General features: G+C 70.2%; 92 protein-coding genes, 1 tRNA gene and 2 pseudogenes (1 of these 95 cut by a window edge). 52 read left to right on the top strand and 43 right to left on the bottom strand.

Going from position 1 to position 105,626, the window contains the following annotated elements; all coding sequences use genetic code 11:
* The 8 genes and pseudogenes from IH68_RS0115520 to IH68_RS0115485 form a co-directional block, all read right to left on the bottom strand.
* A pseudogene (locus IH68_RS0115520) lies at window positions 1-496 on the bottom strand (hypothetical protein); the annotation flags it as partial.
* Between the two features lie 13 nt (window positions 497-509).
* Entirely contained in the window at window positions 510-1,898 is a 1,389-nt protein-coding gene (gene eccD / locus IH68_RS0115515; RefSeq protein ID WP_051833442.1) for a type VII secretion integral membrane protein EccD, read from the bottom strand.
* A gap of 268 nt (window positions 1,899-2,166) precedes the next feature.
* The gene (locus tag IH68_RS0115510) at window positions 2,167-3,555 is read right to left on the bottom strand and encodes an alpha/beta fold hydrolase (protein ID WP_030934872.1); all 1,389 of its coding nucleotides are present in this window, start codon (window positions 3,553-3,555) and stop codon (window positions 2,167-2,169) included.
* Between the two features lie 423 nt (window positions 3,556-3,978).
* A complete protein-coding gene (rbsD, locus tag IH68_RS0115505; RefSeq protein ID WP_030934870.1) occupies window positions 3,979-4,368 on the bottom strand; it encodes a D-ribose pyranase in 390 nt (129 codons plus the stop codon).
* Entirely contained in the window at window positions 4,365-5,267 is a 903-nt protein-coding gene (locus tag IH68_RS0115500; protein WP_030934867.1) for a ribokinase, read from the bottom strand. The genes rbsD and IH68_RS0115500 overlap by 4 nt, the downstream gene beginning before the upstream one ends.
* Before the next feature lie 132 nt (window positions 5,268-5,399).
* Entirely contained in the window at window positions 5,400-7,361 is a 1,962-nt protein-coding gene (locus IH68_RS0115495; RefSeq protein ID WP_030934862.1) for a substrate-binding domain-containing protein, read from the bottom strand.
* Window positions 7,351-8,871 carry a sugar ABC transporter ATP-binding protein gene (locus IH68_RS0115490; protein WP_030934859.1) on the bottom strand — a complete coding sequence of 507 codons (1,521 nt, stop codon included), beginning with the start codon at window positions 8,869-8,871 and terminating at the stop codon, window positions 7,351-7,353. The genes IH68_RS0115495 and IH68_RS0115490 overlap by 11 nt, the downstream gene beginning before the upstream one ends.
* Window positions 8,868-9,884: a LacI family DNA-binding transcriptional regulator gene (locus IH68_RS0115485; protein ID WP_030934856.1), complete on the bottom strand. Its 1,017-nt coding sequence runs from the start codon at window positions 9,882-9,884 to the stop codon at window positions 8,868-8,870. Before IH68_RS0115485 ends, IH68_RS0115490 begins: the two co-directional genes overlap by 4 nt.
* Window positions 9,885-10,000: 116 nt before the next feature.
* On the opposite strand from IH68_RS0115485, the gene IH68_RS0115480 reads away from it, so the two are divergent.
* Together IH68_RS0115480 and IH68_RS0115475 are read left to right on the top strand one after the other, a co-directional pair.
* The gene (locus tag IH68_RS0115480; RefSeq protein WP_030934852.1) at window positions 10,001-12,265 is read left to right on the top strand and encodes an ATP-dependent RecD-like DNA helicase; all 2,265 of its coding nucleotides are present in this window, start codon (window positions 10,001-10,003) and stop codon (window positions 12,263-12,265) included.
* Between the two features lie 262 nt (window positions 12,266-12,527).
* Window positions 12,528-13,817, top strand: a complete 1,290-nt coding sequence (locus tag IH68_RS0115475; RefSeq protein WP_030934849.1) for a citrate synthase — start codon at window positions 12,528-12,530, stop codon at window positions 13,815-13,817.
* A gap of 727 nt (window positions 13,818-14,544) precedes the next feature.
* Here the strand turns inward: IH68_RS0115475 and IH68_RS0115470 are convergent.
* The 3 genes from IH68_RS0115470 to IH68_RS0115460 form a co-directional block, all read right to left on the bottom strand.
* Window positions 14,545-16,794, bottom strand: a complete 2,250-nt coding sequence (locus IH68_RS0115470) for a heavy metal translocating P-type ATPase (RefSeq protein WP_030934846.1) — start codon at window positions 16,792-16,794, stop codon at window positions 14,545-14,547.
* 20 nt (window positions 16,795-16,814) lie between these two features.
* Window positions 16,815-17,054: a heavy-metal-associated domain-containing protein gene (locus IH68_RS0115465; protein WP_030934843.1), complete on the bottom strand. Its 240-nt coding sequence runs from the start codon at window positions 17,052-17,054 to the stop codon at window positions 16,815-16,817.
* 106 nt (window positions 17,055-17,160) lie between these two features.
* Window positions 17,161-17,832 carry a TetR/AcrR family transcriptional regulator gene (locus IH68_RS0115460; RefSeq protein ID WP_030934840.1) on the bottom strand — a complete coding sequence of 224 codons (672 nt, stop codon included), beginning with the start codon at window positions 17,830-17,832 and terminating at the stop codon, window positions 17,161-17,163.
* Between the two features lie 131 nt (window positions 17,833-17,963).
* Between IH68_RS0115460 and IH68_RS0115455 the strand changes: the two genes are divergently transcribed.
* Window positions 17,964-20,261, top strand: a complete 2,298-nt coding sequence (locus IH68_RS0115455; RefSeq protein WP_030934838.1) for an MMPL family transporter — start codon at window positions 17,964-17,966, stop codon at window positions 20,259-20,261.
* The gene (locus IH68_RS0115450; RefSeq protein WP_030934835.1) at window positions 20,221-21,264 is read left to right on the top strand and encodes a zinc-dependent alcohol dehydrogenase family protein; all 1,044 of its coding nucleotides are present in this window, start codon (window positions 20,221-20,223) and stop codon (window positions 21,262-21,264) included. Before IH68_RS0115455 ends, IH68_RS0115450 begins: the two co-directional genes overlap by 41 nt.
* On the opposite strand, the gene IH68_RS0115445 is transcribed toward IH68_RS0115450, so the two are convergent.
* From IH68_RS0115445 to IH68_RS0115435, 3 genes are all read right to left on the bottom strand, one after another.
* Window positions 21,245-21,811: a GNAT family N-acetyltransferase gene (locus tag IH68_RS0115445; protein WP_030934832.1), complete on the bottom strand. Its 567-nt coding sequence runs from the start codon at window positions 21,809-21,811 to the stop codon at window positions 21,245-21,247. The genes IH68_RS0115450 and IH68_RS0115445 overlap by 20 nt on opposite strands.
* Before the next feature lie 76 nt (window positions 21,812-21,887).
* A complete protein-coding gene (locus IH68_RS0115440) occupies window positions 21,888-22,112 on the bottom strand; it encodes a helix-turn-helix transcriptional regulator (protein ID WP_030934829.1) in 225 nt (74 codons plus the stop codon).
* A 530-nt stretch (window positions 22,113-22,642) separates the two neighbouring features.
* On the bottom strand, window positions 22,643-23,563 hold the full coding sequence (locus IH68_RS0115435; protein ID WP_030934826.1) for a sugar phosphate isomerase/epimerase family protein: 921 nt from the start codon (window positions 23,561-23,563) through the stop codon (window positions 22,643-22,645).
* A gap of 125 nt (window positions 23,564-23,688) precedes the next feature.
* On the opposite strand from IH68_RS0115435, the gene iolC reads away from it, so the two are divergent.
* The 11 genes from iolC (at window position 23,689) to IH68_RS0115380 (ending at window position 40,476) form a co-directional block, all read left to right on the top strand.
* Window positions 23,689-24,657: a 5-dehydro-2-deoxygluconokinase gene (gene iolC / locus IH68_RS0115430; protein WP_030934823.1), complete on the top strand. Its 969-nt coding sequence runs from the start codon at window positions 23,689-23,691 to the stop codon at window positions 24,655-24,657.
* Between the two features lie 56 nt (window positions 24,658-24,713).
* Complete coding sequence (locus tag IH68_RS0115425) at window positions 24,714-25,634, top strand: Cgl0159 family (beta/alpha)8-fold protein (protein WP_051833455.1); 921 nt, start codon at window positions 24,714-24,716, stop codon at window positions 25,632-25,634.
* A 7-nt stretch (window positions 25,635-25,641) separates the two neighbouring features.
* Window positions 25,642-26,469: a 5-deoxy-glucuronate isomerase gene (iolB, locus tag IH68_RS0115420; RefSeq protein WP_030934819.1), complete on the top strand. Its 828-nt coding sequence runs from the start codon at window positions 25,642-25,644 to the stop codon at window positions 26,467-26,469.
* On the top strand, window positions 26,466-28,352 hold the full coding sequence (gene iolD / locus IH68_RS0115415; RefSeq protein WP_030934816.1) for a 3D-(3,5/4)-trihydroxycyclohexane-1,2-dione acylhydrolase (decyclizing): 1,887 nt from the start codon (window positions 26,466-26,468) through the stop codon (window positions 28,350-28,352). The genes iolB and iolD overlap by 4 nt, the downstream gene beginning before the upstream one ends.
* Before the next feature lie 14 nt (window positions 28,353-28,366).
* Window positions 28,367-29,869, top strand: coding sequence for a CoA-acylating methylmalonate-semialdehyde dehydrogenase (gene mmsA / locus IH68_RS0115410; RefSeq protein ID WP_030934813.1), 1,503 nt, complete (start codon window positions 28,367-28,369; stop codon window positions 29,867-29,869).
* A 254-nt stretch (window positions 29,870-30,123) separates the two neighbouring features.
* The gene (locus tag IH68_RS0115405) at window positions 30,124-31,524 is read left to right on the top strand and encodes an APC family permease (protein WP_030934810.1); all 1,401 of its coding nucleotides are present in this window, start codon (window positions 30,124-30,126) and stop codon (window positions 31,522-31,524) included.
* 185 nt (window positions 31,525-31,709) lie between these two features.
* The gene (locus tag IH68_RS0115400) at window positions 31,710-34,514 is read left to right on the top strand and encodes a CocE/NonD family hydrolase (protein WP_030934794.1); all 2,805 of its coding nucleotides are present in this window, start codon (window positions 31,710-31,712) and stop codon (window positions 34,512-34,514) included.
* Window positions 34,511-35,383, top strand: coding sequence for an ABC transporter permease (locus IH68_RS0115395; RefSeq protein ID WP_030934793.1), 873 nt, complete (start codon window positions 34,511-34,513; stop codon window positions 35,381-35,383). Before IH68_RS0115400 ends, IH68_RS0115395 begins: the two co-directional genes overlap by 4 nt.
* A 147-nt stretch (window positions 35,384-35,530) precedes the next feature.
* On the top strand, window positions 35,531-37,105 hold the full coding sequence (locus tag IH68_RS0115390; protein WP_030934792.1) for a YfbK domain-containing protein: 1,575 nt from the start codon (window positions 35,531-35,533) through the stop codon (window positions 37,103-37,105).
* Between the two features lie 87 nt (window positions 37,106-37,192).
* Window positions 37,193-39,115, top strand: a complete 1,923-nt coding sequence (locus IH68_RS0115385) for an AMP-dependent synthetase/ligase (RefSeq protein ID WP_030934789.1) — start codon at window positions 37,193-37,195, stop codon at window positions 39,113-39,115.
* A 119-nt stretch (window positions 39,116-39,234) separates the two neighbouring features.
* Window positions 39,235-40,476, top strand: a complete 1,242-nt coding sequence (locus tag IH68_RS0115380; RefSeq protein WP_107057463.1) for a glycoside hydrolase family 26 protein — start codon at window positions 39,235-39,237, stop codon at window positions 40,474-40,476.
* An 8-nt stretch (window positions 40,477-40,484) separates the two neighbouring features.
* On the opposite strand, the gene IH68_RS0115375 is transcribed toward IH68_RS0115380, so the two are convergent.
* From IH68_RS0115375 to IH68_RS0115340, 8 genes are read right to left on the bottom strand one after another with little or no spacing between them, the layout of a single operon-like run.
* The gene (locus IH68_RS0115375) at window positions 40,485-41,597 is read right to left on the bottom strand and encodes a GNAT family N-acetyltransferase (RefSeq protein WP_030934783.1); all 1,113 of its coding nucleotides are present in this window, start codon (window positions 41,595-41,597) and stop codon (window positions 40,485-40,487) included.
* Window positions 41,594-42,265 carry an LPS biosynthesis protein gene (locus tag IH68_RS0115370; RefSeq protein ID WP_030934778.1) on the bottom strand — a complete coding sequence of 224 codons (672 nt, stop codon included), beginning with the start codon at window positions 42,263-42,265 and terminating at the stop codon, window positions 41,594-41,596. Before IH68_RS0115370 ends, IH68_RS0115375 begins: the two co-directional genes overlap by 4 nt.
* Complete coding sequence (locus IH68_RS0115365; protein ID WP_030934776.1) at window positions 42,262-43,404, bottom strand: glycosyltransferase; 1,143 nt, start codon at window positions 43,402-43,404, stop codon at window positions 42,262-42,264. The genes IH68_RS0115370 and IH68_RS0115365 overlap by 4 nt, the downstream gene beginning before the upstream one ends.
* Complete coding sequence (locus tag IH68_RS0115360) at window positions 43,401-44,192, bottom strand: polysaccharide deacetylase family protein (protein WP_030934773.1); 792 nt, start codon at window positions 44,190-44,192, stop codon at window positions 43,401-43,403. The genes IH68_RS0115365 and IH68_RS0115360 overlap by 4 nt, the downstream gene beginning before the upstream one ends.
* Window positions 44,182-45,867, bottom strand: coding sequence for a murein biosynthesis integral membrane protein MurJ (gene murJ, locus IH68_RS0115355; protein WP_030934770.1), 1,686 nt, complete (start codon window positions 45,865-45,867; stop codon window positions 44,182-44,184). The genes IH68_RS0115360 and murJ overlap by 11 nt, the downstream gene beginning before the upstream one ends.
* Window positions 45,864-47,333, bottom strand: coding sequence for an O-antigen ligase family protein (locus IH68_RS0115350; RefSeq protein WP_078912462.1), 1,470 nt, complete (start codon window positions 47,331-47,333; stop codon window positions 45,864-45,866). The genes murJ and IH68_RS0115350 overlap by 4 nt, the downstream gene beginning before the upstream one ends.
* A gap of 6 nt (window positions 47,334-47,339) precedes the next feature.
* The gene (locus IH68_RS0115345; RefSeq protein ID WP_030934765.1) at window positions 47,340-48,803 is read right to left on the bottom strand and encodes an exopolysaccharide biosynthesis polyprenyl glycosylphosphotransferase; all 1,464 of its coding nucleotides are present in this window, start codon (window positions 48,801-48,803) and stop codon (window positions 47,340-47,342) included.
* A 20-nt stretch (window positions 48,804-48,823) separates the two neighbouring features.
* A complete protein-coding gene (locus tag IH68_RS0115340; protein WP_030934762.1) occupies window positions 48,824-49,960 on the bottom strand; it encodes a glycosyltransferase in 1,137 nt (378 codons plus the stop codon).
* A 324-nt stretch (window positions 49,961-50,284) separates the two neighbouring features.
* Between IH68_RS0115340 and IH68_RS0115335 the strand changes: the two genes are divergently transcribed.
* On the top strand, window positions 50,285-50,617 hold the full coding sequence (locus IH68_RS0115335; RefSeq protein WP_030934759.1) for a hypothetical protein: 333 nt from the start codon (window positions 50,285-50,287) through the stop codon (window positions 50,615-50,617).
* Window positions 50,618-50,955: 338 nt separating this feature from the next.
* Here the strand turns inward: IH68_RS0115335 and IH68_RS0115330 are convergent, their stop codons facing one another.
* From IH68_RS0115330 to IH68_RS0115315, 4 genes are all read right to left on the bottom strand, one after another.
* Window positions 50,956-51,276 carry a hypothetical protein gene (locus tag IH68_RS0115330; RefSeq protein WP_030934756.1) on the bottom strand — a complete coding sequence of 107 codons (321 nt, stop codon included), beginning with the start codon at window positions 51,274-51,276 and terminating at the stop codon, window positions 50,956-50,958.
* Between the two features lie 59 nt (window positions 51,277-51,335).
* A complete protein-coding gene (locus tag IH68_RS0115325; protein WP_030934753.1) occupies window positions 51,336-51,653 on the bottom strand; it encodes a hypothetical protein in 318 nt (105 codons plus the stop codon).
* A gap of 61 nt (window positions 51,654-51,714) precedes the next feature.
* Window positions 51,715-52,035: a hypothetical protein gene (locus IH68_RS0115320; protein ID WP_030934749.1), complete on the bottom strand. Its 321-nt coding sequence runs from the start codon at window positions 52,033-52,035 to the stop codon at window positions 51,715-51,717.
* Window positions 52,036-52,341: 306 nt separating this feature from the next.
* Entirely contained in the window at window positions 52,342-52,737 is a 396-nt protein-coding gene (locus IH68_RS0115315; protein WP_234341346.1) for a hypothetical protein, read from the bottom strand.
* 278 nt (window positions 52,738-53,015) lie between these two features.
* On the opposite strand from IH68_RS0115315, the gene IH68_RS0115310 reads away from it, so the two are divergent.
* The 5 genes from IH68_RS0115310 (at window position 53,016) to IH68_RS0115290 (ending at window position 56,288) form a co-directional block, all read left to right on the top strand.
* The gene (locus IH68_RS0115310; RefSeq protein WP_030934742.1) at window positions 53,016-53,750 is read left to right on the top strand and encodes a glycoside hydrolase family 16 protein; all 735 of its coding nucleotides are present in this window, start codon (window positions 53,016-53,018) and stop codon (window positions 53,748-53,750) included.
* 22 nt (window positions 53,751-53,772) lie between these two features.
* Window positions 53,773-54,252, top strand: a complete 480-nt coding sequence (locus IH68_RS0115305; RefSeq protein WP_051833437.1) for a hypothetical protein — start codon at window positions 53,773-53,775, stop codon at window positions 54,250-54,252.
* 74 nt (window positions 54,253-54,326) lie between these two features.
* Window positions 54,327-54,824, top strand: a complete 498-nt coding sequence (locus IH68_RS0115300; protein WP_030934736.1) for a DUF5949 family protein — start codon at window positions 54,327-54,329, stop codon at window positions 54,822-54,824.
* A 134-nt stretch (window positions 54,825-54,958) separates the two neighbouring features.
* The gene (locus IH68_RS0115295; protein ID WP_030934733.1) at window positions 54,959-55,432 is read left to right on the top strand and encodes a tyrosinase family oxidase copper chaperone; all 474 of its coding nucleotides are present in this window, start codon (window positions 54,959-54,961) and stop codon (window positions 55,430-55,432) included.
* Window positions 55,416-56,288 carry a tyrosinase family protein gene (locus tag IH68_RS0115290; RefSeq protein WP_030934730.1) on the top strand — a complete coding sequence of 291 codons (873 nt, stop codon included), beginning with the start codon at window positions 55,416-55,418 and terminating at the stop codon, window positions 56,286-56,288. The genes IH68_RS0115295 and IH68_RS0115290 overlap by 17 nt, the downstream gene beginning before the upstream one ends.
* A gap of 24 nt (window positions 56,289-56,312) precedes the next feature.
* Here IH68_RS0115290 and IH68_RS0115285 read toward each other — a convergent pair whose 3' ends face one another.
* Window positions 56,313-57,272: a D-2-hydroxyacid dehydrogenase family protein gene (locus IH68_RS0115285; RefSeq protein WP_030934727.1), complete on the bottom strand. Its 960-nt coding sequence runs from the start codon at window positions 57,270-57,272 to the stop codon at window positions 56,313-56,315.
* Between the two features lie 182 nt (window positions 57,273-57,454).
* Here IH68_RS0115285 and IH68_RS0115280 point away from each other — a divergent pair, with 182 nt between their 5' ends.
* From IH68_RS0115280 to IH68_RS0115260, 5 genes are all read left to right on the top strand, one after another.
* Window positions 57,455-57,733, top strand: a complete 279-nt coding sequence (locus IH68_RS0115280) for a hypothetical protein (RefSeq protein ID WP_051833434.1) — start codon at window positions 57,455-57,457, stop codon at window positions 57,731-57,733.
* A 98-nt stretch (window positions 57,734-57,831) separates the two neighbouring features.
* Complete coding sequence (locus IH68_RS0115275; protein ID WP_030934721.1) at window positions 57,832-58,194, top strand: ArsR/SmtB family transcription factor; 363 nt, start codon at window positions 57,832-57,834, stop codon at window positions 58,192-58,194.
* A complete protein-coding gene (gene mgtA, locus IH68_RS0115270) occupies window positions 58,187-60,862 on the top strand; it encodes a magnesium-translocating P-type ATPase (RefSeq protein WP_037884831.1) in 2,676 nt (891 codons plus the stop codon). Before IH68_RS0115275 ends, mgtA begins: the two co-directional genes overlap by 8 nt.
* Window positions 60,863-60,895: 33 nt before the next feature.
* Window positions 60,896-61,102 (top strand): Sec-independent protein translocase subunit TatA, encoded by a 207-nt coding sequence (gene tatA, locus IH68_RS0115265; protein WP_030934714.1) that lies wholly within the window; start codon window positions 60,896-60,898, stop codon window positions 61,100-61,102.
* A gap of 111 nt (window positions 61,103-61,213) precedes the next feature.
* Window positions 61,214-62,920 carry an LCP family protein gene (locus IH68_RS0115260; RefSeq protein ID WP_234341345.1) on the top strand — a complete coding sequence of 569 codons (1,707 nt, stop codon included), beginning with the start codon at window positions 61,214-61,216 and terminating at the stop codon, window positions 62,918-62,920.
* 148 nt (window positions 62,921-63,068) lie between these two features.
* On the opposite strand, the gene IH68_RS0115255 is transcribed toward IH68_RS0115260, so the two are convergent.
* Window positions 63,069-63,467: a winged helix-turn-helix transcriptional regulator gene (locus IH68_RS0115255; protein WP_030934709.1), complete on the bottom strand. Its 399-nt coding sequence runs from the start codon at window positions 63,465-63,467 to the stop codon at window positions 63,069-63,071.
* Between the two features lie 77 nt (window positions 63,468-63,544).
* Here IH68_RS0115255 and IH68_RS0115250 point away from each other — a divergent pair, with 77 nt between their 5' ends.
* Window positions 63,545-64,468 carry a zinc-binding dehydrogenase gene (locus IH68_RS0115250; protein ID WP_030934705.1) on the top strand — a complete coding sequence of 308 codons (924 nt, stop codon included), beginning with the start codon at window positions 63,545-63,547 and terminating at the stop codon, window positions 64,466-64,468.
* A gap of 22 nt (window positions 64,469-64,490) precedes the next feature.
* On the opposite strand, the gene IH68_RS0115245 is transcribed toward IH68_RS0115250, so the two are convergent.
* Together IH68_RS0115245 and IH68_RS49800 are read right to left on the bottom strand one after the other, a co-directional pair.
* A complete protein-coding gene (locus IH68_RS0115245; RefSeq protein WP_030934702.1) occupies window positions 64,491-64,919 on the bottom strand; it encodes a VOC family protein in 429 nt (142 codons plus the stop codon).
* 271 nt (window positions 64,920-65,190) lie between these two features.
* On the bottom strand, window positions 65,191-65,853 hold the full coding sequence (locus tag IH68_RS49800; RefSeq protein WP_159403679.1) for a hypothetical protein: 663 nt from the start codon (window positions 65,851-65,853) through the stop codon (window positions 65,191-65,193).
* Window positions 65,854-66,499: 646 nt separating this feature from the next.
* Here IH68_RS49800 and IH68_RS53080 point away from each other — a divergent pair.
* Both IH68_RS53080 and IH68_RS56370 read left to right on the top strand, forming a co-directional pair.
* The gene (locus tag IH68_RS53080; protein WP_078912461.1) at window positions 66,500-69,178 is read left to right on the top strand and encodes an ATP-binding protein; all 2,679 of its coding nucleotides are present in this window, start codon (window positions 66,500-66,502) and stop codon (window positions 69,176-69,178) included.
* A gap of 37 nt (window positions 69,179-69,215) precedes the next feature.
* Window positions 69,216-70,340, top strand: a complete 1,125-nt coding sequence (locus IH68_RS56370) for a hypothetical protein (protein ID WP_159403678.1) — start codon at window positions 69,216-69,218, stop codon at window positions 70,338-70,340.
* Window positions 70,341-70,659: 319 nt separating this feature from the next.
* On the opposite strand, the gene IH68_RS59770 is transcribed toward IH68_RS56370, so the two are convergent.
* A complete protein-coding gene (locus IH68_RS59770) occupies window positions 70,660-71,022 on the bottom strand; it encodes a type II toxin-antitoxin system PemK/MazF family toxin (protein WP_078912460.1) in 363 nt (120 codons plus the stop codon).
* Window positions 71,023-71,288: 266 nt separating this feature from the next.
* Window positions 71,289-71,636: a hypothetical protein gene (locus IH68_RS0115220; protein WP_030934694.1), complete on the bottom strand. Its 348-nt coding sequence runs from the start codon at window positions 71,634-71,636 to the stop codon at window positions 71,289-71,291.
* A gap of 958 nt (window positions 71,637-72,594) precedes the next feature.
* Between IH68_RS0115220 and IH68_RS0115215 the strand changes: the two genes are divergently transcribed.
* Entirely contained in the window at window positions 72,595-73,155 is a 561-nt protein-coding gene (locus tag IH68_RS0115215; RefSeq protein WP_030934691.1) for an HD domain-containing protein, read from the top strand.
* On the opposite strand, the gene IH68_RS0115210 is transcribed toward IH68_RS0115215, so the two are convergent.
* Together IH68_RS0115210 and IH68_RS0115205 are read right to left on the bottom strand one after the other, a co-directional pair.
* On the bottom strand, window positions 73,143-73,613 hold the full coding sequence (locus IH68_RS0115210; protein WP_030934688.1) for an NUDIX hydrolase: 471 nt from the start codon (window positions 73,611-73,613) through the stop codon (window positions 73,143-73,145). The two genes, IH68_RS0115215 and IH68_RS0115210, sit on opposite strands and share 13 nt — an antisense overlap.
* Window positions 73,614-73,652: 39 nt before the next feature.
* Window positions 73,653-74,384 carry an XRE family transcriptional regulator gene (locus tag IH68_RS0115205; protein WP_030934685.1) on the bottom strand — a complete coding sequence of 244 codons (732 nt, stop codon included), beginning with the start codon at window positions 74,382-74,384 and terminating at the stop codon, window positions 73,653-73,655.
* A 159-nt stretch (window positions 74,385-74,543) separates the two neighbouring features.
* Between IH68_RS0115205 and IH68_RS0115200 the strand changes: the two genes are divergently transcribed.
* The 12 genes from IH68_RS0115200 (at window position 74,544) to IH68_RS0115145 (ending at window position 81,486) form a co-directional block, all read left to right on the top strand.
* Complete coding sequence (locus IH68_RS0115200) at window positions 74,544-74,903, top strand: hypothetical protein (RefSeq protein WP_030934682.1); 360 nt, start codon at window positions 74,544-74,546, stop codon at window positions 74,901-74,903.
* Between the two features lie 2 nt (window positions 74,904-74,905).
* Window positions 74,906-76,264, top strand: coding sequence for an FtsK/SpoIIIE domain-containing protein (locus IH68_RS0115195; RefSeq protein WP_030934680.1), 1,359 nt, complete (start codon window positions 74,906-74,908; stop codon window positions 76,262-76,264).
* 79 nt (window positions 76,265-76,343) lie between these two features.
* A complete protein-coding gene (locus IH68_RS0115190) occupies window positions 76,344-76,556 on the top strand; it encodes a hypothetical protein (protein ID WP_030934678.1) in 213 nt (70 codons plus the stop codon).
* Window positions 76,553-76,753: a hypothetical protein gene (locus IH68_RS0115185; RefSeq protein ID WP_030934676.1), complete on the top strand. Its 201-nt coding sequence runs from the start codon at window positions 76,553-76,555 to the stop codon at window positions 76,751-76,753. The genes IH68_RS0115190 and IH68_RS0115185 overlap by 4 nt, the downstream gene beginning before the upstream one ends.
* A 75-nt stretch (window positions 76,754-76,828) precedes the next feature.
* Complete coding sequence (locus IH68_RS0115180; RefSeq protein WP_030934674.1) at window positions 76,829-77,485, top strand: DUF2637 domain-containing protein; 657 nt, start codon at window positions 76,829-76,831, stop codon at window positions 77,483-77,485.
* 19 nt (window positions 77,486-77,504) lie between these two features.
* On the top strand, window positions 77,505-77,714 hold the full coding sequence (locus tag IH68_RS0115175; protein ID WP_030934672.1) for a mobile element transfer protein: 210 nt from the start codon (window positions 77,505-77,507) through the stop codon (window positions 77,712-77,714).
* Window positions 77,715-77,719: 5 nt separating this feature from the next.
* Window positions 77,720-77,860, top strand: coding sequence for a hypothetical protein (locus IH68_RS57090; RefSeq protein ID WP_199931880.1), 141 nt, complete (start codon window positions 77,720-77,722; stop codon window positions 77,858-77,860).
* A 25-nt stretch (window positions 77,861-77,885) separates the two neighbouring features.
* On the top strand, window positions 77,886-78,227 hold the full coding sequence (locus IH68_RS0115165) for a hypothetical protein (RefSeq protein WP_030934670.1): 342 nt from the start codon (window positions 77,886-77,888) through the stop codon (window positions 78,225-78,227).
* Window positions 78,228-78,318: 91 nt separating this feature from the next.
* Window positions 78,319-78,510 carry a hypothetical protein gene (locus IH68_RS0115160; RefSeq protein WP_030934668.1) on the top strand — a complete coding sequence of 64 codons (192 nt, stop codon included), beginning with the start codon at window positions 78,319-78,321 and terminating at the stop codon, window positions 78,508-78,510.
* On the top strand, window positions 78,507-79,898 hold the full coding sequence (gene repSA / locus IH68_RS0115155) for a replication initiator protein RepSA (RefSeq protein ID WP_030934665.1): 1,392 nt from the start codon (window positions 78,507-78,509) through the stop codon (window positions 79,896-79,898). The genes IH68_RS0115160 and repSA overlap by 4 nt, the downstream gene beginning before the upstream one ends.
* Complete coding sequence (locus IH68_RS0115150) at window positions 79,895-80,092, top strand: helix-turn-helix transcriptional regulator (protein WP_030934662.1); 198 nt, start codon at window positions 79,895-79,897, stop codon at window positions 80,090-80,092. Before repSA ends, IH68_RS0115150 begins: the two co-directional genes overlap by 4 nt.
* Window positions 80,092-81,486, top strand: coding sequence for a tyrosine-type recombinase/integrase (locus IH68_RS0115145; protein ID WP_030934659.1), 1,395 nt, complete (start codon window positions 80,092-80,094; stop codon window positions 81,484-81,486). Before IH68_RS0115150 ends, IH68_RS0115145 begins: the two co-directional genes overlap by 1 nt.
* Window positions 81,487-81,663: 177 nt before the next feature.
* On the opposite strand, the gene IH68_RS0115140 is transcribed toward IH68_RS0115145, so the two are convergent.
* Window positions 81,664-81,736, bottom strand: a tRNA-Arg gene (locus tag IH68_RS0115140).
* Window positions 81,737-82,057: 321 nt separating this feature from the next.
* Here IH68_RS0115140 and IH68_RS0115135 point away from each other — a divergent pair.
* The 9 genes from IH68_RS0115135 to IH68_RS0115095 all read left to right on the top strand — a co-directional run bounded on the left by IH68_RS0115135 (window position 82,058) and on the right by IH68_RS0115095 (window position 91,748).
* Entirely contained in the window at window positions 82,058-83,665 is a 1,608-nt protein-coding gene (locus IH68_RS0115135; protein WP_030934656.1) for a dynamin family protein, read from the top strand.
* A 3-nt stretch (window positions 83,666-83,668) separates the two neighbouring features.
* A complete protein-coding gene (locus IH68_RS0115130; protein WP_030934653.1) occupies window positions 83,669-85,558 on the top strand; it encodes a YfjP family GTPase in 1,890 nt (629 codons plus the stop codon).
* Between the two features lie 273 nt (window positions 85,559-85,831).
* Window positions 85,832-86,308, top strand: a complete 477-nt coding sequence (locus IH68_RS0115125) for a single-stranded DNA-binding protein (RefSeq protein WP_030934650.1) — start codon at window positions 85,832-85,834, stop codon at window positions 86,306-86,308.
* A 260-nt stretch (window positions 86,309-86,568) separates the two neighbouring features.
* Entirely contained in the window at window positions 86,569-87,978 is a 1,410-nt protein-coding gene (locus tag IH68_RS0115120; protein WP_078912459.1) for a Cys-Gln thioester bond-forming surface protein, read from the top strand.
* Window positions 87,979-88,095: 117 nt separating this feature from the next.
* Complete coding sequence (locus tag IH68_RS0115115; RefSeq protein WP_030934644.1) at window positions 88,096-88,464, top strand: hypothetical protein; 369 nt, start codon at window positions 88,096-88,098, stop codon at window positions 88,462-88,464.
* Window positions 88,465-88,558: 94 nt separating this feature from the next.
* Window positions 88,559-88,855 carry a zinc-ribbon domain-containing protein gene (locus IH68_RS0115110; protein ID WP_030934641.1) on the top strand — a complete coding sequence of 99 codons (297 nt, stop codon included), beginning with the start codon at window positions 88,559-88,561 and terminating at the stop codon, window positions 88,853-88,855.
* A gap of 134 nt (window positions 88,856-88,989) precedes the next feature.
* The gene (ettA, locus tag IH68_RS0115105; protein ID WP_030934638.1) at window positions 88,990-90,654 is read left to right on the top strand and encodes an energy-dependent translational throttle protein EttA; all 1,665 of its coding nucleotides are present in this window, start codon (window positions 88,990-88,992) and stop codon (window positions 90,652-90,654) included.
* 6 nt (window positions 90,655-90,660) lie between these two features.
* The gene (locus IH68_RS0115100; protein WP_030934635.1) at window positions 90,661-91,074 is read left to right on the top strand and encodes an acyl-CoA thioesterase; all 414 of its coding nucleotides are present in this window, start codon (window positions 90,661-90,663) and stop codon (window positions 91,072-91,074) included.
* Window positions 91,071-91,748 (top strand): hypothetical protein, encoded by a 678-nt coding sequence (locus IH68_RS0115095; RefSeq protein ID WP_030934632.1) that lies wholly within the window; start codon window positions 91,071-91,073, stop codon window positions 91,746-91,748. The genes IH68_RS0115100 and IH68_RS0115095 overlap by 4 nt, the downstream gene beginning before the upstream one ends.
* Before the next feature lie 45 nt (window positions 91,749-91,793).
* On the opposite strand, the gene IH68_RS0115090 is transcribed toward IH68_RS0115095, so the two are convergent.
* The 4 genes and pseudogenes from IH68_RS0115090 to IH68_RS0115075 all read right to left on the bottom strand — a co-directional run bounded on the left by IH68_RS0115090 (window position 91,794) and on the right by IH68_RS0115075 (window position 99,596).
* Window positions 91,794-92,747, bottom strand: a complete 954-nt coding sequence (locus IH68_RS0115090; protein ID WP_030934629.1) for an ATP-binding cassette domain-containing protein — start codon at window positions 92,745-92,747, stop codon at window positions 91,794-91,796.
* 149 nt (window positions 92,748-92,896) lie between these two features.
* Window positions 92,897-95,607: pseudogene (locus tag IH68_RS49790) on the bottom strand (ABC transporter permease).
* Window position 95,608: 1 nt separating this feature from the next.
* Entirely contained in the window at window positions 95,609-99,046 is a 3,438-nt protein-coding gene (locus IH68_RS0115080; protein ID WP_030934624.1) for an FtsX-like permease family protein, read from the bottom strand.
* 145 nt (window positions 99,047-99,191) lie between these two features.
* The gene (locus tag IH68_RS0115075) at window positions 99,192-99,596 is read right to left on the bottom strand and encodes a globin (protein ID WP_030934622.1); all 405 of its coding nucleotides are present in this window, start codon (window positions 99,594-99,596) and stop codon (window positions 99,192-99,194) included.
* A 218-nt stretch (window positions 99,597-99,814) separates the two neighbouring features.
* Between IH68_RS0115075 and IH68_RS0115070 the strand changes: the two genes are divergently transcribed.
* A complete protein-coding gene (locus tag IH68_RS0115070; RefSeq protein WP_030934620.1) occupies window positions 99,815-100,798 on the top strand; it encodes a methyltransferase domain-containing protein in 984 nt (327 codons plus the stop codon).
* Between the two features lie 102 nt (window positions 100,799-100,900).
* Here the strand turns inward: IH68_RS0115070 and IH68_RS0115065 are convergent, their stop codons facing one another.
* From IH68_RS0115065 to IH68_RS0115050, 4 genes are all read right to left on the bottom strand, one after another.
* Window positions 100,901-102,178 (bottom strand): FHA domain-containing protein, encoded by a 1,278-nt coding sequence (locus IH68_RS0115065; protein ID WP_030934618.1) that lies wholly within the window; start codon window positions 102,176-102,178, stop codon window positions 100,901-100,903.
* Window positions 102,179-102,257: 79 nt separating this feature from the next.
* Window positions 102,258-103,604, bottom strand: coding sequence for a vWA domain-containing protein (locus IH68_RS0115060; protein ID WP_030934615.1), 1,347 nt, complete (start codon window positions 103,602-103,604; stop codon window positions 102,258-102,260).
* A 98-nt stretch (window positions 103,605-103,702) separates the two neighbouring features.
* A complete protein-coding gene (locus IH68_RS0115055) occupies window positions 103,703-105,052 on the bottom strand; it encodes a PP2C family serine/threonine-protein phosphatase (RefSeq protein WP_037884859.1) in 1,350 nt (449 codons plus the stop codon).
* A 3-nt stretch (window positions 105,053-105,055) separates the two neighbouring features.
* Window positions 105,056-105,626, bottom strand: the end of a protein-coding gene (locus tag IH68_RS0115050) for a serine/threonine-protein kinase (protein WP_030934609.1). Its footprint extends 1,922 nt past the window's final position; only the last 571 of its 2,493 coding nucleotides appear in the window; its start codon lies off the right edge, out of view; the stop codon is at window positions 105,056-105,058.

The raw sequence follows: 105,626 nt of genomic DNA, 5'->3' as shown, positions 1-105,626 counted from the left end.
GGGGAGCAGGGACCGGGACCTGGGGGTGGGGGCCGGATGCGGGCCCGGGGGAGACGGCGGGGTGCGCCGGGACGGCAGTCGTCGGCTCGGGCACGGTGGTGGGTGGGCCGAGCGGCGGGGTGGGGCCGGCCGCGGGGCGCGGGGGCATGGCGGTCGCGGGCGACTGGGGTGAAGCCGGGTCGCCCATGGGGTGTGCGGAGGCGCCGGCCTGCTCGATGTGCTGCGGGGCGGGCGCAGCGGCCGGAGGCATGGGGCCGGCCGAGGGGGCGATCTGCCCTGCGCCGAGGGCCGGCTCCTCGTCTTGCGCCGAGTGCACGAGACGCAGGGTGGGCTCGCCGCCGGGCCCGGGAAGAGCCGGATCCGCTGCTACGACGGCTTCGCCCGAGGGCGCCGAAGCCCGCTGCTGCTCCGCCGGACCGAGCTGGAACAGCGCATCGCGCCGCCAGTCGTCGTCGCCCTCCTGCGACTGATCCCGCTCCTGTTCCCCGTGAACCATGCCGTCCCGTCCCCTAAGCGATGGTGCCGAGCAGCTGCCCGTACACGCCGAAGACCCCGATGAGCAGCGGAAGCAGGGCGATGACACCGACGGACTCCAACAGGTCACCTGCGCGCCGCAGCCGCACCCGGACCTGCTCGGCCGGCCGTACGACGAGCACGGTGAGCGGCAGCACGGCCAGCGTCGCGAGCACGACCAGGGCCGGCCCCGCCGCACCTGACCGCTCCACCCACACCGCCAACAGCCTCACGGCCACCATGGCGGCACCCGCCAGCAGCACCACCACTTCGGCGACCAGCGGAAAAGCCCGTGCCCGCAGGGCCACCACGACCGCGGTGACGGCGGCGAGCAGTACGGTCCACACGCCGTGCCCACGCAGCGCCCACACCCCCGCCAAGGCCGCCGACACGGCGACGGTGACGGTGGCGAGCACCAGCCCACGATGGGCGGCCGCCAGCGCAGCGGACGCCTGGTACCGGGTCACGGAAACCCGACCGGCCCGCCGGTCGTCGAGCCCGGACAGCCCGGAGGCCGTGAGCGCGAGCCTCGGCAGCACACCGAGGGCGACGACGGAGACGACGGCGAGCACCGCCCCAACCCGTGCCTGCTGCCCGGCTGTCCCCGCTCCCGACTGCAAGGCGACGACGCCCTCCCAGCCGAGGACGGTGACGGCGACAGCGCCCGCGCCGACCAGCCCCCCGCGCCCCAACCGAGTGAAGAGCCCCAGCAGTACGAGCGTCACGGCACCCACAGCGGCAAGCGCACCCACGTGCAGCGCACCGGCCCAGTGTTGGTCATCCGCGAGCGTGGAAGCCCCGAGCGCAGCAAGCACCCCGCCCGTGCAGATCAGCGTGCCGGCGATCCCGCCCTGCCGCTCGCCACGCCCCACGAGGGCCCCGACCACAGAGGCGACAGCGGCCACGCCGAGCAACACACCGGCGACGACAGAGGCGTCGTAGGCACTCCGCGCGAAGACCCCGCCCGCACCGGCCCACCCCACGGTCGCCAGCCCGGCGACGACGCGCCGCGCCTCGGGGCCCCACCGCCACGCCCGGCCACCGAGATCCTCGGCGACCTCGTCACCCACGTCGTGCACGACGGGCGCGGACGGACCATCCCCGGCCCGCACGAGCCGCAGCACGGCACCGTCCCGGACCCCGGCGGACTCAAGGCTGCTGTCATGACCGAGCGCGGACCCGTCCGCGGTCACGAGATGCCGCAACTCGGGCCGCTCACCGACCTGGCCGTCCAGCACTCGCAGAATCTCGGGCAACAACACCCCGACGGGCTCCCGCGCAGGCAGTACCAGATCGATACGACGCCGCTCTCCGACCAGGGTGACGTGACTCAGAACAACTGCGGACCCATTGGCCGCCGCACGACTCAAGGCCCCCGCAGACATCACGTAATCGAACCTATCACCGGGTGGAGGACGGCCCGCCGGACGATCCCGGCCCCGCCCGAAGGCTGCACGGAACCTCCGTACGACACGACGAAAAAAATCTGAAGACGCCGTGCAACCCTCTCGGCACCCCGCGGGTCGTACTTGGCATCAGGACTTCTCGGAGGGGGATCTGGGGGGATCGCGGGGGTTCTGATGTTGGAGGGGAAAAGCCGAGGGGGCCCGGTCGACGGACTGGGCCCCCTCGAATTTGTGCGACACCGTTTCTCTACGGGCTGGCGGCGGCCACGCCGCTTTCGTTGACGGTGAACTTTCCGTTCGCGGCGCCGTTGAAGGTCCCGCTCTTGATCCACTCGACCAGCGCCGCCCTGACCGTGGCATGCGGGCCGGCCCACGGTTCGCCGGGGCGCCCGCCGTAGGGCGTTCCGGACGCCGGTGTGCAGCGCGGGCCGGAGCAGCCCTCCATCTGCATCTGATGGCTTGCGCACTGGACCTGTACGAGCACCTTGTTCGTCATCGACGACGGGAGCGCGTTGTAGATGGCGGGCGCGTTGGCCGGCGGCGCGGTGTCGTCGTCGAGACCGTGGAGGACCAGCGTGGGTGGGGTCAGCTGCCCCGCGACGGCAGTGTTCCAGCCGTAGTTGGAGAACGTCGGAGAGCGGTCGAGGCCGGTCGGGTTGCCGGGATCGTCCCCTCCCCAGTTCCGCCCCTCGGTGTCCTGCTCCAGGATCTGCTTCCAGAACTGGTCCTGGCTGCCGGGGATGACACGCCCGGTGCAGACGGCCTCGCGATCCGGCGGCAGCACCGGTGCCGATGGGCGGCGGTTGAGCGTCAGCGGGAACGTGACGAACCCACCCGGGGGCGTCGTCTCCTCGGTCGTTCCACCATAGATCGACGACATGAACACGGCACGGTTGACCTTCGCGATGACGTCGGCGCTTCCGGGGAGGAGCGGGTTGGGGTTGGCTGCGTACAGCGTCCGCCCGACGCGCACCCCACCGAGCGAATAGCCGAGCAGGGTGACCTTGCCGTCCGTCGGCTGCGCCCTCGTGATGGCGTCATCGATGACCTGACGGATATCGCGTACCCAGACGTCCATGCGCGCGAAGCGGTAATGGCTCGAGTGGGCGCGCCTCTGCCCGCCCAGCGGATTGGTGAGCAGCAGGCTCCCCTGCTGATCGAGGGTGAAGATCGGGTTGTGGGTGCGGTCGCACCCCTCGGGGTACGGACAGGTGCCGTCCGCGAGGTAGGGCCTGAGGCTCGCGTTGCCGGGATCGTTCAGGCCCTCGTCGAAGTGCGTCGAGTGGCCGTAGCCGAGCAGGCTCGGGGCGAAGGTGTCGATTCCCGCCCGCGCGAGTCCTTCCTGCAGGCTGAGCGAGCCGCCTTCCGGGGCGGGAGAGCGCAGGTCGAAGGCCGGCGAGGCGGTGACTGTGCGGCCGTGGATCAGCACTGCGGCCCTGTTGGGCACTCCTGGGCATTTGCCGTTCGCGTACACCGGCTGGATGCGATGCACCTGGATCTTCGCCGGCTGCCCGTCGAACTGAGGGTCCGGCATGAGCCCGGGCGGCACCGTGAACCGCAGCCAGTGATCGCGGGCCAGGACGCCGGTCGGAGCTTCGTCGCACTGCTGGACCGACGCCTCGGTGGCAGCGGCCATTGATGTCGTGCCGGAGCCGAAGGCACCCGTGATCAGGCAGACGCACAGCAGGAGCCATCTCGTCCGGGCCCCGGACCGTCCGCCGGTCCACGCCCGTCGCCGGCGGCCCACCGAGGCCGCCGGCGCGCCTGTTCTCCGGAGGATCCCTCTGTGCCGCCGAGTCGTACACGAAGCTGCCATGCCCAAACCCCCTGCCGCTGGACGCGAGTCGAGCCCACTCTCATCAGAGTGCCCAGCAGGCAGTCGGGGAGCGCCCCGCGTACGGAGGCACAGGTGGCACACAGGCGCGCGGCGGCAGCAGCGCTTTCACTCGCGCCCCGTGCAGTGGCCGGCCGCCCATGTTCCCTGCGCGGTCGCACGACTTGGAGCCCTGGACGAGCCCCTGGTTCCTGGCCGGTTACCGGCAGAACTTCTGGAAAGGGGTTAGAAGAACACCCCGCACCGCAGCAGCACATTCGCATACGGCCGCGCTTCCCCCGTCCGTACGACCAGCCGTGCCCCGACCGACAGCTCCTTCAGCCGCTCGTGCGACACCAGCCGCAGCTCGGGAAACACGCTCTCCAGCAGCTGCGCAGCCCCCGGGTTCGCTTTCCGTACCTCGCTCGCCGCCGTCGCCCCCTCCACCACCAGCTCGGCCAGCAGACCGTCCACCACCTCCGCGAAGGACGGCACCCCGGCGCGGAAGGCCAGGTCCACCACCCGCGGGCCCTCCGGTATCGGCATGCCCGCGTCGCACACCAGCACCCCGTCCCCGTGGCCCAACTCGGCCAACGCGCCGGAGAGATGACGGTTCAGGATTCCCGCCTTCTTCACAAGGCGTCGACCTCCTCTGCCGTAGGGAACGACACCTGCGCGCCCTCCTTGGTGACGGCGGCCGCCCCGACCCGGGCCGCGTATGCCGCGGCCTCCGCAAGAGACGCCCCTGACCCGAGCCGATACGCCAGCGCCGCCGTGAACGCGTCGCCCGCACCCGTCGTGTCCACCGCGTCCACCTTCACCGAAGGCACCCGGGTCACCCCGGCCGACGAAGCCACCAGTGCGCCCTCCGCGCCCAGGGTGACCACCACCGAGCGCGGGCCCTTGGAGAGCAGCAGGCGCGCCCAGTCCTCCGGGCGGTCGGAGACATAGGCGTCGCCGAGGACCACCTTGGCCTCGTGCTCGTTGACGATCAGCGGGTCGCAGGCCGCCAGCACCTCGGGCGGCAGCGGCCGCGGCGGGGACGGGTTCAGCACGAAGCGGTTGTCCGGCGCCAGATTCCGTACGACCTCCACAACCGACTCCAGCGGGATCTCCAGCTGGGTCGAGACCACTCGCGAGGCCAGGAACAGGCTCGCGGCGGTCCGGACGTCCTGCGGGGTCAGCCGGCCGTTCGCGCCCGGCGACACCACGATGCTGTTGTCCCCGGAAGGGTCGACGGTGATGAGCGCGACCCCTGTCGGCGCCCCGCCCACCAGCACCCCTACCGTGTCGACTCCGGCCGCCCGCTGCGAGTCGAGGAGCAGCCTGCCGTACGCGTCGTCGCCGACCCGGGCCAGCAGGACCGTACGGGCCCCGAGACGGGCGGCGGCGACGGCCTGGTTCGCGCCCTTGCCGCCCGGGTGGACGGCCAGGTCCGAGCCGAGCACCGTCTCGCCGGCGCCCGGCCGCCGCTCGACGCCGATCACCAGGTCGGCGTTGGCGGATCCCACGACCAGCAGGTCGTAGTCGTACATCAAATGACTCCCCTGAGAGATGATGAGAGATGACGTGTGGCGGGCCGTCGTCACCACCGGGCACCATCCGAGCAACCCCCGGCACCCTGGCGGCAACGACCGCCCGCCCGTTCCCCTTTGCCGGTCGCCTCGTCAGCCGCTGAAGCCGGCCACGTTCTCCTTCGTGACCACCTTCACCGGCACCATCACCGACTTCGTGACCGTTTTGCCCTCGGCGACCTTCACTGCGTTCTGTACCGCGATTCTGCCGAGTTCCGTCGGCTGCTGGGCCACCGACGCGTAAAGGGTGCCCGTCTTGACGGCGCTGAGGCCGTCCGGGGTGCCGTCGAATCCGATGACCGCGACCGACTTGCCGGCCTTGCCGCCCAGGGACTTGATCGCGCCGAGGGCCATCTCGTCGTTCTCCGCGAAGACGCCGTCGATGTCGGGGTGGGCCTGCAGGAGGTTCGTCATGACGTCGAGGCCCTTGGTGCGGTCCCAGTCCGCGGGCTGCTCGGCGACGACCTTGATGCCCGGGTAGGCCTTGAGACCCTCGGTGAAGCCCGCGCCGCGCTCGCGGCTGGCGGAGGTGCCCGCCTGGCCCTGCAGGACCACGATGGTGCCCTTGCCGCCGAGCCTGTCCGCGAGGGACTTGGCGGCGAGCCTGCCGCCGGTGACGTTGTCGGAGGCGACCAGCGCGGCGGTGTCCGCGTTGTTGACGGCACGGTCGACGGCGACGAGCGGGATGCCCGACTTGTTCACGGCCTTCGCCGCCGGCGTCACCGCGTCGGAGTCCACCGCGTTGACGATGACGGTGCCGAGGCCCTCGCTGGTGAAGTTCTGCAGCTGGTTGGCCTGCTGGGAGGCGTCGTTCTGCGCGTCGGTGACGGTCAGGTCGACGCCCAGCTTCTTCGCCTCCTGCTGCGCTCCGGCGCGGATCTGCACGAAGAAGGGGTTGTTGAGGGTCGACAGGGCCAGCCCGATCTTCTGGTCCTTCGCCGCCGACGAACCGCTGTGCAGGAAGGACATGGCTCCGACGACGGCAGCCGCGACCACGGCAGCGAGCACGTACGTCGAGGCCTGCCTGCCCTTGCCTGCGCCCGACGTACCGGCAGCACCGGCCGCCACGGGAGTCGCCCCCGCCTTGCGCCGCACCGTGTCGAGCAGCACCGCCAGCGCGATCACGACGCCGATGACGACCTGCTGCCAGAAGGCGGACACGGAAAGGAGGTTGAGGCCGTTGCGCAGCACCGCCAGGATCAGCGCTCCGATCAGCGTGCCGGACGCCTTGCCGGTACCGCCGGCCAGTGAGGCGCCGCCGATGACGACCGCCGCGATCGCGTCCAGCTCGTAGCCCTGGGCGGCCTGCGGCTGCGCGGAGGACAGCCGGGCGGCGAGCACGATGCCCGCGGCCGCCGCGAACAGCCCGGAGAAGGCGTAGATCGCGAGCTTCTGCCTCTTCACCCGCAGGCCGGACAGGCGGGCTGCCTCCTCGTTGCCGCCGATCGCGTACATCGACCGGCCGATGTACGTCCGGCCCAGCACGAACGCCGTGATCAGACCCATGACGACCATGACCAGCACCGGGACCGGCAGCCACCCGCCGAGCGTGTCGCCGAGGTGCGAGACCGAGCCGGGGAAGGCGATGGGGGAGCCCTGCGAGATCACCAGCGACAGGCCGCGGCCCACCGACAGCATGGCGAGCGTCGCGATGAACGGCGGCAGCTTGCCGTACGAGATCAGGAAGCCGTTGACCAGCCCGCACGCGATGCCCGTCGCGACCGCCAGAAGCACGGCGACGGCCACCGGCAGGCCCTGCGAAGTCGCGCTCCAGGCAAGCACGGTGGCGGACAGGGCGGCCACCGAGCCCACCGACAGGTCGATGCCCGCCGAGACGATCACGAAGGTGACACCGAAGGCGAGGATGGCGGTGACGGCCGCCTGGACGCCGACGTTCAGCAGGTTGTCCGCCGTCATGAAGTCGCCGGACAGCGCCGACATCGCGACGACGAGGACGATCAGCGCGGTCAGCGCGCCGTTGTCGAGCAGGAGGCGGCGCAGGCCGCCCGCGGCGCCACTCGCGCCCGTCGTGCTCTTGAGCGTGTCAGTGGCCACGGGAGGCCTCCGTTTCGTGCGTAGGTGTGCTTACGGCGAGCGCCATCACGGCGTCCTGGGTGGCCTCGTCGGCCGCGAGTTCGCCCGCGATCCGGCCCTGGGCCATCACCAGCACCCGGTCGCTCATGCCGAGGACCTCCGGGAGATCGCTGGAGATCATCAGTACGGCGGCGCCCGCGGCCGTGAGTTCGTTGATCAGCTGGTAGATCTCGACCTTGGCGCCGACGTCGATGCCGCGCGTCGGCTCGTCGAGGATCAGCACCTTGGTGTCGGCGAGGAGCCACTTGCCGATGACCACCTTCTGCTGGTTGCCGCCGGACAAGGTCCGTACGTGCTGGCCGAGTCCGGCCATCCGCACGCCGAGCTGCCCGGCGACCCGGGCGGCGGCCTCGCGCTGACTCTTCAGATCGACAAGCCCCGCGCGCGTGGCCTTCCGCAGCGTCACCAGGCCGAGGTTCTCCTCGACCGACGCATCCAGGACCAGGCCCTGGCCCTTGCGGTCCTCGGGGATCAGACCGATGCCGGCCGCCATGGCGGCGTTGACGTCGCCCCGCCGCACCTCGGCCCCGGCGACCTTCACGGCGCCCGTGTCGTACGGATCGGCGCCGAAGACGGCCCGCACGACCTCCGTACGGCCCGCTCCGACGAGGCCCGCGATGCCGACGACCTCACCGGCGTGCACCTGGAAACCGACGTCGTGGAAGACGCCGTCCCGCGTGAGTCCCTCCACGGTCAGCAACGCGGCGCCCGCATCGGCCCGTTCCCGCGGATACTGCTGCTCGATCGAACGGCCCACCATGAGGCGTACGAGCTCGTCCTCGGGGGTGGCGGCGGGGACCTGCCCGACCGACTTGCCGTCGCGGATCACCGTCACCCGGTCGCCCAGGGCGGCGATCTCCTCCAGGTGATGCGTGATGAAGACGATCCCGACGCCGTCCTCGCGCAGCTTGCGCACGATCGCGAAGAGCTTCTCGACCTCCTCGGAGGTGAGCACGGCGGTCGGCTCGTCCATGATCAGCACGCGCGCGTCCAGGCTCAGTGCCTTCGCGATCTCGACCATCTGGAGGCGCGCGATGCCGAGTTCGCGGACACGCGCGCGTGGCGACACATTGACGCCGACACGCTTCAGCAGGACCTCGGCATCGGCCTCCATCGTCTTCCGGTCGATCATCCCGAAGCGGCGCGGCTGCCGCCCCAGGAAGATGTTCTCGGCGACCGTGAGGTCGGGTACGAGGTTGAACTCCTGGTGGATGGTGGCGATCCCGAGGCGCTCGGAGTCCTGCGCACCATGGATGCGCACCTCCTCGCCGCCGACCAGGATCCGCCCGGCGTCGGGGGTGTAGGCACCGGAGAGCATCTTGATCAGCGTGCTCTTGCCCGCGCCGTTCTCACCGAGCAGCACATGCACCTCGCCCCGGCGCAGGTCGAAGTCGACGCCGTCCAGCGCGACCACGCCCGGGAAGGTCTTCCGTATGCCCTCGATGCGCAGCAACTCGTCCGGGTTGCTCACAAGTGGCTCCTGTTCTCAGCGGGGTTCTCGCCGCACGAGCGGCGTACGACGAGACGGGCGGCGAGGGTGACGGACCGCGCGGGCCGCCCCTCGATGCGGTCGACCAGGGCCCGCACGGCGGCCCGGCCCAGCTCGCCCGTGGGCTGGGCGACCGCGGTGATCGGCGGATCGGTGTGCACGAACCACGGGATGTCGTCGAAGGCGGCCAGCGCGAGGTCCTCGGGAACGTGCAGCCCACGCGCGCGTACGGCGTCCAGCGCGCCGAGCGCCATCAGGTTGTCGGCGGCGAACACGACCTCGGGCGGCTCGGGCAGGTCGAGGAAGCCCTCGGTGACCCGCCGCCCGCTCTCGGCCTGGAAGTCGCCCTGCCCGATGTAGGCCCCGGGGAGTTCGAGCCCGTACGCACCGAGCGCCTCCCGGAAGGCCTCCACGCGCTCCCGTCCGGTGGTGGTGGCCGCGGGGCCCGCGATGATGGCGAGCCTGCGATGCCCCAGCCCGTGCAGATGCGCGACGAGATCGCGCACGGCGGCCCGCCCGTCCGCCCGCACCACCGGCACGTCGACGCCCGGGATCCACCGGTCCACGAACACCATCGGCGTCCCGGCGCGCGCGGCGTCCAGCATCAGCGGCGAGCCGCCGTCGGTGGGGGAGACCAGCAGTCCGTCGATGCGGCGGTCCAGCAGGTTCCGCACGTGGTGGTCCTGCAGGTCGGGCCGCTCGTCGGCGTTGCCGATGATGACGCTGTAGCCGAGCGCACGGGCCTCCTCCTCGACGGAGCGGGCCAGTTCGGTGAAGTAGGGGTTCATCACGTCGCTGATGACCAGGCCGAGGGTGTGGGTCTGGTCGGTGCGCAGGGAACGGGCGACGGCGTTCGGGCGGTAGCCCAGCGCCTCGACGGCGGCCAGCACGCGCGTGCGTGCGTCCGCGCTGACCGACGGATGGTCGTTCAGGACGCGCGACACCGTGGCGACGGAGACGCCCGCCTCGGCAGCGACGTCCTTGATGCTCGCCATCGCCGCTCCACCTCCTCGTGGAATCGATTACACGGAGGATTGGAATCGATTCCACGAGAGGTGGCAATACCTCGAGACAGGATCGTGATGTCAGACCCCGGCTGTAGCGTCGGATCATGTCCAATCAGGCGGGGAGCTCCACACAGCCGGACGAACGGCGACTGGCCGTACTGGAGGGCGTCCTGGAGCGGATCACGTACGCCAACGAGGAGAACGGCTACACGGTCGCCCGGGTCGACACCGGCAGAGGAGCCGGCGACCTCCTCACGGTCGTCGGCGCGCTGCTCGGTGCCCAGGTCGGCGAATCACTGCGCATGGAGGGCCGTTGGGGCTCCCACCCCCAGTACGGCAAGCAGTTCACGGTGGAGAACTACACGACGCTGCTCCCGGCCACCGTCCAGGGCATCCGCCGCTACCTCGGCTCGGGGCTCGTCAAGGGCATCGGCCCCGTCTTCGCCGACCGCATCACCCAGCACTTCGGTCTGGACACCCTGCAGATCATCGAGGAGGAGCCGAAGCGCCTCATCGAGGTCCCCGGCCTAGGCCCCAAGCGCACCAGGAAGATCGCCGAGGCCTGGGAGGAACAGAAGGCGATCAAGGAGGTCATGCTCTTCCTCCAGACCGTCGAGGTGTCCACCTCCATCGCCGTGCGCATCTACAAGAAGTACGGCGACGCCTCGATCTCCGTCGTCAAGAACCAGCCGTACCGCCTCGCGGCCGACGTCTGGGGCATCGGATTCCTCACCGCCGACAAGATCGCCCAGTCCGTCGGCATCCCGCACGACAGCCCGGAGCGCGTCAAGGCAGGCCTGCAGTACGCGCTGTCGCAGGCCACCGACCAGGGCAACTGCTACCTCCCCGAGGAGCAGTTGATCGCCGACGCGGTGAAGCTGCTCCAGGTCGACACGGGCCTGGTCATCGAGTGCCTCGCCGAACTCGCCCAGCCGCCCGAGGACGGCGAGGACCCCGGTGTCGTACGGGAGAAGGTGCCCGGCCCGGACGGCGGGGACCCGGTGACGGCCGTGTACCTCGTCCCCTTCCACCGCGCCGAACTCTCCCTCTCCGCCCAGCTGCTGCGCCTGCTGCGCACCGACGAGGACCGGATGCCCGGCTTCCACGACGTGGCCTGGGACAAGGCGCTGGCCTGGCTGAAGGACCGTACGGGCGCCGACCTCGCGCCCGAGCAGGAGGCCGCCGTCAAGCTGGCGCTGACCAAGAAGGTTGCCGTGCTGACCGGCGGCCCCGGCTGCGGCAAGTCCTTCACGGTCCGCTCGATCGTGGAGCTGGCCCGCGCCAGGAAGGCGAAGGTGGTCCTGGCCGCCCCCACGGGCCGCGCCGCCAAACGCCTGGCCGAGCTCACCGGAGCCGAGGCCTCCACCGTCCACCGCCTCCTGGAGCTGAAGCCCGGCGGTGACGCGGCGTACGACAAGGACCGCCCGCTCGACGCCGACCTGGTGGTCGTCGACGAGGCCTCCATGCTGGACCTGCTGCTCGCCAACAAGCTGGTGAAGGCGGTCCCGCCGGGCGCCCACCTCCTCTTCGTCGGGGACGTCGACCAACTGCCCAGCGTGGGCGCGGGCGAGGTGCTGCGCGACCTGCTCGCCGACGGCAGCCCGATCCCCGCCGTGCGCCTCACGCGCGTGTTCCGCCAGGCCCAGCAGTCGGGCGTGGTGACGAACGCGCACCGGATCAACTCCGGGCATCACCCGGTCACCGACGGCATGAAGGACTTCTTCCTCTTCGTCGAGGACGACACGGAGGAGGCGGGGCGGCTCACCGTGGATGTGGTCGCCCGTCGGATTCCGGCCAAGTTCGGGCTCGACCCGCGCCGGGACGTGCAGGTCCTCGCGCCCATGCACCGCGGCCCGGCCGGCGCCGGCACGCTCAACGGTCTGCTCCAGCAGGCCATCACCCCGGGCCGCCCGGACGTGCCGGAGAAGCGGTTCGGCGGCCGGGTCTTCCGGGTCGGCGACAAGGTCACCCAGATTCGCAACAATTACGAGAAGGGCAAGAACGGTGTCTTCAACGGCACCGTCGGCGTGGTCACCTCGCTCGACCCGGTCGACCAGCGCCTGACGGTGCTGACGGACGAGGACGAGGAGGTTCCGTACGAGTTCGACGAACTGGACGAGCTGGCCCACGCGTACGCGGTCACCATTCACCGCTCCCAGGGGAGTGAATATCCCGCCGTGGTGATCCCGGTCACCACCGGAGCCTGGATGATGCTGCAGCGGAACCTGCTGTACACGGCGGTGACCCGGGCCAAGAAGCTGGTCGTCCTGGTCGGTTCGCGCAAGGCGATCGGTCAGGCGGTGCGCACGGTGTCGGCGGGGCGGCGCTGCACGGCACTGGACTTCCGGCTCTCCCCGAGACCCCTGTGAGAGCCCCCGTGACCACTGTGCGGCCCCTCCGGGGCGGGTTTGAGACAGGCATCACGAAAAATGATCGATCAAATGAGTCGTGAAGGTCACATAGCACTTCCGGATGGGGAATCAAGGGGGCAGGATGAGCAAGTTGGCGGCACTCAGTGCCGTCAATAGGCCCGATGGTCGACCCCGAGTGCACTCTCCTGAGCCAATTGGGGGATGGTAGAGACAGTCAGGGCAACCTCGAAGATGAGGCACTACGTCGGTGAGGGAAGACGTGAGCGACAACTCTGTAGTACTGCGGTACGGCGACGGCGAGTACACCTACCCGGTGATCGACAGCACCGTCGGCGACAAGGGCTTCGACATCGGGAAGCTCCGCGCCCAGACCGGTCTGGTGACGCTGGACAGCGGTTACGGGAACACCGCCGCCTATAAATCCGCCATCACCTACCTCGACGGCGAGGCGGGCATCCTCCGGTACCGCGGCTACCCGATCGAGCAGCTGGCGGAGCGCTCCACCTTCCTGGAGGTCGCCTACCTGCTGATCAACGGCGAGCTGCCGACCGTCGACGAGCTCTCCGTGTTCAAGAACGACATCACGCAGCACACCCTGCTGCATGAGGACGTCAAGAACTTCTACAAGGGCTTCCCGCGCGACGCCCACCCGATGGCCATGCTGTCCTCGGTCGTCTCGGCGCTGTCCACGTTCTACCAGGACAGCCACAACCCGTTCGACGAGAAGCAGCGCAACCTCTCGACGATCCGCCTGCTCGCCAAGCTCCCGACGATCGCGGCGTACGCGTACAAGAAGTCGATCGGCCACCCGTTCGTCTACCCGCGCAACGACCTCGGTTACGTCGAGAACTTCCTGCGCATGACCTTCTCGGTCCCGGCGCAGGAGTACGACCTCGACCCGGTCGTCGTCGCCGCCCTCGACAAGCTGCTGATCCTGCACGCGGACCACGAGCAGAACTGTTCGACGTCCACGGTCCGCCTGGTCGGCTCCTCGCAGGCGAACATGTTCGCGTCGATCTCGGCCGGCATCAACGCCCTGTGGGGCCCGCTGCACGGCGGCGCCAACCAGTCCGTCCTGGAGATGCTCGAGGGCATCCAGGCCAACGGCGGCGACGTCGACTCCTTCATCCGCAAGGTGAAGAACAAGGAGGACGGCGTCCGCCTGATGGGCTTCGGCCACCGGGTGTACAAGTCCTTCGACCCGCGCGCGAAGATCATCAAGGCGGCGGCGCACGACGTCCTCTCGGCCCTCGGCAAGTCCGACGAGCTGCTGGACATCGCGCTGAAGCTGGAGGAGCACGCGCTCTCGGACGACTACTTCGTCCAGCGCAACCTCTACCCGAACGTGGACTTCTACACCGGCCTGATCTACCGCGCCATGGGCTTCCCGACCGAGATGTTCACGGTCCTGTTCGCCCTCGGCCGCCTTCCGGGCTGGATCGCCCAGTGGCACGAGATGATCAAGGAGCCGGGCTCCCGCATCGGCCGCCCCCGCCAGATCTACACGGGCGTGGTGGAGCGGGACTTCGTCCCGGTCGAAGAGCGCTGATACCCGCCGGTGCCGGGGCTGCCCTGCTTTTGAGGGGCGCGGGGCCGTATTGATGTGCGGCTCCGCCGCGATGGGGGTCCCCCCGCTCGAGCGAAGTCGAGAGTGGGGGAGCGACCAGCCCCCACCGGCCGTCAGCCGGGCAACAACCTGAAGCCCCCCGAACCCCCCGGCTGAATCCGCGAAGCGAAAGGCGCCCTGGCGCCGGTCCCCCCACGGGCCGACGTCCAGGGCGCCTTCCCATGTCCCGGTGCGGATTCCCCCCACGGGATCCGGCCGGGCGTCTGTGAAGCCAGCGCCTGAATCGCTGTCGAGTGCGGCGAGCGTTGAGCGGAATGAGCAAAACTCGCCGTACTCATGGTTGTGCGGTCTGCCGGGACAACGCACGCTCGGGAGGGCCGCTCAAAGCACCCCGGTGTACGTGGCCCCGGCAACGCAACTCTGAGGAAGTCCCCCAAGACATCCTCAGATGCCAGGAAACGCCCCCCAAGACGCTGCCTGACATCGTCAACTTAGACCTTCGAACCCCTTCGATGGTTACGTTCACATCACTGTGATCTGCGTCTCTTGCATTTGTCCGTTAGATACGCAAGAGCCCCGATACAGCGATCGGTGCCCAAGCGTAAGGAAGATGCGCGAGCCTTGTGAAGAGCTTATGTGAGGCTGGCGCCGGACTCCAGAGGTGCTCTCACCTCGACTTCGACTAACCGCCGGTAACCTCGCCCGCGGTTCAGCGGAACGTCCGCAGCCGGAGGCTGTTCGTCACCACGAACACCGACGAGAAGGCCATCGCGGCCCCGGCGATCATCGGATTGAGCAGGCCGGCGGCGGCCAGCGGCAGCGCCGCCACGTTGTACCCGAAGGCCCACACCAGGTTGCCCTTGATCGTGGCCAGCGTCCTGCGGGACAGCCGGATCGCGTCCGCGGCCACCCTCAGGTCCCCGCGCACCAGCGTCAGATCGCCCGCCTCGATCGCCGCGTCCGTCCCGGTCCCCATCGCCAGACCCAGATCGGCGGTGGCCAGCGCGGCCGCGTCGTTGACGCCGTCGCCGACCATGGCGACCGTCCGGCCCTCGGCCTGCAGTCGCCGTACGGCGGCCACCTTGTCCTCGGGCAGGACCTCGGCGACCACCTGCTCGATCCCGACCTCTCGCGCCACCGCTTCCGCGACCGCCCGGTTGTCCCCGGTCAGCAGCACCGGCGTGAGCCCCAGCGCGCGCAGCTCGCGCACCGCCTGAGCGCTGGTCTCCTTGACCGCGTCGGCGACGGCGACGACACCGCGTGCCACTCCGTCCCAGCCGACCACGACGGCCGTACGGCCGTCGCTCTCGGCCTCGGACTTGGCGCGGACCAGTTCCTCGGGGAGCCCTTCGAAGAGCCGCCCGACGGCGACCTCACGGCCCTCCACACGCCCCCTCACGCCCCGCCCGGGCACGTTCTCGAACCGCTCGACCCCCGGCAGCCGCCCGGCCCGCTCCTCGGCGCCCAGGGCGATCGCCCGGGCGACGGGATGCTCGGAGGCGTGCTCGACGGCGCCCGCGAGCCGCAGCACCTCCTTCTCGTCGGTGCCGGCGACGACGTACACCTCGTGCAGGGTCATCCGGCCCGTGGTGACCGTTCCGGTCTTGTCGAGTACGACGGTGTCGACGCGGCGCGTGGACTCCAGGACCTCCGGGCCCTTGATGAGGATGCCGAGCTGGGCGCCACGCCCCGTGCCGACCATCAGCGCGGTCGGGGTGGCCAGACCCAGCGCGCAGGGGCAGGCGATGATCAGGACGGCGACGGCCGCGGTGAACGCGGCCACGGTGTCGCCCGTGACGCCGAGCCACGCCCCGAACGTGCCGACGGCGATCAGCATGACGACCGGCACGAAGACCGCCGAGATCCGGTCGGCGAGCCGCTGCACCTCGGCCTTGCCGTTCTGCGCGTCCTCCACCAGCTTCGCCATCCGTGCGAGCTGGGTGTCGGCGCCGACCCGGCCGGCCTCGACGACCAGCCGCCCACCGGCGTTGACCGTGGCCCCGGTGACGGCATCGCCCACGCCCACGTCCACCGGCACCGACTCGCCGGTCAGCATCGAGGCGTCCACGGCGGACGCACCCTCGACGACGGTGCCGTCGGTCGCGATCTTCTCCCCGGGCCGTACGACGAAACGGTCCCCGACGGCCAACTGGGACACCGGGATACGGGTCTCACGGCCCCCGCGCAGTACGGACACGTCCCTTGCGCCGAGCTCCATCAGCGCCCGTAGCGCCGCCCCTGAGCGCCGCTTGGCGCGGGCTTCCAGATAGCGGCCGAGCAGGATGAAGGCGACGACACCGGCGGCCACTTCGAGGTAGATCGTCGAGGCCCCGTCCATGCGCGAGACGGTGAACCTGAACTCGTCGTGCATGCCCGGCATGCCCGCGTCCCCGAAGAACAGTGCCCACAGCGACCAGCCGAACGCGGCCAGAGTGCCGACCGAGACAAGCGTGTCCATGGTGGCGGCACCGTGCCGGGCGTTCGTCCAGGCCGCCTTGTGGAAGGGCAGCCCGCCCCAGACGACCACCGGCGCGGTGAGCGTGAGCGCCAGCCACTGCCAGTCGTCGAACTGCAGGGCCGGGATCATCGACAGCAGTACGACGGGCAGCGCGAGCAGGGCGGAGACGGTGAAGCGCTGCCGGTAGGAGGCCAGTTCCGGGTCCTCGGCGGCCTCCTCCTCGGTGGGCTCCGGCTGCGGCGGGGCCGGCTCCTCGGCCGTGTACCCCGTCTTCACGACGGTGGCGATCAGGTCGGCGACCTGGATGCCCGCGGGGTAGCTGACCTTCGCCTTCTCCGTCGCGAAGTTCACCGTGGCGGTGACACCGTCCATCCGGTTGAGCTTCTTCTCGACGCGGGCCGCGCAGGAGGCGCAGGTCATCCCGCCGATGAGCAGCTCGACCTCGGAGGCATCCGCTGCCGCGCGTATCGGTGCCGGTGTCTGTGCGGTGGTGCTGCTCATCGCGGGTCCCCCGGCTTCCGTCAGACCTGGCCGACGAGCTCGAAGCCCGCCTCGTCCACCGCGGCGCGCACGGCGGCCTCGTCGAGCGGGGCCGCGGAGACGACGGTGACCTCACCGGACGCGGCGACGGCCGTCACCGAGCTGACGCCGGGAAGCTCGAGGAGTTCACCGGAGACGGAACCCTCGCAGTGTCCGCAGCTCATGCCGCTCACCTTGTAGACGGTGGTGACGGTCCCCGGGGTGTCGGTCTGGGCGGTCATGTCGTTCTCCTCGTCGAGGCGTGTGGGGCTGCGGGGGCCCACGGGAGGCCCTCCACCTCTCACACTATACCCCTAGGGGGTACCCATCCAAGGAGGGGCGTGGCGGTCAGGCGGTGCGAGTCGTGGTGGCATCTGTGTCCTGCTGGGTGCCCAGGCGGTCGCCGACCAAGGGCTCCAGATAGCGGATCAGTACGTTCTTGATCTCCCGGGTGTACGCGTCGCGTTCGGCGCCCTCGTGGGCGAGGACCAGCTCCAGGCCCGCCTTGTACATGCCGAGGCAGACATGCGCGGTGCGGGTGACGTCGGCCGGGGGTGCGTCCGGCAGCAGCGAGAACAGCAGGTCCTCGATCCGGGAGACCAGGGTCGCGTGCAGGGCGTCGTGCTCCTCGGCGATCCGGCCCGGGATGTCGGGGCCGTGCATCAGCGCGAAGAACACCGGGTGGTCGCAGTTGAAGGCGATGAACCGGTCCACGGCGGCGCCGACCGCCTCCTCCAGCGAGGTCGCCGGGTCGACGGGCGCGAGCGCCTCGCCGTACGTCTCCCGCATCTCGTGCATCAGCCGGTCGCCCAGCTCGATCGCGATCGCTTCCTTGTTCGGGAAGAACTGGTACAGCGTCCCCGGCGAGACGCCGGCCTCGCGGGCGATGGCGTTGGTGCTGGCGGCCGTGTAGCCGGTGGTGCAGAAGACCGAGGCGGCGGCCTCCAGGAGCTGGGCGATGCGGCGCTCGCCGCGGGCCTGACGGCGGCGCGGCTGTTCCTTCTGTGAGTTCTCGGGCACGCGTTATCCCCAGTTCTCCGAACGCGATTGACAAACGCGAGCGGTCGCTCGCATTCTGGGTGCAGATGAAACGCGAGCGATGTCTCGTGTTTGCCAGCTTATGGTTTCCACGGTGAAGGGGACACCGCACGATGACCGAAGTCAACAAGCCACCGCGCCCCGGGGGCTGGACCCGCTTCGTGACCGCCCGCCCACGGCTCTCACTGCTTGTGGCCCTGGTCATCACCGCGCTCGCCGTGCTGGCCGGCAGTGGGGTGGCCGACCGCCTGGGCAGCGGCGGCTGGGAGGACCCGGACGCCCAGTCGACGTATGCGACCAAGGCGCTGGAGCGCGAGTTCCCGGACTCCCAGCCCAATCTGCTGCTCCTCGTCGACTCGGGCCGTTCCTCGGTGGACGACCCCGCCGTCGCCGCCCAGGCCCGGCGCCTCACCGCGCGCCTGGCCGGTGAGAAGGGCGTCACAGGGGTCGGCTCCTACTGGCAGTCCGCATCACCGGCACTCCGCGCCAAGGACGGCCACGAGGCGCTGATCGCCGCGCACATCACAGGTGACGAGAAGGCTATGGGCGACACCCTGGACCGCATCGCGCCCCACTACCGCGGCACACACGGCCCGGTGCAGGTGAAGGTCGGCGGTCTCGTCGCCGTGCGGCACGAGATGCAGACGATCATCAAGGAGGACCTGACCCGCGCCGAGATGATCGCCCTGCCGGTGACACTCGTGCTGCTGGTGATGGTCTTCGGGTCGGCGATCGCCGCCCTGCTGCCGCTGGGCATCGGCGTCGTCGCGATCCTCGGGACCAACGCGGTGCTGCGCGGACTGACCGAGTTCACCGACGTCTCGGTCTTCGCGATGAACCTCACCACGGCCCTGGGGCTGGGCCTGGCCATCGACTACGCGCTGTTCATCGTCCGCCGCTTCCGTGAAGAACTGTCCACGGGCGCCGACCCGTTGACGGCGGTGGGCACCACCCTGCGCACAGCCGGCCGCACAGTCCTCTTCTCGTCCCTCACGGTCGCGGTCTCCCTCGCGGCGATGCTGCTCTTCCCGCAGTACTTCCTGCGGTCTTTCGCATACGCCGGCATAGCGGTGGTCCTGCTGGCGGCCGCGGCCGCACTGATCCTGCTTCCGGCAGCCCTGGTCCTGCTGGGACACCGGGTCGACTCCCTGGATCTGCGCCGCCTGTTCCGGCGGGGACGGGCGCCGAGGACCTCCGGCGAGGAGGGCACGGCCTGGGCGCGGATGGCGACCCTGGTGATGCGCCGGGCCCCGCTCTTCGCCGTGGCGACCACCGCTGTCCTGATCGTCCTCGGACTGCCCTTCCTGGGCGTGAAGTTCGGCACCGCTGACGACCGTCAACTCCCCTCGACCGCAGAGTCCCACGTGGTCCAGCAGCACATCCGCGACGGCTTCCCGGGCACCCCGGGCGGCGGCCTGGAGGTGCTGGCCGAGGGAAAGGCGACCCCCGCCCAGTACACCGCGTACAAGGACCGGATAGCCGCCCTGCCCGGCGTGCTGAGGGTCGACGGCCCGCTGGTGAAGGGAGCGTCGGCGTACTTCACCGTGCTGCCCAAGGGGGAGGCCGTGGACGACACGGCCCAGCGCCTCGTGGGTGACCTGCGCGCCACGCACGCCCCCTTCGACACCAAGGTGACCGGCACGGCGGCCGTTCTGGTCGACTCCAAGCACGCGATAGCCGAGCGCCTGCCCTGGGCGGCCGCCTTCATCGCGATCGTCACCCTGCTCCTGGTCTTCCTGCTGACCGGCAGCGTGCTGATACCGATCCAGGCGGTGGTGCTCAACGCGCTCAGCCTGACCGCCATGTTCGGCGCGGTGGTCTGGGTCTTCCAGGACGGCCACCTGTCCGGTCTGCTCGGCTTCACCAGCCCCGGCTCCATAGAGACCACCCTGCCGGTCCTGATGTTCTGCGTGGCCTTCGGCCTCTCCATGGACTACGGCGTCTTCCTGCTCTCCCGTATCAAGGAGGAGTACGACACAACGGGCGACCACAACGAGGCGGTCCGCCACGGCCTGCAGCGCACCGGCGGGCTGATCACAGCAGCGGCGGTGATCCTGGCGGTGGTGATGGTCGCCATCGGCACCTCCCGGGTCACCAACACCAAGATGCTCGGCCTGGGCATCGCCCTGGCGGTGCTGATGGACGCGATGATCGTACGGAGCCTGTTGGTACCGGCGGTGATGAGGCTGACGGGGCGTGCGACCTGGTGGGCGCCGGGGCCGCTGCGGAGGTTCCACCAAAGGTTCGGTCTCAGCGAAACAGGCGGTGAGCGAACCCCCCTCAGGGGCGCGGGGCTGCAGCAATATGCGGCTCCGCCGGGCGCGACCGGCCACGATGTACCCGCAGAGGAAAACGGCGATGGGAGCGCACATGCGGGCAGTGGTGTTCGAGCAGTACGGGGAGCCCGCTGAGGTACGGGAAGTGCCGGACCCTCAGCCGGCGGACCACGGTGTGGTCGTGCGCGTCGAGGCGACCGGCCTATGCCGAAGCGACTGGCACGGCTGGCAGGGCCATGACCCCGACATCACCCTCCCTCACGTACCGGGCCACGAACTGGCCGGTGTCGTGGAGGCGGTCGGCGCCAGAGTGACCGCCTGGCACCCCGGCGACCGAGTTACCGTCCCCTTCGTGTGTGCATGTGGCAGCTGCGCCGCATGCGCCGCGGGCGACCAGCAGGTGTGCGAGCGGCAAACCCAGCCCGGCTTCACCCACTGGGGCTCGTTCGCCCAGTACGTGGCGCTGGACCACGCCGACGTCAATCTCGTCGCCGTACCGCAGGAACTGTCCTTCGCCACAGCGGCAGCGCTCGGCTGCCGGTTCGCCACGGCGTTCCGCGCGGTCGTGCAGCAGGGCCGGGTGGCGGCGGGGGAGTGGGTCGCGGTGCACGGTTGCGGGGGTGTGGGCCTGTCCGCGGTGATGATCGCGGCGGCATCGGGGGCGCGGGTGATCGCGGTGGACGTATCGCCTCAGGCGCTGGACCTGGCGCGGAAGTTCGGCGCGACGGAGTGCGTGGACGCGGCACGGACACCGGACACGGCCGCGGCGATCCGCGAGCTGACCGGCGGCGGTGCGCAGCTGTCCCTCGACGCCCTCGGCTCACCCGTCACCTGCGCCGCGTCCGTGAACGGCCTGCGCCGCCGCGGCCGCCACGTCCAGGTGGGCCTGCTCCCGTCACCCACCGGCACGACCCCCGTCCCGATGGGCCGAGCGATCGCCCTGGAACTCGAACTCCTCGGCAGCCACGGCATGGCGGCGCACACCTACCCGCCGATGCTGGAGCTGGTCAGAGCGGGCGTGCTCCGCCCCGACCTGCTGGTCACGTCCACGATCACCCTGGACGCGACCCCCGACGCGCTGGCGGCGATGGGGACGACGCCGGGAGCGGGGGTGACGGTCATCGAGCCGTGGAGCTGAGGGCCTTCCACTCGCGGTCGAGAAGGCCCATGACCACCTCGTCGACCCACTCGCCGTCGCGCATCTCCACCTCCCGCAGGATGCCCTCGGTCACGAACCCGACCTTCTCGTAGACACGCAGGGCCCGGTGGTTGTGGCCGTAGGCCTCCAACTGGATGCGGTGCAGCCCCAGTTGCTCGAAGCCGTACCCGATGATCAGCCGAGTGGCTTCGGTGCCGATACCCCGGCCGCGCCCCCGGGGGCCGATCAGCGTGCGGAACGTGCAGCTGCGCGCCCCCGGATCCCACTCGTACAGCACGACCTCGCCGAGGAGTTCGCCCGTGGCGGGGTCGGTGACGGCGAGGTCGAGCCGGTCGGGGGAGGTGGCCCGGGCGCCGTACAAGGACCGCAGGAGTGCCAGGGTGAACTCGGTGGACGGTTCGCCCGTGAAGCGGATGACCTCGGGGTCCTGGATGATCTCCCACATCACCTCGGCGTCTGCCGCGGTGAAGGGCCGCAGGACGCTCTTCTCACCGGTCAGTACGGGCTTCACTGAGAAGTCGCTCATGAGACGACTGTGCCCCACGGGGCAGGTGGGGCACAGGTCGTTTTTCACGAGGCCAGAAGGCCGCGAGGCCGCGAGCTCAGGAGACCGGGTGGTCAGGGGCCTCGTCGTCTCTGCGGCCGCGGTTTCCGGGCCGGGAGGCGACCCAGGCCCGGACCGTGTCCGCGTACCAGAAGGGCTTGCCGCCCTCCACGTGGTCGGGCGGCGGCAGCAGCCCGTGCTTGCGGTAGGACCGCACGGTGTCCGGCTGCACCTTGATGTGCGCCGCGATCTCCTTGTACGACCAGAGCCTTCGGTCGGTCATGGGTAGCACCTCCCCGCGCGCACCGCGGGGGCGGCCGGGGGCGGCCGTCGGGGGAGCCGGGCGCTGCGCTGGCGATCACAGATCTGTGCCTGGTCAACGACGGAGCGTGAGGGGAGGGCAGGGTCTGTGGGACGGGTGTGACGCAAGCCTCGCGCACATGCGACACCCGTGACAGGAAAGGGGTGTTTGTGACACGAGTGCTGCAAACGTGCGGGCGGGCTCAGAGGCGTGGTGCGTTGACATCGCCGAGGTGGGCCGGACCCTTCCCCAAACTCTCGACTTCGCTCGAGCCCGGGGAGACCCCTATCGCCGGGCCCGGCCCACCGGCTCCCCCGGTTCCCCGTGGCGGGGCCGTCGGAGACCTCCCCCGGCGCCCGACCGAACCTGCACGGCACTTGTCATCCACCCATGCTGCAACCCCCTTAGGGGCGCGAGGCAGTGTCAATATGCGACTCCGTCGCGTGGGCGCGACAAGCCACAAACGACCCGCACTCGCACAACTACCGAACCGGGCAGACGATCAGGCGCTCTCAGGCCCCACAGGACCGCAGAAACGCCCGAGTCCGCTGAGCAATAGGCAACGGCTTGTCAGGCTCACACGGATACATGTCCTGCTCGACGATCGCGAAGAGATCCACGTCCAGCTTCTGAGCCGCCTCCAGGACGGGGCCGAGCGCCGGCACCCCGGCAGGCGGTTCACACATCACACCTCGCGCCACCGCAGGCCCGAACGGCACCTGGTTGGCCCGGACATCGGCGAGGATCTCCGGATCCACCTGCTTCAGATGCAGATACCCGATCCGCTCCCCGTACGTCTCGATCAGCTTGACGCTGTCCCCACCGCAGTACGCGTAGTGCCCCGTGTCCAGGCACAGCGACACCAGCCCGGAGTCCGTCCCGTCCAGGAACCGGACGACGTTCTCCTCGCTGTCGACATGAGTGTCGGCATGCGGATGGACGACGATCTGCAGCCCGTACCGCTCCCGCACCTCCCGCCCGAGCCGCTCGGTCAGAGAGGTCAGATTCCGCCACTGTTCGGCCGTCAGCGTGTCCGGCTCCAGCACCTCACCGGTCTTGTCGTCCCGCCAGAAGGACGGGATGACCACCAGATGGGACGCACCCATGGCCTGCGCGAGCACCGCGTTGTCCGCGACGTGCGCCCAGGTCTTCTCCCAGACCGCCTCGCCGTGGTGCAGGCCCGTGAACACGGTCCCCGCCGACACCTTCAGGCCACGCCGGGAGGTCTCCTCCCTGAGGACGGCCGGATCGGTCGGCAGGTACCCGTACGGGCCCAGCTCGATCCACTCGTAGCCGGACTGCGCGACCTCGTCGAGGAAGCGCTGCCAGGGGACCTGCTGCGGGTCGTCGGGGAACCACACACCCCAGGAGTCGGGGGCCGACCCGATGCGGATGCGGGACAGTGAGGAAGAGGAGGGTGACAACGACGTCATGCCGGCCAGCTTCCGTGTGCGTGGTAAGCGCTGTCAAGGTCTCGTCCGAATGTCTGGACAAAACATTGACAGGGCTCCGCGTGCGGGGCTAAAAACGCGGGGAGAGCCGTAACGAAGGGAAGCCGATGGCGTACGACCTGATCACCATGGGGCGGATCGGAGTGGACCTGTATCCGCTCCAGACCGGTGTCCCGCTGCCGCAGGTGACGAGCTTCGGCAAGTTCCTGGGCGGCTCCGCGACGAACGTCGCGGTCGCCGCGGCCCGCCTCGGCCGCCGTACGGCGGTGATCACGCGCACCGGCGACGACCCCTTCGGCGCCTACCTGCACGAGGCCCTGCAGGGCTTCGGCGTCGACGACCGCTGGGTCACCCCGGTCCCTGGCCTGCCCACCCCGGTCACCTTCTGCGAGATCTTCCCGCCGGACGACTTCCCGCTGTACTTCTACCGGCAGCCCAAGGCTCCCGACCTGGAGATAGACGCCCACGAGCTCGACCTCGACGCCATCCGTGACGCCCGCATCTTCTGGGTCACCGGCACGGGCCTGAGCGAGGAGCCCAGCCGTACGGCGACGCTCGCGGCGCTCGCCCACCGCGCGAAGGCCGGTACGACGGTCTTCGACCTCGACTGGCGCCCGATGTTTTGGAAAGACACAGCCTGGCGGGACCCCGCCGCCGCAGCCCGCCCCTTCTACCAGGAGGCCCTGCGCCACACCACCGTCGCGGTCGGCAACCTCGACGAGGTGGAGGTCGCCACCGGAGTGCGTGAACCGCAGGCCGCCGCGCAGGCGTTGCTGGACGCGGGCGTCGAACTCGCCGTCGTCAAGCAGGGCCCCAAGGGCGTCCTCGCCGTCAACAGCAAGGGCGAGTCCGCCGAGGTCCCGCCCCTCCCGGTGAACGTCCTCAACGGCCTCGGCGCCGGCGACGCCTTCGGCGGCTCCCTCTGCCACGGTCTGCTGGAGGGCTGGGACCTGGAGACGATCATGCGGCACGCCAACGCGGCCGGCGCGATCGTCGCCTCCCGCCTGGAGTGCTCCTCCGCCATGCCGACGCCGGACGAGATCGAAGCCGCCCTCAAGGCCGGAGCAGTGCTGTGAGTACCCGCAAGCGCCGACAGGGCGTGGACGAGACGGACGACACGGGCTGCCTGGGCATGACCGTGGTTCCGAGGAGCGAGCCCGCAGCCGCACCCCCGACCGTGGACGTCGGTGAACTCGTCCGCATCCGTGCCCACCGCCCCGAGGCGATAGCGGAGGCCGCCGCCCGCCGCACCCGCAGGCCGCTGCTCGGCGACTCCGGTCGTCTGATGATCGTCGCCGCCGACCACCCGGCGCGCGGCGCGCTCGGTGTCGGCGACCGCAGGTTCGCCATGGCCAACCGCGCCGACCTGCTGGAACGCCTCTGCCTGGCGCTCTCCCGCCCCGGCGTCGACGGCGTCCTCGCCACCGCCGACATCCTCGACGACCTGCTGCTGCTCGGCGCCCTCGAGGGCAAGGTCGTCATGGGCTCGATGAACCGCGGCGGCCTCCAGGGCGCCAGCTTCGAGCTCGACGACCGCTTCACCGGCCACCGCGCCGAGGACATCGAGCGCCTCGGCTTCGACGCCGGCAAGCTGCTCCTGCGCATCGACTACGACGACCCGGGCTCCCTCACCACCCTGGAGTCCACCGCCCGCGCCATCGACGACATGGCCGCGCGCAGACTCCCCGTCTTCGTCGAGCCGTTCATCAGCCGCCGCACGGACGAGGGCCGGCTCAAGAACGACCTTTCGGCGGAGGCGGTCACCAAGTCCATCGCCATCGCGTCCGGGCTGGGCGGCACCTCGGCCTACACCTGGCTCAAGCTGCCGGTCACCGAGAACCCCGACGACATGGCCGAGGTCATGGAGACGTCCACCCTCCCCGCCGTCCTCCTGGGCGGCGAGGTCGGCGACGACCAGGACGGCGCGTACGAGAAGTGGCGCGGCGCCCTCCAACTCCCCACCGTGCGCGGCCTGGTGGTCGGCCGTTCGCTGCTGTACCCGGCGGACGGCGATGTGGCCGCCGCCGTGGACACCGCCGTAGGACTGCTGTGAGGGCCGCATGACCGGCAACGACCTGTACGTCGCGCGGGGCACCACCGCGGACGCAGACCACGCGCTCGACATCGACCCCAAGCGGGCCGGCTGGGCGTACTGCAGCCTGCGGATCGTCGAGCTGGAGCCGGGTGGTACGCACACCTTCACCACCGGCGACAGTGAGTGGATCGTGCTTCCGCTGCAGGGCGCATGTACCGTGCGGACAGCCGACGGCACCACGGACGAAGAGTTCCAACTCCTGGGCAGGGACAGCGTGTTCGCGTCGGTCTCCGACTTCGCGTACGCACCCCGTGACGCCCGGGTCCAGATCGCCTCCGGCGCGGGAGGCCGCTTCGCCCTGGCAGGAGCGAAGTGCGAGCGACGACTCCCCGCCCGCTACGGCCCCGCGCCGGAGGTCCCCGTCGAAGAACGCGGCAGCGGCACCCAGTTGCGGCACGTCCGCAACTTCGCCTCTGCTGACGCCTTCGACTGCGACAAGCTCATCGCCGTCGAGGTGATCACCCCCGGCGGCAACTGGTCCTCGTACCCGCCCCACAAGCACGACGAGCACCGGCCCGGCGTGGAAGCCGAGCTGGAGGAGATCTACTACTTCGAGATCGACGGCCCGAACGGTTTCGGCTATCAGCGCGTATCTCCCTCCCGTGAGGGCGGATCGGACGTCCTCGCGGAGGTCCGCTCCGGCGATGCCGTCCTCGTCCCCGACGGATGGCACGGCCCGTCCATCGCCCAGCCCGGCCACGACATGTACTACCTCAATGTCATGGCGGGGCCCGGGGAGACGCGGGAGTGGCGGATCTGCTTCCATCCGGAACATACGGAGGGTTACCGATGACGTCCTCAACGACGAGGCTCACGGTCGCGCAGGCACTCGTCCGCTTCCTGTCGGCCCAGTACACCGAGCGCGACGGCGTCCGGCAGCGGCTGATCGGCGCCACCTGGGGCATCTTCGGCCACGGCAACGTCGCCGGAATCGGCCAGGCACTCATCGAGTACGCCGACGACATGCCTTACCACCAGGGCCGCAACGAACAGGCCATGGTGCACGCGGCGGTCGGCTACGCGAGGCAGTCGGGCCGGCTCTCCACCCACGCGGTGACGACCTCCATCGGTCCGGGCGCCACGAACCTGGTCACGGGCGCGGCTCTGGCGACCGTCAACCACCTCCCGGTGCTGCTCCTCCCCGGCGACGTCTTCGCCACCCGCCCCGCCGACCCGGTGCTCCAGCAGCTCGAAGTCCCCTACGCCGGCGATGTGTCGGTCAACGACAGCCTGCGCCCGGTGTCGAGGTACTTCGACCGCATCACCCGGCCGGAAGCCCTGATCCCGTCGGCCCTGAACGCCATGCGTGTGCTGACCGACCCCGTCGAGACCGGCGCCGTGACCCTGGCCCTCCCGCAGGACGTCCAGGCGGAGGCCCACGACTGGCCGGACGAGTTCTTCGCCGAGCGCACCTGGGTCGTACGCCGCCCGGGCGCCGACCCGGCCGAACTCGCCGAGGCCGTACGGGCGATCAGGTCCGCGCGCAGGCCGCTCGTCATCGCCGGCGGCGGCGTCCACCACAGCCGCGCCGAGGAGGCCCTCGCCGAGTTCGCCGGTACCACGGGCATACCGGTCGCCTCCACCCAGGCCGGCAAGGGCTCCCTGCGCCACGACCATCCCCAGGACGTCGGCGGGATCGGCCACACCGGCACGGCCACCGCGAACGAACTCGCCCGCACCGCCGACCTGGTGATCGGCGTGGGGACCAGGTACACGGACTTCACCACGGCCTCCGGGACCCTCTTCACCGGCGAGGGCGTGCGCTTCCTCAACCTCAACATCGCGCCCTTCGACGGCCACAAGCTCGCCGGTCTGCCCCTGATCGCGGACGCCCGCAGCGGCCTCCAGGAGCTGACGGCGGCCCTCGACACGCATGCCCACGAGGTCGCGGCCTCCTACGTCACCGAGTACACCGAGGACAAGGAGCGCTGGGAACAGCGCGTCGACGCCTGCTACGAGGCCGACGAGCCGGACGTACGCCCGACGCAGCCGCAGGTCCTCGGCGCCCTGGACGCGCTGGTGGACGAGTCGGACGTGATCATCAACGCGGCCGGCTCCCTCCCCGGCGACCTGCACAAACTCTGGCGGGCGCGGTCGCGGGACCAGTACCACCTGGAGTACGGCTACTCCTGCATGGGCTACGAGATCCCCGCCGCGATCGGCGTGAAACTGGCCGCCCCGGACCGGCCCGTATGGGCGCTGGTCGGCGACGGCACGTACCTGATGATGCCGACGGAGATCGTGACCGCCGTACAGGAGGGCATCGCGATCAAGGTCCTCCTCATCCAGAACCACGGGTACGTGTCCATCGGCGGCCTGTCCGAGTCGGTGGGCGGCGAGCGGTTCGGCACCGCGTACCGCTTCCAGTCGGACGACGGTACGTACACGGGGGCGCCGCTGCCCGTGGATCTCGCCGCCAACGCCGCCAGTCTGGGCATGCGCGTGCTGCGCGCGAAGACCGTGGCGGACCTGCGGGCGGCGCTCGCCGAGGCGCGCACCGCCGACACACCCACATGTGTCTACGTCGAGACCGAAACGGCCGACACTGTGTCGGGCCCGCCGCCCGCGCAGGCCTGGTGGGATGTACCTGTGGCCGAGACCGCGACCCGACCGTCTGCGGTGAAGGCCCGCGAGCTGTACGAACGGCACGTCTCGACCCGACGCCGCCATCTGTGAAGGAGCAACTGGGCATGACGAAGATCGTCAACCACTGGATCGGCGGCAAGACCGTCGAAGGCGCGTCGGGCACGTACGGGCCGGTCACCGACCCGGCGACCGGCGCCGTCACCACGAAGGTCGCCTTCGCGTCGGTCGACGAGGTCGACGCGGCCGTGGCCGCTGCCAAGGACGCGTTCGCGACCTGGGGCACCTCCTCGCTCGCCAAGCGGACCACGATCCTGTTCAAGTTCCGGGCGCTCCTTGAGGCGAACCGGGACGCGATCGCCGAGCTGATCACCGCCGAGCACGGCAAGGTGCACTCAGACGCGCTCGGTGAGGTCGCGCGCGGCCTGGAGATCGTGGACCTGGCCTGCGGGATCACGGTGCAGCTGAAGGGTGAGCTGTCGACCGAGGTCGCCAGCCGCGTGGACGTCTCCTCGATCCGGCAGCCGCTCGGTGTGGTCGCCGGCATCACGCCGTTCAACTTCCCCGCGATGGTCCCGATGTGGATGTTCCCGATCGCCATCGCAACCGGCAACACCTTCGTGCTGAAGCCGTCCGAGAAGGACCCGTCGGCCTCCATCAAGATCGCCGAGCTGCTGGCCGAGGCCGGGCTGCCCGACGGCGTCTTCAACGTCGTGCACGGCGACAAGGTGGCCGTCGACCGCCTCCTGGAGCACCCGGACGTCAAGGCGGTGTCGTTCGTCGGCTCCACCCCGATCGCCCGCTACATCCACACCACGGCCGCCGCGAACCACAAGCGAGTGCAGGCCCTGGGCGGCGCCAAGAACCACATGCTGGTCCTGCCGGACGCCGATCTGGACGCGGCCGCGGACGCCGCCGTCTCGGCCGCCTACGGCTCCGCGGGCGAGCGCTGCATGGCCATCTCCGCGGTCGTCGCGGTCGGCTCCATCGGCGACGAGCTGGTGGACAAGATCCGCGAGCGCGCCGAGAAGATCAAGATCGGCCCCGGCAACGACCCGACCTCCGAGATGGGCCCGCTCATCACGAAGGTGCACCGCGACAAGGTGGCGTCGTATGTCTCGGGCGCGGCGGCCGAGGGCGCCGAGGTCGTGCTCGACGGCACCGGCTACACGGTCGAGGGCTTCGAGGACGGCCACTGGATCGGCATCTCGCTCCTCGACAAGGTGCCCACGTCCGCGAAGGCCTACCAGGACGAGATCTTCGGCCCGGTGCTGTGCGTCCTGCGCGTGGACACCTACGAGGAGGGCGTGGCGCTGATCAACGCCTCGCCGTTCGGCAACGGCACCGCGATCTTCACCCGGGACGGCGGCGCCGCCCGCCGCTTCCAGCTGGAGATCGAGGCCGGCATGGTCGGCGTGAACGTCCCGATCCCGGTCCCCGTCGGCTACCACAGCTTCGGCGGCTGGAAGGACTCCCTCTTCGGCGACCACCACATCTACGGCAACGACGGCACGCACTTCTACACCCGCGGCAAGGTCGTCACCACCCGCTGGCCCGACCCCGCCGACGCCCCCTCCGGCGTCGACCTGGGCTTCCCGCGCAACCACTGATCACGGTGTGAAAGCCCCGACAGGGCCGTCCGTCATACGGACGGCCCTGTTTTTTTGTGCGCACGGGCTACGGTTCCCGTACGGGCCCAAATCGGAGAGTCGACAGGCGTAGAGTGCCGTATTCGCGATCAAAGGGCCTTCTGATCTACGGATTCCGTAGGTAAACAGGTATTGACGCGCTGGTTTTCGTCGGGATTCCATGCAGCCACCCAGCCGCCGGAGGCATCCGCACGAGTCGATCGGAAATCCGCCGTATGACCGACATGCTCCGCCCTGTCGACACCGCCGTCCCAGAGGCGGCGGACAGCAGCCCCAAGGCCCTCAAACGCTCCATCGGGGTGGTCGGCGGCACGCTCCTCACCCTCTCCTGCGTGACCCCGGCCTCCACGCTCTTCGTGGTCGTCCCGGATCTGTTCGGCTCGCTCGGCACCGCCACCGCCCTGACGATCGCCATCGGCTCCCTCCTCTGTATCGCCGTGGCGTTCTGCTACTCGGAGCTGGGCACGCTCATCCCCAGCGCGGGCGGCGAGTACGCGATGGTCTCGACGATGGCCGGACGGCTCGCGGGCTGGCTCGTCTTCGTCCTCTCCCTGCTGGTCGTCATGATCGTCCCGCCGGTGATCGCGATGGGCACGGCGGACTACCTGGCACCGGTGGTGCACCTGGACCCGGCGCTCGCGGGCGCGGGAGTCATGCTCCTGGCGACCCTCGCCGGTCTGCTCGACCTGCGGGCCAACGCCTGGATCACCGGCATCTTCCTGGTCCTGGAGGTCATCGCGGCGGCCGTGGTGGCGGTCCTGGGCTTCGCACACAGTGAGCGGGGCGCCGGGAGCCTGGTCTCCATGAAGGTGGCGGGCTCCGGCGGCCACACGGACACGGTGACGGCGATGCTGGTGGTGTCGGGCCTGGCGATCGCCCTGTTCGTCACCCAGGGCTTCTCGACCGCCGTCTACCTCTCCGAGGAACTGGAGCACCCGCGCCGCAACGTCGCCCGTACGGTCCTGGCCACCCTCGCCATCTCGACGGTGATCATTTTGGTCCCGGTGGTGGCGATCACCATGGGCGCCTCGGACCTCTCCACGCTGACCGGCGGCGACATCAGCTCCATGGTCACCGCCTGGTCCAACTCCGCGGTCGGCACCTTCGTCAGCCTCTGCGTGGCTCTCGCGATCATCAATGCGGGCATCGTCATGGTCATCCAGAACTCCCGTGTCCTGTTCGCCTCGGCCCGCGACAAGGCCTGGCCGGAGCCGGTCAACAACGTCTTCGCCAAGCTCGGCCGCTTCGGCTCCCCGTGGGTCGCCACCCTCGCCGTCGGAGTCCCGGGCGCCCTGCTCTGCTTCGTGAACCTGGACACCCTGTACGGCGTCACGGGCGTCTCGGTGACGGGCATGTACCTCCTGGTCGCAGTCGCCGCCCTCCTCTCCCGCCGCGGCCCCCACAAGCACACCCCCGCCTGGCGCATGCCCTTGTGGCCCGCAATGCCGATCCTGCTGATCGCGGTCCTGGCCTACATCCTCAGTCAGCAGGAGACGAGCTACCTCCTGTGGACGGGCGGCATCACGGCGGTGGCCACCCTGTACTGGGCCTTCTACCTCCGCCCCCGCCGCGACTCCCGGTGGCTCGTCTCGATTCCGGAGGACCAGCGGGCTTAAGGGGCGCGGGGCTGTATCGATATGCGGCTCCGCCGCGTGGGCGCGACAAGCCTCAACGAACCCGCACCCGGCAAACAACAGGAGCAACCGAGCTCGTAGCCGTACACCAACTGCGGTACACAGTCGGCCCCAGGTTCACCCCACGGTCTGCTCCGACTGTCAGAGACGCCCCGTACCGTTGAGTCATGGATCTTCGACCGCCCCGCCTGCGCGGGCTGCTTCGGAGGCCCCGGAGGCTACTGGCCGCCGGGGCCGCCGTCGTCGTACTCGCAGGCGCGGGAACGTGGACGGCCGTCGCCTCGGACAAGAAGGCCCGGGTACAGGAAACCGACCGGGTCATGGCCGTGGACGGCGTCCGCATCGACACCGCGTACTTCACCTCCGGCCCAAGCGGCGCACGCCGTCCCGCCGTGCTGCTCGCCCACGGCTTCGGCGGCAGCAAGCAGGACGTCCGGCAGCAGGCGCAGGACCTGGCGAGAGACGGTTACGCGGTGCTCACCTGGTCGGCCCGCGGTTTCGGGAAGTCCACCGGCAAGATCGGGCTGAACGACCCGAAGGGCGAGGTCGCCGACGTCTCCAAGCTGATCGACTGGCTGGCGAAGCAGCCCCAGGTCCAGCTCGACAAGCCCGGCGACCCGCGCGTGGGCGTCGCAGGCGCCTCGTACGGCGGCGCGATCTCCCTGCTGGCAGCGGGGTACGACCACCGCGTGGACGCCATCGCCCCGGCGATCACGTACTGGAACCTGGCGGACGCCCTCTTCCCGAACGGCGTCTTCAAGAAGCTGTGGGCGGGCATCTTCATCAACTCCGGCGGCGGCTGCGGCAGGTTCCAGCCCGAGCTGTGCCGGATGTACGAGCGGGTCGCGGAGTCGGGCAGGCCGGACGCGCAGGCGCGTGAGCTGCTGGCCGCCCGCTCCCCGTCCGCCGTCGCCGACCGCATCAAGGTGCCGACGCTCCTGGTGCAGGGCCAGACGGACTCCCTGTTCCCGCTCGGCCAGGCGGACGCGGCGGCGAAGGCCATCCGCGCGAACGGCGCCCCGGTCGACGTCGACTGGATCGCCGGCGGGCACGACGGCGGAGACATGGAGGCGAGCCGCGTCCAGACACGCGTGCGTGCGTGGTTCGACCAGTACCTCAAGGACGAGAAGGGCACGGACACGGGCCCGGCCTTCCGCATCACCCGCACCGGAGGCGTCAACTCCACGGACGGCGCGGCCGTCCTGCGGGGAGCGGCCGACGACACGTACCCGGGCCTGGAGAGCGGACAGCGCTCCGTGCGCCTCAGGGGCTCGCAGCAGAGCTTCGCCAACCCGGCGGGTGCCAGCCCGCCCGCCGTCTCCGCCCTGCCCGGCCTCGGCGGCTCCGGCGGCCTCGCCCAGCTGTCCTCGCTCGGTGTCGGGGTCTCGCTGGACTTCCCCGGCCAGTTCGCCAGGTTCGAGTCGGCGCCGGTGAGCAGCGGCCTGCGGATCACCGGATCGCCGACGGTCACTGTCCACGTGAAGTCGACGAGCGACGACGCCGTGCTGTTCGGGAAGGTGTACGACGTCGGCCCCGGCGGCGGCACGCCCGTGCTGCCCTCGCAGCTGGTGGCCCCGGTCCGCGTCGAGGGCGCGAAGTCCGGCAAGGACGTGACGATCACGCTCCCGGCCGTCGACCACGAGGTCGAGCAGGGCCACCGGCTGCGCCTGGTCCTCGCCTCCACCGACCTCGGCTATGCCTCCCCGGCCGCCCCGGCGACGTACACCGTCTCCCTCAAGGGCGATCTGAAGGTGCCGACGGCACCCGGCGTGACGACCGCGGCCGCCCCGCTGCCGTCCTGGGTGTGGTGGCTCCCGCTGGCCGGCGCGGTGCTCGCCCTGGCCCTGTTGCTGACGGGCCGACGCCGCACGATCGCCGCGCCGCCGTCCCCCGAGCTGGCCGAAGTCCCGCTCCAGATCACGGACTTGAGCAAGCGGTACGCAAGGTCGGCGGACCGTTACGCGGTACGGGACCTGTCCTTCCGCGTGGAGAAGGGCCAGGTGCTCGGCCTCCTCGGTCCCAACGGCGCGGGCAAGACGACGACTCTTCGCATGCTGATGGGCCTGATCAGGCCGGACGGCGGCGAGATCCGCGTCTTCGGCCAGGCGATCCGCCCCGGCGCCCCGGTCCTGTCCCGGGTCGGCGCGTTCGTGGAGGGCGCGGGCTTCCTCCCGCACCTGTCCGGCCGCGAGAACCTGGAGCTGTACTGGCAGGCGACCGGCCGTCCGCCCGAGGACGCCCACCTGGACGAGGCACTGGAGATCGCGGGCCTCGGCGACGCACTGGCTCGTGCGGTCCGCACCTACTCCCAGGGCATGCGCCAGCGCCTGGCCATCGCCCAGGCCATGCTCGGCCTCCCGGACCTGCTCATCCTCGACGAACCGACCAACGGCCTCGACCCGCCCCAGATCCGCGAGATGCGCGAGGTGCTGATCCGCTACGCGGCGGCCGGCCGCACCGTGATCGTCTCCAGCCACCTCCTGGCAGAGGTCGAACAGTCCTGCACCCACCTGGTCGTCATGGACCGCGGCCGCCTGGTCCAGGCGGGCCCGGTCGCCGAGATCATCGGCTCCGGCGACACCCTCCTCGTCGGCCTGGCGGCCGACATCCCCGACCCACTGATCGAGAAGGTGGCGGCACTACCGGGCGTCGAGTCGGCGGTACGGACGGATGGTGGTCTGCTGGTGCGCCTGGCGCCCGCCGAGAGGGCCGGCGTGAACGGGGTCAGCGACGTCGCCGCCGGTGCGGCAGCTCTGGTAAGGGGCGCGGGGAACTGCGCGACCGGCCACGACGAACCCGCGGACGGTCGACGGCAAACCACGGCACTCACCTCCGAACCGGCGGTAGCCACGCGCACAGGCCCCGCCCAGCTCCTGGTGGAGCTGGTGCGCCTGGAAGTCCCCGTCGCATCGCTCGGCCCCCACCGCCGCCTGGAGGACGCCTTCCTCACCCTGATCGGAGGTTCCGCATGAGCACGCTGGCCGGGCACACCGACCCCCTTCACGCCGCCTCCGGTTACCGGGCCGGCCGCACCCTGCCCCTGCGGGTGGAGCTGGTCCGGCAGCTGAAGCGGCGCCGGACGCTGATCATGGCGGGGATCCTCGCCGCGCTGCCGTTCGTGCTGCTGATCGCCTTCGCGATCGGCGGCGACCCGAGCGGCCGCAACGGCCAGGTGACGCTGATGGACACGGCCACCGCGTCGGGAGCCAACTTCGCCGCCGTCAACCTCTTCGTCTCCGCGGGCTTCCTGCTCGTCATCCCGGTCGCCCTGTTCTGCGGGGACACGGTGGCGTCCGAGGCGAGCTGGTCCTCCCTGCGCTACCTGCTGGCCGCCCCCGTCCCACGGGCACGCCTGCTGTGGTCCAAGCTCGTCGTCGGACTCGGCCTCAGCCTGGCCGCGATGATCCTGCTCCCGGTGGTGGCACTGGCCGTGGGCACCGCCGCCTACGGCTGGGGCCCGCTGCAGATCCCCACCGGCGGCGCGCTGGACTCGGGGACGGCGGCCCAGCGCCTGCTGGTGGTCGTGGCGTTCATCTTCGTGTCCCAACTGGTCACCGCCGGGCTGGCGTTCTGGCTTTCGACGAAGACGGACGCGCCCCTCGGCGCGGTCGGCGGCGCGGTCGGACTCACCATCGTCGGCAATGTCCTGGACGCCGTGACGGCCCTCGGCCACTGGCGTGACTTCCTGCCCGCGCACTGGCAGTTCGCCTGGGCGGACGCCGTCCAGCCGCACCCCGAGTGGTCCGGCATGATCCAGGGCACGGCGATTTCCATAACGTACGCGCTCGTGCTGTTCGCCCTGGCCTTCCGGGGTTTCGCCCGCAAGGACGTGGTGTCCTAGGTCAACGGAGGATCACCCACCGGTCTCGACCGGCCATGATCGTGGCCGTCTTGAGATGCATCCGCAACGCCCCGTGCCGCACATTCCGACCCCCTGCGCCGTCACAGTCACAGACGTCGGCGTCAACACACCAAGGGGGCACGGAAGATGGAGCGGTACCGAACACCACGGCCGGGCATGCCACACGACCGAACCCGGCGGCTGCGCGCCGCCGTCCTCGCCCTCGCGGCGACCGGGGGGCTGCTGCTCACGGCCTGCGGGACGGGCGGCGGCTCCGACAGCAGCAACAAGGCCTCGGACGGCTCGCACCGGACCGGCTTCCCGGCGCCGGCCGCCCCGACGGCCGGTGCCCAGGACGGCGAGAACTCCTACGCAAGCCCGTCCTTTGCCCCCTCCCCGTCCGCCGATTACCTCTCCACCTTCGCCCTCGACGTCGACACCGCGTCCTACGGTTACGCCCGCCGCACCCTCGCCGCCGGGCAGCGCCCCGACCCGTCGACCATCCGCCCCGAGGAGTTCGTCAACAGCTTCCGCCAGGACTACGAACGCCCCGACGGCAACGGCTTCACGGTCACCGTCGACGGCGCCCGCACCGACGAGAAGAACTGGTCCCTGGTCCGCGTGGGTCTCGCCACCCGCCCGGCCGCCGAGACCGGCGAACGCCCGCCCGCTGCCCTCACGTTCGTCATCGACATCTCCGGCTCCATGTCGGAGCCCGGCCGGCTCGACCTCGCCCAGAAGTCCCTCGACACGATGACGGACCGGCTGCGCGACGACGACTCGGTCGCCATCGTCACCTTCAGCGAGAAGGCCGAGCAGGTCCTGCCGTTGACCCGCCTCGGCGGTCACCGGGGCGAGATCCACGAAGCGATCGACGGTCTGGAGCCGACCTACTCCACCAACCTCGGCGCGGGCGTCGAGACCGGCTACGCCACCGCCGTCGAGGGCCGCCGCAAGAACGCCACCAACCGCGTCGTCCTCATCTCGGACGCCCTCGCCAACGACGGCGACACCGACCCGGACTCCATCCTGGACCGCATCTCCTCGGCCCGCCGCGAGTACGGCATCACCCTCTTCGGCGTCGGCGTCGGCAGCGACTACGGCGACGCCCTCATGGAACGCCTCGCGGACAAGGGCGACGGCCACACCGTGTACGTGTCGGGGGAGGGCGACGCCCGCAAGGTCTTCTGCGAGCAGCTCCCGCAGAACATCGACCTGACCGCCCGCGACGCCAAGGCCCAGGTCGCCTTCGACCCCGCCACGGTCGCCGAGTTCCGCCTCGTGGGCTACGACGACCGCCGGGTCGCCGACAACGACTTCCGCAACGACCGCGTCGACGGCGGCGAGGTCGGCCCCGGCCACACGGTCACCGCCCTGTATGCCGTCCGCACCAGGCCGGGCGCCGACGGCCACCTCGCCACCACCACCGTCCGCTGGCTCGACCCCCACACCCGCGACCCGCACGAGAAGTCCGGCGAACTGGAGACCGGCGCCCTGAACGGCTCCCTCTGGGAGGCGAGCCCCCGCTTCCAGGTCACCGCCGTCGCCGCGTATTTCGCCGACGCCCTCCGCCAGGGCGACGAACGCCGGCGCTCCCTCCCCGGCGCCCCAGGCCTCAGCAAACTCCACGACCGCGCCGAGAAGCTGGCGGCCAAGACCGAGGACAAGGACGTACAGCAGCTCGCGGACGCGATTGACCAGGCCGACCGCAGTCAGGGCTAGAACGTCAGTCCACTCACCACCGCCCCATTGACCTTTCCTTACTTACGAGTAAGTTGACCTGCCAGTCCGAGCCGACCGGGAGCCGTCATGGGCGTACGCAAGGACCTGAAAAGGGCAAAACGGCGCACCGACCTTGCGTCCCGCACCAGGGTCGAGGTCGTCAGGGACGAGGACGGAGTCGTCCGCGAGGCCCGCACCCCCGCCCTCGCCCCGCGCCCGACCATCGGCAGCACCGCCGACCTGCCCTTCACCAACGCGGCCGAGGCCCCCGATGCCGTGGTGCTGCGCCGCAAACACGACAACGGCGCCTGGCAGCCGGTGACCGCGGCCGCCTTCGCCCACGAAGTCACCGCCGTGGCCAAGGGGTTGATCGCCGCCGGTCTCGAACCCGGCGGCCGGGTCGCCGTCATGTCCCGTACCCGCTACGAGTGGACGGTCCTGGACTTCGCGATCTGGGCGGCGGGCGGCCAGACGGTCCCGATCTACGCCACATCCTCCGCCGAGCAGGTGGAGTGGATCGTCCGGGATTCCGACGCCCGCTTCGTGGTCACCGAGACCGCCGAGAACGCCGCCACGGTGACAACGGGTACGGCCCGGCACGAACGGCAGCCGCGGATCTGGCAGTTGGACGAAGCTGCCATGTCCGACCTCACCCTCCTCGGCCGCCACCTCCCCGACGAGGAGGTCACCAAGCGCCGTGCCGCGCTCACCCCCGGCACGACCGCGACGATCTGCTACACCTCCGGCACCACCGGCAAACCGAAGGGCTGCGTCCTCACCCACGCCAACCTGCACGCCGAGGCCGCCAACACGGTCGAGCTGCTCCACCCCATCTTCAAGGAGGTCACCCGCCAGGTCGCCTCCACCCTCCTCTTCCTCCCGCTCGCCCACATCCTCGGCCGCACCCTGCAGATCGCCTGCCTGATGGCCCGTATCGAGATCGGCCACTGCCCGAGCATCAGGCCCGACGAACTCCGCCCCGCCCTCAAGGAGTTCCGCCCGACCTTCCTCGTCGGCGTCCCGTACCTCTTCGAGAAGATCCACGACACGGGTCGTGCGACCGCCGAGAAGATCGGCCGCGGCGCCTCCTTCGACCGCGCGGACCGCATCGGCGTCCGCTTCGGCCAGGCGTACCTGAACAAGTTCCTGGAGACGGGCAAGGGGCCCGGCCCCGCCCTCTACGCCGCCTGGGCCCTGTACGACCTGCTGGTCTACCGCCGCGTGCGCAAGGAACTCGGCGGCCGCATGCGCTACGCGATCAGCGGCGGCTCCCCGCTCGACCGCAACCTCAACCTGTTCTTCTACGCCGCCGGAATCATCGTCTACGAGGGCTACGGCCTGACGGAGACGAGCGCGGCCGCCACGATCGTCCCGCCGCTCAAGCCCCGCCCGGGCACGGTCGGCGTGCCGGTCCCCGGCACCGCGGTGCGCATCGCCGACGACGGGGAGGTGCTCATCAAGGGCGGCGTCGTCTTCGGCGCGTACTGGAACAACCCGGCCGCCACCGACGCCGTACTGCGGGACGAGTGGTTCGCGACCGGTGATCTCGGCGCTCTCGACGAGGACGGCTACCTCACCATCACCGGCCGCAAGAAGGACATCCTCGTCACCTCCGGCGGCAAGAACGTCTCCCCGGCCGTACTGGAGGACCGGCTGCGCAGCCGCCCGCCGATCGGCCAGTGCATCGTCGTCGGTGACAACCGCCCCTTCGTCGCCGCCCTGATCACCCTCGATCCCGAGTCCGTCGCCCACTGGCTGACGGTCCGCAAGCTGCCGGCGGACACCCCGATGTCGGAGGTCGTCCGGGATCCGCGGATGCGCGCCGACGTCCAGAAGGCCGTGGACTACGCCAACGAGGCCGTCTCCCGCGCCGAGTCGGTCCGTGCCTTCACCCTGGTCGAGGGCGAGTTCACGGAGGACAACGGTTTGCTCACCCCCTCGTTGAAAATCAAGCGGCACGCCGTGACGGCGGCGTACGCGGAGGAGATCGAGGCGCTGTACGGCGGCTGACGGCCCGACCAGGTCACTCATGCGGGTGATCCATGTCCGGCCACCCGCCTCAAGTGGTGCAATTAAGTGATATATGACTGTGTGTCATTAATGTGCGGAATTGCGGCAAAGGAGGATGAATGACCCCTCATCGCCGCCGGTCCGCCCACAGGCGGCTGGCGCTCATCACCGCCGGAGCGATCGCGTCAGCAGCTCTCGCCTGGGGCCCGGCCTCCCCGGCCGATGCCGCCCGGCACCCCGATGCGCGGCGCGCCATGCCCGTGGTGCCGGGCGCACCGGACCCCACGCCCGCGCCCGCGGACATCACCCGCTCCTACGCGGTGGCGGACGTGCGGCGCGCCGCGTTCGGCGCGTTCCTCGACTCCGAGCCCGAAGGGCTGGTGCGTCTGAAGGAGTTCAGCGGTTGGCTGGGCGGTACCGAGCTGCGCGTGGGGCACACCTATCTGCCGGGCGACGTCTGGGAGAACATCGAGGGCGGCTACGGCTTCCTCGACAGCTGGGCCAAGTGGCGGCTGGCCAAGCCCGACCGGCTCCTCGTGCTCAACGTCCCGCTGATGGAGCACAACGAGGCGCAGGTCTCCGACATCGCCGTCGCACGGCTGCTGCGGCGCGCCGCAGCGGGCGAGTTCGACGAGCACTTCCGGCTGCTGGCAAAGCGCCTGGTCGACCTGGGCGCGACGGACACGGTCCTGGTGCTCGGCTGGGAGATGAACGGCGTCACCTACACCCACCGCTGCGGCCCCGACCCGGAGGACTGGATCCGGTACTGGCGGCGCATCGTCACCGTCATGCGCTCGATTCCCGGCCAGAAGTTCAAGTTCGACTTCGCACCGAACCGTGGCGCGGACGCCATTCCATGGCCGAAGTGCTATCCCGGTGACGACTTCGTCGACATCGTCGGCATGGACTCCTACGACCAGCCGCACGGAATGTCGTTCGACGAGGAGGTGTCGGAGCCCTACGGCCTGAAGTTCCACGTGGACTTCGCGCGGGAGCACCACAAGCCGATCTCGTATCCGGAGTGGGGTCTGTTCCGCAACGGCGACGACGTCACGTACATGCTGCGCATGCTCGCCTGGATGGACGAGCACAAGCCGCTGTACAACACGATCACGGACTACTGCCCACACGGCGTGTGGCTGTGCACCGACAACCCCCGGGCCGCCGCCATCTACCGTGCGGTGCTGGCCAGTTCCGTCCTGCCGGAGCCGACGCCCGGGCCCGTCGTCCCCGTCCCGCCCGCGCCCGCGATCCCCGTGCCACCGGAGCCGACACCGGTGCCGTTGCCGACGCCGGTGCCCCCCGTGCCGCCGGTGCCCCCGCGGGTGCCGGAGATGCCCACGTTCCCGCCCGACCGCTGAGGGCGGCGCTACCAGTGGTCCTTGGAGTCGGGGACCATGCGCCGGACCGACTTGGCCCCGCACCGGGCGGCGGCCGCGCAGACGGTGGCCGCCAGCAGCGGCGCCGTGCGCCGGCCGGCCAGCAGGAACCGCTGGTTGTAGACCGTGTCGGGGCACCAGCGGTACTTGTGCGGCTCGTCGCCGCGCATCAGGCTCAGGACCCGGCCCTCCCCGGCGGAGGCGACGTGCTCGGTGGACGCGCGCAGCAGCATCGTCGCCACGTCCACCTTCCGCTCCCGCAGCCCCGGGTGGAAGCCGTACATGTAGTCGCCCAGCAGCCTTCCCGACAGCAGATGCAGGTCGACCGCCACCACCGCGCCCTCGAGCAGGAACTCCGTCACCGAAGCCTGACCGGAGCGGGCCATCGGGACCACCGACCGCACCAGGTGCTCCAGAAACTGCGGCCGGGTGTGCTCCGGTGTCATCTTCTTGCCCTGCCACTGCAGACGGTGCAGCTCCAGCAGCCGCCGCAGCGCCGTCTCCGTCTCGTCGTGGCCGACGACACGCCACTCGACGCCGAGCCGGCCGAGCTTGTTCACCTTGTTGCGCACCCGCTGGGCGCGCGCCGGCGGCAGCCGCTTGACCAGCTCGGTCATCGGCAGGGCGGGCAGTTCCAGGCACGTCGAGTCGCGCAGCCGGCGGCGCGGACCACGCCAGCGGCCGTAGACCTGCTCCACCGCGCTGCCCGGCCGGACCTCCCGGAAGTCGATCAGCGCGGTGCGGGCCGCGTCGGCCAGGGCGTCCGCCAGTGCCCGGCTGCCGTCCTCGGCCTCCTTCTCGTCCAGCAGTACGTCGCAGAAGTCGGAGATGGCGCCGCCGATGGGCACCAGCCTCGGCAGTGGACGCCGTACCCGCATCAGCGGTGCGGCGGCCACCAGTTCACCGCCCCGGCGCACCAGGAACAGCCGCAGCCCGTCGGGTGTGCCGTACGAGAGCCACCAGGAGTGCAGCCAGGCGTGGCTCTGGAACGGTGTCGCCGACGGGCAGGCCTCGTGCAGCCGGCCCCACTGCTCCGCAAGCCCGGCGAAGGTCCGCTCGTCGGTGCAGAGTTCCACCGAGAGCGTATGGCCGGACGCGGTCATCCGAGTGTCCCGCGGGCGTCCGCGGCGAGGGTCGGGGCGGGCACCGTCGCCTGTCCCGGGCCGTCGTCGTCCGCCGCCCGCCGCGGTCGTGCCAGCAGGACGAGGCCGCCCAGCAGACCTCCGGCGCACGCACCCACGAGCGAGGTCAGCTTCCAGGACGCGGACGACGGTTCGGCGGGCCTCATCGCGCGGGCGAGCGGTTCGAGCCGGATGCCGGTGCCGGCCTTGTTGTGGGCCGCCTGCGTGACCAGAGCGCCGGACACGGCGTTGGCGATGTCCGCGGCCTGGGCGGGGCTGGAGGAGGTCGCCGAGACCGAGACCATCGGCGCGTCCGGCGAGGTCGCGACCTGCACGCTCTTGCGCAGCGTCGCGGCCGGTACGCCCGCCTCGACCTGCGCGTCCCCGAGCACCGCGAGCTGCGGGGCCACCCGGCCGTAAGCCTGCGCGAAGCCGAGCGCGTCGGCGCAGTCGACGTCGGACCGGCCCGCCGCGACGGCGACGACGGAGCTCGTCGCCGTGTACTGCGGCGGCTTCGCCACTCCGTACGCGCCGCCGGCCACGGCACCGAGCAGCGCCCCGGCCGGCAGCAGCCACCACGAGGGCAGCCGCTTCACACGGGCGCGCTCACGGCGCGACAGGCGGGCACGCTGAACGGGGTTGTCGGTCATGGAGAACTCACTTCCAGGGTCGAGCCGGCCAGAGCGGCCGTGTAGACATCCATCAACTGCCGGGCGCTGCACGCGATGTCGTAGCGGTGCACGGCGTCCGGGACGCATCGCTCGCCCGGCCCCGCCGCCCGCAACCGCAGCAGCTCCCGTACGTACGCCCCGGTGCCGCCGGTGACGCGCCGGGCGCCGGGTGCCGCGTCCGGCGGCAGGTCCTCGACGGCGGGGCAGCTCGCGTACAGCACGGGCAGCCCGGCCGCCAGCGCCTCCACCACGGCCAGCCCGAAGGCCTCCTGCGGCGACGGCGAGACGAGCACATCCATCGCCGACAGCAGGTCGACCAGGCCGGGCGCGCCGTCGCGGGGGCTTTGCAGATACGGCCGCTCGCCCGTCAGCACCACCCGGTCCGCGATCCCCAGCGCCCGGGCGGTGCGCCGCAACGCCGTCTCCTCGGGCCCGCCGCCCACCAGCAGCAGCCGTACGTCACCGGGCAGCCGGGACAGGGCGCGCAGCAGCAGGTCGAAGCGTTTGCCCGGGGCGAGGCGTCCCACCCCGCCGACGACGTATGCGTCCTCGGGCAGCCCGTAGTGCATCCGGGCCTCCTTGCGGGCCACCTCGTCGAAGCGGAACCGGGGTGCGTCGATGCCGTTCGGGATGACGCGGATGCGTGCCCCGGGTACGCCCCAGTGGCGCAGCCGCTCGGCCACCGTCGGCGAGACGGCGACCGTGGCGCGGCCCAGGCGCTCGCCGGCCAGATACAGCCCGCGGACGCCCGCGGTCAGCGGTCTGCCCTCCAGCACGGAGTCGCCGATCGAGTGCTCGGTGGCGACGACGGCCCGGACTCCCGCGAGCCGCGCGGCGATCCGGCCGTAGAGGCAGGCCCGGTACAGGTGGGTGTGGACGAGGTCGTAGCCGCCGGTGCGGATCAGCCGGGTCAGGCGGGGCAGCGCGCCGAGGTCGCGGTTGCCGCCCATGCCGAGGTGGATGACGCGGACACCGTCGGCGGTCAGGCCCGTGGCGACCGGGCCGGGGTTGGTCAGGGTCACCACGTCGCACTGCGCGGGAAGGTGACGCAGCAACAGGCGCAGCTGCTGTTCGGCTCCGCCGACGCCGAGGCCGGTGATGATGTGCAGGGCCCTCACACGGCCTCCACGGAGCGGCCGAAGAACCGGGCCAGGCGTCGTTTCAGCTCCAGCCGTGCTGCGGTGTCGATCTGCCCGACGTGGATGCGGGGCAGCGCGAAGTCGCCGCAGCCGTCCGGGCCGGGGGTGATCGCGCAGGCGTAGCGGTAGCCGGCCAGCCGCACGGCGGCTGCGACGCGCTCGTCGAGATAGCCGTACGGGTAGCAGAAGCCCTCGACGTCGCTGCCGGTGATCCCGGCGAGCAGATGGCGGCTGTCGTTGACCTCGGAGTGCAGCACCTCGTCGGTGGTCTTGGTCAGGTCCAGGTGGGTCAGGCCGTGCGAGGCGATCTCCATGCCCGCGGCCACGGCACGGCGGATGCCGTCCACGTCGAGCAGCGGCTTGCGCGGTCCGAGCGGCTCCCAGGCGTTCTCGCCGCCGAGCCGCCCGGGCAGCACGAACACGGTCGCGGTGAAACCCCAGCGGCACAGCACGGGCAGCGCGTCGCCGGTGAAGTCGGCGTATCCGTCGTCGAAGGTGAGCCCCACCAGGCCGCGCTCGGTGCCACGGGCGCGCGCCGCGAGCAGTTCGCGCATGCTCACCCCGCGCAGACCGCGGCCGGACATCCAGGCGAACTGACGGTCGAGGCGGGCGGGGGTGACGGTGACGTTGTACGGGTCGTCCGGGCAGTCCGAGACGGAGTGGTACATCGCCACCCAGACGGCGGGACCCCGCTTGGACCGTCTTCTCGCGGACGATCTGGGATCGGGTTCGGTCTTGCGCGGTGCAGCGGAGACGTCAGCGACCATGGCCCAGCTTTCGTGTGACGGAATGACGGAGAGACTGCGCGAGGGGAAGCAGAAGGGACCGGGCGCCCGCCGCGTCGAGGACCCAGGCCAGCAGCAGGAAGACGACGGTCACGCAGATGCAGCAGGCGGCGACGGCCGCAGCGGGCGAGGCGAACAGCCCCGCGACCAGCAGCCCGGCGCCGGTGGCGCACACGGCCGCGCACACCGGCCGGACGAGTTCGGCGACGACCCGGCGCACGCGCACCGGCACATTGCGGGGCCCCAGGCCGTGCAGCATGAGCAGCGCGGTGAGGGTGATGCCGGTCGCGTTGGCCGCGGCGATGCCGCAGGCACCCCAGGGACGTACGGCCCAGGCGCCGATGACGACGGTGGCGATCGCGCCCACGCCCATCGCCCCCAGCGGGAACCAGGTGGTACGGCCGGCCGCGAAGTACGACCGCACGAGCGCCCCGACCAGCGTCTGCCCGAGCAGCCCGGCCGCGTACACCCGCATCACGGCGGCGGTCGCGGCGGTGTCCTGCGCGGTGAACGCCCCGCGCTGAAAGAGGAGTTGGACGATCTGCGGCGCGCAGGCCACGACCACCGCGGCGCCGAGCAGGACGAGACAGGCCATCAGCAGCACGTCCCGCTCGACCCGGTCCCGGGCCCGCCGCGTGTCGCCCTCGGCGATGGCCTGCGCCACCACCGGGAAGGTGACGATGCACACCATCATGGACAGCGACATCGGCAACTGGGCCACCTTCTGGGCGTAGTTGAGGTGCGAGATGGCGCCGGCGGGCAGCGTGGACGCGAAGTGCCGCTCGATGAGGACCTGCGACTGCCGGCACAGGGCGAACAGCAGAACCGCACAGACCAGCCCCGGCGCGAGCGGCCGCCCCCCGTCGTCCTCGTACGCACAGTCGTTGCGGCCGGGCCGCCCTGCGATCCGCCGCGCCAGCGACGGAGTCTGTACGGCGACCATGAGGCACCCGCCGAGGGCGACCCCCAGAGCGGCGGACCGCACACCCCAGTGCACACCGAGGACGAACATCGTGGAGATGATCGCGACGTTGTACGCGATGTAGATCGCGCCGGGCGCCAGATACGAACGGTGGGCGCGCAGCGCCGCGCTGCAGTACCCGGCGAGCCCGAAGCTCAGCACACAGGTCGCGGTCAGCCGTGTGCAGGAAATCGCGAGCGACGGGTCGGGCAGACCGGGTGCGAGGGCGGAGACCAGCAGCGGCGCCCCGGCCACCAGCGCGGCGGCCGTGGCGGCGAAGGCGAGGCACAGCCGCGGCAGCGAGGCGGCGACCAGGGCGCGCACCGGGTCGGTGGTGCTGTTCCCGAGCGCCCGCCGGGCCAGCGCCACGCTGAACGCGGGCACCAGCACGAACGCCATGCCCTCCTCGATCAGCAGGGTCGCCGCGAGTTCGGGCACGGTCCAGGCCACCAGGAACGCGTCGGTCTCCGCGCCGGCGCCGAAGAGATGCGCGAGCGCCTGATCCCGTGCCAGGCCGAGGACCGCCCCGGCCATGGACAGCGCGGCGGACAGCAGTGTCGCCCGGGCCAGGAAGCGGGCCGAGGGGGTGTCCGCCTGCCGGGCGGCGGGAGCACCGGTGAGGCCGTCGGCCGGGAGCGCGCCGTTCGTGCCGGTCGCCTCGGAAGCGCCCGCGGTGCGCGCGGGTCCGGGGTTCATCGGGGGTCCGATTCCGCGACGGGGCCCGAAGGGCCCTGAAGGGGCGCGGGGCTGTGTCCATGTGCGGCTCCGCCGCGAGGGGGGTCCCCCTGCTCGGGCGAAGCCGAGAGTGGGGGAGCGACCAGCAACGACGGCGCTGTGGACGGCCGACGGCACATCGCGGTGGAGCCGGCAAGGCCCCCCGCCAGCGACCACCAGGCGGCGACGCCGAAACAGACGGCCGTCACGGTGGTGGAGGGGCCGCCGATGTCGGAGTACAGGAAGTTCACCAGCTGCCACAGCAGCAGCCCGCACGCCGCGAGCGCACAGTCCCGGGCGTGCGGCGCCCCCCGCAGCCGGCGCAGCGCGCCCACCAGCAGGGCCAGCCAGCTGCCCGCGACCGTGAGCAGACCCAGCAGGCCCTGCTCGCTCAGGAGCAGCATGTACATGTTGTGCGGGGAGAGCAGGGGCTGGCGCCGGAAGGCCTGGCCGTCGCCCTCCGTGTCGCTGCCCGAGGACAGCGCGAGCGAGGCGTGGGAGTCCCGGTAGGCGGGAAAGGCCTTCAGGCCGACGCCCCGCACCGGGTGCTCGCGCCACATGTCGACGGACGCCGCCCACATGGTGTAGCGGTCGACGACCGACTGGTCCGGTGCGCCGGCGACCTGGGTGATGCTGGTCAGCCGCTCCTGCAGCACCGAGCCGCCCACGCCGAACCCGCCCACCAGCACCACGCAGGCCGCGGTCACCGCCGCGAACACCTTCAGCGCCCGCCGCACCCCGGCCAGCAGCAGCTGCGCCCCGCAGGTCACGGCGGTGGCGATCCAGGAACCCCGGCTGAAGGACAGCGCGAGCGGCACGAGCAGCACCAGCGCACCACCGGCCGCCGCCAGCCGCTGCCGCCTGGCTCCCGTCCCGAGCGCGAGACCGGTCAGCACCACCACTCCGGCGGCGACGACGGCCGCCATCCCCATCACGTCGTGCGGCCCGAACGTGCCCACCGCCCGGATGTAGGCCCCCTGGTACGAGGCCCCGGTCCCGGTCAGGTACTGGCGCACCCCGACCGCCCCCTGCCACAGCGCGAGACCGGCCAGCGCCCACAGCACCAGCCGGGCATCGCGCCGGTCGCGCACCAGCAGCACGATCGCGAGCGGGACGAGCACGAACACCTGGAGGTAGCGGGCCAGTCCGGTGACCGCGTCGCCCGTTGTCACCGCGCCGGTCGCGGAGACCGCGATGCCGACCACGGGCAGCCCGAGCACGACCGCCGCCGTCCGCGTCAGCGGGCGCCGCGCCCCTCGTACGGTGCACACGACGGCCCAGAGCACGACCAGCCCGCAGGCCGCGTCGGCGGGCGTGGCGCCGCTGTCCGTCTCGGCCGGCAGCCCCAGCAGGGCGATCACCGCCAGGACGGGCAGCACGGGGGCGGCCCGGCGCAGCGCCGCAAGCTGCGGCACGAGCGGTACGGAGGCCGCCGAGGTAGTGCTCACCCGCGCTCAGCTCCCCGTCGGCCGTACGAACAGGACCGCCGTGCGCGCCAGGATGCAGATGTCCTGCCACAGCGACCAGTTGTCGATGTAGGCGTTGTCGAACCGGCACCGGTCCTCGATGGAGGTGTCCCCGCGCAGCCCGTGGATCTGGGCGAGCCCGGTGATCCCGGTCGGCATCCGGTGACGCTCGCGGTACCCCGGGTAGGCCTGGCTGAACTTGGCGACGAAATAAGGCCGTTCGGGCCGCGGACCGACCAGGCTCATGTCTCCGCGGCAGACGTTCCACAGCTGCGGCAGCTCGTCCAGCGAGGTGCGGCGCAGGAACTGGCAGAAGCGGCTCATCTCCTGCTCGTTCGCCACGCTCCAGCGGGTCGCCGCCTCGTGCGCGCTGGCGGGCCGGTGGGTGCGGAACTTCAGCAGGGTGAACGGCCGCCCGTCCTTGCCGATCCGCTCCTGCCGGAACAGCACGCCCGGCCCGTCCATGACCCGCAGCACCGCCGCGCACACCAGCAGCACCGGGCAGGCGAGCAGCAGCAGCGAGCCCGAAAGCACCGCGTCGAGCACCCGCTTGCCCACGCCGACCCGCCGCCGTCCGCGCCCCGGGCACAGCAGTCTGCGTGGGAAACCCGCCAGATGCCCGCCCGCTTCGCGGCGCCCGCCGAGGCCGTACGAGGGCGCGTCCGCGTCCAGCTCCCACACCACGCAGCCGTACGCGGCGAGATCCCGCAGCAGAGCGGTCTTCTCCACCCGGGTGGCGGCGCCCACGACGAGCACCGTCTCCACACCGTTCTGGATGACGGCCCGACGCGCCGCCTGATCCGTGGTCAGCAGCGGCAGCTCGGGACCCTCACCGGGCCGGGCGAGGACGTCGAGGCCGTCGCCGACCACACCCACCGGCCGTACTCCGCAGCTCGGCTGGCGCAGCAACGCGGCTGCGACCTTCCGGGCCACCGCGACCGGACCGACCACCAGCGCGGGATCGGGCAGCCGTCGCCGCGCCCGCCGCCCGTGCACCGCCGCACGGCCCGCGCAGGCCGCCGCGCACTGCACGGCGAACGCGCCGGCCAGTACGGCCGGCGGGAGCGGCCGCAGCGGCGAGAGCGACCCGACAGCAGCCCAGCCGACGGCGATCCGTCCGCAGACGGCGGGAAGTTCGTCCAGCACACCGCGCACCAGGGAGCTGTCGTACAGGCGGGCCCGCCGGTTCAGCCCGATCACCCCCAGCACCAGCAGGGCGACGACCAGCGGATGCCTCGGGAACCCGGGCACGACCAGGACCCCCAGCAGGGCGGCGCCGCCGTCGACGAGCGGCAGGGTCATCCAGAAGGCCCGCCGCGGCCGGCTCTCTCTCCGTCCGGCGGGCAGTCGACGTCCGGCTGCGGGGCCGCGCGGGGCGAGAACGGAGACAGCGCGCTCTGCCGCCCGCGGCTGCTGCCCCGTAGGAGGGGGAACGGTACTTTCCGCAGTCATCTGGTGATGCACTTCCTGCTCTAGTTGGGTACGGCGACCGGTGCGACAACGACGCCGTGGAGTTCGCCGAGCAATTCGCGGTACACGTCGGTCACGGCGTCCGCCGTCTGCCGCAGGTCGTGGGCGGCGAGCACATGCCGGCGGCCCTGCGCGCCCAGCGCCGCGCGCAGCGGCTCGTCCCGCAACAGCGCCGTCAGCGCCCGCGCCAGCGCACCGGGGTCCTCCGGCGGCACCAGGCAGTACGGCAGCTGCTCGGGCGGCAGGCTCTCGCGCGCTCCGTCCACGTCCGTGACCACGACCGGCCGGGCGCACGCCATCGCCTCCAGCGGGGCGAGCGCCATGCCCTCCCAGCGGGACGGCAGGACCACGAGGTCGGCGGCCCGGTACCAGGGGGCCGCGTCGGGCGCGGCACCGGCGAACACCACGGAAGCGGGCGCACAGGAGCGCAGCCGGTCCGCGTCCGGGCCCTCGCCGACCAGCACCAACCGGGCCCCGGCCAGCTGCCGTTCCACCTCGGGCCACGCCTGCAGAAGCACGTCCTGCCCCTTCTGGCGGCACAGCCGGCCCACACACACGACGAGCGGCCCCGGCCCGGACCGGGAGTCGTCCCCCTCCGGCCGGAACCTGACCGTGTCCACACCGTTGGGGACCACCCGCCACGGGGCGTCGATCCCGCACCGCTCCCCGGTTTGCCGCTCCGCCTCGCTGACGCACACAACGCGCGTCGCCCACCGTGCCCCTAACCGCTCCCAGCCCAGCGCCAGACGCGCGACGATTCCCTGGGCGGCCTCGAACGACCAGGCGTGCGGCTGAAAGACGGTCGGGAGACCGCCGCGTACGGCCAGCCGGGCCGCGAGTCCCGCCTTCGCGCTGTGCGCATGCACCAGGTGCGGCCGCACCTCGCGCAGGATCCGCGCCAACCGCCGTACCTCGCCCGGAAGTCGGTGCCCCGGCGAGCGGGTCGCGTCCCAGCGGAGCACCGTGCAGCCGGCCGCGCGCAGAGCCTCCGTCAGCGTGCCACCCTCCGGACATGCCACGGTCACCCGCAGCCCGGCGGCGAGCTGAGCCGCCACCAGGTCCGCCACGACCCGCGCGACACCGCCCTCGACGGGCTGGGTGACATGCAGGATGTGCGGCACGCGTGGGGAAAAACGCATGGGAGAGGATGCCCTTCCGAACAAAAGAGTCCGAGCCGGGGCCAGGACGTGCGGCTCGTGCTTCTTGATATAAAAACCCGCACCCGTTCGAGAGCGTGAGGTTCGTTGTTCAACCGGCATCGCTGAAATCACGAGGTGAGCCACTCTAGCCGCTCACCCCTATTTATCTGCGAACCGGTCATCTGTGTCGGAATGGTGGCGTTTCAATGAGCTATTTGTCGCCCTGGATCACCCGTTTGGAGTTACCGCAACGGCAACAGGGTTTCCCGGAAGCCGCACTCTCGTTAGGCCGGTAGAAGACGACTTACGAAAGAAAGGCACACGATGAAGACTCTGAAGGCTGCCGCCGTTGTAGCCGGTTCCCTCGCCATTGCGGGTGTCGCCGTGCCCGCCGGCGCGGCGGACATGCCGGCCGCGGGCCTCGTGGACAGCGGGAAGACGGTCGCGAGTGGTGTTCCCACGGCAGCCAAGGTGTCGACGGGTTTCGTGGGCGACAACGTCGGCCAGGTGGCGCAGAGTGTGAAGGACAGCGTGAAGGGCAGCATGAAGGAGGCGGGCATGAAGGGCCCCGTCGTCGGCGGCACCCTGCCGAACCCCGCCCTGCCGGCCACCGCCGCCGACGGCAAGCTGCTGGGCGGGCTTCCGGTCGGCAAGTAGCGTTCGACGATTCGGGTCGGCTCCGCATTCCTCGGAGTCGGCCCTTCGGCATATATGGGGGGCGTATTGCGAGCACACCTCGCGCGCTGGGCCAAACGAACGATCCAGCGTGACCGGAGGCGGCAGCGTGCCGTTGTTTCCATTGGAATGACGGTGTGGAGCGCCTTTCCCTCCTTGTTGGCGCGCTCTTCGTCGGCTGTCTCCTGACCGCGGGGCCTGTCTGTATCTGACGCAGACGGGCCCCGCGGGTTTTTGTGAAACCAGCGGAACGAAGGGGATGGAAAAGCCGATGGCGGCCCACCGGAGTTCCGGCGGACCGCCATCGAGTGGAGTGCGGCTCAGAAGAGCAGGCCGCCCGTGTACGGGGCGTTCTGCGACTGGTCGACGGCCGCCGTGTTGCACGCCGCGTAGTGCGAGTTCGGGGCCACGACGCCACCGAGGACGGCACCGTTGGACCACGGAGCGATGCAGCGCCCGTCGATCAGCGAGCCGTTGACGACGGCGATGCCCTGCTGGGGAGCGTTGACGACGATCGGGGACTCCGAGAAGCCGCTTCCGCCGGTGACGGTGGTGTTCGAGTCGTTGGCCGCGGCGGCGCCACCGGCCGCGAGCACGAGGCCCGCGGCTAGGGCGGTAATGACCGTAACCTTGTTACGCATGGGATGCGCCTTTCGGTGGGGCGGTTGGGATTTCCGTGCTCCGAATTGCTCGGAGCAGGTCAGAAGAGCAGCCCACCCGCGTACGGGGCGTTCTGCGACTGGTCGATCTTCGCCGTGTTGCATGCGGCGTAGTGCGAGTTCGGGGCCGCGACGCCGCCGAGCACGGAACCGTTGGACCACGGCGCGACGCAACGGAGGTCGGCGACCGAGCCGTTGACGACGGCAACGCCCTGCTGGGGAGCGTTGACGACGACCGGGGACGACGAGAAGCCGCTGCCGCCCGTGACGTCGGTGCAGTCCTCGGCCGCGGCAGTGCCGGCCGCCGCGAGGACGAGGCCCGCGGCGAGGGCGGAAATGGCCGAAACCTTGTTACGCATGAGTTGCGCCTTTCCGGGCTGTTTTGGGTGTTGCACCTGCTCCGAGTTACTCGGCACAGGGTCAGAAGAGCAGGCCGCCCGCGTACGGAGCGTTCTGCGACTGGTCGACGGCCGCCGTGTTGCACGCCGCGTAGTGCGAGTTCGGGGCCGCGACGCCGCCGAGCACGGACCCGTTGGACCACGGAGCGATGCAACGGCCGTCAATCAGCGTCCCGTTGACTACCAGAACGCCCTGCTGAGGGGCGTTCACGACGACCGGCGACTCCGCAAAGCCGCTGCCGCCCTTGACGGTCGTGTTTGTGTCGTTGGCCGAGGCGAAACCGACGCTGCTGACCATAGCGCCGAGGGTGAGGGCAGTGATGACCGCGAACTTCCTGGGCAACTTAGTTCCTTCCTCAATTCACGGTTGCGCACGCTTGCATACCAGGAAACCTTGATATGCGCCTATAAGTCACGGGACGGGCGCCTAAACAAGGTTTATTCCGTCGGATGGCGCAATGCCGCAGGTTCCTGGGGGTCGGACCGGAATGGATCCGGAATCCATATGGCGTAAATGACGGACAATCCGAAAAGGGGACGGGCGTCGACATGGGTCCGGCCCACCGGAGGGGAGAGGGCCGGTGGGCCGGACAAATGCGTCGTATGAGGGCTTCCGCCGGTACGGCCGGCTCCTACGGTTTCCGTCTCGTCACTTGCTGAGCAGGCTCCCCAGCCCGGTGGAGGTCGGCGCCTGCAGCGGGTGGACCTGAACGACGCCGTTTCCGGCCGGGTTCCGCACCGGAATCGTGGGCTTCTTGGAAGCGTTCGGGTCCATACCGTCGAGGTAGACGCCCGAAACTCCCGGCGTCTTCTGCTTGTCGAAGGCGCTACCGTTGGCGAGCTTGCCGTTGCGGGCCAGTCGCGACACGACGTCGGCCGCCGGCACGACCGCCGGGGTCACCTTGGTCGGGGACATGAGACCGAGCAGGCCGCCCGACGCGGCCGGTACGGCCGGTGGGGTGGCGGCCGACGCCGCGACGGCGGACCCACCCACGAGGCCCGCGCCGATGGCCAACGCCGCAGTGGTGAAAATTGCCTTCTTCATGATTCACCTCGGTTGAAAGTTACCTCTGATCCGTCGGCTGGAGAACATAGCAGTCCATGCTCTCCGTAAAAGCGATGCGTTACGCCATACGCATGAAAGCCGGAGGGGTGAACAATGCTTTGCTTACGGTGTCGTCAAAGGGATTCACATCGTCGGTGAATCAATTCATCGTATGGTGGGTGCGGTTTCGACCGGATGGGTAGTGTGAAAGAGGAATTCCAACGGTGCAGCCGGTGCTTCGGCCGGGGCGGCCGCTTCGCGGCCCTACCCTCACCGCCATGACCGCCGACAGCGCCCAGCCCATGCCGACCGCGCACCCTGCCCTCGCCACCGGCAAGTCGCTCACCTGGTCGGAGGAGTTCAACACCCCCATCGCCTGGGGCACCAAATGGGTCGGCGACAGAACCAGCGCCTACCGCTACGGCAACCACAATCCCGACGACAACAAGCTCGACTGGCTCAGCCCCGGCTGTGTGACCGTCTCCGAAGGGGTGGCCACCTTCACCGCCACCCCGGCCGGCCACACGCTCGAGAACGGCCGGCAGGCCTGGCACACCGGACTTCTCACCACCGAGTACTCCGCCGAGGGCTTCCAGGTGCGGACCGGTGACTACGCCGAGACCCGGGTCAAGCTGCCGTCCGGGACCGGTGCCTGGCCGGCGCTGTGGACCTGGAAGGACGGCGGGAACGAGGTCGACTCCTTCGAGTACCACCCCGACAACCCGAACCTGCTGGAGCTGTCCAACCACGTCAACCACGCCTGCGCCTATCACACCGATGCCGACACGATCGCCCCGGACGAGTGGGTGACCATCGGCAGCTGCTACGGCAAGCACTCCGTCGACTGGTACGTCAACGGCGAACGGGTCTTCCGCGACGGCACCGGAGTGGGCGCCCACTGGTCGGCGTACCTGATCCTCAATCTGTCGCTGAGCGCCGGCCAGTACCACCCGGCCCCCTCCGGTCCGGGCCCCCTCACCTTCGCCGTCGACCACCTTCGCGTCTACCGCTGAGTGTTCTCGTAAGGAGCCCCCCATGCGTGTACTGCCCGCACGGCGTATCGCGTCCGTCGCTCTCTGCGCCGCCCTGCTGGTCGGCATCGCCGCCCCGGCCGCCGTCGCGGCCGACTCCGCACGGGAGCGCACCCGGACGTCGTCCCGCGGACCCGTCCCCGGGGCGGACCAGCTGCTCCCGCAGGTCAAGAAGCTCGGCGATCTCGGCAGTGTGCTCACTCCCGTCGCCAGACTGCTCAACGCCGTGCTGAAGGCCGACGGCGGCCAGCTGTCCGTCGTCGAGGCGCAGAAGCTCGGCGACGCCGTGAAGGACGCCATCTCCAAGGCCTTCCCGGTGGCCACCAAGGCAGTCAAGGGTGACACGCTCACCGCTCTGAAGAAGGCGGTCGACGCCCTGCTGTCGGCCGCCACCTCCGGCGACTCCGACAAGGTCCCACCGGCCGTCAGCGGCATGGTGACCGCCCTGGGCAAGGTCCTCGCCGCAACGACAACGGCCGGGTGAACCTCGCCCGAGCCGTCGGCCATTCGGGTGAGAAGGCGGCGGGCCGGTCGGCAGCCCGTCGATAAGGTCGCGCGATGACCTCAACCCCAACCGAAACGCGCCCCTTCCGCATGACCGACCTCGGCACCCTCGTCCTGCTGCCCTGGAGCGGTGCCGCCGCCGACGGAGGTGACCTGCCGTATCTGCTGGCCTACTCCCTCGGGGACGCCGAGGGTGGGCCGCAGACGACGTCCGCCGCGGTCGAGGGGCTGCTGGCCGGCAACGGGCTGCGGGTCGGCGGGGGCCTCGTCGACGGCACCGCCGAGGCCGGGATCGCCGTCAGCCTGTTCGTCGAGGCCGGGCAGGCCTTCGTCACCATGCCGCAGCTGGGCGCCCGGTGCGCCGCTCCGCCGGAGTGGCTCGCGGCGGTCGCCGAACGCGGCTACGCCTACCTCGTGTTCACCACCCGCCCCTGGCCGCAGGGCAGGCCGGGCCGGCCGATCGAGCCCGCGGCGCTGGCCGCCTTCGCCGGCGCCGAGCAGACCCTGAGGGCCGCCGCGCACGTGCTCCTGCCGGCGCTCACCCCGCGCTGAGAGCGTCGTCGGCAGGCCGAGCCTGACCCGTTGGTGGGATTTCTGGACGATCTGACGCACCGGCTCCGCCGAGCTTCCGCGTGGGCACAGCATCGTATGGACGTACTGGTGTTGATCCTATGAGGGAGCGAGCCATGGTCGTCCGTGCCGGTGGAGTACCGATGGGTGGGGAGCAGCGGGCGAGGCAGGCGATAAGGCGCCGGGTGCTCGCCTCCATCGCCGCTTTCGCGCTCGCGCCCGTCCTCGTCGCCTCGCGCGTCCCGCGGCGCGCAGCCGGCTCCGGGGGTGCAGCGGAGTCGGCCTTCGACGAGATCTACCGCGGCCGTCGCATCCGGGGCGCCCCGGTCCCCGCCTCCGGACCCCGCGCCGGCGGCCACGCGTGGCAGGTCACCGTGGACGGCCGTGCGCTGCATCTGATGCGTCGCTCCGACGGCACCTGGCTGAGCATGGTCAACCACTACAGCTCGTACCGGACCTCGCTGGAGGCGACCCGGGCGGCCGTCGACGAACTCGGTCCCGGGCAGCGGCTGCGCGACCTGGCCCCGGGCCCGCTCGGCGGGCCGCAGGGGTCCATGCACATGGGGGAAGAGCATGACGTACGTGCGTAAGGACGTGAGCAGGCTGACCCCCGACGAGCGGCGGCGGTTCGTCAACGCGCTGCTCCGGATCAAATGGCGGGGAGAGTACGACGAGTTCGTGCGCATCCACATTGCGTACTACACCTCCGACGGTGAGAGGGGCCTGCGTTCTGCCCACATGGGGCCGTCCTTCCTGCCCTGGCACCGCCGCTTCCTGCTGGACCTGGAGCGGGCGCTGCAACGGGTCGACGAGTCGGTGACGGTGCCGTACTGGGACTGGACGCGGGACCGTTCGACGATGTCCGTGCCCTGGACCGACGACCTCCTCGGCGGCAACGGTCGCCCCTTCGACCGCCAGGTCGTCACCGGGCCGTTCGCCTATGTGCAGGGTTACTGGCCCATCAGGGAGGGGATCATCGACGCCCTGTTCCTCACCCGGGACCTCGGCCGCGCGCACGACCCCATCGAGCTGCCGACGGAGGAGGAACTAGAGTCGGCGCTCGCCGACCCGGTCTACGACACCGAGCCCTGGGACTCCACCTGTGAGGAGGGGTTCCGCAACAAGCTGGAGGGATGGGGGACGGGGGAGGACAGCGACGCTCTGCACAATCACAACCTGGTCCACCGCTGGGTCGGCGGTGCCATGGTCGGTGGCGCCTCCGTCAACGACCCCGTGTTCTGGTTGCACCACGCCTTCGTCGACCTGCAGTGGACCCGCTGGCAGCAACGGCACCGCAATGGCGCACCGCACTATCTGCCGGCCTATCCGCCCGGCCCCCGCAGCGGGCAGCGCGGGCGCATCGTCGCCCGGCACGAGCCGATGCCGCCGTGGGGCGTGTCGCCGGACGAGATGGAGGACGTGAGCGGGATCTACCGGTACGCCTGAGCGTGCCCCGCGGGAGCTTCCGTCTCAGCCCAGCCGGCGTACCGGTGCCCCGTCCAGGAACGCGCGGATGTCCTCCACCGCCTCCCGGTAGTACGTCTCGTAGTTCGCCCGCGACACATAGCCGAGGTGGGGTGTGGCGAGCAGGCGGGGAGCCGTGCGCATCGGGTGGTCGGCGGGGAGGGGCTCGATGTCGAAGACGTCGATGCCCGCGCCGGCGATCCGGCCTTCGTGCAGGGCGGCGAGCAGGGCGTCCTGGTCGACGATCGCGGCGCGGGAGGTGTTGATCAGGTAGGCGGTGGGCTTGAGGAGGGCGAGTTCGGCGGGGCCGAGCAGGCCGCGGGTGCGCTCGCCCAGGGCCAGGTGGACGGAGACGTAGTCGCTGCTCGACAGCAACTCCTCCTTGGAGGCGGCGAGTTCGACGCCCACCTCGTCGGCGTACTCCTTGGTGAGGTTCTGGCTCCAGGCACTGACGTGCATGCCGAAGGCGGTGCCGACCCGGGCGACGCGGCTGCCGATCTTGCCGAGGCCGAGCAGTCCGAGGCGGCGGCCGTGCAGGTCGGCCCCCACCGTCTGCTGCCAAGGGCCGCCGGAACGCAGGGAGTTGCTCTCCTCGACGATGCCGCGGGCGAGGCCGAGGAGCAGGGCCCAGGTCAGTTCGACGGGCGGCGTCGAGGTGCTCGCCGTGCCGCACACGGTGACGCCGTGCGCCTCGGCGGCGGCGTAGTCGATGACGCTGTTGCGCATGCCGGAGGCGACGAGCAGCTTCAGCCGGGGCAGGCGGGCGAGCAGCGAGGCCGGAAAGGGCACGCGCTCGCGCAGGGTGACGACGATGTCGAAGCCGGACAGGCCCGAGGCGAGCGCGTCCTCGGTGTCGAAGTGTTCGGAGAAGGAAACGGTCTCCACCCGGTCGGCCACGGGTGACCAGTCGGCGAGCTCCGTCGCCACCTGCTGGAAGTCGTCGAGCACAGCGCAGCGCAGCCGCACGGCGGGTCCCTTTCGTCGGCGCGGTCGGGTGGCAGGGCGTGATCAGCAATGGTCGCGCATGAGCGGATCCGCGAGCCACCCGAGCACGCGTAGATCAATTAAGCCTTTAAAGATTGCGCAATCCGAGAACCATTACACTCGCCACTCCATGCCGCAGGCGGCCAACCATCGGGGGGAGATCCATGCGGTTCGTGTGTGTGCGGGCGATGCTCGTGACCGGTGTGCCGGCCGCTGCCGCGGCCGTGTTCCTGTTCCTCGGGTTCGGGGTGGGGGCGTTCGCCGGGCGGCCCTACGTCGGACAGGGGCTGATCACGGCGGGACTGATCGCCGGGGCGGTGGCGGCCGGGACGGCCGTCGGTGACGTCGCCTGGTTCCTGATGGCGGCCCGCGGCCGGTCCGAGCCGGACGACGCGGCGGCCGCGGGCGCCGAGACGGAGGTCCGGGCACAGCCGGACACCTAGCAGGAGCTGTCCGACGGGTCGGCCCGGCGTCGCGGGGGGCACCCCTAGACTGGTCCGGCGCGGTGCGGCGCGGTGATCGGGTGGGACGGGAGAGGACTGTGGCGGCAGAAATCGGGGGCTTCGAGGATCCGTCCGCCGAGGTACTGGCGGAGGCGGCCGCCGCCTTCGGACTGCTGGCCTCCTCGGCCCGGCTGCACCTGGTGTGGGCGCTGGCGCAGGGCGAGAGCGATGTCACCCACCTCGCCGACCGGGTGGGCGGGGCCCTGCCCGCGGTCAGCCAGCACCTGGCGAAGCTGAAGCTCGCGGGGCTCGTGCGGTCCCGGCGGGAGGGGCGGCGGCAGATCTACTTCGTCGACGATCCCGACGTCGTGACCGTGGTCCGGGTGATGGTGGGGCAGCTGGCCGCGCGGGCGGGCGGGGCGTCCGCGTCCGTGCACGCGCTGCGCGGGGCCGGTGGCTGACACCACCGCGGCCTCGGAACCGGACCCCGGGGCGCCCGATCCCGCGGGAGGGCCGGTACCGGTCGCCGATGCGGGCCCGGGGCCGGGCCCCACGACCCTGCTGCAGACACTGCGGCGCCTGGGCAGCGGGCCGCGCGGTCTGACGGAGGCGCAGGCCGAGGAGCGGCAGGCCCGCTTCGGAGCGAACACTCTGCCGACGCACCGGCACGCCTCCTGGCCGAGGGTGCTGCTGCGCAGTCTGCGCGATCCGTTCACCGCCGTACTGCTGTGCCTCGGGCTGGTGTCGGCGGCCGTCGCCTCCTGGGGCACCGCCTGTGTGATTCTCCTGCTGGTCGCCGTGAGCTGTGCGCTGCGGGCATCGGGGGAGCACCGGGCAGGCCGGTCGATGGCCGCACTGCGCGGCCTGGTCGCCACCACCGCCACCGTCCTGCGCCGTACCGGGGAGGATCTGCCGCCGGACACCCGGGAGATTCCGGTGGACGAGCTGGTGCCGGGCGATGTGATCCGGCTCGGCCCCGGCGACCTGGTCCCCGCCGACGTACGACTGCTGCGCGCGCAGGGCCTGACGGTGCATCAGGCCGCGCTCACGGGCGAGTCGGCTCCCGTGGCGAAGGATGCCGCCGACGCGGCGGGCGGGGCGGGCAGTGGTCTGTTCGACCGGCCCCAGCTCTGCTTCCAGGGCAGCAGTGTCGCGTCCGGCAGTGCCACCGCGGTCGTCGTGGCGACCGGTGCGCGGAGCCGGTTCGCCGCGGCGCACGCCCGCAGCGACGTCCGGCCCGAGGCCAGCGCGTTCGACCGGTCCGTGCACGGCGTCTCCTGGATCCTCATCCGGTTCATGCTGCTGACCCCGCCGCTGGTCCTGATGGCCAATGCCGCGCTGCGCGACCGCGGTCTGGAGACCCTCCCGTTCGCGGTGGCGGTGGCCGTCGGGCTGACGCCGGAGATGCTGCCGGTCATCGTCACCATGTGCCTCGCCCGCGGCGCCTCACTGCTGGCCCGCAGCCACGGGGTGATCGTCAAGCGGCTGCCCGCGCTGCACGACCTCGGCGCCGTCGACGTGCTGTGCCTCGACAAGACCGGCACCCTCACCGAGGACCGGCCGGTCCTCCACCGCGCCCTAGGCCCGGACGGCCGGGACGACCCCGAGGTGCTGCGCTGGGCCGCGCTGAACGCCTGGTGGACCCTGCAGCTCGCCGACCTGCCCGCCCCGGACGCCCTCGACGACGCGGTCCTGGACGCGGCCGACGAGGACGACGTCATGGCGTACGACGGGGTGGCGGCCCTGCCCTTCGACCCGCTGCGACGCCTTGCGACCGCCGTCGTCCGCACGCCGGGGCGGCTGGGCACGCACACCCTGGTCGTCAAGGGGGCCGCCGAGGCCGTCCTGGAGCGCTGCGTACTGGAGGACGACGAGCGCGGGGAACTGCTCGCGCTCGCGGCACGGCACGCCGACGACGGGCTTCGGGTGCTGGCCGTCGCCACCGCCGACCTCCCCCACTCTCGACTTCGCTCGAGCGGGGGGACCCCCATCGCCCGGACCCGCGAGTACACGGCCGCCGACGAACGCGGCCTGGACTTCCGGGGCTTCGTCACCTTCAAGGACGCGCTCGCCCCCACCGCCGCCGCAGCGCTGAAGGTCCTTGCCGACCGGGGTGTCACGGTCCGGATCCTCACCGGCGACCACCCGGGCACCGCCGTCCGTGCCTGCCGCGACCTGGGCATCGCCGTACCGCAGGACGGCGTCCTCACCGCCGACGGCATCGACTCGCTCACCGACGCCGAACTCGCCGCGGCCGCCGCCCGCACCGTCGTCCTCGCCCGCTGCACCCCCGAGCACAAGGCCCGCTTCGCCGCCGCCCTGCGGGCCGGCGGGCACACCGTCGGCTATCTCGGCGACGGGGTGAACGACCTGCCCGCCCTGCGCGCGGCCGACGTCGGCATCGCACCGCGGGACGCCGTGGCCGTCGCCCGGGAGAGCGCCGACGTGGTCCTGGCCGACAAGGACCTCACCGCGATCGACCACAGCATCGCGGCCGGACGGTACTCGGGCGGCAACATCGCCACGTATCTGCGCATCACCCTCTCCTCCAACCTCGGCAACGTCATCGCGATGCTCGCGGCGGGCCTGCTGCTGCCCTTCCTGCCGATGCTGCCGGCCCAGGTGCTGGCGCAGAACCTGTGCTTCGACGCCGCCCAGTTGGCCTTCGCGCACGACCGGCCGCACCCGTCGGTGCTGCGCCGCCCGACGCTGCTGCGCCCGCGCGACCTGCTGCGCTTCATCATCGGTTTCGGCGTCCTCAACGCGGTCGCCGACCTGGCCACCTTCGGCGTCCTGGAGCTCGCCCTGCGCGGGCCCGAGGGGCTGGACGACCAGGCCGTGTTCCACTCCGGCTGGTTCACCGAGAACCTGCTCACCCAGGCCCTGGTGATGGTGCTGCTGCGCGTTGGGCGCCTCGCCGCGGGGCGGGGACCCGGGCCGATCGGCTGGGCGGCGGGCGCGCTGGCCGCCGTAGGGCTGCTGCTGCCGGTCTCCCCGCTGGGCTCGCTGCTCGGGCTGACCCCGCTGCCGTTCCTGTACTACCTGCTGCTGGCCGCCGTGCTCGCGCTGTACACCCTCGGGCTGATGGCTGTCAGAAGGGCACCATGGTTGTACAGTTGCGCAATGTAGCAACCATGTGAGAAGTGAGAAGGGGTGGGCGGGATGCTCCGCAACGGACTGGAACCCTGGCACCTGCTGGTCGTGGCGATCGTCATCATCTTGCTGTTCGGCTCCAAGAAGCTGCCTGAGGCCGCCCGCGGGCTGGGCAAGTCCATGCGCATCCTCAAGAGCGAGGCGAAGGCGATGAAGGAGGACGGTGCCGTGTCGGCCCGTCCCGTGTCCGAGGACAGCACCGTCCGCGAGGTGTGACACAGCCCACCTGCGAACTCGTAAACGCTTGCTATATTGCGCAATCAACCAACCCGAGGGACGCGCCGTGGCGCCGGCGGTTGGCGTCGGCCACAGCGTAGGGAGTGGGAGTTGAGCGACCCCTGGGGCGGAAACCGTGGCCATGCGGCCACCCGAGATCGTTCAGCAAGTGTTCCCCGTCAGCGCGAGTCCGATGACGGCACGCCCCGCCCGCCGCACGGGGGCCGGGCGGCCGCCCGGCAGGCGGCACGCTCCCGGGGGCGCGGCTCGGGCCGCCGGGCCAAACCCGTCGCCCGGCGCAGAAGGATCGGGCGCATAGCCCTGTTCACGGTGTCGGCGCTGATCCTGGTCACCGCCGGAGCCGGCGCCTGGCTGTACGAGCATCTGAACGGCAACATCAAGAGCGTTGCGATCGACGACGGCGCCGGCGGGCAAGAGAAGGCCGACGCCTTCGGGCGGACCCCGATCAACATCCTGGTGATCGGCTCCGACGGCCGCAACAACGCGGCCGACTGCAAACTGGGCGGCGGCTGCGGCTCCGCGAGTGCGACCGTCGGGCACAACGCCGACGTGGAGATGGTGGTGCACGTCTCCGCCGACCGCTCCAACGCCACCGTGATGAGCGTCCCGCGCGACACCATGACCAACGTCCCCGCGTGCAAGGACCCGGACAGCGGCCAGGCGACCTCCGGCTACTACGGGCAGATCAACAGCGCGCTGCAGTACGGCGCGGCCTGCCAGGTCAAGACCATTCACCAGCTCACCGGCATCACCATCGACCACTTCGTGATGCTCGACTTCTCCGGCGTCGTGAAGATGTCCGACGCGGTGGGCGGTGTGTCGGTGTGCGTCAGCGACAACGTCTACGACACCTACTCCCACCTGAAGCTCGCCAAGGGCACCCACACCCTCGAGGGCGATGCGGCGCTGGAGTTCGTCCGATCCCGGCACGGCTTCGGTGACGGCAGCGACCTGGGCCGTACCGTCTCCCAGCACCTCTTCCTCAGCGCCATGATCCGCAAGTTCAAGAGCGCGGGGACCCTGACGGACCCGGGCAAGGTCTACTCGCTGGCGGACGCCGCCACCAAGGCGCTGACCGTGGACACCGGCCTGGGCAGCGTCAGCAAGCTCGTGAACCTGGCGACCGATCTGAACAAGGTCCCGTCCAAGCGGATGACGTTCACCACCATGCAGACCGCGGCCGACCCGACCAACGCCAACCGGGTGGTCGCCGCGGCCTCCGCGAAGTCGCTCTTCGCGACCATCGCGAACGACCAGTCCCTGACCTCGGACAGCGGCAAGAAGAAGACGTCCTCGGCGTCCCCGTCCGCGTCGGCGGCGGCCACCGTGCCGGCCTCCGAGGTCGCCGTACAGGTGGAGAACGGCACCACCACCGGCGGACGCGCCTCCGTGATCGCGCAGGCCCTCCTCACCAAGGGCTTCAGCTCGAACACCACCACGGGCAACGCTCCCGCGCAGTCGTCGAGGACGACGATCACCTACGGGCCCGGTCAGAAGGCCGAGGCGCAGACGGCGGCCTCCGCCCTCGGACTGCCCACCTCGCACCTCACCCAGGGCGGCAGCAGCGGCGTGGTCCTCGTCATCGGCAGCGACTGGCCGAGCGGTACGGCGTACGGCTCGTCGGCCGCCCCCGCCGACACCCACGCCGCGGTCGCCGACGCCCACGCCCAGACCGCCGACAAGGCCAAGACCTGCGCGAAGGTCAGCCCCTACAAGACGGTGCAGATCAACGGGGTCCCCATGACGCCGGCCCAGGCGTACGCGGCGGCGCGCAGCAAGAAGGACTCGGCGCCCTGATCGATCCCCGCGTCCCGGCCGCCTCCTCGCCTGTCGTACGAGGCCGGCGCGTCTTCGGTGAAGCTTCGGCCCGGCAGGGCGAGTTGGCCTGTTGGGAGCTGATGGATGCGTGGCGCGGTCAAGGTGAGGCGCGGGCCGTCCGGCCCGTTCAGTCCGTGTCGGGTCTCTGCTCCGCCGCGGTGTCATAGGCGGCGCGTGCCTCGGCGATCGCGGACCGGTGCCGCTCGGCCCAGCCGACCAGCCCGGTCAGCGAAGCGTGGAGCTCCCGGGCCATGGGCGTGAGGCTGTACTCGACCTTGGGCGGCACGGTCGGATACACGGTGCGAACGAGTAGTCCGTCCCGCTCCAGCCGACGCAGGTTGAGGGTGAGCATCCGTCGGCTGATGCCCTGGATGGCGCGTTCGAGTTCGGTGAAGCGGACCGGGCCGTGGGCGGCGGCGATCAGTATCCCGATGCTCCACTTGCCCGCCACGCGGTCGAGCACCTCGGTGACCGGGCAGGCTTCGACCCTCAGAGCCTCGGTAACACGGGTGTGACTGTGTGACAAGAAAGTGCCCCCTTCCGATGACCAGCAAGGTTATCGATGATGACTGCTGTCACAAGTCGTGAACCAAGGGGGAAGAGATGTCTGTTCGTGCTCTCGTCGTCGACCCGTCCGCATCCGCGGCCGTCCGCCTCGCCGAGGTGCCCGATCCGGTGCCCGGGCCGGGCCAGGTCCTGGTGGACGTCTCCCACGCCTCGTTGAACTACGGCGACCTCAACGACGCCCGCTCCGGGCGCGTCCCGGTGGGTGCGGTGCTCGGTTCGGACGCCGCCGGAGTGGTCGTTCGGGCCGCAGCCGACGGAACCGGCCCGGCGGTGGGCACCCAGGTGGTGGCGCTGACCGCGGGAGCCTTCGCCGAGCGCGTGGCGATCGACGTGGGCGCGCTCGCCGAAGTGCCGAAGGGCTTGGAGCCGGCGCAGGCGGCGGCTCTGCCGGTCGCCGGAGTGGCGGCACTGCGCTCGCTGCGGGCCGCGGGGCTCGGACCGGACAAGCGGGTGCTGGTCACCGGGGCCTCCGGCGGGGTCGGTCGGTTCGCGATCCAGCTGGCAGCGCGGGCCGGTGCCCATGTGATCGCGTCGGTGGGCTCGGCAGCCCGCGGAGAGGGGCTGACCGAGGCCGGCGCCGACGAGGTTTTGATCGGACTGGAAGGACTCCGACGACCGGTCGACGTGGTCATCGACAGCGTCGGCGGCCCTCAACTGGTCGCGGTATGGAACCTGCTCGCTCCCGGGGGCAGTGTGCAGAGTGTCGGCTGGACTTCCGGGGAGCCGGCGGTCTTTCCGCCGTATGCGACCGTCGGCCCGGCCAAGTCGCTGACCTCCTTCGTCATCGAGGGCGATGTCGGCGCGGACCTTGCCGTTCTCACCGAGCTGGCCGCTGAGGGGTTTCTCGACGTGGAGATCGGCTGGCGTGGATCCTGGGACCGCTTCGACGAGGCCGCCGAGGCCCTCCGGGGGCGCCGTGTCTTCGGAAAGGCGGTCATGGCGCTGGGAAGCCTGTCCTGACCATCAAAAACGCCCTCTCGTCTCAGTCGATACAGAACTCGTTGCCCTCGATGTCCAGCATCGGGATGCACGCATCATTGCCGTCATACAGCGTGCGCACGTGTACCGCACCGAGCGGGACCAGTCGTGCGCATTCCGCCTCGAGTGCGGCGAGGCGCTCTTCCCCCACGAGTCCGGTGCCGACCCGCACATCGAGATGCACCCGGTTCTTGGCGGCCTTCCCCTCGGGGACGCGCTGGAAGTACAGCCGCGGGCCCACACCTGAGGGATCCACGCAGGCGAACCAGGAATCCCGCTGCTCAGTTGGCTGCGAGCGCTTGAAATCGTCCCAAGTGGCAAACCCCGCCGGTGGCGGCGGTATGACGTACCCCAACACCTCGCACCAGAAACGAGCGAGCCGCTCAGGTTCTGCGCAGTCGAAGGTGACTTGGAACTTCTTGATCGGCGTCATCGGACAACTGTAGGGCGGGTTGGCACCGAGACGCCGGCGTAGGAGGAAATCTGCTCTGACCAGCAAAAACGCCCTCCCGAAGGAGGGCGGAGACTGGGCGCCCCCGGCAGGACTCGAACCTGCGGCCAAGCGCTTAGAAGGCGCCTGCTCTTGCTGTAGGCAGTACACATCCGACCTGGGGACTTGCAGTGCTGGCAGAGTATGTCTGGCTAACGTCGACACGCATTCGACACGGGCTTCCGAGGCCCGTCCTAGTGACCAGCGGCGCGCGTCAGTTGGTTCCAGCCTCGAAGTCGAGGTTCTCTGGATGATTCCGCACGCCTTCGATATTACGGGTAACGGGTATGTCGAGTCCTACCTCTTCAAATTTCATGTCGTCACACCAGACGCGTCCGTCACCATTGAGCAGGAAGCCGATCCGGATAGTCGCGCCGTCGCCGGGTACGTCAAGGACAACATTCCGGCGACTCCAACTCTGGGTACCCGAAATGCTTCGACGGTCAGCGGTGTTGTCGAACTCCATCACGTTGTGCAGGACGTCATCGATGCGAAGCCAGAGCCCCGCCCAGTTGGCGACGTCTCTGGTCTTGAGCATGGCGGATAGACGTACCCGCTTGCCTCGGTAGGCATCTGCCTTGAACACCTGGGCGATGGAGGCAAACTCCTTAGCACCGGGACGGGATTGGATGAAGGCGCTGGCGTGACCGCTGTGGAATACCTGCGTGTCAACGCCAAATTCATAGTCCTCGGGTCGCGCCCCCGTCACGTACCAGCCCCTTGGCAGAGCGTTATTGCCGGCGACGTTCGAGGGACGCGCTTGGAACTCCGAAAGGATCTTGGTTGTCTCGGCCATCGTGCGATCTGACTCTGCTTCCAGCTTCCGAACTTCCGCCCGCAACCGAGGTCGTGAGGTGAGGTAGGTGATGACCGCCACGACTACGGCACCGACGATGGGCCCTATGATCGTTAAGACTGACAACGTAACGGTTTCCCTAGGCTGAAGGCGCAGCGGCAGTGGTCATACCCGAGCAGCCCTGCGGTGCAGAGTGACCGCAGACCAGATAGATACTTGTTCTGCTTCTGGCCGGCCCAAACCTGAGCACGCGGCTCCGGAGGGCCTTGCGGTCTCACGTGTATATGCAGATCAGCCGCTCGCCAGTCAGGGCATGTGGATTGACAGTCCACAAATAGTCCAAGATCGGCAGATGCTCATGTCTGCATCTCAGGCGTCAATGATGCCGAGTGCACGCACACGGCGATAGCCGACCAGGAACAGGTCACGCACCCCGTTTTGCGAGAGAAAGAGGTCGCACGCCCTGATATCGAGTTGACTCCGGCGAAGAATGTTCATCCCGTGGATGGGGCCGGCGGCTATCTGCTGGCGTCATCAGGCCAGGTGGTGGGGTGTCGCAGTCACGGAGGCGCCATGCCCCTGCAAACGCCGCGGTAGACGCCACACGTGGTCTGTTCAGGGGTGATGGGTATCAAATACTCTGACCGCTCATGCCCAGTTGGGGGATCGGCAGGGCCTGAGGTCGGTCTGAGCAGATGCGAACGTGCGTACGAATTAGGGGGCGTCGATGGATCAGAAGGCTGCATCGAACGAGACTGCTGCACACAACGAGCAAATCAAAATCGATGTTGCCGATTTTGTGGAATCATCTAACCAGCGTAGCGGTTCGGTGGCTGTGCGCATATCTCTGGGCATCATTCAACGCTTTTCTGAAGGCTTGTATAGCTCGCCCAACAAGGCCTTTGAGGAGCTCGTCTCTAATTCGTACGATGCCGGCGCTAGCCAGGTTTGGGTTTACATGCCGTCAGATCTGGAGCCGGAGGATTCTACATTAATTGTTGTGGATGACGGTGAGTCCATGGATCTTGATGGTCTGCAACAACTTTGGGAGGTTGGTCAGTCCCGTAAACGTCAACAGGGGCATGTGCGAGGTAGGGCGCCGATTGGAAAATTTGGAATCGGAAAGCTCGCCACTTATGTACTCGCCGAAGAGCTGACATACATTGTCTGCCGAAGCGGTCAGTATCTTGCCGTTACGATGGATTATCGGCAGGTGCAAGGAGAGATGGATGATCCGCAATCTTTGCAACTCCTTGTTGCTGAGCTGACCCGAGAAGAGGCAGAGCAGTCTCTCCGATCGGCCTTGAGTAATATGTACATGGGGTCTAACTCGTTAGTGCTGAACAAGCTCTTCACTAACGAGGGGGCTCCGCGGAGTTGGACAGCAGCCATCATGACGAGCCTCAAAGAGCGAGCCCGTCACATACAACTTGGGAGGCTGCGCTGGATCCTCTCGACCGCATTGCCACTGAATCCGGGGTTTCAGTTGTGGCTCAATGATGGGCCAATTGATCCATCCAAAGCTGCCGGGAAAACCCACTGGACATTCACCGTCGGAAAATCGGAAGATGAACTGCGCGACGGCAAGAGCAAAGTAGAGGGCACTGCATGCTCTATTGAGACTCCTAGCGGTGCGATTCCAGCATTCCGTCTTCCCCTTGCAGGAAACGTGTGGGGATCTGCTCGTCTATTCGTGGAATCCTTGCAGAAGGGTAAGAGCACTTTTTTGGCGCGTAGTCATGGGTTCTTTGTACGCGTTCGAGGGCGTCTTATCAATCTTGATGAATCAAGCTTTAATGTAGGGCCTGAGCTTCATCATGGAACACTCACCCGCTTCCATATGGAGATTAATGCAGATGACCTGGACAGGCTTGTCGCTAGCCCGAGGGAAAGCCTTCAAGATTCTCCAGAGCTGCGAGAGTTGCGCAAGTACATGCTCGCAGTCTTCAACAAGGCTCGAAAGGTTCTACTGCAGGCTGATTCTCAAGACCAAATGCCCTATCTTACAAAGCAAGGGCGCATTTCGGATCCTGCACCGGTCCTGACGCAGGCGCCGCTTCGGCGTGCGCTGGATAAAGTTGTTGCCGGCGATGAGGCAGCCCGTGAATCGATGGGATTGAGCCGCCGGGCAGTTGCTCAAACCAGCGACGTTTTGGCCAGTGAGGAAGATGTCCTCGAACAGGTTCTCATCGAACCTTACGGGCAGGATGCACAACTGGTTCGCTATGACCCCGAGCGTAAGGCTGCTGTCCTTAACGAAGAGCATCCGTTCATTAGCAACTATATCAACGAGAAGGGGTTGCGGGAGCCGCTAAAGCTTCTCGCACTGACCGAACTCCTGACCCAAGCGTATATGCTTGACGAAAATATCCCTTCGGAAGTCGTGGCGCGGGTCATGGGTAAGCGCGACGCTTTCCTCCGCGATCTGGTGAAGCGGCACCCGCGGTCAGCCTTTGTCGTGGCTAGGCAGCTCCTAGACGCCAGCAATCAGGAGAAGGAGCTGGAGGACGCTGTTGCCGATGCGCTAACCCTTTTGGGCTTCTCTGTGCAGAGGATCGGCGGTAACGGCTCTGTCGACGGAATTGCGATTGCGCAGCTGGGGCGTCGCAATGGTGACGAAAATGAGAGCTATGCCCTAACGTACGACGCAAAATCAAGCGGCCGAGAGGCCCGCAAGATATTGGACAGCAGCGCAGTGGCGATTCAGGATGAGCTTTTCCCTACCCAGCGAGAAAAGACTCCCAGGATTCAGGCCGGAACTGCGCGCACCTCCATCCTGCGAGTGCATCGCGAAAGGGCCAAAGAAAAGCATGGCCTGAAGATTGATCCGAAGTATACATTGCTGGTCGCTCCTGGGTTTCAAGGTGATGGCATAGATGAGAGCCTCATAGAGGCGATATGCCGCAATGACGGGATTACTCCAATAACCGTTGAAGATCTGGCTCACCTCGTTGAACTATTTCCGATTAGAGGAGTTTCTCCACTCACTCTGAAGGAACTTTTCGAGTGCCGTAGCCCTGCAGAGAGCCGGCAGTTTGTTGAGCGGCTAGAGAAGGCCGAGCCGCCCCATGCGCCGCCGATCGAAGAGATCGTCACTCTTCTTGTGCAATATGCTCTCAGGAGGAACCCGATCACGATCAAGGATCTCATCACGGGCCTATTCGAACGATCAAATTTTGAGTACGAGCCACACGAGGATGAGCTTGCGGCGGTTATCCGAGGGCTTGCAGCACTGGCTCCAAACAGCATCTACTATGACGGAACGTTTGTCGCTTTGAATTCGACTCCTGATGCTTTGTATCGGGAATGGGGGTCATCGCTCGATAGCTACCCCTCCCGAGTGTCGGAGTCATACAGAATGAGCGTTCCGAGTTCATTGCGTAAAGTGATTCAGGAAGGCTTCTAGAATGGCTCGTGCTGCGGTACATCCATTTCCGGCACGCATGGCTCCCGAGCTGAGTGAACGCTTCCTGGACGAGCTCCCTAACTCATCGGTGGTGCTCGATCCGATGATGGGCTCTGGGAGCTTCCCGCTCGCGGCGGCTGCACGTGGGCATCTGGCTTTGGGGTGTGATAGTGACCCGCTGGCTGTTCTGATCTCTCAGACGGCGGCGGGTGAATTTGATGAGCGCTCCCTCCGTGAGGCTTGTGACTCGATTGTTGCCACAGCCAAAGGCGGAGGTGAGTTCTTAGCCTCTAGCGATGCCGAGACCCTCAGGTTCATCGACTTCTGGTTCGATCCCGAGACGCGAGACAAATTGGCTGCTATTGCCTCAGGGATTTCGCAATCACCTCCGTCGCTTCAGGCCCCTCTTTGGTGCGCTTTCTCGCGTCTAATTATCACCAAAGATGCGGGTGCGTCGCGAGCACGTGACGTGTCTCATTCGCGGCCACATCGTGTCCGCGAGGCAGCAAGTTTTGATGTTCTGGAAAGATTTCCAGAGTCCGTGAAGACTGTGATTCGGCGATCTCATCAGTCGCCAGCTAGCTCTATTTATGGACCTGGTAAGTTCATTCCCTTCCGTGCGGATGGGAGGCAGATCCCTCTGGGGGAACGTCAGGTCGATGCGGTTATGACGAGCCCTCCTTATTTGGTGGCTATTGATTATTTGCGAGGGCACCGGCTTAGCCTCGTTTGGATGGGTTACACCATCGGATATCTTCGTGGGCTACGGTCGGATAATATTGGGAGTCAGTGCGGTAGCTCTGCCAGCGAAGAAGTCGATCGAGTGCGCCAATTGGCGCTTAGTGGAGCTCTGGCTGAGCGCGAAATCCGACTGCTCAATCGATATATTGCCGATATACTGCGATTGGTTTCCGAGATTTCCCGCGTTCTTCGTCCGGGAGGACTAGCTACTTTCGTCATTGCCGATGCTCGGCTGAAAGGTGCAAGTGTCTCCGTAGAAAAGATCATTACTGAGGTTAGTGGATACGTTGGCTTGGGTTTAGTGGACCGGCTATGTCGAGAAATTCCGGCTAATCGCCGCTATCTCCCCCCGCCGAGCTCCGGGAGTGGATCGATGGATATGCGTATGCGGGAGGAAATCATCTTGCGCTTCGCAGGGTGAACTGAGATCGGCGCTAGCCTTAATGGCCGGGGCGAGCTACCGCGGCTCCGGCATGCACGAGGAGAGGCCCGCTCCAACGTCGGGAACGGGCCTCTACCCAACGTGATCCTGCGTCTCGATGCGGTCGCGGATCAACTGGAGGGACCTGGGGTTGCGAGTCGGGGCACCTGTCATTGATAGGCGCCATCCGGCGCCCTGAACCCCCTCGGACGGCCCACAGGCGGCCCGACGATCGAGGTCGAGCATTCTCTGCCCACGCCGTCCCTGAAGTGATGGGCAAGGTCACTAGCCAGCGGCATGGCCGGCTGACCGTCCGTACCTAAGACCTCAGGCCGAAGCAACGCGAAATGACCTCATCGAGCTCGTCGATCTGCTCTGCGCGGAGCCTTCCACCAGGCTGTTCCAATCGAGCCTGATCGATGGTTGTCACCTGAAATCCAAGGATTGCCGAGCGCTGGGGCAGAGGATCGCCAGCCTCAAGAGTCACTTGGATCTTGGAACCCTCGCGGATCCTGGTGGTCACGGCAGCCACGACAACGACGGGCATGACCCTATTGAAGGAGTCAAGTGAGATAACTACAGCCGGTCGACGACCTGCTTGCTCGGATCCGCGCGCCGGGTTGAAGTCAACCCAGTAGATGTCGCCGCGCCGAGGGTACTGGGACTGACTCGTGCCTGACACACGCCCAGTTTAGTACTCGGGCCACGCCTCGGAGGTTGCTTCCCAGGTAGTAGCAGCCCACTCGCTGGAGACGTCAGCATAGGCGGCGAACTCAGCAGCGAGATCGTCATCCTCCACTACCGAAGCGTCAGTCACGCTCACCTCTAGTTGGGGAGAGCTCTGGATGGATGGGACCAGCCACGGAAAGCGCTCAGACAAGGTGATTGATGCTGTCCCCACCGGGGCCTGAACCGTGCCCTGCAAGTTGCTGTATGACGCGGTAGCGGTCATGTTGCACCTTCCTGGGCCTGGTCGAACGCGTTGGCAGCTGACTGGAGAACCGCAATCAACTCATCGAGACGCCCCCGAGTGAAGACGTACCTACCAAGGGGCCTCACGGTGAGCGTGCCTCCCGTGCTCTCCAGCTGTTGCTTTACGTCCGCTTCTGTGCCGAACAGGAGAGGAGGCTCAACGCTTCCCAACGTCAGGTAGACAGCTTCGGGCATACCGCTCTGAGTAGGCAAGCCCACAGTCACGGCGAACTGGTTGCACGGTTGGGCCGCGCCCTCGGGCTCTGCCCAGACGACGCGCAGTGTCGCGCTGTGGCGCTGCTGGAGGATGCTGGGGTCGGTCACATCTACAGTTTGCCACCACTCGCCTCGCCACAACCGGCGGCTGAGGCATCTGGATGGCGTCGCATCGGAAGTTAGACAACTATTGGCGAAGATGTCTGTTCTCCCACGGCAGGCGATCAGTGAGGGCGCTCCGCAGGTACTCACGCGGTCGGCGTAGCGACTTTGGCCGGGAGCTGCTTTGGCGCGAGTGATCATGGCCCCGTAAGCTTCCGGCGCGTCGGGCAGTCTGTTGACCTGCCCGTTAGAGCACGACGTTGGGGCCATGATCTTCGAGGCTCGCGCCAAAGTGGCTGGCTAAAGTCGCGGAGCCGACCGCCCCAGCCACAGTGAGTCTCTTCCCTCAGCCATGGTCGCGTCCGCCGTCCGGCCGCTGGCCTGGTGCGGGATCGGCGGGCCGTTCGAACGCCCGCGTATCTGGCAGAGTCGGTCCGCATGCCGCCGCCACCACGATCAGGCCTCTTTCGGTAACACAAAGCGTCTTTGACCTGCCCCGTTGGGGATCATCGTTGGCCCCCGTGCCCGTGTGGGTATTTGGCCGCTGCGTGCGGCGACGGGCGGGCGGCGGCGTGCGCCGGTGGCGGAGACATGGAGGCGGCGCGGCGGCGACCGACCGGCGCCGCCGCGCTTGGCGCGGCCCTCGGTTTTGATCCGACCTACTTCTGTAGGCAACCGGGTGGAAAGGGGTACGACGTGGCCCCGGATGAGGGGCGTTGGGGTCTAGCTGCGGTTGATCTTTTCCATCCCTGAGGCCGGATCATGGTGGCGGGGGTGTGCGGGCCAGAGTGGCCGTTGATGCGCTTGGGCGGACCCTGCGGCCCGAAGATCGACGAGCATCGTCGGCCGCCGGTCGAGCGAGCGCAGCGAGCCTTGATGAAGTAGGGAAACTCTGTCCGCGCCATGATCCGGAACGGCCGGTGCCAGGCTGTCGGCGACCTACCGTCTCGGCTACGGTGCCGTTATGCCCTCTGGACTGGACACACCCCAAGGTGCGGCCGAGCTGGCCGAGTCGTTGTTGCCCCCGCTCGGGAACCGCTGGCTGCACACACAGGCTGTGGCAGCACGAGCGCGCGAGGCTTCGGCGACTGTGTCCGAAGAGGACCGGGATCTACTTGTCGCCGCCGCCTGGCTGCACGACATCGGCTATGCCCCAGAGCTGCGAGACACCGGGTTCCATCCGCTCGATGGTGCGCGTTACCTGGAGACGCTCGGTGCGCCGTCACGGCTCGTTCGGTTGGTCGCCCACCACTCCGGCGCCGTGTATGAGGCTGAACAACGCGGGCTGACTGCCGAGCTGGCCGTGTACGAGCGGGAGGATTCCCCGGTCCTGGACGGGCTGATCTACGCCGACATGACGACCGGTCCCGCTGGGCAGTCGTTTGACTTCGACCGACGCATTGATGAGATCTTGGAGCGGTATGAGTCGGGCAGTGAAGTGCACACCGCAATCAGCAAGGCACGGCCATACCTTGGAGCCGCCGTCGAGCGGACACGAGCCCGCTTGACTGGTCAGCCGACGTAGGGCTCGGGCCGGTTTGCCAAGCCGTGATCAATCCGCATCCGCATGGACGGGTGGATGCTCAGTTCGTCCAGCCGGCTCGGGTGCACGAACGCCACCTCCTTGCTCTCGCTGCTTGTCCGTAGAACGCCGCCGATGATCTGTGCTCGGAAGCAGATCGAAAATTGTTGGCGTACCTCGCCGTCGTCGTACGCCAAGACGTGTGCAGGGTTGGTGTAGATGCCGACTAGGCCAGTCACCTTGACGTCGATCCCGGTCTCTTCCTTAGTCTCCCGTACGGCGGCGTCGGGTGCCGACTCGCCTAGGTCGACCCCGCCGCCGGGCAGTGCCCACAGGTTGTTGTCTGTCTTGTGGATCAGGAGGATTTCCCCGGCCTCGTTGAGCGCCACAGCGGTGACTGACGGCACGATGCTGTTCGCCTTCGGGGCTTTCGGATCGTTGAAGTAGTCGACTCGGGCCATGCCCCCCAGCGTCGCACGTCCGGCTGAGTCGGTGTCTACCTAGGCGGGCCGGCCGCGCTCCCAGGTGTAGTCGAAGCTGCGCATGTAGTGCCGGAACGTCCGGGCGCCGGGGATGTAGCGGAAGTGCAGGACCGGGTTCTGTCCGGCTGGCGCTCCGAGCACGTGAGGGTTCACCAGCACGTCATCGTCGAACCGGTAGATCGAGTTGTAGAGGATCGTGTCATGCAACCTGACTTCGACACCGGGCGTGGTCATCGCAGGTTCGAGGTAGCGCCGCGTGATCCGGGTCCGGGCGGCTAGATCTCCACCGATGCCTTCCTCCTCGCCTCGCTGCTGAACCATCGCTGAGTCGGGGTCACCGAGCAGGACGCGAACCTGAGCGCCGGCTTTCGCCTTCTCGGCCAACTGGTCGGACAGATCCGGGTGGTTGTCGAAGAGGAACAGGCCTGCGTACACGAGGATCTCGACCTGATCCTTCGCCTTCTCGATCAGCGACGACCACAGCGACGCTGGCACCGCGCCCCGGTGCGGGTAGTACGTGATCAGCTCTGAGGTGCTCGCTGTCTCGGCCTGCTTCTCCACTGAGGGCCAGAGGTAGATCTCATCGGCGCCAAGGAAAATCGCAGCCTTCCAGCGGTGCCCTCGGTGCGGCGTGCGGTTGGTCGTGATCCAGCGCTCGACGCTCTTCGGATCGACGCCGATGTGTTGTGCCACGGACTGGATGGTCTCGCCGCTCGCTGAAATCGCCGCGCGCAGACGCTCGTTCGCCATGACGTGACCTCTCCAGGACGTCTCAGGGACGTTTTGACGATAGCTCAGACGTCCCTAAACGTCCATACGGACCGTGATACGTCCAACACCGTTCGCGGTCTCCTGATCTCACCGACGAACTGTCGGTTCCAACTCTCCGCGAGATCAGGAGAACAGACCATGCAGCAGATCCCCGTGGACACCGCCGGCGCGACTCTGATGGTGGCGCAGCCGCCGCAGCCGAAGTACGTCAACCAGCAGACCCAGGAGCGAGCCGTAGACCGGCAGACCGGTGAGTTTCTGGTGACGCTGGACGTGCTGTTCGTGATGAACGGCAACGCCGAGGTCGTCAAGGTCACCGTGGGCGAATCGTCCATCTCCGGTGAGCTGGCGATGGGCACCCCGGTCGCCTTGACCGGTCTGGTGGCGCGGCCGTGGGAGAACGAGTTCAACGGCCAGAAGCGGCACGGCATCAGCTTCCGCGCGGTCGCGGTCACCGCCGTAGACGCCGGCGGCTCGAAGAACCTGAAGGCGGCCTGATCATGCGGTGGCTGCTGATCTCCGCCGTGGTGGTCGTGGTTGGGCTGGCGCTGCTGCTTCGGTGGCGCCGCCCCGCCTGGTACTGGATGACCTTCGGTGTCGTCTACGCCACCCTCAAGGTCCGCTTCCGCTACGCGTCCGTCATGGACGCCTGTGACCTCACCGTCCCTGCCTCCCGGTTCCGGCTGTGGCTGGCCCGGATCTTCAAGTGGGAGATCCCACGACAGCGGGTGCCCCGCCTGATGTGGATCAAGCCGACCCGGACGGGCCTGCGGCTGCGGATCCGGATGCAACCGGGACAGGACGCCTTCGACTACTCCGCGGCCGTCGACCGGCTGCGACACGCCTTCGGCGTCCACCAGGTCACCTCACGCGAGATCAAGCCCGGTGTCGTCGAGATCGCCACGACCGGCTACGACGTCCTCAAGCGGGTACAGATGCCGGCCCGGACCGACCGGAGCGAACTACGTATCCCGGTCGCGCTGTGCGAGGACGGCTCGGTGCATTACCGCGACTACAAGGAGGTACCGCACTCGGTCACCCTCGGCGCGGTCGGCTCCGGCAAGTCCGTGACACAGCGTCGTGTGATCAAGGAACTCGCCGCGCAGCGCGTCGCCCTGGTCGGCATCGACTGCAAGAACGGCGTGGAACTTGCCCCGCTGGCCCGCCGTTTCTCCGCCCTCGCGGACAACCCGGACGACGCTGCCGACCTGCTGGAAGCGTTGGTGGCGCGGATGGACGCGACGTATCAGGTGATCCGGCGGGAGCAGCGGATTAGCGCGGACACCCCGGACGGGGAGATCACCGCGAACATCTGGGGTCTGCCCGAGCATCTGAGGCCGGTGCCGGTGGTGCTGACCATCGACGAGATCGCCGAACTCGCCCTGTTCACCACCAGCGCGGAGAAGAAGCGGCGTGAACGCATCATCGTCGCCCTGGTCCGCCTCGCCCAGCTGGGCCGCGCCGCCGGCATCTTCCTCGACATCTACGGTCAGCGCTTCGGCTCCGAACTCGGCGACGGCATCACGATGTTGCGCGCTCAGCTCACGGGCCGGATGGCGCATCGGGTCAACGATGAGTCGTCGGCGAAGATGGCGTTCGGCGATGTGTCCCCGCATGCGGTCTTCGCTGCCACGCAGATCCGCAACGACCGGCCCGGTATGGCCGTGGTCGGCTACTCCAACGGCGACTGGACCCGCATTCGGGCCCCGCTCACATCGATGCGGGAAGCCGTGACCGCGTGCAACAGGCACGCCGAACTCGCCCCGCACATACCGGAGTTGTCGCGCTTCCGCCCGGTCCTCGACGCCGGCCCGGTCGAGGCGCCCGCGACGGCTGAGCCGTTCGCCGAAGCCGCCTGATCCCACCCCGCTCCACGGTCGGCGTGACCGCCTCGCGCCAGGTCCCTACCCGAGCCATGCCCGAAGGAGATCACCCGCCATGTGCCCGAACTGTGAGGACTTCGCCCGCACCGTCTTCATGCTCGGCCAACTCGCCCTCTACGCCGACACCTTCGGAGCTGATCAGGACTTCGTGGAGGCCGTGGGCCCGTGCCTGGCCGCATCCCTCCCCGAGCCGCCGCCCGGCACCTTCCCGCCCGGCTACGACCCCACCGACGGCCCCGACTACCCCGGCGAGGGGTGGACGCCGTGACCGCCCCGAAGAAGACCGCCGCCCGCCGCAAGACGGCCCCGGCCAAGCCCGAGCCCGCGAAGTGCCCGGACTGTGACGGCTACGGCGAGATCACCGAGGCCGTCAAGGTCGGCGCCCGCAAAGGACGCCTCACCGATCACCGGCAGACCGGTCTGTGCCTGACCTGCCTCGGCACCGGCGAAGCCCCCACCGACTGAACACCCGCCGGGACGGGCGACCGGACGCGCTCCCCGCCCGTCCCTGGCCCAACCCCCTCGAAGGAGGTGAAGAGCATGACTCGCACGATCCGCCCGGACGCCGTCCTCGTACAGGCCGTGATCGCCGGTGCCCTGTCCTTCGCCCACCTGCACGATCTTGCCCAAGCCGCCGGACAGACCGGCTGGAAAGCCTGGGCCTACCCGATCTCCGTCGACCTGCTGCTCGTGGCCGCGTGGCGCCGACTTCGTGTCGACGGACCGTCCCGACTGGCTTGGTGCTGGTTCCTGGTCGCCCTCGTCGCCTCGCTCGGCGCCAACATCGCCACGGCCGGTTTCCTCGACCTGGCCAACCCGCCCGCCCTGCTCCGCCTCGGCGTCGCCGGATGGCCCGCCCTCGCCTTCCTCGGCGGCACCCTCCTCGCCCACAGCCCCACACCCCGACCTGTGTCCGACGATCACGCCTCGGACGCCCCGGAGTCGGCCACGGTGACACGGGCCCCCGAGCCCGTCACCGAACCGGAGCCGATTCCTGGCCCCGAACCGGCGCAGGCGCTGCCCGAAGCGCCTGCCGCTCCCGCGGTCACGGCTCCGCCGGCGCTCGTGGCGCACGCCCGCCGGCTCGCGGACGACCACCAGGCACGCACCGGATCGCCGATCGACCTCGACACACTGCGCGCCCGCCTGGGTGTCCCGCCCGCCATGGCGGACGCTATCGCCGCCCAACTTGCCTGAATGAGAAAGGACTTGAACCATGGGCTTCCTCTTCCAGCGTCTCGTGCGCTACGGCCCCGTCGAGATCGGCCGCGCCCTGACCAAGAGCGGCGACAAGGGCTACATCGCCTCCTGTACCGCTGATCAGTGCGGCTGGTCGGCCGAATACACCACCTACGGCGCGGTCTGCATCGCGGCCAAGGGTCACCGCTGCCGGATCACGAGCAAGTACGAGAACCGGAAGGGCTGATCGCCGTGTCCGTGCCGCTGTGGTTCTTCGTCGCCTGCCTGGCCGTGCTCGGCGTCAAGTTCGTCCGCCCGCCCCTGTGGCTGGTCGTGGTCCTGCTGATCGGCGGCTACTTCCTCGCCCCGCTCTTCGAGCCGTTCGTCAAGTAACCATCCCTGGAAGGGAGTTCAGCTCATGTTCAGGCCCCACGTGCCCGTCAACGAGAAGCCCACGGGCGAGATCATCCCGACCATCACCACCCTCGGCACCGTCGTCCCGCACGAGTCCGGACACGCCCCGTGCGGCTGCCAGCACCACGCCCCGGCGCCCGTCGCGCCCGCCCCGTCTCGGTCGGCTGTTCAGGTCACGCCCGGTGCCCTGGTGGTGCTCGTGGTCGGCGGCACCGTCGTGGTCCTCACCGTCGGCGCCGTGCTGGTCTCCATGCTCCTCGCGGTCGCCATCACCGCCGGCGCGCTCGCCGTGGTCGCCCTGGTGGTCCGCTCGATCCTCGTCAGCGAGGCCAAGCAGCGCCGCTGACCGGCCCCGGAGCGGTCTCAACCGCCAAGTCTCGCCCGCTCCGGTGCCGTGCCTCCTGCCCGAACCCAACGATCCGGAAGGAACTCCCATCATGACGCAGTCCACCCGCCCGGCGCGCATCTGCCAGAGCTGCGACGGCTTCGCCTCCGTCAAGGTCACCCTCGGCGGACGCGACCGCCACGGCCACCTGCGCACCATCACCGCCCACTGCCCGGCCTGCCACGGCACCGGCACCCGCACCGTTCGCCGGCTGCACTCGGCCGAATGGGAGGTGGCCGCGTGATCGACTCCGCCACCCTGACGGCGGGTCTGGATGCGGCCACCCTCGGCGGCATGCTGCGGGTGGCCGCATCCCCCGGCTTCGACCGCTGGCAAGACCAGATCCGCCGTACCGGCGGCTGCTCCGACCCGATCCACCTCACCGGCTGGTCCATCACCAAGCACAAGGCAACCGGCGAGACCCTGCGCGCCTACACCACCGACACCGAACCCGGCGGCCGGCTGCGCATCGCCTGCGGCAACCGCCGCGCCTCCCGCTGCCCCTCCTGCGCCTGGACCTACGCCGGCGACACCTACCACCTCATCCGTGCCGGGCTCGTCGGCGACACCCGCCACGAGATCCCCGTCGCGATCCGGCACCGGCCCCGCGTGTTCGCCACCCTCACCGCCCCGTCCTTCGGCCCCGTCCACCACCGGCCCACCCACGGCGCCTGCCACTGCGGCGTCGCCCATCGCGAGGATGACCCGGCGCTCGGCACACCGCTCGATCCCGACGCCTACGACTACGCCGGGGCGGTGCTGTTCAACAACCACGCCGGGGAGCTGTGGCACCGCTTCGTCAACCGGCTGCGCCGCGAGATCGCCGCCCAGGTCGGCATCACCCAGAAGGCCTTCAAAGAGGTCGCCCGGCTCTCCTACGGCAAGGTCGCGGAATTCCAAAAGCGCGGTGCCATCCACTTCCACGCCGTGATCCGCCTCGACGGCCCCGACGGACCCGACACCCAACCGCCCTCCTGGGCCAGCACGGAACTACTCACCCGTGCCATTCATGACGCCGTCGCACACCCCTACGTCACCGCCGAGGTCCCCGCGCGCGAAGCCGCCGGCTTCCCCAACGGGTGGCGCCTGCGCTGGGGTCGACAGCTCGACGTCCGCCCGATCAAGGCGTTCGGCGACGACTCCGAGATCACCGAACAGGCCGTGGCCTCCTACGTCGCCAAGTACGCCACCAAAGCCGCCGAGAACACCGGAACCGTGGATCGGCGCATCGGCAACCGAGAAGCCGTCATCCTCCTCGGCCTGCCCGACCACCCCCGCCGCCTGATCGAAGCCTGCTTCGACCTCGATCCGGCCTACCCGGATCGCCGGCTGACCGCATGGGCCCACATGCTCGGCTTCCGCGGCCACTTCAGCTCCAAGTCCCGCCGCTACTCCACCACCCTCGGCGTACTGCGCCAGATCCGCGCCGACTACCGCGCCGCACAAGAACGCGAAGCCCTCGGCGTCGACGGCCACGAACCCGACACCGTGCTCGTCCTCGCCTCCTGGCAATACGCCGGCCACGGCCACACCCCCGGCGAATCTGCCCTCGCCGCATCCATCGCCCACGGCATCCAACTCAACCGCGACACCGCCCGCGACGCCCTGGTCAGCGAAGGGAGCACAACATGACGACCGCCGTCCGATCACGGACCATGCTCACCCTTGCTGAGGTCTGCGAGGAACTGAGCATCTCGCGTTCGACCTTCTACGACTGGCGTGCCAAGCGACGCGCACCCCGCTGCATCAAGCTCCCGAACGGTGACCTGAGGATCCGGCGGACCGACCTCGACAACTGGCTCGATGACCGGGAGGACGTCGCCTGATGGAGACGACGTACGACGTCAAGGTCTACAAGATCCTCACGTACAAGGGTGCTCGAAAGACCACGTACACGGTGCGCTGGGTGGTTGCTGGGAAGCGCTGGCGTGAACCCTTCGACACGGTTGCGCTCGCTGAGGGCTTCCGCTCTGAACTGATCCAAGCCACCGGCAAGGGCGAAGCGTTCGTCATCGCGACCGGGCTGCCGGTGTCTCATCGCTCCAAGTCGGCGGCAATGAGCTGGTACAAGTTCGCAGTTCAATACGTGGATGCCCGGTGGTCTCAACTTGGCGGCAACAGCCGAAAGAACACCGCCAAGACGCTCACGGCAACCACTCTCGCCCTGCTCCGCGCACAGCCCGCCCAGTTCCATCCCGTGGCCGTGCGGACAGCCCTGCGTGAGTGGGCGTTCAACGCCAACCGCCGATCGGAAGCACCACGGGACGTGGTGACCATCCTCCGATGGGTTGAGCGGAACTCCCTTCCCGTCTCGGCCTGGGAGGACCCCGAGAAGGTCGACGACGTCCTACAGGCCATCGACTCCCGGCTCGACGGCAAGCAGGCTGCGGCCTGGTCCCGCAAGCGGCATCGCCGCATCCTCAACGTCGTCATGAAGTACGCCATCCGGCGGCGCATCCTGCGGACCAACCCTCTCCCCAAGGGCAAGGAGGCGACGACCGCCACCAAGACGAGCAACGCCGTGGACAAGCGCAGCTTGATGAACCCTGACCAAGCGGCGGCCCTCCTCGACTGGATCCGTCGACGGCCCCGCGGCGGCAAGCGACTGCACGCCTTCTTCGCCACGCTGTACTACTGCGGACCACGCCCCGAAGAGGCCGTAGCCATGCGCGTGTGGGACGTGAGCCTGCCCGACGTCGACGCCGACGACCAATGGTGCGAGCTGATGATCCACACAGCGACTCCGGAAGTCGGCAAGCAGTGGACCGACACGGGAGAGATCCACGAGCAGCGCGATCTCAAGGGCCGCGCTGAAGGGGACACGCGCACGGTGCCTGGGCACCCCGCTCTGACTCGCATCCTGCGCCGGCACATCGAAGATGAAGAGCTCAAGCCGGGTGATCTTCTGTTCCAGGGCGAGAGCGGCGGCATCCTCGCGGGCTCCGTGATCCGCCGGGCCTGGCGCAGCGCTCGCCGGGCGGTCCTGGCTCCGCACGTCTTCGACTCGCCGACCGGGAAGCGTGTGTACGACAACCGGCACACCCGCCTGACCAAGTGGCTCAACGACGGGATCCCGCCCGCACAGGTGGCCGATTGGGCCGGAAACAGCGTGCCGGTGCTCCTTGCCACGTACGCCAGGTGCGTCGATGGGCAACTTCCTGACTTGAAGAAGCGCCTCGAAGCCGCCGGGGACCTCCCCGAGCTGCCCGACGCTGGGTGATCTTCGGCCAAGAACTTCGACACGTATTCGACACGGCGACCCGCAAAAACCCGGTGACAGCCGGACAGCCCCGGAGCCTTCCCTTGATCGCTGGGGGAGCGCCCGGGGCTTTGTCGTGCCTGAGGAAACCTGCTCTGAACAGCAAAAACGCCCTCCCGAAGGAGGGCGGAGACTGGGCGCCCCCGGCAGGACTCGAACCTGCGGCCAAGCGCTTAGAAGGCGCCTGCTCTATCCACTGAGCTACGGGGGCCGGGTGTGTGGCCGCTGTCGTGGGTGCCCGGGTGTGGGCCGATCCGTGACGTTGCCGGGGACAAGGATAGGGCTCCCGTGTCCTTGTCCCTGTTGCTTCGCCTCCGTGGCTCGATGTGGAGGTTCGGTGAAGCGGTCCTGATAATCGCAGGCAGGTACGAATCGTGCATCGCTTTTGGGCTCTCACGCACCGGGTGTTGTGCACTCGTTATGCCTGGACTGTGCCCGTGTCCCAGTCATCCCTTCCGTCCCTTGTGTCCTGTCGGCGCGCAGACATGCTCATATGCTTCAGAATTCCCCTAAAATCGGGCATTCTCCGCATGTGGTGACCTTGGACGTACGGCCTCAGCTGCTCGACGCACTCTCCGCCCTGCGCGACAGTGTCGCCGCCGCACGCTTCCCGCTGCCCCTGGCCGGGGCTCCACGCGCGCGTGCCAACCGCGACGAACTGCTCGCACAGCTGGACGACTACTTGGTGCCCCGGTTGCGGGAGCCCGAAGCGCCCCTGCTGGCCGTCGTGGGCGGATCGACAGGAGCCGGCAAGTCGACTCTCGTCAACTCCCTCGTGGGGCGGCGGGTCAGCGAGGCGGGCGTGCTGCGGCCGACCACGCGGACACCGGTGCTGGTGTGCCATCCGGAGGACCATCACTGGTTCAGCGGGATGAGGGTGCTGCCCGACCTCACCCGCGTCTGGGTGCCCCATCAGGACACCGGGGACGACCTGTTGCTCCCCGGAGAGGACCCCGCGCGCGTGCTGCGCGTCGAGACCGCCGACACGATGCCGCGCGGGCTCGCCCTCCTCGACGCCCCCGACATCGACTCCCTGATCGCCGACAACCGCGTCCTGGCCGCCGAACTCGTCTGCGCGGCCGACATCTGGGTCATGGTCACCACGGCCGCCCGCTACGCCGACGCCGTCCCCTGGCATCTGCTGCGCACCGCGAAGGAGTACGACGCCACCCTCGTGACGGTGCTCGACCGCGTGCCGCACCAGGTCGTCTCCGAGGTGTCCCGGCAGTACGGCGCACTGCTCACGAAGGCCGGACTCGGCGACGTACCGCGCTTCACCGTGCCCGAACTGCCCGAGTCCGCCTGGGGAAGCGGGCTGCTGCCGGCCACCGCCGTGGCGTCGCTGCGGACCTGGCTCGTGCACCTGGCGCAGGACCCGGCCGCCAGGCAGCAGGCCATGGCCCGTACCGCGCACGGCATGCTCGACTCCCTCAAGACCCGGCTGCCCGAACTGGCCAGTGCCGCCGCCGCCCAGTACGCGGCGGCCGTGCGGCTCACCAACGCCGTCGAAGGCGCGTACGACAGCGAGCACGCGCGCGTGCGAGGGCGGTTGCAGTCGGGCGCCGTACTCGCCGGAGACGCCCTCAAGAGGTGGCGCGCGTTCCCCCTGGACTGCTCCGCCGGAGAGCTCCTGGACGCGCTCATGGAGAGCCTGGCCACGCTCCTGCTGTGCGCCGTCACCGCCGCCGACGAGCGCATCCGGGAGGCCTGGCGGCGCGAACCCGCGGCGAGCGCCCCGGAGCTGACGGAACAGGAACCGTCCCTGGAGAGCGCCGAGGACCGCATCGGGATGGCGGTACGGCGATGGCGGCGCGAGCTTGAGGAGTACGCCGAGGAAGAGGTCCGCGACCTCGACCGCAACGTCGCCCCGGACCCCGAGGTCGTCGCCGTCCTCGTCACCACCGCGCTGCTGGGCGGCCGTCGGGCGCGTTCGGCCGGGGAAGGGCTCGCCGAGCGGATCGGCGCGCACGGGGCGCTGCGGCTGCGCGACCGGGGCGGGCGGCTGCTCACCGAGCACCTCGACCGGGTCATGAACACCGAACGCGAGCGCCGTCTTGCACCCCTCGACGCCCTCGAGATCCACCCCGAACCCCAGGCCGAACTCATCGCCGCGCTGTCCGTACTGCAGAAGGAGAGGTGACCGGTGACTGCCGTCACAGACGAGGACCACACGGGCCGGGCCGAGCACCCCGAAGAGAGCGCCAAGGGCCTGACCGGAGGGGACAGAGCTGCGAAGCAGGAGCCCGGCGAGCGGGAGACCGGCGTACGGGACAAAGGCGGCCACGCGCGCTTGGTGGACGGCGGCACCTCCCGTCGTACGGACTCCGCGAGCGCCTGGGACGACGGGCTGATCGCCCGGCGCGCGACCGAGGAGAACACCGGGTCCGAGCATGTCCCGGTGGTGGAGACACGGGCGCTCAGCGCCCAGCCGACGGTCCCGCTCACCTACGACCGCCCCCTACGGTCGCGGCTCGACGCGCTGCGGGAGCTCGTGGGGCTCTCCCGCACCCGGCTCGACGGCCAGACGCTCGCCGAGGCCGGACGGGTGCTCGACGAGTCGGCGGCACGGCGCAGGCTCTCCGGGCAGCACACCGTGGTCGCCATCGCGGGTGCGACGGGCAGCGGCAAGTCGCAGCTGTTCAACGCCCTGGCCGGGGTGCCCATTTCGGAGACCGGCGTCCGGCGGCCCACCACGGCGACCCCCATCGCGTGCAGTTGGAGCGACGGCGCGGCGAGCCTCATCGAGCGGCTCGGCATCCCGCCCCGGCTGCGGCGGCGCCCGCTGCAGAACCCCGAGACGGAGGCACAACTGCGCGGGCTGGTCCTGGTCGACCTGCCCGACCACGACTCGGCAGCCGTACAGCACCGCGAACAGGTGGACCGGGTCCTGGCCCTCGTCGACGCCGTCATCTGGGTCGTCGACCCCGAGAAGTACGCGGACGCCGTCCTCCACGAGCGCTATCTGCGACCCATGGCGGGGCACGCGGAGGTCATGTTCGTCGTCCTCAACCAGACCGACCGGCTGCCCGGCGAAGCCACCCACCAGGTCCTCGACGACCTGCGGCGGCTGCTCGACGAGGACGGGATCGCACTGGGCGAGTACGGCGATCCCGGTGCCACCGTGCTCGCGCTGTCCGCGCTCACCGGGGACGGCGTCGGTGAACTGCGCGAGGCGCTCGGGCAGTTTGTGGCGGAACGCGGCGCTCCGGCGCGGCGAATTTCGGCCGATCTCGACGCGGCCGCGGCGGAGCTGCGGCCCCTCTACGCGGCGCGGCGGCGGACCGGCCTGAGCGAGGAGGCGCGGGACGAGTTCTCCGCCCGGCTCGCGGACGCGGTGGGTGCCTCCGCCGCGGGCGAGGCGGCCGAGCGCGCCTGGCTGCGCAACGCCAACCGTGCCTGCGGAACGCCCTGGCTGCGGCTGTGGCGGTGGTACCGGGACCGGTCCGAACCGAGCACCGGGCGGGTGCCGTTGCCGACCCAGGCGGACGAGGAGGTCACGGCACGCCAGCGCGTCGAGCAGGCGGTACGGACGCTCGCGGACCGTGCCTCGACCGGGCTGCCCGCGCCCTGGGCCCAGGCGGTGCGCGAGGCGGCCGTACGCGGCGCCCACGGGCTGCCCGAGGCGCTCGACGAACTGGCGGTACGGGCGGGACTGCCGCCGGGCCGCCCACCGCGGCCGGGCTGGTGGCCGCTGGCCGTCATGGCCCAGGTCTCCATGACGCTCCTTCAAGTCGCGGGCGGACTGTGGCTGCTGGGGCAGATCGTCGGATTCATGGCGCCGAACCTGGGGGTGCCGGTGCTGCTGATGGCGGCCGGCATCATCGGCGGCCCGATCGTCGAGTGGAGCTGCCGGATGGCGGCGCGCGGACCGGCCCGCCGCTACGGCACCGACGCGGAACGGCGATTGCGGGAGGCGGCCGCCGGGTGCGGGCGGGCCCGGGTGCTGGACCCGGTGGCGTCAGAGCTGCTGCGCTACCGGGAGGTGCGGGAGCAGTACGGGCGGGTGACGGGGGTGGGGAACGGGCCCCGGTGACACCCGGACGGGGCGGTGGGCTCCGGAGGGTGACGGTGAGCTTTTCTGCAGATGATCACTCGTCGGGGTCCTCCTGGGCTCACTCGTCCGGGTGATGGAGTTATCCACAGGTGGGGGACGGTCCACAGGGCTCGGCGGGCTCGGCCCGACGGAGGCAGTCTGGCGGTGCGGCGATCGCGAGGGACGCGGTCGCTGCGGCAGACGCAGCCGTACGGGACGGGCCCGTAGGCATGTCCGCCCGGCCCCGGCGGCCGGGCGAAAGAGGGGGTCGTGATGAACGAGACGATCATCTGCGCCGTGGGGAACGTGGCGACGAAGCCGGTGTTCCGGGACCTGGCTTCGGGGCCGTCGGCGCGCTTCCGGCTCGCGGTGACCACGCGCTATCTGGACCGCGAGAAGAACGAGTGGACCGACGGCCACACCAACTTCTTCACGGTGTGGGCCAGGCGGCAACTGGCCACGAACGTGACGGCCTCGCTCGACGTGGGCGATCCCGTCATCGTGCAGGGCAGGCTCAAGGTGCGGACGGACGTACGCGAGGGGCAGAACTGGGCTTCGGCGGACCTCGATGCGGTGGCGATCGGCCATGACCTCACGCGGGGGACCTCGGCCTTCCGGCGGCCGGGCAGGCCGGAACCGGAGGTGAGCGATGCCACGCCCCAGCAGCCCGAGCCCAACTGGGAGACCCCGCCCGGCGGTTCAGGGATCGACTCGGCCCAACGGGAGCCGGAGCCCGCTGCAGTGACGTGATGTCAGGCGGTGCCCCGAGCTGACCGTACTGCGGCTTATCGACGAATGCGTTCCGAAGGGTCCGGTGGATTTGTCGATAAGCCCTGCTCATAGGCCGTCTTGGCGATAACGATTCCGAGTCGGATCGCTTGTCCGACGGTATGACCGGCAAGCGTGGTGCGCCGCGTCCATAGGATGCCCGGCGTAGCTCCAGGGGCTTCTGATTCTGCTGGTGGGACCACACCCCCCATGTCAATGGGTCCTGCTCGAAGGGGAATTTGGTGTTTTCTTCTGTCTCTGCGCCGTCCGTGCGCAGGCGAGGGGCCGTGCGTCTCGCCGCCGCGACACTGGTGTCCGGTCTTGTGGCCGTCGGGGTCCTCACCGGAGCCGGTACGGCCGCCGCGGAGGAGACGACACAGAGCCAGGGCGGGGCGACCGCCACCATGGGCGGCCTCAAGACGTACGGCACCGCCGTGATCCACGAGGACACCGGGGACCAGCAGGTCTCGGCGGGCCTGTTCGAGATGTCCGTCGACGGCGGCGGCACCCTGCAGACGTACTGCGTCGACATCCACAACCCCACCCAGCGGGACGCCAGGTACCACGAGACCGCCTGGAGCGGCACCTCGCTGGGCGCCAACAAGAACGCCGGCAGGATCCGCTGGATCCTGCAGAACTCCTACCCGCAGGTCAACGACCTCGCGACGCTCGCGGCGAAGGCGGGGGTCAAGGGCGGCCTGACCGAGCAGGACGCGGCGGCCGGCACCCAGGTGGCCATCTGGCGGTACTCGGACCACGCCGACGTCGACGCCGTCGACCCGCAGGCCGAGAAGCTCGCGGACTACCTGGAGAAGAGCGCGGTCGGAGTGGCGGAGCCCCAGGCGTCGCTGACGCTGGACCCGCCCGCGGTCTCCGGCCACCCCGGAGAGCTGCTCGGCCCGGTGACCGTGCACACCAACGCGGCCGGCGTGACCGTGACGCCGCCGGCGGACGCGGCGACCAGCGGTGTACGGATCGTCGGCAAGGACGGCAAGCCGCTCACCTCCGCGGTCGACGGCAGGCAGATCTTCTTCGACGTGCCCGAGCACGCCGCCGCCGGCTCGGCCGAGCTCACCGTGCAGGCCTCGACCACCGTGCCCGTGGGCCGCGCCTTCGCCTCCGACACCCGCAGCCAGACTCAGATCCTGGCCGGCTCCAGCGAGTCGACGGTCTCGGCGACGGCCGGCGCGACCTGGGCGAAGAAGGGCGCCATACCGGCCCTGTCCGCGGCGAGGAACTGCGCCAAGGGAGGTGTGGACCTCACCGCTGCCAACCAGGGCGACGAGGCGTTCACCTTCGAGCTGATGGGGATCGAGCACAGCATCCCGGCAGGCGAGTCCCGAACCGTGACGATCCCCCTGCAGGAAGACCAGCCCTACGACTTCACGATCACGGGACCGGCCGGCCTCCAGAAGCGCTTCACCGGCATCCTCGACTGCAGGACACAGGCCTCCCGCAGCGGCAACGCGACCCAGATCCTCAGCGAGCCGAGCCCCGCGACGGTGGGCGGCACGGCGGACGACACCAACCTCGCCGCAACCGGCGGCTCCGGCACGACCCCGTTGATCGCGGGCATCGCCATCGCCCTCGTCGTGATCGGCGGCGCGGCCCTGGTCCTCGTAGGAAAGAAGGACGCACCGACCCAGGACTGAGCCCTCGGAGGAAGCCTCGGTACCGATGGGAAGGGACGCCTCCCCAACACACGCTCCTCCAGGACGCGTTCGGCCGCATGCGTGGAGTCCTGCGAGATCGGCGGGCAGGATGGACTCATGACGAAGCCATCCGTATCGCCGGCGCCGCACGCCTTCTCGGGCTCGGTGCTGTCCCTGTGGTCACAGGACTCGGTGCTGTCGATCGGCTCGGTGGGGTCGGTGCTGTCCGTCGGGTCCGTCGGGTCGGCCCTGTCCGTCGCCTCGATCGGGAGCGCGCTCTCCGTCGGATCGATCGGCTCGGCGTTGTCGCTGATCTCGGCCGGATCGTGGCTGAGCACAGGGTCGGTGCTGTCCGCGCAGTCCCGGTGGTCGGTCCTGTCCTGGCGTTCCTCCCGTGCGTTCCGGTCGGCCGGTGTGGTGGGCGTGGCAGCCGTAGCTGCCCTGCTGCTGGCTCAACGGCCACCGAGGGTGAACGGCTACCACTGACAGTGACCATGGCGCCGAGGGGGTAAATCTGCGAGAAGATCTCGGTCAGCGTCATCCACCGGCGGCGGACACCGACCCGAGAAGGGCCGATCTCGTGATCATCTTTGGCACCAGGGGATACCTGTACCAGCTCGCGATACTCACGCTGGTGTGCGGAGGCTGCGGCAACCCTGCCGCGCACACGCTCAGGAAGCGCGTCACGAAATTCACGCTTTTCTTCGTGCCCCTGTTCCCCGTCTCGACGAGGTACACGACGCAGTGCACCTTCTGCGGCACCGAACAGAAGGTGACCAAGGAACAGGCCGAACAGCTCCAGACACAAGCCGCAGGCGCTCCCGGCGGTCAGCCCTACGGCCGGCCGCAGCAGCCCCACCAGCACCCCGGAGCCTGAGCGACCGTCGACCCCGACAGCGAAACCCCAGGTCACAGACGCCCGGCCATATGGGTTACCACCCAAGGCTGGACCTCAGGCAAGATGGGTTGTATCTGCCCACTGCCAGATTTCAAGCTGCCGGACGGTTTCTCTTGGCTGAGTACATCTACACCATGCGCAAGACGCGCAAGGCAATCGGCGACAAGGTCATCCTTGACGACGTTTCGCTGAACTTCCTGCCCGGCGCGAAGATCGGTGTGGTCGGCCCGAACGGAGCCGGTAAGTCGACCATTCTGAAGATCATGGCGGGGCTGGAGCAGCCGTCGAACGGTGACGCGTTCCTTTCGCCGGGCTACACCGTGGGCATCCTGCTCCAGGAGCCGCCGCTCAGCGAGGACAAGACCGTCCTGGAGAACGTCCAGGAGGGCGTCGCCGAGGTCAAGGGCAAGCTCGACCGGTTCAACGAGATCGCCGAGCTGATGGCCACCGACTACTCCGACGCGCTGCTCGACGAGATGGGCAAGCTCCAGGAGGAGCTCGACCACGCCAACGCCTGGGACCTCGACGCCCAGCTCGAGCAGGCCATGGATGCTCTCGGCTGCCCCCCCGGCGACTGGCCCGTCACCAACCTTTCCGGTGGTGAGAGGCGCCGCGTCGCGCTGTGCAAGCTGCTGCTGGAGGCCCCCGACCTGCTGCTGCTCGACGAGCCCACCAACCACCTCGACGCCGAGTCGGTGAACTGGCTGGAGCAGCACCTCGCCAAGTACGACGGCACCATCGTCGCCGTGACCCACGACCGGTACTTCCTGGACAACGTGGCCGGCTGGATCTGCGAGGTCGACCGCGGCCGGCTGCACGGCTACGAGGGCAACTACTCCAAGTACCTGGAGACCAAGCAGACCCGTCTCAAGGTCGAGGGGCAGAAGGACGCCAAGCGCGCCAAGCGGCTCAAGGAAGAGCTGGAGTGGGTGCGGTCGAACGCCAAGGGGCGGCAGGCCAAGTCCAAGGCCCGTCTCGCGCGCTACGAGGAGATGGCGGCCGAGGCCGACAAGATGCGGAAGCTGGACTTCGAGGAGATCCAGATCCCGCCGGGCCCGCGGCTCGGCAGCATCGTCGTCGAGGTCACCAACCTCAGCAAGGGCTTCGGCGACAAGGTCCTGATCGACGACCTCAGCTTCACACTGCCGCGCAACGGCATCGTCGGTGTCATCGGCCCGAACGGCGCCGGCAAGACCACGCTCTTCAAGATGATCCAGGGTCTGGAGACCCCGGACTCCGGCTCCATCAAGGTCGGCGAGACCGTCAAGATCTCGTACGTCGACCAGAGCCGCGAGAACATCGACCCGAAGAAGACCCTCTGGGCCGTGGTCAGCGATGAGCTCGACTACATCAATGTCGGGCAGGTCGAGATGCCGTCGCGTGCGTACGTGTCGGCCTTCGGCTTCAAGGGCCCCGACCAGCAGAAGCCCGCCGGCGTCCTCTCCGGTGGTGAGCGCAACCGCCTCAACCTGGCGCTCACCCTCAAGCAGGGCGGCAACCTGCTGCTCCTCGACGAGCCGACCAACGACCTCGACGTCGAGACCCTCGGCTCGCTGGAGAACGCACTGCTCGAGTTCCCGGGCGCGGCCGTGGTCGTCTCCCACGACCGGTGGTTCCTGGACCGAGTCGCCACGCACATCCTCGCCTACGAGGGTGACTCCAAGTGGTTCTGGTTCGAGGGCAACTTCGAGTCGTACGAGAAGAACAAGATCGAGCGGCTCGGACCGGACGCCGCGCGTCCGCACCGCGCCACCTACAAGAAGCTGACCCGGGGCTGATCGATCTTGCGTCACATCTACCGCTGTCCCCTGCGCTGGTCGGACATGGATGCGTACGGCCATGTCAACAACGCGATCTTCCTCCGCTACCTGGAGGAGGCCCGCATCGACTTCCTGTCCCTGCGGGGCAAGGAGTCCAGGCAGGGGTCCGTGGTGGCGCGCCATGAGATCGACTACAAGCGGCAGCTCGTGCACCGGCCCGACCCGGTGGACATCGAGCTGTGGGTCACCGAGATCAGGGCCGCGTCCTTCACCGTCACCTACGAGGTGAAGGACGAGGACCTGGTCTATGTACGGGCCTTGACCGTCGTCGTGCCGTTCGACTTCGAGACACAGCGGCCGCGCCGGATCACCTCGGAGGAGCGGGAGTTCCTCGAGGGGTTCCGGGACGACGCCGAGGAGGAGGCCGTCGCAGCATGACGGTGCTCCACCTTGCCGACGAGGGGGAGGCGGCGGACTTCGCGGCCTTCCTCTCGCGGCTGCTCCACTACGACCGCGGCGCCGCGGTACGCCTCCAGGCCGCCGGGACCGCGCTCGCCGTCTTCGGCCGACCGCCGTCCTTCGAGGTGCTCGCGATCCGCGCGGTGCGGCTCGCGAAGCCGTACGAGAAGGGGCTCGACGTCACGCTCGACGTGACCGTGTCCGCCGGTGAACTTCTGGAGACGGTGGACGAGTCGGCTGCGACGGCCGGCGTTCCGGCGGCGGTCACCGGGCCGCCCTGGGCGGGCGTCCTCCCGCCGCGCGGCGGCTGGCGGCCCGAGCCCGGGCTGCCCGCGCCCGATGCCCTGCGGGCCATGGTCGGCGCGGCGGTCGCCGAATTCCGGTCCCGTACGGGGGAGTTGGCGCCCGAGCTGCGTACCCGAGCCGAGCTCGACCGCATCGGACGGGAGATCTGGTCGCGGACGGTCGGCGACACAGACCTCCCGGTACGGGCCGCGCACGCGGCACAGTCGCTCGGGTTCCTCCGCTCCACGCAGGGCGCCGGGGACCTGGCGCTGGTCTCGTCGGGCGCCTGGCTGCGGCTGCGCACACCGTACGGATCGATTGCCGTCCGGCGTGCGGGACTTGGGGCGCTGGACGTCAGCGTCCGGTAGTCATCAGGACAGGTCCGCCGTGGACCGTTCGGTTGCGGCACGTGATCAGTCGCTGTCGTCCGGTCGTACGGCGATGTGGTCCGGCTCCAGTTCCAGGGCCACGCGGTCGCGCATGCCCAGGGCCTCGGTGTACTCGGCGGGGAGCTGGAGGCGGCCGGCGCGGTCGAGCATCGCGTACTCGCGGGCGACCACCGTTTCGTGGCCGGTGGTCGCGTCGACCTCGCTGCGGCGCAGGACTTCGGTGGAGGTGCGGCCGTCGCGGATGGCGACCGTGCGGCGGACCTCGCCGGCGACCGCCTGGTCGTGGGTGACGATGACGATGGTGGTGCCCAGGTGCTCGTTCGCGGTGCGGAAGGCGGCGAAGACCTGTTCCGCCGTGTGGGAGTCGAGTTCGCCGGTGGGTTCGTCGGCGAGCAGGACCGCGGGCTTGTTGGCGAGGGCCACGGCGATGGCGACGCGTTGCTGCTGGCCGCCGGACATCTGGTGGGGGCGGCGGTCGCGGCAGTCGGCGACGTCCAGCAACTCCATGAGTTCCAGGGCGCGTTCGGTGTGCAGGCGGCGCTCTTTCCGGGCGCTCGTGAGCTGCATCGGAAGGGCGATGTTCTGTGCCGCGGTGAGGTAGGGGAGGAGGTTGCGGGAGGTCTGCTGCCAGACGAAGCCGACGGTGGTGCGGCGGTAGGTCAGGCGGTCCTTCGCCGTCATCGTGAGGAGGTTGTGGCCGGCCACGCGGGCCGTGCCGGCGGTCGGGGTGTCGAGGCCCGCGAGGATGTTCATGAGGGTGGATTTGCCGCTGCCCGATGCGCCTACGAGGGCCATGAGTTCGCCCTCGTGGACGAGGAGGTCCAGGCCTTGGAGGGCCTGGACCTCTGTGCCGTCCGTGGTGAAGATGCGGACGAGGCGGTCGCAGGTGATGAGGGCGTCGTGGCCGTAGCTGGGGCGGTTGCGTTGTGCGGCGGCGCGGTTTGCCAGGTCGGTGAGGGTGGGATTTGCCGGGGGCATCGGGGTCTCCTGGGCATCGGCTCGGTGGACAGTGGCCCGGGGTGGGGGTTGCTGTGGGGGTGGGTGCGCTCGCCGGCGCATGCCGGGTGCCGCTCTCTTTGGGTCGGGCGCCGCCCCAGCGGCACGACTGCCCGCAGCCAAGGTGCAGCTCATCTCGCGTCCCCCGCCCTCAACTCCGCCACCGCTCCCCGCCGCCCGGTCCACCAAGCCTGAACCCCTGCGACCCCCACCGTCACCAGGACGATCGCCGCCGCCGGTAGTACCAGCGACGTCGCGTCCGTTCGTAGCACTGCATCCGTCGCCGGTGCTCGGGCCGAGGCCAGTGCGATGGTCGTCAGGTCTACGCCCGGTGACAGGAGCCGGATCGTCGCCCAGCCCGTCAGGGTGCCACCGGCCGCTGCCAGGACCGCCTGGGGCAGGGACTCCAGGATCAGCAGGCGGCGGCCCTGGGCGCGGGTCAGGCCCATGGTGCGCAGGCGGGCCAGGAGGGCCGTGCGTTCGGGGGCTGTGCGGAGGAGGGACAGGAGCAGGGCCAGCACGGCGTAACCGGCGCCCGCGGCGACCGCCGTCGTGTAGACGCGTTCGGCGCCGGTCTGGAGAGGGGAGTCGGCGTATCGTGCGCGTTCCTCGGTACGCAGTTGTACGTCCGCCGAGTCGGGTGCCGCAATGCGCAGGGCGGGCCCGTTCAGGTGGGTGCCGGTCAGCAGCAGTGCGGTGGGGAGTGACGCCGCGCTGTTCAGGCCGGCGCGGTCCACGACCAGGAAGTTGTCGCCGGTGACGGCAGGGGTGCGGTCCCGGACGACGGTGATGCGGACGGTGGCCGTGGTGCCGTCCTCCAGGCGTACCGGGAAGGGCCGGGTGCCGTAGGTCCTCGCCACCGCAGGGGAGGCGAGTGCCGGGAGCGCGCCGTGGCCCGACTGCCCCTTCAACTCTCCTTCCGGGAAGGAGCCGAGGCCCGTCCGGCTCGCCAGTTCCGCGTAGTCCCGCGGGTCCACCCCGCCAGCGGCACCGACCGGGTGAGGTCGGTCGGCTTGGCCTGGTACGTGATGCTCACGACCGCGAGCCCCTGTACGCCGGGCGTCCGGCGGATCCGGTCCGGCAGACCCGGCGGCAGCGGGGACGTCGTCTCGATGCGGGCGTCGGCGCCGACCGCGAAAAGGGCCGCCTGGTCGCGGGCCTCGCGTACGCCCGCGAGGACCGAGCCGCCGAAGGCCGCGGTGGTGAGGGCGGTGAGCAGGGCCAGCAGCGGCAGCACCGCGGAGGCGGAGGTGCGGCCCGCCCGGGCCAGTGACAGGTGGCCCAGCGCGCCGCGCAGCCGGGCCGCCGGACGGGCCAGGCCGCGCAGCGGGAGCGGGTAGAGGCGGACGAGCACCAGGGCCGCGACCACTCCCACCAACACCGGTGCCAGCGCGGTCAGTTGATCGCCTGTCGTGCCCCGCCTGCGCAGTGTCCCGACCGCGCCCAGGGCCACCACGACCAGGGTGAGCTCGGCGATCGTACGGCGTCGGGACGGCCGTACGGAGGTCACGTCCGCGCGGCCGCCATGGATACGGACGGCCCGGTGCACGGCGGCCGCCCGCAGGGGCAGGGCCGCGCAGGCGACCGCTGTGACCGTTGCCGCCGCGGCGATCGCGTAGCAGGCGCGGCCGCCGGGGAGCGCGAGCAGGGCGACCGCCAGGCCCGCGGCCCCCGCGGGGAGCGCGGCCACCGCGGTCTCGGCGAGCAGGCGGCCCGCCAGGCCGGGCAGGGACGCGCCGCGGGCGCGCAGCAGGGTGAGTTCGGCGCGGCGGCGGTCGGCGGCCAGGCCGCCCGCCATCAGCAGGACCACGGCGGCGACCGTGCCGGTGCCGAAGGCCGCGACGGCCACGAGTGGGCGGACGCCCGACCGGAGACCGGTGAAGCCGCCCAGCACGTCGTCGAGGTCGGTGCTCACCGTCGTGGTCGGGTCTGTGAGCGTGCGGACCTTCCGTAGGACGGGGCCGGACTCGAGGGACGCGACGGCCGACTTCAGGCGGTCCACCTCGTGGGCGTGGAGCGCGGCGGGCGAGGGGGCCAACTGCCAGTAGCGCCAAGCGCTTCCGGCTGTGCCCAGCATCGCCGGGGCCGCCTCGGGGGCGAGCAGCAGAGAGCCGACCCAGTACTTGTCGGGGTCGGCGCCGTTTCCCGGCAGCAGGACGAGGTCGGGGGTGCGCAGAAGGGGCTGGGCGGCCCAGTAGGCGCCGCCGGGGTTGCGCGGGGCGACGATGCCGGTGACGCGGACGGCGAGCGGGGCGCGTTCCACGCCGGGTACGTGGATGACCGAACCGACCTTGATGTGCAGGCGCTTTGCCGTCTCGACGGTGACGGCGGCCTCCACCTCGGCGGTGGCGGCGGTGACCCGGCCGGTGGTGCGCGGGAGGCGTCCGCTGCGTACCGTCGCATGGTCGGCGAGGCCGTGCTGCGCGGCGAGGGACATCTGCGCCGGCAGACCGCTCGGGCGGGGCAGCCAACCGTCCGGTACCTCCTGGGGGTTGGTGCGCACCCCGTACGCCGACTGGTCCGGGTCGACGACGAGCGGCCCCGGCACGGCGGCACGGACCTTCGTGTACTGCGCGGCGAGCGTGCCGGGGAGCAGCGCCTCCTCGCGCTGCTCCCGCGGCAGGAGCAGACTCGGCTGCCGCGCCCACACGCCCACGCTGGTGGTCGCGGGCCGCGCCCGCTCGACGGCCCGGCGCAGAGCGGCGTCCTCGTACCGGTCGACCGCCCGCGGGAAGGCGGCTGCGAGGCAGGCGGTCAGCGCCACCAGCAGCGCCAGCGCACAGGCGGCACCGGGCGCGGCACGCAGCCGCGTACGGACCCATGGAGCCGGTACTGCGTTCATGTCACTCACCCCCCTGTTCCCGCAACGACATCACCGGATCCCCGCGCCGCACCGCCAGCGCCGCCGTCACGAGCAGCGGCGTCACCGCCACCGCCGCCAGCAGTACGGCGACGTGCGGCGCCGGCAGTTCCACCAGCACCCGCGGCACGGGGCGGGTGGCCTGCGCCGTCAGCACGATCAGCGGGATCACCGCCCGGGTCAGCACCGTCCCGAGGGCCGTCCCCACCACCAGAGCCAGTGCCACCAGGACGCCCTGCTCGACGGCGATCATGCGGGCCAGGCGGCGGCGCGGGGCGCCCAGGGCGCGGAGCACCGCCAGTTCGGCGCCCCGCTCCCGCAGGGACCCCGCCGCGCTCACCGCGAAACCGACGGCGGCCAGCGCGGCCGCCACCCCGGCCGCCGCCGCGAACGCCGCCTCCGCGCCCGCGCCGAACGGATCGTCCCGCAGCCGGGCGGCCGTCTCGTCCCGCACCACGACCTGCGCCGGATCCAGCTCGGGCAGTGCCCGCAGGGCCGCCGCGACCCCGGCCGACCTGCCGGGGCCGGTCCGCAGCCACCACTCCGTGGGTGCGGCGCTCGTCCCGTACCGCGCCTCCAACAGCCGGTTCACGGACCGCAGATCGACCAGCAGGGCACCCCCGTCGGCATCGCCGGTCGTCGGCAACTCCCGTACCGCACGCACGATCCGCACGGGCACGTTCTCCCCGCCGACCGTCACGTCCACCCGCTGTCCGGTGCGCGCGCCCGCCGAGGTGAGGAACCGGTCGGTCGCCACCGCCGCGATCTCGGGCGGCTTCGGCTGCACGACCTGCACCCGCACCGTCAACGACGCGGTGACCCAGGTGTCCTCGGCCGGCACGTACCCCGTGCCGTACTCGACCGTGGGCGGTCCCGACGAACTCATCCCCGGCTTCGTCGGGTTCGTCTTCTCGTCCGGCGAGGAGACCTGCCCGTCACTGCGCACGGACGCCTTCCAGGAGGCGGGCAGCGGCACCTTCCGCACGTTCCCGTCCACCCCGGTCGCCGTCAACCCGCCCAAAGTCAGGCGCTGTTGCTCGGGCTCCCCGACCGGCTGGGGCAGCACCGACTGCACTCCCGTGAGCGTCAGCGACCCCTTGGAGACCGGAACGTCGAGCGCATGCGCCCGCCCGTCGCCGGGAAGCTCCCCGGCCGGCACCTGGTACGGCGTCCCGTACCGGTCCACCAGCGTGACCGTCACGTCCGCCGCGGTGCCCGCCCCGCTCCGCGAGGAGCTGTGCAGGGTCGCCGTCAGCCGCAGCCGTGCGGTGCCCGCGGGCACCTTCGCGCCGGCCGTCGGCGCCTTCGGGCCCAGGGATGCGAGCAGCGGCCGTACCGGCTGCGAGGCCAGGTCCCGGCGCATCAGCACCGTGTCCGCCGCCCGTGCCGTGTCCAGTGCCAGCAGTGCCGCCGTGCGGTCGCCGGACAACGGCAGGTCCGCACGGAGGGCCGGGGCGACCTCCCGCACGTGCGGGATCGCCGCGTAGGTCTCCGTGCGTCCGAGGCCGTCCTCCCCGGCGGCGAGGACACGCACCGGCGCGCCCGCGCCGAAGTCGGCCTGGTCGTCCTGCGAGCGGTTCCAGGAGGCGCGCTGCCCGATCGCCAGCATGCCGAGCGCGACGGCCAGGACCAGCAGCAGCACCGGGCCCGCCCCGCGCATCGGGCGGCGGCTCAGCTGCCAGCCTGCCAGCGCCGCCGTCAGCCCGCGCCCGCCGGCCGCCCGGCGCTCGGCGAGCCGCGCCACCAGGGGCAGCAGCCGCAGCGTCAGCACGGTGCCGGCGAGCAGTGCGAGTGCCGGGGCGGCGACCAGTAGCGGGTCGATGCCGAGGGTGCCGGCTTTGTCGCCGTTCACGGCACCTGAGTTCTGTCGGCTCAGCTGCCAGTACGCGACGGCGGCCAGAGCCAGGAGGGAGAGGTCGGCGCCCGCGCCTGCTGTGCGGCTGAGAGCTCGGGGGCTTCTGTAGTTGGCCGAGTGCGGCTTTTTCGTGGCTGGTCGCACCCCGCGGCGGAGCCGCAAATCGAGACAGCCCCGCGCCCCTACGGGGCGCAACGCGGCGTTTAAGGGGCGCGGGGCTGTGACATGTGCGGCTCCGTCGCGCGGGCGCGACAAGCCACGATGGCCCCGCACATGATCGACGACCCACCCCGGCACATCCCGCGGAGCGCCCGGCAGTGTCACGGCCAGGGCGCACCCCAAGCCCACAGCCCCCGCCACCACCCACACCCCGAGCCCCCCGCCCGCAGGCACCTCCAGTCGTAGCCCGATCCGTGCCAGTGCCCCCTGGCCGGCCAGGAGTCGAGTGAGCGGGCCCGACAGCAGGGGCCCACACAGCACCGCGGGCGCCGCCAGGCACAGCGCCTCCAGGGCGGCGAGCGCCGCGACCCGCGCGCGGGAGGCGCCGCGCGCCCGCAGCAGCCGCACCTCGCCCGCGCGCTCGGCGCTCAGCAGCCGTGCCACCAGCAGCAGCGCACAGCAGGCCAGCAGCGCCAGCTGCAACGCGACGATCAGCAGCGTCGAACGGGACACGAGCAGCGAGCGCTCGACGCGGTCCAGAACGCCGGGCAGGGACGTGCCCACGGCCGTCGTGCCGCTGAGCGCGGGCTGCCTGCGCAGGGCAGCCCCACCCGCTCCGGCCGCCTTGCGCAGCTCGTCGATCCGCCCCGTCGTCAGCGTCGAGAAGTCGGCCGACGCCAGCCACCCGGACGGGCCGGCGCTCACCTTTGCGCCGCTCAGCACGCCGGGGGCGGCGAGCAGCGGGCCGTACGTCGTGAAGTCGACCGTGGTGACGCCCCGGCCGCCCAGGTCGTCCAGCCGCCAGTAGGGCGCGTCCGCCCGGGCGGGCCGGTACAGGCCGGTGAGCGTGACGTGCACCTTCGGACCGCCGAGCCGGTCGACGAGGGTGAGACGGGCGCCGGGCCTCAGACCGAGGCGCCGGGCGGCGGTCTGCGGGAGCGCCGCCTCGATGCCGGCGCCGGAACCCGTCCGGGGCGCCCGTCCCGACACGAACCGCACCTGGGCCGGGTCCAGCGCCGCGACATAGGTCAGGGCGGGGTTCCCGGATCGCTCGGCCGGCGGCTGCAGCGAGCGCGGCAGCGCGTACGGGCCCGACCGCACCAGGGTCCGCACGGTCACCGGCAGCCCGTCGAACATCCGCCGCGCCCCCTGCCGTACGGCGTCCTCGGCGGCGGCGCGCCGGTCCGCCGGGACGTCGGCCTTGACGATCAGCGCGGCGTCGGCGGCGTTCTGCGGGTCCTGCAGCGAGTGGCGCAGGGCCGCGTCGCCGATCGCGCCCGAGTAGGCGGTGAGGGTCGAGAGGACGGCCGTGGTCAGCAGGACGGTGAGCAGCGCGGCGGCCAGCAGCAGGCGGTGTGCACGGGCACGTAACAGGACGAATCGTGCCACCGCACCGAACGCCGTCACGCCCAACCCCCCGTGGTTGTCCAGACCTCCGGGCGATGCTGTCAGAGGGGCGGGTCCTCAGTAAGCGCTTGTACGGCGGGCTTGACCGGATCGTGACCGGATTCCGGCGCAGTGCGACCGGAATCCGCACGTCATGCGGTCAGGTTCAGTCCGGGGCGTTCACCATCGAGGCCGCGGCGTACGTCAGGTACTTCCACAGCTGCTGCTCGTGCTCCTCGGACAGGCCGAGCTCGTCGACGGCGTCCCGCATGTGCCGCAGCCAGGCGTCGTGCGCCTCGCGGTTCACGGTGAAGGGGGCGTGACGCATGCGCAGCCGGGGGTGGCCGCGGTTGTCGCTGTACGTCGTCGGGCCACCCCAGTACTGGATCAGGAACAGCGTGAGGCGCTCCTCGGCCGGGCCGAGGTCCTCCTCGGGGTACATGGGCCGCAGCACCGGGTCCTCGGCCACACCCTCGTAGAAACGGTGGACGAGGCGGCGGAAGGTCTCCTCCCCGCCGACCTGCTCGTAGAAGGTCTGCTCCTGAAGCGTGCCGCGCCGAATCTCGGTCACTTTGAGCTGCCTCGCATGGGTTGTTCCGGTCCGCCCGAGTTTTTCTGCCGGGGGTCCGGGGGTTGTCCCCCGGGAATTGCAGTACGCTCCCCATGCTCTCAGACCGTGCGGAGGAGGACTTGAGGCTTAGGTCCCTGCCCTGGTGCCGGGAAGCGGACATTCCGGATCTGGCGGCTTCGGTGCTCGCCTCGTGCCCCCTCCCGCAGGACAGTGGACCTATGGGCGCAGCTGCTCTCGACAAGGACCTGGACGACCTCGCGGCCACCGCGCGGGCGGCGCTCGTACGGGAGATCGAGGTGAGCGGGGCCTGGGGCGAGGACCCGGTGTGGCGGGAGGCCTTCGAGGCGGTCCCGCGCCATGTCTTCGTGCCGTACTACTACGTCGGAGTCGTGGGCGGCTACGAGCGGCGGTGGGGCGAGAGCCCTGATCCACGGGCACGCGAGCGCTGGATGCGCGGGGCCTACGAGGACGCCCCGCTGGCCACCCGGCTGCGCGACGGCGAGCTCCTCTCCTCCAGCAGCCAGCCGTCGCTGATGGCGAAGATGCTGGCCGAGCTGAGGGTCGAGGACGGCAACCGGGTCCTGGAGATCGGTGCGGGCACCGGCTACAACGCGGCCCTGCTGGCCCACCGGCTCGGCGAGGACGACCTGGTCACCACCGTCGACCTGGAGCCGGAGATCACCGAGTCGGCCCGGCAGCACCTGGCCGCCGCGGGTTACCACCCGGTAGTCGTCACCGGCGACGGCGCGCGCGGAGTCCCCGAGCGCGGCCCCTTCGACCGGATCATCGCGACCTGCACTCTGACCTCGGTCCCGCGCGCCTGGCTCGCCCAGTGCAACCCCGGCGCCCGCATCCTGGCGCCGTTGGCCACCGGCCTGATCGCCCTGACGGTCCGGGACCCCGCCCACGCCGAGGGCCGCTTCCTGCACACGCCGGCCTACTTCGTACCGCTGCGCGGCGAGACCCGCCCCGAGCAGGAATCGGCCCATCTCGGCGCCGTCCCCCGCCGGGCCAGGGACCACGAACTGTTCCGCTTCCTGCTGGCACTGACCCGCGGCAGCATCGATCCACAGGAGGCGTACGCCCTCTGGGAGCGCGAGGAACAGCCGGAGCGGCAGCGCTATGGCATCACCATCGGCGCAGACCGAGAGTGGGCATGGCTGGACGACCCGGAGGGGCCGTACATCTGGCCCCTCCGGTGAGTCAGGTGGCTTTGAGGGGCGCGGGGCTGTGTTGGTCATGCGGCTCCGCCGCGTGGGCGCGACCAGCCACAACGGCGCCGCAGACGAACAACGGCGCAGCGCCTAGCCTCGGCGAATGGTGATCGTGGTCCAAGCCCCCACGTGCACCCGATCCCCGTCCTGCAAGGGCACCGGCACAAAGGGCTGAATCGGCTCATCAGAGCCGTTGACCGTCGTACCGTTCGTCGAGTTCTGGTCCACGACCGCCCAACTGCCGTCCGGCTGCTGCACGAGCACCGCGTGCTGGTGCGAGACGCCCGGATCCTCCGGCGGCACCGCCAGGTCGATGTCGGGGGTGTCGCCGGTCGAGTGCCGGCGACGGCCGATGGTGATCTGGTTGCCGCTGAGGGTGCGCTGCTGCTCCGGCGAGTACGCGGGCAGGTTGAGGCCCGCCGCCTCCGGTCCGGAGCGCTGCATCATCGCCATGAAGTAGTCGCGGTCCGGACCGATGGTGGCCGTCCAGGTCACCGGCCCGCCGTGCGTCTGCGGGAAGCCCTGGCCGGGCGGGGGCGCCTGGGCCGGGCCGGGTTGCGGATAGCCGTAGCCACCACCCTGACCGGGACCACCGGGACCACCGGGACCGCCGGACGGCGGGGAGATCACCCAGTCGTCGTCACCGCCGCCGAAGGACGGACCGCCTTGCTGCGGCGGACGTCCCGTCTCCTGCGGGAAGCGGGGCGGGGCCGGCGGACCGGGCTGCTGGAACGCCTGCGGGGCGCCACCGGGGCCACCGGGGCCACCGGGGCCTCCGTGAGGTGTGGGCCCGGGCGGCGGCGGGACCGGACGCGAGGGGTCGGGGCCGAAGCCGGACCGGTCGGCGAACGGGCTCGGCGGGCCGGAAGGCTCGGTGCCGAAGGGGTTCGGCGGCGGGCCCGAGGGCTCGTTGCCGAACGGGCTCGGCGGGATTGGCTCGGCCGGGCGGTTCATCTGGGACGGACGCGAGCCCTGGTACTCGTACGAGTCGCCGCCGCCGTACGACGGTCCGGGCTGCTGCTGCTGGAAGGGCCCGCCGGGGCCGGGCGCCGACGGGCGCGGGGCGGCCGGGGTGTACGAGGTCGCGGTGTTCGTCAGGAAGTTCCACCGGCACTCCTCGCAGAACGGCGCACCGCCCTCACGGGGCGTGCGGCACTGCGGGCAGAGCTCCGGCTCAGGGTTCGGCACCGCGGACAGCGGCGGTCGGCCGCCGTGCTGAGGGCCCTGGCCGGGCGGCGGGAAGCCGTAGCCGCCGCCGGGCGGGGGCGGCGGGGGAGGGGGCGGAGGCACGGCACCGGCCATGCGGTGACCGCAGACCTCGCACCAGTCGTCGGAACCCGACTGGTGTCCGTTCGGGCAGGTCGGCATGTCGGCGCTTCCCCCTCTCTTTCAGGAATTCTCTTCAGGAAGCTTTGCTCAGAGAGCTTCTCTTCAGGAAACCTCTACGTCACTTCTTTACACGAACAGTCTTTGTCGACCGTGTCTCGAGAGTCATCTCGTCGGCGTCCTCGACCTTCGCTTTCAGTCGCACAGTACCTGTCGCGGCATCGACCACGTCCACCACCTTCGCAAGCAGTTTCGCAGTATCCGCGTTTCCGGAGGCGCTGGCGAGCTGAACGGCCCGGCCCAGTTTGGCCGTTGCTCCATCCATATCGCCCGCTTTGCGAAGATCCAGCCCTTGTTGGATGGCCTGTGCCAGTTCGGCCTGCCCGGTGTAGTGGGCGACCTGGGGGTTGATCGAGGTGGAAGCCACCATGTCGTCGGTCCACACGGCCCTTACGAGGCCCTGGGCGCCGAGGTTCTGTGCGCCGCCGTCGGGCTGCGGGACGACCAGGGAGACCCGGGCGGCGAGCATCTCCTGGCCGAGGCCCGCGGCCGGGACCTCGACGCATACGTGGTAGTCACGGGATTCGTCCCCCCAGGAGCCGGTGGGGTAGTCCCCGGCTCGGGGGCCCGCCTCGGTGCGGCGGCCGGTCAAGTCCTCGACGGTGGGCGCGACCTGCTTGACGAACTTGATGGCGGTGCCGACCGGCGTCCACAGCCTGAGAGCGACATCGGCGACCTCCTTGCCCATGGCCGTCTCCATCATCTGCGTGAAGTCGGCGGCGAGGCCGGCCGGGTCGGCGACGATGTCGGCGGTGCCGAGCAGCGCAGAGGCGATCCCTGTGACTTCTTTCACTTCCCAGTCGGTGCCCACGCCGCGTGCGTCACAGGTGAAACGTCCGGCACAGGAGTCCAGGGCGGACTTGAGGTCCTCGGGCGACTCGTGCTCGTTGCGGCCGTCGGTGAGCAGGATGCCGTGCCGGATGGCGACCTCGTCCGAGGAGAGCAGGCGGTCGGCGAGCTTCAGCCAGGTACCGATGGCCGTGCCGCCGCCCGCGCTCAGCTTGCGCAGGGCCTCCTTGGCCTGGCTGCGGGTGGTGGCGTCGGCGACCGCGAGGCGCCCGCCGCCCGGGTAGACCTCCTTGGCCACGTGCGTGCCGCCGATCACCGCGAAGTGCACCCCGTCGCGCAGGGTGTCGATCGCGGCGGCCGTCGCGTCGCGGGCGTTGCGCATCTTGGTCGGCGGGTAGTCCATCGAGCCGGAACAGTCGACCATGATCGCCACCCCCGCGGCCGGGCCCTGCCCCGGCGCGTAGAGGTGGGGCGCGGCGACCGCGCTGCCGACCGTGCCGCCGCCGGTGGCGGTGACCGTGACGACGGCGTTGACCTCGCGGCCGCCCTCCGGCAGGTACTCGTTCTGGTACACGTCCATCGAGAACTGCGGCACGTTGGACTTCGAGAAATTGGCCATGCCCACTCAAATCCCCCTCGGAAACCCCGCGTTCGCGGGGCGACGACTGTATGCGGACCGGTCCCCTCCGGTCCGCTGAGGCATCCCCGTATACGGCCTCAGGCCGATCCTGCCCCCTGAGGCACGGCCGGGAACGGCACGACGGCCACTGTTACGTTGTCGTGGCCCCCGCCGTCCAGGGCGTGACCGACCAGCACACGGGCGCTGTGCAGCGGACGTACGGCGGCGTCCGGCGGCACGACCTCGGCCATCTCCTCCGCGGCCTCCGCGTAGTTCCACAGTCCGTCCGTGCACACCACCACTACACCCGGCCGGTCCGGCTTGAAGGAAGCGGTGTGCGGCTCCAGTTCGTAGGCGTCCGCGCCGAGCCAGCCGGTGATCGCGTGGGCGCGCTCGTCGGCGTACGCCTCGGCCTCGCTCATCAGGCCCGCGGAGACCATCTGCGCGGCCCACGAGTCGTCCTCGGTGAGCCGGGCCGGGGGCGAACTGCGGTCCACCGGCACCCAGTAGGCGCGGCTGTCGCCGACCCAGCCGACGACCAGCAGCCCGGCCGTCACGACCGCGCCCACGATCGTGCAGGCGGGCGCGTTCTGGTGCGGGGAGTGCTCGCGGGCGGTGGCAGGCTCGTCGGCGAGGGCGTTGACCGCGTGCGAGGCGGCCACGATCGCGTCGTGCATGGCCTGCTGCGGGTGCGTGCCGCGCGGCAGGGCGGTGAGCAGCGAGTCGCCCGCGGCGCGGGCGGCGGCGAGCGAGGCGTCGTCCGGCCGGGTCGCCGAGGAGACGCCGTCGCAGACGATCGCCACGGACGCGGGGGCGCCGTCGGGCAGCGCGGCGGTGCCGATGCCGAACGCGTCCTCGTTGCGGTGGTGGCGCAGGCCGCGGTCGCTGACGGCGGCCATCGGGCCGGACTCCTGCTCCATGTGGTCGCGCTCCCGGGGCTGGGCGTGCCCGCAGTTCTCGCAGTAGCCGTCGTTGTCGACGCGGCCCGCACGGCAGGCCACGCACAGCTTGGCCTCCTCGGCGGGCGCGGCGAGAGAGGCGACGCGCGGGTCCGGGGCCTGCAGCGGGTACTCGTCGGGCACCGGCGGCCGGTCGAAGCGCACACCGGAGGCGGGGGAGACCGGCGAACCCGTGGGCTGCTGCGGCGGCAGCGCGGAGCCGCCCGAGTCCGTCCCCTGCAGATCCGTCGGCAGATGGGTCGCCGCCGGGGTCTCGGAGCCGCCCGGTGCGGCGGCGACGGGCCAGGGTGCACCGTCGACACCGGCGCCGTCGGCCTCGCCCGGCTGCAGGTCCGAGCCGTTCAGGGCGATCGTCGGATGGTCGTCCGGCCGTGCGGGCACGACGGACAGGTCGTATCCGCACGCACCGCAGAAACGGTCACCCGACTCGAGCGGCCACTCGCAGCTCGGGCAGTTCGACAGGGCGGCCTGCTGGGGCATCTGCGACATCAACTACACCCACGTCCGGGGGCGGTAACGGTTTGCACGTTCCACCAGGTCGATCCTCTCCTCGCCGCCCCGCGCCAGCCGGGCCAGCGTGCGGTACGAACGCTCCAGGCCGAAGCGGAGTCCCCGCTCGTCCAGTTCGCTGCCGAGCAGCACGCGCTGCGTGGCGGGCGCTACTACCTGGCCCCCGGAGAGTATCCAGTCCAGCGCGCAGCCGAGGACTTCGGCCGACAACTGCTCCCGGCGCGCCGGATCCAGACCGTACGCGTCCAGCGCCTCGACCTGCCCGGCGGCGGCCTTCAGGTCCTCGAGGAACGGTACGTCGGAAGCGGCCGCCGTGCGCCCGCGCAGCCGCGCCCGTACGGCGGCCACCCGCGCCGCCGTGTAGTGGATCGACGACTCCGGCACCGACTCCAGCGTCCGTACGGCACTGCGCCGGTCCCCGGCCGCGAGCTGAACGCGGGCCAGGCCGAACGCGGCGCTCACATAACTGGGGTCGGTCGACCAGACCAGGCGGTAGTACTCGGCCGCGTTGTCCAGCTGGCCCAGCACCTCCGCGCACAGACCGAGCGCCAGC

The organism is Streptomyces sp. NRRL S-646 (assembly GCF_000720765.1).
Taxonomy (GTDB): domain Bacteria; phylum Actinomycetota; class Actinomycetes; order Streptomycetales; family Streptomycetaceae; genus Streptomyces.
This window is presented reverse-complemented; position numbering and strand designations above follow the sequence as displayed.

Coding starts and splice junctions, on each gene's coding strand:
- IH68_RS0115510 (WP_030934872.1), bottom strand. CDS start 3,555: ATGGCCGCTGCCACCGAGGCGTCGGTCCAGCAGTGCGACGAAGCTCCG.
- IH68_RS0115480 (WP_030934852.1), top strand. CDS start 10,001: ATGTCCAATCAGGCGGGGAGCTCCACACAGCCGGACGAACGGCGACTG.
- IH68_RS0115400 (WP_030934794.1), top strand. CDS start 31,710: ATGGATCTTCGACCGCCCCGCCTGCGCGGGCTGCTTCGGAGGCCCCGG.
- IH68_RS0115280 (WP_051833434.1), top strand. CDS start 57,455: ATGCGGTTCGTGTGTGTGCGGGCGATGCTCGTGACCGGTGTGCCGGCC.
- iolD (WP_030934816.1), top strand. CDS start 26,466: ATGACGTCCTCAACGACGAGGCTCACGGTCGCGCAGGCACTCGTCCGC.
- IH68_RS0115300 (WP_030934736.1), top strand. CDS start 54,327: ATGACCTCAACCCCAACCGAAACGCGCCCCTTCCGCATGACCGACCTC.
- IH68_RS0115455 (WP_030934838.1), top strand. CDS start 17,964: ATGACCGAAGTCAACAAGCCACCGCGCCCCGGGGGCTGGACCCGCTTC.
- IH68_RS0115485 (WP_030934856.1), bottom strand. CDS start 9,884: ATGGCGAGCATCAAGGACGTCGCTGCCGAGGCGGGCGTCTCCGTCGCC.
- IH68_RS0115345 (WP_030934765.1), bottom strand. CDS start 48,803: ATGACTGCGGAAAGTACCGTTCCCCCTCCTACGGGGCAGCAGCCGCGG.
- IH68_RS0115330 (WP_030934756.1), bottom strand. CDS start 51,276: ATGCGTAACAAGGTTACGGTCATTACCGCCCTAGCCGCGGGCCTCGTG.
- IH68_RS0115160 (WP_030934668.1), top strand. CDS start 78,319: ATGACGCAGTCCACCCGCCCGGCGCGCATCTGCCAGAGCTGCGACGGC.
- IH68_RS0115060 (WP_030934615.1), bottom strand. CDS start 103,604: ATGGCCAATTTCTCGAAGTCCAACGTGCCGCAGTTCTCGATGGACGTG.
- IH68_RS0115245 (WP_030934702.1), bottom strand. CDS start 64,919: ATGACGCCGATCAAGAAGTTCCAAGTCACCTTCGACTGCGCAGAACCT.
- IH68_RS0115150 (WP_030934662.1), top strand. CDS start 79,895: ATGACGACCGCCGTCCGATCACGGACCATGCTCACCCTTGCTGAGGTC.
- IH68_RS0115435 (WP_030934826.1), bottom strand. CDS start 23,563: ATGACGTCGTTGTCACCCTCCTCTTCCTCACTGTCCCGCATCCGCATC.
- IH68_RS0115145 (WP_030934659.1), top strand. CDS start 80,092: ATGGAGACGACGTACGACGTCAAGGTCTACAAGATCCTCACGTACAAG.
- IH68_RS0115165 (WP_030934670.1), top strand. CDS start 77,886: ATGTTCAGGCCCCACGTGCCCGTCAACGAGAAGCCCACGGGCGAGATC.
- murJ (WP_030934770.1), bottom strand. CDS start 45,867: ATGAACCCCGGACCCGCGCGCACCGCGGGCGCTTCCGAGGCGACCGGC.
- IH68_RS0115390 (WP_030934792.1), top strand. CDS start 35,531: ATGGAGCGGTACCGAACACCACGGCCGGGCATGCCACACGACCGAACC.
- IH68_RS0115325 (WP_030934753.1), bottom strand. CDS start 51,653: ATGCGTAACAAGGTTTCGGCCATTTCCGCCCTCGCCGCGGGCCTCGTC.
- IH68_RS0115190 (WP_030934678.1), top strand. CDS start 76,344: ATGTGCCCGAACTGTGAGGACTTCGCCCGCACCGTCTTCATGCTCGGC.
- IH68_RS0115425 (WP_051833455.1), top strand. CDS start 24,714: ATGACCGTGGTTCCGAGGAGCGAGCCCGCAGCCGCACCCCCGACCGTG.
- iolC (WP_030934823.1), top strand. CDS start 23,689: ATGGCGTACGACCTGATCACCATGGGGCGGATCGGAGTGGACCTGTAT.
- IH68_RS0115340 (WP_030934762.1), bottom strand. CDS start 49,960: ATGCGTTTTTCCCCACGCGTGCCGCACATCCTGCATGTCACCCAGCCC.
- IH68_RS0115295 (WP_030934733.1), top strand. CDS start 54,959: ATGGTCGTCCGTGCCGGTGGAGTACCGATGGGTGGGGAGCAGCGGGCG.
- IH68_RS0115335 (WP_030934759.1), top strand. CDS start 50,285: ATGAAGACTCTGAAGGCTGCCGCCGTTGTAGCCGGTTCCCTCGCCATT.
- IH68_RS0115380 (WP_107057463.1), top strand. CDS start 39,235: ATGACCCCTCATCGCCGCCGGTCCGCCCACAGGCGGCTGGCGCTCATC.
- IH68_RS0115450 (WP_030934835.1), top strand. CDS start 20,221: ATGCGGGCAGTGGTGTTCGAGCAGTACGGGGAGCCCGCTGAGGTACGG.
- IH68_RS0115095 (WP_030934632.1), top strand. CDS start 91,071: ATGACGGTGCTCCACCTTGCCGACGAGGGGGAGGCGGCGGACTTCGCG.
- tatA (WP_030934714.1), top strand. CDS start 60,896: ATGCTCCGCAACGGACTGGAACCCTGGCACCTGCTGGTCGTGGCGATC.
- IH68_RS0115310 (WP_030934742.1), top strand. CDS start 53,016: ATGACCGCCGACAGCGCCCAGCCCATGCCGACCGCGCACCCTGCCCTC.
- IH68_RS0115250 (WP_030934705.1), top strand. CDS start 63,545: ATGTCTGTTCGTGCTCTCGTCGTCGACCCGTCCGCATCCGCGGCCGTC.
- IH68_RS0115465 (WP_030934843.1), bottom strand. CDS start 17,054: ATGACCGCCCAGACCGACACCCCGGGGACCGTCACCACCGTCTACAAG.
- IH68_RS0115195 (WP_030934680.1), top strand. CDS start 74,906: ATGCGGTGGCTGCTGATCTCCGCCGTGGTGGTCGTGGTTGGGCTGGCG.
- IH68_RS0115315 (WP_234341346.1), bottom strand. CDS start 52,737: ATGAAGAAGGCAATTTTCACCACTGCGGCGTTGGCCATCGGCGCGGGC.
- IH68_RS0115200 (WP_030934682.1), top strand. CDS start 74,544: ATGCAGCAGATCCCCGTGGACACCGCCGGCGCGACTCTGATGGTGGCG.
- mmsA (WP_030934813.1), top strand. CDS start 28,367: ATGACGAAGATCGTCAACCACTGGATCGGCGGCAAGACCGTCGAAGGC.
- IH68_RS0115370 (WP_030934778.1), bottom strand. CDS start 42,265: ATGACCGACAACCCCGTTCAGCGTGCCCGCCTGTCGCGCCGTGAGCGC.
- IH68_RS53080 (WP_078912461.1), top strand. CDS start 66,500: ATGGATCAGAAGGCTGCATCGAACGAGACTGCTGCACACAACGAGCAA.
- IH68_RS0115090 (WP_030934629.1), bottom strand. CDS start 92,747: ATGCCCCCGGCAAATCCCACCCTCACCGACCTGGCAAACCGCGCCGCC.
- IH68_RS0115305 (WP_051833437.1), top strand. CDS start 53,773: ATGCGTGTACTGCCCGCACGGCGTATCGCGTCCGTCGCTCTCTGCGCC.
- IH68_RS0115445 (WP_030934832.1), bottom strand. CDS start 21,811: ATGAGCGACTTCTCAGTGAAGCCCGTACTGACCGGTGAGAAGAGCGTC.
- eccD (WP_051833442.1), bottom strand. CDS start 1,898: ATGTCTGCGGGGGCCTTGAGTCGTGCGGCGGCCAATGGGTCCGCAGTT.
- IH68_RS0115360 (WP_030934773.1), bottom strand. CDS start 44,192: ATGGTCGCTGACGTCTCCGCTGCACCGCGCAAGACCGAACCCGATCCC.
- IH68_RS0115115 (WP_030934644.1), top strand. CDS start 88,096: ATGACGAAGCCATCCGTATCGCCGGCGCCGCACGCCTTCTCGGGCTCG.
- IH68_RS0115125 (WP_030934650.1), top strand. CDS start 85,832: ATGAACGAGACGATCATCTGCGCCGTGGGGAACGTGGCGACGAAGCCG.
- IH68_RS0115215 (WP_030934691.1), top strand. CDS start 72,595: ATGCCCTCTGGACTGGACACACCCCAAGGTGCGGCCGAGCTGGCCGAG.
- IH68_RS0115290 (WP_030934730.1), top strand. CDS start 55,416: ATGACGTACGTGCGTAAGGACGTGAGCAGGCTGACCCCCGACGAGCGG.
- IH68_RS0115175 (WP_030934672.1), top strand. CDS start 77,505: ATGGGCTTCCTCTTCCAGCGTCTCGTGCGCTACGGCCCCGTCGAGATC.
- IH68_RS0115470 (WP_030934846.1), bottom strand. CDS start 16,794: ATGAGCAGCACCACCGCACAGACACCGGCACCGATACGCGCGGCAGCG.
- iolB (WP_030934819.1), top strand. CDS start 25,642: ATGACCGGCAACGACCTGTACGTCGCGCGGGGCACCACCGCGGACGCA.
- IH68_RS0115375 (WP_030934783.1), bottom strand. CDS start 41,597: ATGACCGCGTCCGGCCATACGCTCTCGGTGGAACTCTGCACCGACGAG.
- IH68_RS0115500 (WP_030934867.1), bottom strand. CDS start 5,267: ATGTACGACTACGACCTGCTGGTCGTGGGATCCGCCAACGCCGACCTG.
- IH68_RS0115065 (WP_030934618.1), bottom strand. CDS start 102,178: ATGCCGACCTGCCCGAACGGACACCAGTCGGGTTCCGACGACTGGTGC.
- IH68_RS0115440 (WP_030934829.1), bottom strand. CDS start 22,112: ATGACCGACCGAAGGCTCTGGTCGTACAAGGAGATCGCGGCGCACATC.
- IH68_RS0115385 (WP_030934789.1), top strand. CDS start 37,193: ATGGGCGTACGCAAGGACCTGAAAAGGGCAAAACGGCGCACCGACCTT.
- IH68_RS0115070 (WP_030934620.1), top strand. CDS start 99,815: ATGGGCGCAGCTGCTCTCGACAAGGACCTGGACGACCTCGCGGCCACC.
- IH68_RS0115055 (WP_037884859.1), bottom strand. CDS start 105,052: ATGTCGCAGATGCCCCAGCAGGCCGCCCTGTCGAACTGCCCGAGCTGC.
- IH68_RS0115405 (WP_030934810.1), top strand. CDS start 30,124: ATGACCGACATGCTCCGCCCTGTCGACACCGCCGTCCCAGAGGCGGCG.
- IH68_RS0115210 (WP_030934688.1), bottom strand. CDS start 73,613: ATGGCCCGAGTCGACTACTTCAACGATCCGAAAGCCCCGAAGGCGAAC.
- IH68_RS0115180 (WP_030934674.1), top strand. CDS start 76,829: ATGACTCGCACGATCCGCCCGGACGCCGTCCTCGTACAGGCCGTGATC.
- IH68_RS56370 (WP_159403678.1), top strand. CDS start 69,216: ATGGCTCCCGAGCTGAGTGAACGCTTCCTGGACGAGCTCCCTAACTCA.
- IH68_RS0115395 (WP_030934793.1), top strand. CDS start 34,511: ATGAGCACGCTGGCCGGGCACACCGACCCCCTTCACGCCGCCTCCGGT.
- IH68_RS0115205 (WP_030934685.1), bottom strand. CDS start 74,384: ATGGCGAACGAGCGTCTGCGCGCGGCGATTTCAGCGAGCGGCGAGACC.